The sequence below is a fragment of the Bradyrhizobium sp. 1(2017) genome (assembly GCF_011602485.2).
In the GTDB taxonomy this organism is placed as follows: Bacteria; Pseudomonadota; Alphaproteobacteria; order Rhizobiales; family Xanthobacteraceae; genus Bradyrhizobium.
On the sequence record NZ_CP050022.2, the window covers coordinates 2,103,903 to 2,216,887 of the forward strand.

Consider the following 112,985-nt stretch of genomic DNA (forward strand, 5'->3'; position numbering starts at 1 on the left):
ATCGGACAGCAGCAGCGCGACGCGGCCCTCGCCGAAGCGCGACAGGAACAGCAGCGGCTTGCCGTCGACGCCGGTCATCACCGGCGGGTTGACCGCATTGCGGGTATCGACGGTGCGGAAGAACCGGCTCCAGCGCGGCGGCTCGCTGGCCGAGCCCTCCAATCCGCGCGTGACGGGATGGCGTTTGCCGATGTCGGACAGATGCGCATAGAACGGCTTCTCCGTCACGCCGACGGGTTCGGCCGGCAGCACCGAGTCCAGCGGCGTGCGCCAGATGCTGGTGTTGGAGGCGTAATCGGGACCGGCCGAGACCAGCACCGCGCCGCCGCCGCGCACATAGCGCGCGATATTGTCGAAATAGGCGATCGGCAGCACGCCCTGGCGGGCATAGCGGTCGAAGATGATCAGCTGGAATTCGTTGATCTTCTGCTGGAACAGCTCGCGGGTCGGAAACGCGATCAGCGACAATTCGTTGATCGGCGTGCCGTCCTGCTTCTCCGGCGGCCGCAGGATGGTGAAATGCACGAGATCGACGCTGGCGTCGGACTTGAGCAGATTGCGCCAGGTGCGCTCGCCGGAATGCGGCTCGCCCGAGACCAGCAGCACGCGCAGCTTGTCGCGCACGCCGTCGATGGCGACGACGGCACGGTTGTTCACCGGCGTCAATTCGCGTTCGAGCGGCGAGGCCTCGATCTCGACGATGTTGGGGCCGGCATGCTTGATGTCGACGTCGACGCTGGCGGCCTGGCCGCTCGACAGCGTGCGTTCGTTGATGACCTCGCCATCGCGGCGGACCGTGACCTTGGCGCGCTCGCCGGAGACGCCCTGGTCGTCGAGGCGATAGCTGATGGTCTGGGTCTGCCCGACGATGCCGAAGCGCGGCGCCGCCGTGATCGCGATGCGGCGGTCGCGCTCGTCCTTCTGCCCGGTGACCAGCGCGTGCACCGGCGCCTGGAAGCCGAGCGCGGCGGCGTTCGCCGGAATGTCGTGGACGCGGCCGTCGGTAATCAGGAACGCGCCGGCGACGCGGTCGACCGGCACGTCCGCCAGGGCCGAGGCGAGGGCGCCGAACAGCTTCGTGCCGTCGGTCTCGCCGTCGGCCTGTCCGGCGTCGACGACGCGGACCTCGAGCCCCTTGATCTTCTTCAGGCTGTCGACCAGCGCTTCCTGCGCCTGCGCGGCCTCGCGGTTGCGGTTGCCGAAATTCTGGCTCGGGCTCTTGTCGACCACGACGGCGGCGACCGAGGTGAGGGGATCGCGATCCTCGCGCGTGAAGGAGGGATTGGCGAGCGCCAGCAGGAACAGCGCCAGCGCGGCCACGCGTACGGCCGCGCCGCGCGCCCGCGCGAGCAGCAGCACGAGCGCAACGACGACGATCGCGGCGAGCGCGAGCCACAGCACGATCGCGGGAACAAGCGGGGTGAACGCGATGCCGTAATTCATGACGATCCTATTGCCCCAACCGCTCGATCAGCGCCGGAGCGTGCACCTGGTCGGCCTTGTAGTTGCCGGTCAGCGTGTACATCACGATGTTGGCGCCGGCGCGGTAGGCGAACTCGCGCTGGCGGCTGTCGCCGCCGGTCACCGGCAGCATGGCCTGGCCGTCGGGCCGCACTGCCCAGGCGCCGGCAAGGTCGTTCGAGGTGATGATGATCGGCGAGACGCCGTCGCCGCCGCGCGCCGGGCGCTGCGTGCTGTCCTCGTCCTCGTCGCGCGGCAGGGTCTCGACCCAGGTCTGGCCGGTGACGAAGCGGCCGGGGAAGTCGCGCAGCAGGTAGAAGGTCTTGGTCAGCACGTGCTCGCGCGGCACCGGCTCGAGCTCCGGCACATCGAGCGAGGACAGGATCTCGCGCAGCGTCCGCATGGCCGGGGTCTGCGCCGCGCCGTTCGCGCCGGGCGGTGCCTCGATCGCGTCGCGGGTGTCGAACAGCACGGTGCCGCCCTGCTTCATGTAGGCGTCGATCTTGTTGATGGCGTCCTGGGGCGGCTTGGGCGCGCCGGGCACGATCGGCCAGTAGATCAGCGGGAAGAAGGCGAGCTCGTCGCGCGCGGGATCGACGCCGACGGGATCGCCGGCCTCGAGGGCCGTGCGTTGCGCCAGGAACAGTGTCAGCCCGTTCATGCCGGCCTTGACGATGGAATCGACGTCGGCATTGCCCGTCACGACATAGGCGAGGCGGGTCTGCGACACCGCTTTCATCGCGAACTCGTCGGACGCGCTGTCGGCGCGCACCGGCGTGGGGGCCAGCGCCGGAAGGCCGCCGAGCGCGAGCCCGAGCACGATCATCGCCGGCGCGGCACGGCGGCGCAGCAGCGCGGCGAGGCCGCCGCCGAGCAGCGCAACGATGATGGCGTCGACCAGGAAGAGCGCGAGCGCCGTCGACAGCAGCCAGCCGCGCAAGTCGCGCGGCTCGGCATTGGTGTAGGTGGCGTGCCGGGCGCGCAGGCTCGCGGTGTTCAGGGCTGCGATACGGTCGGCGCTAGCAAGCGTGTTCACGGCGAGCGGTCCTTCGGCCGGACCATAGAAGCCCGGCGGATGATCGGGTGTGGCGCGGTCGCGGTAGTCCGCGGGCAGCGGCTTTGCAGTCGCCGGCGGCGGGCCGAAGGCGCCAAAGCCGTCGAGAATGTGCAGCGGCGCCACCGTCTCGGCGGTCGCTTCGCTCGCGACCCCGGCGCCGGGCTTGGACGTGTAGCCGGACATGTCGACCACCCGACGCAGCATTTCGACGAAGGTGCCCGACATCGGCAGATCCGACCAGCGCATGTCGGCGCTGACGTGGAATAGGCTGACCAGGCCCTTGCCGCGATGCTCGCCGGTGACCAGCGGCGTGCCGTCTTCCAGCGAGGCCCAGCTCTTGGTGGCGAGCACCGCGTCGGGCTCGGCCAGCACCTGGCGGCTCACGGTGATGTCCTTGGGCACCGCGACGCCGGCAAACGGACCGTCGGCGGCGAAGGAGGCCAGATGCTGCGGCTTCTCCCAGGTGAGGCTGCCGCCGAGCGTGCGGCCGCCCTTGCGCAGCTTGACCGGCACGAGATCGTCCTCGGCCTGCGCCAGCCGGGGCCCTGCAAACCGCACCAGCACGCCGCCCTGGTCGATCCAGGCATTGAGGCGCTCGCGCAGCTCGGGGGCGATGGTGCCGACATCGGCGAGGATGATCATCGGCAGCTTCTGGTCGAGGAACTGGGTGATGCCCTGCTGCGGCGAGCCCTTGTCGGCGAGCCGTACGTCGGCGAACGGCGACAGCGCGCGGGTGAGATAGAAGGTCGGCGCCAGCAGCGGCTGCGCGGTCTCGCTGGTCGTGCCCGTCACGATGCCGATGGCGCGGCGGCGCCAGCGCTTGTCGAGCAGCTGCACCGCGCCGGCGGCGCGCTCGCCCGATATTTCGAGCCGCGTGATGTCGTTGCGCAGCTCGACCGGCAGATCGAACGACGCGTCGGTTTCCTTGTCCTGCGGGCCGAACGAATAGCGGGCTTCGCCGATCGGCGAGGATTTCTGGTCCAGCGCGCGCACGGTGCCCGCTGCAATGCCGCCGTCGGTGCGCAGCACCTTCACCGTCATCTTCGCGGCGGCGTTCTCGGCCGCGACAAGGGCCAGCGGCGCCGAGGTGCCGCCTTCGAATATCGTCAGGCTGCGATCGCCGATGGTCTTGCCGAGGCCAGAAACGAATTCCTCGCCGCGGCCGGTGTCGACGCCATCCGAGAGCCAGGCGATCTCGCAATCGCCGGTCGTCTTGAGGAAACGGTCGATCGCAGCCAGGGTCTCGACGCGGTCGATCGAATAGGGCCTTGGCGCGAGCTGGCGCAGCGCGACGCGGGCCGCGCCCGCAGGCATCAGCGTGATGTCGCGGTTCGGCTCGGACAGCGGCACCAGCGCGATCGCGCGGCGGTCATTGTCGGCGTTGGCGATCAGCTCGTCGGCGGCCCTGATCCTGACGTCCCAGTGCGAGGCCGCGCTCCAGCCGTCGTCGAACATGATCATCAGCGGCGCCTGGCTGCCGGCGGCGCCTGTTTGCGGATTCCAGATCGGGCCGGCGGCGGCGAAGATCACCAGTGCCGCCGCGAGCAGTCGCAGCGCGGTCAGCCACCACGGCGTCCGCGAGGGAGTCTCTTCCTTGGGCGCGATGTCGAACAGCAGCCGGGTCGGCGGGAACTCGATCCGGCGCGGCCGCGGCGGCATCACGCGCAGCAGCCACCACAGCACCGGCAGGCTGACGAGGCCGATCAGCAGCAAGGGTTCGGTAAAGGCGAGCGGCAATCCCATCATGCGGCCGGCCCCGCCTTGATCGTCGTGGTGCGGGCGCCGGACTTGCTCACCTGCATGCCGGCATGCAGGAACAGCAACAGCTCGGCGGCCGAGCGGTCGGTCGCGTGCGTGGTGAACAGCCAATCCAGTTTGCTGGTCTCGGCGCGGATCTGGTCGCGGTGCAGCGCGAGCCGCGCGGTGTAGTCCTGCGCCCAGCTCTCGGCGCGGCCGGCGGTGATCACGCCGAAACCTTCCGGCTCGACGAATTCGACGCGGCCGGAATAGGGGAACGATTCTTCGGCGGGATCGACGACCTGCACCATCGTGCCATGTGCACCGGAACCGGAGAGTCCCGCGAGCGTCGCCCTGATCTCGGCGATCGGCGACCAGAAATCCGACAGCACGATCGTCTCGGCGAGCGCCGACGGCACGAAGGACGGCGGCAGGCTCAGGCGGTCCGCATCGTCATGCAGCATGGCCTGCGCCATCTTGTCGATCACGCTGCGGCTCGCGGTGGGTGCCATCAGCCCGGGAATGCCGACGCGTTCGCCGCCGGAGACCAGCAGCTCGGCCAGCGCGAAGGCGACGATCAGCGTGCGTTCGAGCTTGGACTCGCGCGCTGCCTTCGAGGCAAAGGCCATCGAGGGCGAGCGGTCCGGCCAGATCCAGACCGTGTGCGAGGCTTCCCATTCGAGCTCGCGGACGTAGAGATGGTCGTCACGCGCCGAGCGCCGCCAGTCGACGTTCTGCGACGGCTCGCCCGAGATGAAGCGGCGGTACTGCCAGAAATTCTCGCCGGAGCCGGCGCGGCGGCGGCCATGCAAGCCGTGGATGACGTTGGCGGCGATACGGCGGGCCTCGAGCACCAGGCGTGGCAGCGACGCGGCGAGCGTACGGCTCTCGCCATCGGCACGTCGGATCGCGATGATCTCCTTCGCTGTGTGCCCGTTCTCCGCCGCCATCAACAGATCCGCGTCTTCAATTGCCGGATCACGTCCGGAATGGTGCGGCCCTCGGCGCGCGCCTGGAAGGTCAGCGCCATGCGGTGCTTCAGCACGGGCTCGGCGAGGTCGAGCACGTCGTCGATCGAGGGCGCTAGGCGCCCGTCGATCAGGGCGCGTGCGCGTACGGCCAGCATCAGGGATTGGCTGGCGCGCGGGCCGGGGCCCCAGGCGATGAACTTGCCGGCTTCGCCGGCGTCGGGACCCGGACGGGCCGAGCGCACCAGCGACAGGATCGCCTCCACCACGGAATCCCCGACCGGCAGGCGGCGGATCAGCCGCTGCGCCGTGATCAATGCGTCGGGCGTCATCGCGCCCCTCGCCAGCGTCTCCTCGGCGCCGGTGGTCTCGAACAGGATGCGGCGCTCGGCATCGCGATCGGGATAGTCGACGTCGATCTCCATCAGGAAGCGGTCGAGCTGCGCCTCGGGCAGCGGATAGGTGCCTTCCTGCTCCAGCGGGTTTTGCGTGGCGAGCACGTGGAAGGGTTTCGGCAAATCGTGGCGTGCACCGGCGACCGTGATGTGCTGCTCCTGCATGGCCTGCAGCAGCGCCGATTGCGTGCGCGGGCTGGCGCGGTTGATCTCGTCGGCCATCAGGAGCTGCGCGAACACGGGACCGGCGATGAAGCGGAAGGCGCGCTTGCCTGCGGTGCTCTCGTCCAGCACCTCGGCGCCGAGAATGTCCGACGGCATCAGGTCGGGCGTGAACTGGATGCGCTTGGCATCGAGCCCCAGCGTGACGCCGAGGGTCTCGACCAGCTTGGTCTTGGCGAGGCCGGGCACGCCGATCAGGAGCGCGTGACCGCCGGAGAGGATGGTGACGAGCGTGTTCTCGATCACGCGGTCCTGGCCGAAGATGACGGATGCGATGGCCTCCTTCGCCGCGCGAATCTGGCCCGACACCTGCTCGGCCGAACGGACGATCCCGTCCTCGAGTTTCTCGACACTCTCCGCCATTCGCTCGCTCCTTCAGCCGGCCACGCGGCTTGCTTGCGTCGTCACGTCACTGCGTCACTTCAGGTCATCACGTCAGGTCATGGGCCCCATGCTAGACTTGCAGGAAGGCCATGTATTCGTTGAATTAACCTATCCCCACCTTATCGGCTTCGGGTTATGTACGGCATCACGAAGTGGCGACCTCCCACACCGGACTAATCCGGGATGGAACCCAGCGCCAACTTACAACGTAGACCTGCACCAATCGTGCCAAATAACATCCGTGCCAAATGACAAAGTCAGGGCAAACCATGGCGAACCAAGGGCAGAGTGCCGATCGCGGTCTCGAGGGGCTGACTGCCGCCGCCAAAAGTGCCGCCAGTGCCGAAGGTGCCAAAAAGGGCCTGCCTCCGGTGCATCTGTGGAATCCGCCGTTCTGCGGCGATCTCGATATCCGAATCGCCTCCGATGGTACTTGGTTCTACTTGGGGACGCCAATCGGCCGTCACGCGCTGGTCCGCCTGTTCTCGACTATCCTCAAGCGCGAGGGCGACAAGCATTTCCTGGTAACGCCGGTGGAGAAGGTCGGCATTCGTGTCGACGACGCGCCGTTCATGGCGGTCGAGATGCTGCAGGCCGGTGAGGGCGGCGATCGCGTGCTGAGCTTCCGCACCAATGTCGACGACTGGCTCACCTGCGACGCCGCGCACCGGCTGCGCTTCGAGCAGGCCAAGGACGGCGGGTTGACGCCATACTTGCATGTCCGCGCCGACCTCTGGGCCAAGGTCACCCGCGCGCTCTATTACGATCTGGTTGACATGGGCGAGGAGCGGATGGTCGATGGCCAGCCGATGTTCGGCGTCGAGTCGGCCGGCGAATTCTTCGCCATGGCCGACGCGGAGCAGGTGAGGGCCGCGCTTTGAACAAGCCTATTCTAAAAGACGATCCGGCCGTGATCGGCGCGGCGGATTTCTTTGCCCGCTCGAAGGCGAGGCTGGATTTCGACGTCCCGCCCGGCCTCTACGATCCCAACATCATTCCGGCCTCGGGCGATCCCGGCACCGACAAGATGCTCGAGATCATCGCGCGCGAGCAGCCGGTGCGCCCCGCAGCCGTCCTGATCGCGGTGGTCGACCATCCCGAGCCGACCATTCTCTTGACGCAGCGCTCGGCGCATCTCAACGACCATGCCGGCCAGATCGCCTTTCCCGGCGGCAAGATCGACGCGACCGATTCCTCGCCGCTCGATGCGGCGCTGCGCGAGGCCGAGGAGGAGGTCGGGCTGTCCAGAGATTTCGTCGAGCCGATCGGCTATCTCGATCTCTACGGCACCGCCTTCGGCTTCCGCATCCTGCCGACGGTCGCAAGGGTCAGGCCGGGCTTTTCGCTCACCATCAACCATTCCGAGGTTGATGACGCGTTCGAAGTGCCGCTATCCTTCCTGATGAACCCGGTGAACCACCAGGTGCACAGCAAGGAATTCCGCGGTATGCCGCGGTCCTATTACGCGATGCCGTTCGCGGAGCGCTACATCTGGGGGGCGACGGCCGGTATGCTGCGCGTGCTTTATGAGCGGATCTATTCATCATGATCCGGCCGGTTCTCACCGAGATCGGAATTTTCCTCATCCCCTTTGTCGTCTATGCGCTGTTCCTGGCCGCAACCCGGTCTGGCCTGTTCGCGCGATCGTCCTGGCCGGTCACCGTCGTCGCGCGACTCGCTTTGGTCGCGATGGTGCTGGTGATCGCGGGGATGATCGGCATGGCGCATTACGGCGCCGGGCCGGATTCGACCTACGTTCCCGCGCATGTCGAGAACGGCAAATTCGTGCCGGGCTTGCAAAAATAGGGGCTGGACGATGAGCGCGGAGCCGTTACTCGCCGATGCGCCCTGGCTGACCGCAGGCGGGACCGCGCGCGTCCTGCAACTGCTCAATGCGGACGGCGAGGAGGCGCGGGTGGTCGGCGGTGCGGTGCGCAACGCGCTGCTCAGTCTCGCGCCCGGTGACATCGACATCGCGACCACGGCGTTGCCGGACGAAGTAATGCGGCGCGCCAAGGCCGCCGGCATCAAGAGCGTGCCGACCGGCATCGATCACGGCACCGTCACGCTCGTCATCGACAGCAAGCCTTACGAAGTGACGACGCTGCGCGAGGACACCGAAACCTTCGGCCGCAAGGCCAAGGTCGCGTTCGGCCGCGACTGGGTGAAGGATGCCGAGCGGCGCGACTTCACCATGAACGGCCTGTCGGTCGACGCTGATGGTGTCGTCCACGACCATGTCGGCGGCATCCCGGATGCCAAGGCGCGACGCGTGCGCTTCATTGGCGATCCCGACCAGCGCATCGCCGAGGATTATCTGCGCGTCCTGCGCTTCTTCCGCATCCACGCCGCCTTCGGTGCCGGCGATCCCGACCGCGACGGCTATCTCGCCTGCATCAGGGGACGGTCGGGCCTCTCCGCCCTGTCGGCCGAGCGGGTGCGCATGGAGATGCTCAAGCTGCTCGTGGCCGGCGGTGCCTCCGCGGCCGCGCTGGCCATGGCCGAGGGCGGCTTGCTGCAGGCGCTGACCGGAGGTGTCGTCTATACCGGGCCGCTGTCGGCGATGATGGCGATCGAGCGCGAGCTCGGCCTCACTGCCAGCAGCACGCGGCGCCTCGCCGCGCTGACGGTCGCCGTGACCGAAGATGCCAAGCGCCTCGCCGCGCGCCTGAGACTCTCCAATGCCGAGACCAAGGCGCTGGATTCGATGGGGCATCGCTGGTGGCGCCTGGCCACCAGGGACGAGGCTAGTGCACGGCGGCTGCTCTACCGGCTCGGCGCGGAGCGCTATCACGATCGCGTGTTGCTGGGCTGGGCGCGAGCTGGCGGCGACGTCACCTCGACGCGCTGGCGTGCGCTCGCCGAGCTGCCGCAGCGCTGGACTGCGCCGAAATTCCCGCTGAAGGCCGCAGATTTCATCGCGCGCGGAATGACGGAGGGGCCTTCGCTCGGACACGTGTTGACGCTCGCCGAGGACGCTTGGCTTGCGGCGGATTTTCCACTAGAGCAAGCCGCGCTCGCTGCCATCGCCGATCAAGCTGCGGCTCGCATCAGCCGCGATGAGAGAACGTGACCATCGTTTCAGGCTTCGCCGACATCTCGATTTTCCAGCTCCTGCTGGTCGCTTTGATGGCGTTGTTTGCTTCGATCATCGGCGGTCTCGCCGGCTACGGCACCGGCGCGCTGATGCCGCTGGTGCTGGTGCCGCTGGTCGGCGCCGAGCCCGTGGTGCCGATCATCGCAATCTCGGCGATGCTCACCAATTCGAGCCGTGCACTCGCCTATCTTCGTTATGCCGACCGCCGCCGCGCGCTGATCGTGCTCGCCTGCGCGGCGCTCACGACGGCGCTCGGTGCCTACGGTTATACGCGGCTGACCAATGCAGGCGCGGCGCTGGTGATCGGCACCATGCTGATCCTGAGCGTGCCGCTGCGCCGCGTGCTCCGCCGCCGCGAGGTCCGAATCGGCGATGGCGGCCTTGCGGCCGGCTCGGTCGGTTACGGCGTGCTGGTCGGCGGCACCTCGGGCTCCGGCGTGATCCTGCTCTCGCTGCTGATGGCCGCAGGCCTCGAAGGCGCCGCCGTGATCGCGACCGACGCGATGATCTCGCTCGGCACCGGCCTGATCAAGATCTCGGTGTTCGGACTTGCCGGCGCCGTCACCGCGCAGGTGCTCGCCTTCGCGCTGCTGATCGGCGCGATCGCGATCCCCGGCGCGTTCCTGGCAAAGGCCTTTGTCGAGCGGATGCCGGTGCACATCCACGCCGCGATCCTCGACGCCGCCGTGATCACGGGTGGCCTCGTGATGATCTCGGCGTCGGCGAGGCAGCTCGTGGCGTAGATGGATTGCAGTTCGTTCAGTTCACGAGCCGGACATGACCGATATCGGTGATGTCGTAGCCACCCAATTCTTGCGCCCTTTCATTGAACGAGCCTGAACGAAAGAAGCCGAAGAGCCTCTGTGGCTGTGGCAGGAAATAATCGTGCTGCCTGAGCGCCAGATCGAAGCGCTCCCAGGTCAGCGGCACAAAATCGAGCCCCGCCGTGCGCGCAACGGAGCGGGTTGCAATTCCGCAGTCGGCCCTTCCCGAGCGCACGGCATGGCCGATTTCATCTCCGGTTGCGCAAACGGGCTGTTGCTGTGCGAGCTCGCCGATTGCGATGCCCTCGCGGGCGAGCAATGTCATCAAGAGAAGCTGGGCGCCGGCACCGTGGGGTCGTTGCGCCATGCGCGCTCCGGACTTCGCGACGGAGGCAAGATCGCCAAGCTTCAGCGGATTGCCTGGCGCGACGATCATGCCTTGCTCTCGTCGGGCAAAAGCGATGACGACGGCGTCACTCAGGTCTTGGGCAGCGGCGATCCTGGCAACATTGGTTTGCTCCCTGTCCTCGTCGAGGGCGTGAAGGTGGATTGCGGCAATCATGACTTCGCCACAGCTCAGCCGCCGCAATCCTTCCCCGCTGCCTTCCGGAAGGCTCGCCAATCCGCAGCCACTTTCACGAAGCGCCCATTCCAGCAGCGGATCATGACTGCCACCGACGATCGGTGGCGCCGGTTCTCGCGATATCGGGGTCGGCGCCATGCCGGCCGTCACCCATCGGTTGAGTGCCGCGCGCGGGAACAGCCATTTGCCGGTCACCTTGGTGCAGGGGACGGCGTTTTTTGCCACCAGTTCGTAGAGCTTGCGCTCCGAAAGGCGAAGGTATTCAGCCGCCTCATCAGTCGTGAGTAGCTCACGCATCCGGAATATACCTGCAAATTCCTGAAGGGATTCCGAATTTGACCATAATGGGACGGTCAGCGCAATATTGCATATGGCTGAGAACATGTCCGCGTTCGAACTCGTGCTTGCAGGCGATCCGGCGCTGTTCGCCATCGTGCGGCTCTCGCTGGCCGTCAGCCTGTCCGCTGTGGCGCTTGCGGCCATCCTCGGCGTGCCTTTTGGGGCGCTGCTCGCGCTCACCCGGTTCCCGGGCCGGCAGGCCACCATTGTCTTGCTCAACGCGCTGATGGGGCTGCCGCCGGTGGTGGTCGGGTTGGGCGTTTTTCTCGCGCTCTCGCGCTCGGGGCCGCTCGGGTCATGGGGCCTGCTGTTCACCCCGGCGGCCATGGTCGTCGCGCAAACGATACTGGTCGCCCCGATCATCGCCGCGCTGACGCGGCAAACGATCGAGGACATGTGGACCGAGTATCGGGACGAATTGACGGCCATGAACGTCAGTGCGGTCGGCCGGGTGGCAACGCTCGTGTGGGACGCCCGCTTCAGCCTCATCACCGCGCTGCTTGCCGGCTTCGGCCGGGCTGCGGCCGAGGTCGGCGCCATCATGATCGTTGGCGGCAACATCGACGGTTTCACCCGCACGATGACGACGGCAATCGCGCTGGAAACCTCGAAAGGCGATCTGCCTCTGGCCGTCGGCCTCGGCATCGTGCTGATCACGATCGTGATCGCCGTCAACATTCTCGCGTGGACCGCACGGCGCGCGAGCGAGCGATTGGCAGGATGAGCATGCGTGCGCCGTCCAGCGAGCTTCCGATTCGATTTGAGAACGTGTCCTTCTCGGCGGGACCGGTGACCATCCTGGACGGTATTGAGCTGACATTGACCATGGGGACGCCGACCGTCATCGTCGGCCCGAACGGCTCCGGGAAGACGACGCTGCTGCGCGCTGCGATGGGGCTGGTGCCGCCCTCGCGCGGGCGCATCACGTGGGGTGGCCGGACCGACGTTGCCCCGCTGCGGCGTGCCATCGTGTTCCAGCGCCCGGTCATGCTCAGGCGTAGCGCGAGCGGCAATATCCGTTACGCCTTGCGCGTTGCGGGCGTGCCGCGCGCAGAATGGAAGCGTCGCGCTGATGAGGTTCTCGGCCTCGTCGGGCTCAAGCACGTCGCCGACCGTCCTGCCCGCCGGTTGTCAGGAGGCGAGCAGCAGCGCCTCGCGCTTGCGCGCGCGCTCGCTCGCGATCCCATGGTGCTCTTCCTCGATGAGCCCACCGCGAGCCTCGATCCGGCTGCGACCAAGGCCGTCGAGGATGTGATCCGCGCCGTGAGCGAACGCGGAATCAAAGTGGTCATGTCGACCCATGATATCGGCGAAGCCCGCCGGCTGGCGGGTGACATCGTCATGCTTCACCGCGGCCGCGTCATTGAAACGACCGCTGCGTCGTCATTCTTCAATGCGCCCGAAACTGTCGAGGCGAGGAAGTTCGTCGCCGGAGAACTGATCATATGATCGAGACGGAGAGATCAAAATGCTGAACCGCCGCCACCTGATTGCGATCGCCGCCTGTGTTGTGCTGGGCGGGCCTGTCTTTGCACAGGAAAAGTCGATTGTGGTCGCTTCGACGACATCGACCCAGGACTCCGGCCTGTTCGGCCACATCCTGCCGCTGTTCAAGGACAAGACCGGAATTGCCGTGAGGGTGGTCGCTCAGGGAACGGGACAAGCGCTCGATACGGGCCGCCGCGGTGATGCCGATGTCGTATTCGTCCATGCCAGGGCGGCGGAGGAGAAGTTCGTGGCCGAAGGGGCCGGCGTGAAGCGCTACCCCGTGATGTACAACGACTTCGTCCTGATCGGTCCCGAGAGTGACCCGGCCGGCGTCAAGGGAACGAAGGACATTGTCGCCGCCCTCAAGGCGATCAAGGAGAAGGGCGCCGCATTCATCTCGAGGGGCGACAAATCGGGTACGCATCAGGCCGAGCTCAATCTCTGGACCGTTGCCGGCGTCGACATCGCGAAGGACAAGGGCGCCTGGTACAAGGAGATCGGGCAGGGAATGGGCGCCGCGCTCAACACCGCCTCGGCGTCCAATGCCTATGTGCTCGCTGACCGCGGTACGTGGCTTTCGTTCAAGAACCGTGGCCCGCTCGCGATCGTCGTCGAAGGGGACAAGCGGCTGTTCAACCAGTACGGCGTCATCCTGGTGAACCCGCAGAAATACCCGAACGTGAAGCAGGAGCTCGGCCAGCAATTCATTGACTGGCTGGTTTCGCCGGAAGGGCAGAAAGCCATCGCCGACTACAAGATCAACGGCGAGCAGCTCTTCTATGCCAACGCAAAGGACCCGGGCGCGTGATGCGCGCGGCGATTTCAGTCGCGATCCTGGCCGTGATCGCCATGACGGCGGAAGCCCGCGCCGAGACCGTTCAACTGTACGCCGCGGGCAGTCTTCGCGCCGCGCTGACCGACATGGCGAAGGCGTTCGAGGCGGAGAGCGGCACCGGGGTAGAGGCCAAGTATGGCCCCTCGGGCATCTTGAAGGATGAGATCGCCGCAGGCGCCAAGGCCGACGTGTTCGCCTCGGCCAACATGGTGCATCCGCAGGCGCTGAGTGCCGCGAAGAGGAGCGGTGCGGTGCTGTTGTTCGCGCGCAATCGGCTGTGCGCATTGGTCCGGCCCGGGCTGAAGGTCGACAGCGCGAGCGTGCTCGATCGGATGCTCGACCCGGCAATCAAGCTCGGCACCTCGACGCCGAAGGCGGACCCGGCGGGCGACTATGCGTTTCAGGTGTTCGCCAAGGCCGAGCAAAGCAGGGCCGGGGCGCAAGCCGTACTGGAAAGCAAGGCGCTGCAGCTCACGGGCAATGCAAGCAGTGCGGCGCCGCCGGCCGGTCGAAACGCTTATGGCTGGCATGTCGCGGAGGGACGTGCGGACATCTTCCTTGCGTATTGCACCGCTGCCCGCGAGGCGCAAAAGCAAAGCGGGGATCAGCAGGTCGTGGAGCTGCCCGAAAACCTCGCCGTCGGTGCGGACTATGGTCTGACGGTGGTCGCGGGTGCGTCCTCTGCGGCCGAGCACTTCGCGCAATTCATTCTCTCGCCGACCGGACAGAACATTCTCACGCGCCACGGCTTTGCGCCTGGTCAAAGGTGAAGGTCGAGATCGATTGGACTGTCTGGTGCAGCGGACAGAAGGCGGATCACAAAATGGACAACCAAAGTCGAGCGCGGATCAAATCGAAGGGGCGCCTGGCACTCGCTTCTGCTCTTGCATTCTGTGTGTGCACGGGCGCCGCTCGGGCCGAAGACGGCTGTGGCAAATTCGCCTGGCCGGTCATGCAAGAGCGCGAAGCCATGAGCGCGCAGGGCCAGCCGGCACTTGCGTCCGGAGCGTCCATCGAACCCGGCTCGGGCCAGGCATTCAAGCTGCTCCTGCGCCCGTCCGCGGATGCCGAGTTCGTGATGCAGCCCGAACGCAAGTCTCGCATCGAGAATTGGCGCGGGGGTATCGTGCGCCTTCCGGCGCCGCCGCAAGCGGGTGTGTATCAAGTGACACTGTCGGATGAGGCTTGGGTCGATGTCGTGCAGAACGGCGGCTACGCGCGATCGATCGGGAGCACTGGCCGAAGCGACTGCCCTGGCTTGAGGAAGTCCATCCGCTTCGACGTTGCGTCAAATCCAATCGTGCTCCAGATCAGCGGCGCTTCGGTCGATGTCATGTCGATCGTGGCTGGCCCGGCTCGCTGAGCGCTCTTCCCCGTCTGTGTTTTCATGCCGCAACGAGCACATGGTTCACGCCAACAGCGATAGAGCTCCAGGGCCGAAATCGGGGCTTCCGCCTGCTGACGGCTGGATCAGGCTTGCCCAGGCCGATGAAGGCCGCCGCATCGATTTTGACCATCACCTGAAGAGTCTCGGGGCTGAGCTTGCCTGACAAGAAGCAATTCAGCGATGAGATCAGGCGGTTGTTTCGGGCGGCTGAGCTTCGCGGAACACCGTCCATCGAAGTGAATTCGGGCAAGGTCCACCGAAGGCTGGGCGACTACCCCGGGATGAATCATCAAATGCCGTCTTGTTGCCAGGCCATGTACGACGAATTGAATCCAGCCAAGGACCAGATCGTGTCACGGCCCAGAAAAGGATACGGCGCGTCCCTGACCATCAGATATTCCTTGCCGAGAGAACGTTAGCCGCGGACGACGCCCCCATGGTCCTCATTCCCAAGTCGAGTGACGGCGATCACAGAGCGGTTGTAACTTCAAGGGCATGTAGGTCGTCTTCGGGGCAGCCTGGGACTGGGCGATGGCTTTATTTCGAAGCATCTTTTTGGCTTTGTGGATTGTTGGACTGGGGGCGGGATCAGCGTTTGCCGAGAAGCGCGTGGCCCTGGTCATCGGCAATTCCGCTTATGAAAAGGTCGCGCGGCTCGGCAATCCCTCCAGCGATGCAGCACTCGTGGCCGATACATTGAAGGCTGCCGGCTTCGATCTCGTCGATCTGCGCCTCGACCTGAAAGTCGCCGATATGAGGCGCGCGCTGCGCGACTTCATCGAACAGTCCCGCGAAGGCGCCCTCACTTCGTTCTGAGCGACGCAAGTGAGGAAGCGATCCGGCCCAGGCGCCAGTTACTGCCGCGTCCGCCGCGGCAGCAATTCCCTGGGGTTGTCCGAGAGGCGCGCCCTGACGCGCGGTGCCGCGAAGTCGAGAAAGGCGCGCAATTTGGCGGGCATGAAGCGATTGGGCGAATAGACGAAGCTGACGGGTTGCGGTGGCGGCTGAAAGCCCTGCAGGAGCGGCACCAGCTCCCCGGATCTGACGGCGTCCGCGACCAGATACGAGAATGCGACGGTGATTCCTGTGCCCGCGCGCGCGGCATCGGCGGCCGACTCCAGACTGCTTGCGATGAAGCGCGAGCGTACCGGCACCGCATATTCGGTCCCCTCGCGCTTGAACCGCCACGTCGTCGGCGACTGCATCGGCGGATAGCTGACACAGTCGTGCATGGAGAGGTCGTCGGGGGACTTCGGTGTCCCGCGCGTTTTCAGATAGGCCGGGCTGGCACAGGCCACACGATGGATTTCCCCGACGCGGACGGAGATCAAGCTGCTGTCGGCGAGCTCGCCGACGCGAAGAGCGACGTCGATGTGTTCGTCCAGGAGATTGATCGTGCGATCCTGCAGGTGGAGCTGAACGTCCACCTCCGGGAATGCCACCAGGAATTCCGCCAGGATCGGCTGCAGGCATAGGCGACCGAGTGCGACCAGCGTCGTGACGCTCAGGTCGCCGCGGGGCGTCGTGTACTCGCCGGAGGCGACACGTTCGGCTTCGCCGACATCGGCAAGGATCCGCTTGGCCGCAGCGATGTAGGAGCGCCCCGCGTCGGTCGGGACCAGCACGCGGCTCGACCGGTTGAACAGCTTGGTGCGCAGGTGCGCCTCCAGCTCGGAGACTTTCCGGCTCACCGTGGCCAGCGGCATTTTGTGACGGCGGGCCGCCGCCGACAGGCTGCCAGCCTCCGCGACAGCCAACACGATCGACATGCCTTCGAGACGGTCCATTTGTTGCTTCCATTTTTTGGAAGGATGCATCTCGATTTTGCCAGATACCCATCAATTTCGGAAGGGCCTATTCCTCTCCCGACACAACGAAGTCAGCCAACCAACGGAGACGGACATGACCCAGTCAAAAGGCACGGCCCTCATCACCGGCGCATCGACCGGCATCGGCGCGATCTATGCCGATCGCCTCGCCAGGCGCGGTTACGACCTCATTCTTGTTGCACGCAACCGGCAGCGCCTCGCATCGCTGGCGCGCCGGCTCGTCAACGAGACCGGGCGCCACGTGGAGACGGTCGAGGCCGACCTCACGTCGACTGCCGACCTGCAGCGCGTCGAGCAGATCCTGAAGGCCAATGCCGGCATCTCGATGCTGGTGAACAACGCCGGCGTCGGCTCCGCCGCGCCGCTCATCGCCTCCGACGTCGAGAAGATGTCGGACATGATCCGCCTCAACGTCGGCGCATTGACGCGCCTGACCTATGCAGCGGCCCCGGGATTTGTCGCCCGCGGCCACGGCACGATCATCAACATCGCGTCCATCGTCGCGATCGCGCCGGAGGTGCTGAACGGCGTCTATGGCGGCACCAAAGCGTTCGTGCTCGCCTTCAGCCAGTCGCTCGTTCACGAGCTCGCCGGGAAGGGCGTTCGTGTGCAGGCGGTGCTGCCGGGCGCCACTGCGACCGAATTCTGGGACGTCGCCGGCACCCCGGTTCACCAATTGCCGGCAGCCATCGTGATGTCAGCCGACGACATGGTCGATGCGGCGCTCGCCGGTCTCGACCTCGGTGAGACCGTGACGATCCCCTCGCTGGCGGACAAGGCGGAATGGGATCGCCACGAGACGGCGCGCCTTGCCATGACGGACAAGCTGTCGAGCGCCATTGCTGCCCCCCGCTACAATTTGCACACGCCTGTCAACGCGTGAGCGGCCATCCACACCCATGACAAACGGAGATTACCATGTCACGCATCATCACTGAGCTGCCGATCTCGCCCATGACACTGGGCCTCACCATCCGCTGGCGCGACCAGGCCGAACGCGTGCTCGCTTACGCCGAACCGGTCAGCCGCATCGGTCTCTATGTGTCGCTCGCGATCATCTACGCCTGGTTTGGCGGGATGAAGTTCACCGACTACGAAGCCCAGGGGCTGGTGCCGCTGGTCGAGAACAGCCCGCTGCTGAGCTGGTTCTATGCCGTGTTCTCGGTGCGCGGCTTCTCCACTTTCCTCGGCTTCGTCGAACTGAGCATCGGGCTCCTGATCGCCTTGCGGCTGGCGAGCCCGTTGTTCTCCGCGGCCGGCGGCCTTCTCTCGGCCGGCCTGTTCGTCACCACGCTCAGCTTCATGGTCTCGACGCCGGGCGTCGTGGTTCCGGAGCTCGGAGTGCCCGCGATCACCGTGGCGCCGGGGCAATTCCTCCTCAAGGACGTCGGCCTGTTCGCCGCCTCGTTCTGGGTCTTCGCGGACTCGCTGAAGTCGGTCATTCGCACATGAGCATCCTGACCGGAAATCCGGTCATTCAACAACGCATCATGGAGCACGACAATGAGCAAGCGTCTCGACTACAACCAGATTGCACCTGCAGGCGTGAAAGCGCTGGGCGGCGTCTACGGCTACGTCATGCAGAGCAGGCTGCCTGCTGCGCTGGTCGAACTGGTCTACCTGCGGATCTCGCAGATCAACAACTGTGCCTACTGCCTCGACACCCACACCCGCGACCTGCTCAAGAAGGGCGTCGGCATCGAGAAGCTTGCGCTGGTTCAGGCGTGGCGGGAGGCCGGCGATCTCTTCGATGCACGCGAACGCGCAGCCCTTGCATGGGCCGAGACGGTCACGCGCGTCGCGGAGACCAACGTGCCGGAAGAAGCCTACCAGGCCGCACGCGCCGTGTTCGATGAGCGTGAGCTTGTGGACCTCACGATCGCGATCAGCCTGATGAACGCCTACAACCGCATGGCCATCAGCTTCCGCGCGACACCTCCGGCCATTGCCGCGTAACCGCCCCAGTCTCTGCCACGACGTTCAAGCAACGAAAGGCACCTGCCATGAAAGCGCATCTAAGCATCGCCGCCGCGGCGCTGATCGCCGCGGCCATCTGGGCTCCGTTCGGAGCTCGGGCCGGCGAACCGTCGCTTGGCGACATCAAGCGCACCCATCTCTTGAGGGAGAATCTGAGCGTCTCCGGACGTGAGGTCATCCAGGTGCGCGTGGACTTTCCTCCTGGCGTGGACGCCGCCAGGCACAGCCACCCGGGCGAAGAGCTCGTCTATCTCATCGAAGGCGAGCTCGAATATCGGCTCGATGGCAGGGCGCCGGTGGTGCTCAAGGCCGGCGACGTGCTGCTCATTCCCTATGGGACGAACCACGCGGTGAAGAACGTCGGCACCGGCAACGCGGCGGAGCTCGCGACCTACATCGTCGAGACAGGCAAGCCACTGTTGACGCTCGGCAAGTGAGGCGTCGCGCATATGAGCTCCCAAAGGTCAAGAATGCCAGTCCACGCCGTCTCGGGTCACATGGAAATCCGCTCGGGAACGAGCTGGGGTCTTCGTGTGTCAAAAAAAGGCCCCAGCTCTCAGGGGGGCGGTCGAGCTGGGGCCACTTCACTTGGGGTTACCCTTGGGGAAGGGCGTCGGGATAACGTGGCAATCGCGCGAACGTTCCCAAGCTAACGGTCCCGAATATCGGCCCGGGCTGGCCGCCCGACACCGCTCGACGCACCGACACAACCCTTAGTTCGCAGAGCCCATTTAGTCAGCAGGAGCTGGACGAGGCCTGCTGCCCCTGAGCGTGCCTCGGTTCGCAGACTCAATGAGGTTTTGCTATCGGGAAAAACATGCAAAGCTTGAGTCTTCGCCGACTCGCGAACAGGGGGACCGTCATGAAGGACATGCAAGCGCAAGCGGAAAAGCTGCGGACGGAAGCCGCGGAGTGCGCGCTCATCCGGGATCTTGCTACCGCACCTCACAAGCGCGAGCTATTCAACCGATTGGCCGAACACCTCAACACCCTCGCCGGGGAGGTCGAGAAGGCAATTGCGAGCGAGGCGGAAAAGCGTGCTTGAGATGATCCTGTTGATGGCACTCATCGGTTGCGCGCTGAGCGGCGCAGTCATTCCTTTTGAGATCAAGGCTGCGAGAGGCCGAAGGTGGACATCTCAATCGTAAGTGGCCGCCACCCGATATCGGGCGGCGGCGGAAGGCCATTGCGGTTCCGGGCAATGGAAAGGATCGCAATGACCGTCATTACAATGATTAGTGCATATGGCTGATCAGATAGATTCCGCCGCCAAGCACCACGACGGCCGGTACGGCCCAAAGAATTAATACAGGCATCGTTCTCTCCTCCATTGACTAAAGCCCTGCACACGGAGAACGGGAAAATCTGGCAAACATTCCGAGGGGCTCGGAACCGCCGCGCTCATCGCGGGGTTTCATGCTGCGCAAACTTGCCGGCCATGGATGGCCGCGGGCAACCAAATTTGTTCAATGCCAGCGTCCGATGTCGCCGACTGACGCACCCTGCCGTTCACGGCCAACGGTCGTTAGCCGCTCCGCCATGCTCTCTGCTCCGGTGCTCTCCATCGTCTGCTCGGCTATCAGCACTCGCATCCGCAACTCTTCCAGCTCTGCCATTTGAGAAGCTAGCAATTCGAATCGTTCCTGAAGGAGAGCAACGTCATGTGCGCAGCTGAAGGCTTGCATTGTCGGCCCCCTGATTTCTGGATAGCGCCCGGCGCTGGTCGCCGGGAAATTCTGGCAAATCCGGCAGCTGTTCGCACTTACATTCAGCAAGCTGCGCTGCACTCATTAAATGTTTTTTGAAATTATGACGGAACCCGATAATACTGATTGATTTAATCATACTCGGGGACTTAAATCGCGTCGCCTGACCCGGGAGTAAATGCGATGAACAGATCGACAGATGATGATCGCCGCGAGTTCCTGAAGACCTGCGGACGGTTCGCGGCCGTGACGCCTCCGGCCATGACGCTCCTGCTGTCGACGTCCCTCACGTCAGACGCAATTGCCAAATCAGGCGGCGGCCCGGCGGGGAACAACGGCAAAGGCAACGGCGGCGGGGACGGCAGCCCCAATGGCAAGACCGATATCGGCCGCTGACACCGAAGCGAGAAGCAAGCGCGCATCGCCATCTCCAAATTGTTTCGTTCAAATTTTTTCGTTGGCCTGTCTCCTGGGCCAAAAGCTGCCTTCCCCCAAGGCAGCTGGAATAAGGCCCCAGCCTCGCCGCCCTGAGGTTGGGGCCTTTTTGCTGCGGGCCGGAGCGAAAACGCGCCGATCTAACGAGGACGCGTTTCCTAGACGTGCTTACTCCTCATCGTCGTCTTCATCCTCGTCCTCGTCGTCCTCTTCTTCCACCTGCACCAGTGGCGAGCGGCAACTTTTCCCGGAACAGATCGCCTTCCATGCCCATCCAGAGGCAGAGCACCTCGTCCTCCTTCACGTCCGCGACCGTCAGCGGCTGGCCGCCGGATTTCAGCATCACGACATCGCCGGCTTTCAATTCCATGGATTGTCCTTCCGAGTTGATCGAGCCGGACGAGGCTAGCAGTCGGTCATGACAGCGTGATCACCAACGGCCGTGTCCGGCCGGTGGCGTGGACCATCCAGGATTCTGGCGCGATATCAGCGCCGGAGGACAATGATCGGTGTCGTCTTGATCGGGGTGCAGGCATCGTTGAAGAGGCCCACCATGGATGTGACGACCGGGACATGGCAGGCAAAGCTGTCGGGACGATAGGTCTCGCGGATCCCGTCCATGTGGAACGTCGCGAGGTTCATGAAGGCGTTGAGCCGCTTGGCCTGAAAGTCGATCGCGGTCTGAATGCGGTCGCGGTCGGTCTGCGCCGACATCTGGCTTGCGGGCTTCGCTTCGGGGTGCGCGGCCCAGGAGCGCATCGGCGCCAATTTTTCATGCAGGTTGCGAAGGCAATAATGCATCACCACGACCTGGTGCTTTGCGCTGAACCAGTGAATCGTGACGGACTCGTTTGACCCGGCCTTCTCCCGGTTCTTGGGGCATATATCGACGTATGAATGGGGCGGGTCCCAATTATACCGCGCGTCGACCGAGCAGGCATCTTCGGCTGATCCGCGCGGGGTGGTCGCCGCGCCAGCCGTCGAGGTCATGAATTCCGGCAAATGGTGTTCGCAATCGAAGTCATAGGTGCGAAGCAAGGTCTGGTCGAGTGGGTCGCTGGTCGGAGCAATCCGTTCTGCCGGATCGCGGCTGAAGTTCGTCGCCCAGTCGATGTACATTTGAGCATTGCGTGCCAGCAACTCACCCGTTTCGAACAAGGCCCGTTGGGCGGTTTCGTAGTCCTTCAAATTGTCCTGAGCGCTCTTGACCGCAACAGCTCGCTCGTCGGCGTCGGCGCGATCGTCCAGTGCGGTCGAATAGTCGGCAAACAGCTGCTGTTGCAATGCTTGCACTTGGGAAAACTTCGTCGAGATATCGTCGAACGTCTTGGTCGCGGCCTGCATGTTCTCCTTGGCCTGAGCGCTCACCTTCTCCCGGTAGGAGTTCAGATACTGAAAGTAGCCGACGAGGAGGCTGCTCAGCACCGTCACCAGCGAGAGGCCCTTGACGAGGGTAAATCCGCGATCGAATTGCGTCAGCCATCTCAATGGTCTGACGGTCGGAGATTGCGTGAGCGCTGCTTCCTTGTCCTGCGCCATCGTTGCCTCCAGCTCACCCGCGCCATAGGGAGCGAGCGTACCGGGAGCGAACGTACCGCAATCCCGGATTGCGGATTGTGAAGCACTTCACTTCAAGTGGGGCAGGGGGGCTGCCCGATGTCGCGCCGGCGCACGCGGCCGCAGCTCACCGGGGGCGGAGGCAGCTCACGACGAGATCGATCGCAAGCATCGCGATGATGCCATGATGCCGGTGTTTTGCCCGACGTGTCAAAGTGATTTCGTAAAATCCGCAAACCCTTGAATTTGCGCGCGCCGGCTACTGTGCATGGGGTTGTTTTTCGGGATTTTGTTTGCCCTGTGGTTACGGCCGCACCGGCACCAGTTCCGTCAGCGAGCGGATGATGCGGTCGGGCCTGACCGTCGAGCCTTCGGGCAGGCCGTCGCCATGCACGTCGATCCAGATCGAATAGATGCCGAGGCGCTGCGGCGTCACGACCTCCCATTCGAGGTTGTCGCCGATCATCCAGGTGTCCTTGGCGGTGACACCCAGCGCCTCCATTGCGTGCAGATAGGCGCGCTCCTCGGGCTTGCCGAAGCCGTGCTCGCCCTCGATCTGGATGTGGTGGAAGCGGTGCGCGAGCTCGAAGCGCTCGACCTTGGCGCGCTGGGTGTCGGCGGCGCCGTTGGTCACCAAAGCGAGCTTGATGCCGAGCGCCTTCAACCTGTCGATCGCCTCATGCGCGCCGGGGAAGACGAACATCTCCTCCTCGCGATAGGCGGTGAAACGATCGGCGAGACGGATGGCGAGATCATCTGATAAAGCGCGATGGCCGGCGGCCGCAAGCGCGGCGAAGCCGCCCTTGACGGTGAGGTGCCGGGCCTCGGCGAGCTTGAGCCGCCATGCGGCTTCCGCATTGGCCCAGAAGTTTCGCGCAAAGGCGAGCACCGTGGTTGCGACCAGCGGCGGCGGCAGCGGCGCCAGCTCCTCTGCGAACTCGGCGGTGATCGTGTTCCAGGCGATCTCGGGCCGGCCATAGGCCGACAGGATGGTGTCGTCCATGTCGATCAGCATGGCGCGCGGCAGCGGGGGCATTGTTGGGCTCATGGCCATTTCACCTCGGGCGGCAGCGACGACAGGATCGAATCCACGTTGCCGCCGGTCTTCAGCCCGAAGATGGTGCCGCGGTCATAGAGCAGGTTGAACTCGACATAGCGTCCGCGCCGGATCAACTGCTCCTCGCGGTCGTCGGCGGTCCAGGCGCTGGCGAAATTGCGCCTGACGATCTCGGGGTAGATCTTCAGGAAGGCGCGGCCGACGTCCTGGGTGAAGGAAAGGTCGGCGTCCCAGTCGCCGCTGTCGTGCCAATCGTAGAAGATGCCGCCGATGCCGCGCGCCTCTTTGCGGTGGGGCAGGTGGAAATACTCGTCGCACCACTTCTTGTACTTGTCGTAATCGGCAACGCCGTTCGGCTGCGCGCAGGCTTCCTTCATCGCGGCGTGGAAGGCGATGCTGTCGGCATCGTCCTGCGTCCGCCGTCGCGCGAGCACCGGCGTGAGGTCGGCGCCGCCGCCGAACCAGGCCTTGGTGGTGACGACGAAGCGCGTGTTCATGTGCACGGCGGGCACGTGCGGATTGCGCAGATGCGCGATCAGCGAGATGCCGGAGGCCCAGAATTTCGGGTCGTCCGCGGCGCCCGGAATCTGCGCGCGGAATTCGGGGGCGAATTCGCCGTGAACGGTCGAGCAGTGCACGCCGACCTTCTCGAACAGGCGGCCCGACATCATCGACATCACGCCGCCACCGCCGGCGGCGCCGGTGTGGTCGGTGCGCTGCCAGGGCGTGCGCTTGAAGCGGCCGGCCTCGCCCGGATAGAGGCCTTGCGGCGCATCGTCCTCGAGCCGTTCGAAGCTCGCGCAGATGTCGTCGCGCAAGCGCTCGAACCAGGCGCGGGCGCGGGTCTTGCGGTCGTCGATCAGCGTCGGGTCCATCGTGGATGTCATTGGTCAGCCCTGCGGACCGTAATAGGTGCAGCTCTCGTTGCAACTATCGCGGTGGATGCTGACGCGGGTCAGCGTGCCGATATGGGCGAGCCGTTCCCAGACGAAGCGCGACAGGTTCTCCAGCGTCGGGGTGCCCAGCGCCTCGATCTTGTTGAGGTATTTGTGGTCCAGCACCAAGCGCACGTCCTCGATGGCGCGCTGGAGCAGGCCGAGATCGACCACCATGCCGGTCTTGGGGTCGGGCGTGCCGCGGACCGTCACCTCGGCGCGGAAGGAGTGGCCGTGGATCTCTTCGCTCGCGGCCCCGAACGTCGTGCCCGACAGTGAGTGCGCCGCCTCGAAGCGGAATGATTTCGTCAATTCCCACATCTGTTCGAAAACCAATCCTATCTGATGCCGAGCGATTTGTGCGTCTGCACGCTCAGCCGCCATTGCGGATGGTGCAGGCAATAGTCGATCGCGCGTGCGGTGTTCTGGACCACCTCGGGTCCGTCCATCGGCTGCAGCGAGAAGCGCTCGAAGGCGAGGCCCTCGAACGCCTCGGGTGCCGCCAGCGCCTGCGGATAGACCAGCTTCAACTCGTGGCCGCGGCGCAGCACCAGCTCGCTGCCGCCCTTGGGGCTGACGCAGATCCAGTCGAGCCCCTCGGGCGGCTCGATCGTGCCGTTGGTCTCGACCCCGATCTCGAAGCCGCGCGCGTGCAGCGCGTCGATCAGGGCGGCGTCGACCTGGAGCAACGGCTCGCCGCCGGTCAGCACCACGTAGCGGTTGGCGGCGGATGCCGTCCATTGCGCGGCGATGGTGTCGGCGAGTTCCACGGCGGAGGCGTAGCGGCCGCCGAGCGTGCCGTCGGTGCCGACGAAATCCGTGTCGCAGAACTTGCAGGTCGCTTCGCTGCGGTCGGCCTCGCGGCCGCTCCAGAGGTTGCAGCCGGCAAAACGGCAGAACACGGACGCGCGCCCGGCATGGGCGCCTTCGCCTTGCAGGGTCAGGAAGATTTCCTTGACCGCGTAACTCAAATCTCTCTCCTCAATCCTTTGGTCAGTCCTTGGGGCCGTCGGGGCTCCGGATCTGCCGCAGCGCCTCGCCGGCGGCCATCGCCGCGGTCATGGCCACATTGAGCGACCGCAGTCCCGGCGCGATCGGGATCACCAGCCGGGCATCGGCGGCCTCGACCACCGCGTCGGTGACGCCGGCGCTCTCGCGCCCGAATAGCAGGATGTCCGACGTCTGGTAACGGAAATCGCGGTAGTCGGTGGCCCCTTTGGTGGTGAACAGCAGCAGGCGGTAGCCATGTGTCGCGCGCCAATCCTCGAATCTCGCCCAGGAGTCGTGCCTGACGAGGCTGACATGGTCGAGGTAATCCATTCCCGCCCGGCGGAACAAGCGGTCCGAAACGGGAAAGCCGGCGGGCTCGATGATGTGGGCCGCGATGCCCAGGCAGGCACAGAGCCTGAGAATCGTGCCGGTGTTCTGAGCGATGTCAGGTTGAAAAAGCGCTATCTGCATGGGCTCGGCAAGGGTCGAAGCGGGCCGGAAATGTCTCAATAAAACATCGCTCGCCCGGGAATTCGTGCATTGCACGCTCCCACGCCGTTAGCGGGCTTGCGCTCGCCCGGCAAGGGTGCCAATAGAACGATTCTGGACTGCTGTTTTCCCCATTTTGGGCGTGAGCAAGCAAAGTTCTGCCGCCGCGGGGGGCCGCGGGCGCCGGCAGCCTTTCCGGGGACCTCATGGGCGCCCCCCGGAGCGGTTCCACCGGTCGCATAAGAAGAAAGGGTTGGAATCGTGACGACAGCGTCTTCGGCGGACCATCCGACACGCCGTGATTTCTTATTCGTTGCAACCGGGGCAGCTGCAGCAGTAGGGGGCGCGGCTGCGCTCTGGCCCTTTATCTCTCAAATGAATCCGGACGCTTCGACCATCGCCGCCGGTGCGCCGATCGAGGTCGATCTCAGCCCGATCGCCGAGGGCCAGGACATCAAGGTGTTCTGGCGCGGCAAGCCGATCTACATCAGCCACCGCACCAAGAAGCAGATCGACGAGGCGCGCGCCGTCAACGTGGCGAGCCTGCCCGATCCGCAGACCGACGAGGCCCGGGTCAAGGCCGGTCACGAGCAGTGGCTGGTCGTCATCGGCATCTGCACCCATCTCGGCTGCATCCCGATTGCTCATGAAGGCAACTACGACGGCTTCTTCTGCCCCTGCCATGGGTCGCAGTACGATTCGTCCGGCCGCATCCGCCAGGGGCCTGCGCCCTCGAATCTGCCGGTGCCGCCGTACCAATTCGTTTCCGACACCAAAATCCAGATCGGCTGAGCTTCGGGCCCTAGTCCGAAGCTTCGCGCCGTCTCGTCGTACTATTTCCTCAGGATCGCATCATGAGCGGACCATCCGACTACCAGCCGAGTAATCCGGCCCTGCAATGGATCGAGCGGCGTCTGCCGATCTTTGGTCTCATCCATTCCTCCTTCGTCGCCTATCCCACCCCGCGTAACCTGAACTATTGGTGGACCTTCGGCGCCATCCTCTCCTTCATGCTGGGGATGCAGATCCTGACCGGCGTGATCCTGGCGATGCACTACACGCCGAATGCCGATCTTGCCTTCAAGTCGGTCGAGCTGATCGTCCGTGACGTGAACTTCGGCTGGCTGCTGCGCAACATGCACGCGGTCGGCGCCTCGATGTTCTTCGTCGCCGTCTACGTCCACATGTTCCGCGGCCTTTATTACGGGTCGTACAAGGAGCCGCGCGAGGTGCTGTGGATCCTCGGCGTCATCATCTACCTCCTGATGATGGCCACCGGCTTCATGGGCTACGTGCTGCCGTGGGGCCAGATGAGCTTCTGGGGCGCCACCGTCATCACCAACCTGTTCTCGGCCATTCCCTATGTCGGCGAGAGCATCGTGACGCTGCTGTGGGGCGGCTACGCGGTCGGCAACCCGACGCTGAACCGCTTCTTCTCGCTGCACTACCTGTTGCCGTTCGTGATCGCGGGCGTCGTCGTGCTCCACGTCTGGGCGCTGCACGTCGCCGGCCAGAACAATCCTGACGGCGTCGAGCCGAAGACGGAAAAGGACACGGTGCCGTTCACGCCGCATGCCACCATCAAGGACATGTTCGGCGTGTCGTGCTTCCTGCTGCTGTACGCCTGGTTCATCTTCTACATGCCGAACTATCTCGGCGACGCCGACAACTACATTCCGGCGAACCCGGGCGTGACGCCGCCGCACATCGTGCCGGAATGGTATTACCTGCCGTTCTACGCGATCCTGCGCTCGATCCCGGACAAGCTCGCCGGCGTCATCGCGATGTTCGGGGCGATCATCATCCTGTGCTTCCTGCCCTGGCTCGATAGCGCGAGGACCAGGTCGTCGAAGTATCGTCCGCTGGCCAAGCAGTTCTTCTGGATCTTCGTCGCGGTCTGCATCCTGCTCGGCTATCTCGGCGCACAGCCGCCGGAGGGCATCTACGTCGTCGCCGGCCGGGTCCTGACGGTCTGCTACTTCGCCTACTTCCTGATCGTGCTGCCGCTGCTCGCGCGCATCGAGAAGCCGCGGCCGGTTCCGAACTCGATCTCGGACGCGGTGCTGGCCAAGACCGGGAGCAGGTCGACGCCGATGGTTTCGACCGCGATCGTGCTGGCGCTCGCCGCTTCGTTGTTCGCGGGCTCGACCCAAAGCGCGAAAGCCTCGGAGGGCGGCGACAAGCCGCCGGGTAACAAATGGTCGTTCGCGGGTCCGTTCGGTACCTTCGACCGCGGCGCGCTCCAGCGCGGCCTGAAGGTCTACAAGGAGGTCTGCGCCAGCTGCCACGGCCTGTCCTTCGTCGCCTTCCGCAACCTCGCCGAGCCTGGCGGCCCCGGCTATTCGGTGGCGCAGGCCTCGGCGTTCGCGTCCGAGTATAAGGTCAAGGACGGCCCGAACGATGCCGGCGACATGTTCGAGCGGCCGGGCCGGCCGGCGGACTATTTCCCCTCGCCGTTCCCGAACGAGCAGGCGGCGCGTGCGGCGAATGGCGGTGCGGCGCCGCCGGACCTGTCGCTGATCACCAAGGCGCGCTCCTACAAGCGCGGCTTCCCCTGGTTCATCTTCGACGTCTTCACCCAGTACCAGGAGCAGGGGCCTGACTATGTCGCCGCGGTGCTCCAGGGTTATGAGGAGAAGGCGCCGGACGGCGTCACCATCCCGGACGGTTCCTATTACAACAAGTTCTTCCCGGGCCACGCGATCAAGATGCCGAAGCCGCTCAGCGACGGCCAGGTGACCTATGACGACGGCTCGCCGGCCACGGTCGCGCAGTACGCCAAGGACGTCACCACGTTCCTGATGTGGACCGCAGAGCCGCACATGGAAGCGCGCAAGCGCCTTGGCTTCCAGGTGTTCGTGTTCCTGATCATCTTCGTGGGCCTGATGTACTTCACCAAGAAGAAGGTCTGGGCCGACTCGCACTGAGCGGCGTGAGACGAGAATGAAGAAGCCCCCGCAAGGGGGCTTTTTTGTTGGGCACGAGAGTGTGTTGTTTGGCGCGATTGCGTATCGCTCGCTCAATCGCCAGAATACGGCCAAACGCCCAAATCTCGTTGGAGGACACCATGGGAACCGCCATCACCTTCAAGCGTCCCGACGGCAAGGACGCCTCGGGCTATCTCGCCAATGCCGCGCGCGGCAACGCGCCGGGCGTGGTCGTGATCCAGGAATGGTGGGGCCTGTCGGACCAGATCAAGGGCCTGTGCGACCGCTTTGCGCTCGCCGGCTTCGACGCGTTGGCGCCCGATCTCTACAAGGGCAAGGTGGTGCCCTATCACGACACGGACAGCGCCAACAAGGAGATGAACTCGCTCGACTTCATGGACGCCACCACGCAAACCGTGCGCGGCGCCACGCAATATCTGTCGCGCAACGGCGCCAAGGTCGGACTGACAGGCTTCTGCCTCGGCGGCGCCGTGACCATCATCGGCGCGACCAAGATCCCGGAGCTCGCGGCCGGCGTCGTGTTCTACGGCATCCCGCCGGAGCAGGCGGCCAAGCCGGCCGACGTCAAGATCCCGCTCCAGGCCCATTTCGCCAACAAGGACGATTGGTGCACGCCGGAGCTGGTCGATGGCTTCGAAAAGGCCATGAAGGCCGCGGGCAAGTCGCTGGAGTTGTTCCGCTATGACGCCGAGCACGCCTTCGTCAACGAGCAGCGCCAGGCCGTGCACGACCGCGAAGCCGCCGAGCTCGCATGGGGCCGTGCGACGGAGTTTTTCCGGAAGCATCTGGGGTAAGGTCCGTGAAGGACAAATCTGAAGCCGAGGCGGACCGAGGCGAGTTCGCGGCCGATGCGGAGATGGCCGCGCTTCGGAAGCGGTGCGGCCTCTAGCCCGTAGCCAAGATGAAACGCAGCGTAATCCCGGGACGTTCTCTTTGTGGCACGAACTCCGGATTGCAATGCGCTTCATCCGGGCTACGGCCTTGCCGCACCCTTGACGCCGCCCCCGCGCCATGGTGAGTATCCGCCCCATGAGCACCGCCGTCCGCCCAGCCCGTCTTTGGTGGCGCACCTCCTGACGAGGTGGCCGGTGCGATTTTCCTTTCCCAAATCGTCTGAGGTCGCCAGCACAGCGCGGCGGCCCGATCGTTTGTCCTGTGTGGCGTTCCCTCGGCAAGTTTCGTAAGAGGACCCCAAGAGGACCACATGAACAGGACCGTCTTTGCCCTTCCGGCTCGAAGCGACTATGTGACCCGCGCAGGTCTTGCGATCACGCGCGTGGCCGAGCAGTTCACTGGCGGTGCCAGCCGGCTCGACGACCTCATCAGCCTGCTCGACCGCCGCCGCGGCGTGGTGCTGTCCTCCGGCACGACCGTGCCCGGCCGCTACGAGAGCTTCGATCTCGGCTTCTCCGATCCGCCGCTCAAGCTCGAGACCACAGGGGTCAATTTCAAGCTGGAAGCGCTGAATGAGCGGGGGCAGGTGCTGATCGCCTTCCTTGGCGACGTCCTGCACGAGCCCTGCGTGGTGATCTCCGAGAAGACGACCTCGCGCCTCGCCGGCCACATCATTCGCGGGGAAGCCCCGGTCGAGGAGGACCAGCGTACGCGTCGGGCCAGCGTGATGTCGCTGGTGCGGGATCTCGTCGCCGCCTTTTCCGCCAATGACGACGGGCTGCTCGGACTGTTCGGCGCCTTCGCCTACGACCTCGTCTTCCAGATCGAGGATCTCGTGCAGAAGCGTGCACGAGAGAGCGACCAGCGCGACATCGTGCTCTATGTCCCCGATCGCCTGCTGGCCTATGACCGCGCCACCGGCCGCGGCGTCGTGCTCGCTTACGATTTCGCCTGGAAGGGCAAATCCACCGAGGGTCTGCCGCGCGAGACCGCGGACAGCCCGTATCTCAAGACCCCGCGCCAGGGCTTTGCCGATCACGCGCCCGGCGAATATCAGGCCACGGTCGAGACCGCGCGCGCCGCCTTTGCGCGCGGCGATCTCTTTGAAGCCGTGCCGGGCCAGCTCTTCGCCGAGCCCTGCGACCGCTCGCCTGCCGAAGTCTTCCAGCGCCTCTGCGTCATCAATCCGTCGCCCTACGGCGCGCTGATGAATCTCGGCGAGGGCGAGTTTCTGGTCTCCGCCTCGCCGGAGATGTTCGTGCGCTCCGACGGCCGCCGCGTCGAGACCTGCCCGATCTCGGGCACGATCGCGCGCGGCAGGGATGCGATCGGCGACGCCGAGCAGATCCGCCAGCTCCTGAACTCGGAGAAGGACGAGTTCGAGCTCAACATGTGCACCGACGTCGACCGCAACGACAAGGCGCGCGTCTGCGTGCCCGGCACCATCAAGGTGCTGGCGCGGCGGCAGATCGAGACTTATTCGAAGCTGTTCCACACCGTCGATCACGTCGAGGGCATGCTGCGCCCCGGCTTCGACGCGCTCGACGCGTTCCTGACCCATGCCTGGGCCGTGACCGTGACCGGTGCGCCCAAGCTCTGGGCGATGCAGTTCGTCGAGGACCACGAGCGCTCGCCGCGGCGCTGGTACGCCGGCGCGATCGGCGCGGTCAATTTCGACGGCAGCATCAACACCGGCCTCACGATCCGCACCATCCGCATGAAGGATGGCCTCGCCGAAGTGCGCGTCGGCGCCACCTGTCTGTTCGATTCCGATCCCGCCGCGGAAGACCGCGAGTGTCAGGTCAAGGCTGCGGCGCTGTTTCAGGCGCTGCGCGGCGATCCGCCGAAGCCGCTGTCGACCTTCGCTCCGGATGCGACCGGCAGCGGCAAGCAGGTGCTGCTGATCGATCACGACGATAGTTTCGTGCACATGCTCGCCGACTATTTCCGCCAGGTCGGCGCCAGCGTCACCGTGGTCCGCTATGTGCATGCGATCGACATGCTCGAGCAGAAGAAATGGGATCTGTTGGTGCTGTCGCCCGGTCCCGGCAGGCCGGAGGATTTCGCGATCAGGACGACCATCGATGCGGCGCTGGAGAAGAAGCTCCCTGTGTTCGGGGTCTGCCTCGGCGTGCAGGCGATCGGCGAATATTTCGGCGGCGAACTCGTCCAGCTCACCCATCCCGCCCACGGCCGGCCCTCGCGGGTGCAGGTGCGCGGCGGCCGCCTGATGCGCAATCTGCCGAACGAGATCGTCATCGGCCGCTATCACTCGCTCTATGTCGAGCGCGACAGCATGCCCGCAGTCCTTGATGTCACCGCCAGCACCGAGGACGGCGTCGCCATGGCGCTCGAGCACAAGACCCTGCCGGTCGCCGGCGTGCAATTCCATCCGGAATCGCTGATGTCGCTCGGTGGCGAGGTGGGACTACGTATCGTCGAGAATGCGTTCCGGCTCGATGCCGGGGCGAATTGAGTGTCGTCATTGCGAGGAGCCCGCGACAAATTGCGAAGCAATTTTGCGCGGGCGACGAAGCAAACCAGACCGCTGCCGCGGAGAAGATCTGGATTGCTTCGTTTCGCTCGCAATGACGGTGGGAAAGCCAGAGCGAGATAACCATGACCTTTGACCACGACCTGAAGGCGAGCGTCCGCACCATCCCGGACTATCCGAAGCCCGGGATCATGTTCCGCGACATCACGACCTTGCTCGCGGATGCGCGCGCCTTCCGCCGTGCGGTGGACGAGCTGGTCAATCCCTGGGCCGGCAACAAGATCGACAAAGTTGCCGGCATGGAGGCGCGCGGCTTCATCATCGGCGGGGCCGTGGCGCACCAGCTCTCGGCCGGCTTCGTGCCGATCCGCAAGAAGGGCAAGCTGCCGCACACCACCGTGCGCATCGCGTACTCTCTCGAATACGGCATCGACGAGATGGAGATGCATGTCGATGCGATCCAGCCCGGCGAGCGCGTGATCCTGGTCGACGATCTCATCGCCACCGGGGGCACAGCGGAGGGCGCGGTGAAGCTGTTGCGCCAGATCGGAGCCAACGTCGTCGCCGCCTGCTTCATCATCGACCTGCCCGAGCTCGGCGGCGCCGCCAAGCTGCGCGCCATGGACCTGCCGGTGCGCACGCTGATGACGTTCGAGGGGCATTGAGCGGGCGAAGACTCCCGTCCCGGTGTCTTGGTATCAGGATCGCTGCAGGATCAGGCTGAGCTCGAGCTCCCGGAAGGCGATGTAGTTCCGCCGGGTCCATTGGTGCAGCTCGGTCGAGGCATCCTTCTCCTGGCGCAGATAGCCGGTGAAGGAAAAATTCAGCCGATCGATATAGGTCTTGAGGAAGCCGGGCAGCGCCGGCAGGCGGAGTAGCCGGCCCCCCGCCATCGCGGGCGGCAGCTCGCCACGAACGACGTGCTCGTTGTCCACCGTGACCAGGTTCATCCGCGGGATCTGCCCGCGCAGCATCTCGTGGGCGCGGGCCGAGGCGCGGTCGGTGTCGGCGACGAACAGGATCATCGGGGCCACATGGCGGCGCGCGGCCTCCTTCAAGAGGCCGATCTCGTCGGTCATCTTGAAGAACTCGTCGAAGGCGTGGAATCCGAGGTCGATGACCTTGGCGAGGCCGTCATCGACGATGACACGGTCCATCAGCTGCATCTTGCCGTAGGTGTCGATCACGTCGGCGGTTTCCGTGACCTTCGGCAGGTAGTCGAGCAGCGACGGCTCCTTCAGATTGACGTCGAAGGCCGCGACGTTGCCGTTCTTGAGCAGCAGGAATTCGCTCAGGAGCCGCGCCAGCAGGGTCTTGCCGACCTGCGGGCGGGGCGAGCAGATGATGTAGACGGGGGTCGCGGACATCGACAGCTATATCAGGCCAACTCACCGCCCAATCCAGCCGTATCAGCCCTGCTTGTGCAACTATTTTTCGCTGTTGCGGGTGGCGGGTTTCGAGCCGACGATGTCGGTCAGCCGGATCCGGTCGAATTCGCTCCAGACGTTGGCCAGCCAATGCCGGACATAGCCGCGCAGCACGAACGAATAGTTCGCGGCCTCATCGCTGATGCCCTTGTTGGCGACGAATTTCAGGAACGGGACCGAGGAGACCTCGACCTGCTCATAGGCCATTTCGTTGAGCTTGGGGATGGTCAGCTCGGTCGCGTCCTTGATGCGGTGAAAATAGGAATTGTACGTCGCCTGGTCCCACTGGAAGAACTGGGTGTCGTTGATGAAGTTCTTCACAAGGAAATATTTCGCGCCGTTCATGAAACCCGCGGTCTCGGCGATCTCCTCCAGCGAGGCGATCGAGGGTCCCAGGATATGGAACACCGCGAAGGTGATCTGGCCGGCCTTGGCGGCGTCGAGGAAGCCGATGTCGCGCAGCGACGCCAGAGCCGGCGAGAGCAGGCCGGCGCGGACGTCGATGACAGTGACGGAAGGGCTGACAGCGTTGAGCGTGTCAAAAATCTTCATCTGGTCGGCCGTGGTCGTCATGTCGACGATCTCGGTGATGTCGGGGTGGAAGCGCTTCAGGGTTCCACGCGGCGATTCCGTGTCGAAGGCGCGCGTCGGCACGTTGTTGGCTGAGAAATAATCGAGCAAGGTTCGCGACACGGTGGTCTTGCCGACCCCGCCCTTGTCCGCGCCCACCACAACCACTGCCGGCTTTGCCATTGCTGTCCCCTAACGCGCCCCCGATCGCGAGGTCGCAATCGGCCGGGCCCCAAATCGATGTCCCAAGGAAGTACCAAGGATGTCCCAAGTCTGCTGTTGGGCGCGAACATGGCAGAAACAAGGGAGAATTCAAATCCTCGGCCCATCGTTGGGGCAATTCCCGAGGTTTTTCCCAATGGCAACCGAACTCCCGCCGCGCGAGCCGGAAATCGCGCGTTCAATGACGGCCCCAGGGTCCCATGGGATTGCCGGTCGGATTGCTTGCTGTGGTTCCGGAGGGGCCGGGTGCAGGCACGGGCGGCGCGTCGGCGTCATCCCACGGGCCATGGCGCAGCGGCGGCGGGGCGTCCCGCCGGTCGGTTTGCGCTCCCGGCTCATCGGTGTCAGCGGTGAGCGCCGGCAAGGGGCCGGGGTCGTGACCGCCGGCAAACTTGACCAGCGCGTCGATCCGGGCCGGAACCGAGGGGTGGGTCGCGAACAGATCAGCAAAGCCTTCGCGGGGATTGTCGACGCAGAGCTCCATCACGGCCGAAGTCGCGCCCGGCAGCTCGCCGCGGCCCTCGATCTTGCGAAGCGCCGAGATCATCGCGTCGGGATCCTTCGTCAGCTCGACCGAGCCCGCGTCGGCGAGATATTCGCGCGACCGCGACAGCGCGAGCTTGACCACCTGCGACAGCAGCCAAGCCAGCACGATCAGCACGACCGCGATGACGATGACGATCACCGCGCCGCCGCCGGAGCTCTTGCTGTCGTTGCTGGACGAGGACGACCGCGACGACGAGGAGGAGCCTGAGGACCAGGAGCCGCCGGAGCTGGAGCTCCAGTTGAGATTCGTGAACAGGCGGAAGAACAGTTCGCCGAAGAAGCCGACCACGCCGGCGATGATGACGGCGACCACCATGAGCTGCACGTCGCCGTTCTTGATGTGGGTCAGCTCGTGGCCCAGCACCGCCTCGATCTCCTTGTCGTTCAGCGCATCGAGCAGGCCGGTGGTGACGGTGATGGAATATTGCCGCGGGTTGAGGCCGGTCGCGAACGCGTTCAGCGCCGGGCTCTCCATGATCTTCAGCTTCGGCATGGTGATGCCGCGCGAGATGCAGAGATTTTCGAGCAGATTGTAGAGCCGCGGCTCTTCTTGCCGGGTGACGCCGTGGCCGCCGGTCACCGCATCGATCATCGACTGGTGGAAGAAATAGGCGATCGCGATCCAGGCGAGCGCCGCAATGGTCGCGAAGGGCGCGGCCTTGAGCAGGTCGGAAAAGGCGCGGCTCAGATAATAGGCGACCGTGCCATTGCCGTTGCTGACGACCTCGGCCACCAGCGCGCCGGCATAGACCAGCACATAGACCAGCATGAACAGGCCGGCGAGCAGCAGCATCGAACGAAACTTGTTCGAGGCGATGTGCGTGTAGAGACCATACGCGGCCATGACTGTTTCCGTTTCCCTGTCATTCCGGGGCGATGCGACAGCATCGAACCCGGAATCCCGAGCTTGGGAGCTCGATCGAGATTCCGGGTTCGCGTCTGCGACGCGCCCCGGAATGACAGAGGCGAGGCAAGGTCAGAACTTCACCTGCGGCGTCGCCTCGACCTCGGTGCGGCTGGCGCCGAGATCGAAGAAGTCCTTCTTGGTGAAGCCGAACATGCCGGCGAACAAGGCGGCGGGTAACTGCTGGATGCCGGTGTTGTATTCCTGGACCGCGTTGTTGAAGAAGCGGCGGCTGGCCGCGATCTTGTTCTCGATATCGGAGAGCTCGGATGCGAGCTGCTGGAAATTGGCGTTGGCCTTGAGGTCGGGATAGGCCTCCGACAGCGCGATCAGCCGGCCGAGCGCGCCTGAGAGTTGGTTCTCGGCGGCGGACACCTGCGCCGGCCCCTGCGCCGACATCGCCGAGTTGCGCGCCTTGATGACGTCGTCGAGCGTGCCGCGCTCGTGCGAGGCATAGCCCTTCACGGTCTCGACCAGGTTCGGGATCAGGTCGTGGCGCTGCTTGAGCTGCACGTCGATGTCGGCAAAGGCCTGGCCGACGCGCTGGCTCAGCGCCACCAGGCGGTTGTAGGCACTGAAGGCGAACAGCACGAGGACGACGATGACGCCGAGAACGATCCAGCCGGTCGACATGGAGAACTCCTGAAGGGGAAGAAGGCGGGCGCTAGGGTAGACCAAATTGGCGCGAAACGAGAGCCGGTCGCGGAGGGGAGGTAGGATTTGGTCGAGTGAGTGGCCGTTCAAGTTCAAGGAACGAACGGCTGGCGAGGTTAACTTTCGGACATGATCGCCTCGCCCCAACGCCAGCGCCTGGCATCGGCATAGGCAGGCTTGTCGCGTCGGGGGACGTTCGTCAGTGCGATCCCAGTCTCCGTGCAGAGCTTCGCCGTGATCCCGGCTTTGCCGACATCCGGCGGTGCCAGCACGCGCGCAGCACGCGCGGCGGGTGGTGTCCGGGTCAGGGCAACGTAGATGAAGCGCTCGTCCTCGAACGGTACGTCGGCGCCCTTGATCTGGCGGTGCGCCTGCGAGCGCGGCAGGCGCTGGCTGAAATGGCACCAGTCCGGTGCGGTGAGCGGGCAGGGCTTTTCGTGCGGGCAGGGCGCGGCGACGGACGCACCTGCGGCGATCAATTGCTGGCGCAGCGCGAGGATGCGGGCATAGCCGGCGGGTGTGCCGGGCTCGATCACGACCAGAGCGTGGCGCGCTTTTGCCCACATCGCTTCGGTGAGCTTCCGCTGATCGGCCTCGCCGAGCTCGCCGATGACGTAGCTGGCGATGACGAGATCGGCTTGCGAGACCTCGGCGAGGTTGCCGCCGGCATCACCGGGCAGATGGCGGCACTCCGCCAGACGCGAGCTGTCGCGTGCCAGATCGAGCGCGAGCCGGCTCAGCGTGGCGTTGACGTCCAGCAGCGTGAAATCCTGTAGCGACGGGAAGGCTTCGGCGGCCGCCCAGGTCGCGGTGCCCGGGCCTGCCCCGACGTCGAGCAGCGTCTCCGGCGCAAGGCCGGGCGCGATCTCGGTCAGCGCGTTGAGGCTCGCGGCCACCGCTGCATACGTGGCCGGCATCCGTGCCAACGCGTAAGCGAGCGCATCGGCTTCCGACTTGATCGTGCCGGAGCCGCCACCGGCGCGATAGGCCGTCGAGATTTTCTGAGATCGTTGTGCGGCGTCGGTGCGCGAAAAGCCCTGGAGCTTGGCGTCGAGGGCGGCTTTCAGTTCGGCGGGGAGGGTGGGAGCGATCATCGACAACCTCGCGTCACTCCGGGGCGCGCGAAGCGCGAACCCGGAATCCAGAGATTGTAGCGCGAGATTCCGGGTTCTCGCTGCGCGAGCCCCGGAATGACGGCAGAGATGTCACGCCACGTTCTGGTCGAGAATGTCCACGGCCTCGGCCAGGCTCACCGAGACGAGCTGCGAGACGCCGCGCTCGGCCATGGTGACGCCGAACAGGCGGTTCATCCGCGCCATCGTGATCGGATTGTGCGTGATGATGATGAAGCGCGTGTCGGTCGAGCCGGTCATCTCGTGCAGCAGGTTGCAATACCGTTCGACATTGTGGTCGTCGAGCGGTGCGTCGACTTCGTCCAGCACGCAGATCGGCGAAGGGTTGGTCAAGAACACCGCGAAGATCAGCGCCATCGCGGTCAGCGCCTGCTCGCCGCCCGAGAGCAGCGACAGCGTCTGCGGCTTCTTGCCCGGCGGCTTGGCAATGATTTCGAGACCGGCTTCCAGCGGGTCGTCGCTCTCGATCAGGTGCAGCGCGGCCTCGCCGCCGCCGAACAGCTCGACGAACAGGCGCTTGAAGTGGTCGTTGACGACCTCGAACGAGGTCAGCAACCGCTCGCGCGCCTCTTTGTTGAGGCTCTGGATGCCCTGGCGCAGCCGCTTGATGGCCTCAACCAGGTCGTCACGCTCGGTGACGAGGCCGGTGTGCTGGGTCTCGACCTCGCGCAGCTCTTCCTCGGCGCGCAAGTTCACTGCGCCGAGGCGCTCGCGGTCGCGGCGCATCTTCTCGAGGTCCTCCTCGATGTCGTGCAGCGGCGGCAGCTCGGCGCCGGGCTCGAGCTCGGCGAGGCCGGCGACGGCCTGCGGCTCGACCTCGAGCATGTCGCGGATCTCGCGCTCGATGTCCTCGAGCCGGCGCCGCGCGCCTTCCATGCGCTCCTCGGCGCGGGCGGTGGCCTCGCGGGAGCTCGAGAGCGCCTCCAGCGTCAGCTTGGCGACGCGATCGGTCTCGGCCATCGCGGTCTCCGCGGTGGCGAGCGCGTCGGCGGCCATGCGGCGGTCGTTCTCGGCGTATTCGATCTCGGTGATCAGCGCGCTGCGCTTCTCGGCGAACACGGCCGGCGCGTTCTCGAGCTCGCTGCGCTCGATCGTGAGTTCGGCAATGCGGGCCTGGATGGTGTCGATGTGGGAGGCCGCGCTCTCCTTGCGGTTCTGCCACTCGGTGCGCTCGGCGAGGATCGCCTGCACGCGGCGGTCGGCCAGCTCGGCCTCGCGCGCCAGCGCCTGCGCCTCGGCGCGGACCTGCGCGGCCATGCGACGGTGGCCCTCGATGTCGCTGCGGACGGCAGCGAGGCGGGTCTCGGTGTCCTCGCTCGACGGCAGCTCGGAGATCCCGGCTTCGGCGTATTCGTAGGCGGCCTCGGCCTCGGCGCGGTCGGCGGCAAGGCGGCTGTGCGCTTCCGACAGCGTCGCCTTGCGCGCGGCGTGGCGGCTGATCTCGCGCTCGGCGGTGGCATGGCGCTCGCGCGCGGAGTTGAACTCGCGCTGCGCGGCGCGCCAGGCTTCGCGGCTGGCGCCTTCGGTGCTGGCAGCCATCTGCAGCTCGGACTCGGCATTCTCCAGCGCCTGGCGCTTGATCTGCGCGTCGATGCGGGCCTGCTCGAGCTCGTTCTCGATGTCGACGAGGCGGGCGCGCTCGGCCAGCCGCCGCGCGGCGCCGGTCGGCGCGTGAGCCGCGGCGACGAAGCCGTCCCAGCGCCAGACGTCGCCTTCGGGCGAGACCAGCCGCTGGCCGGTCTTGAGCTGCGAGACCAGCTCGGCGCCGCGCTCGCGCGGCACGACGCCGATCTGCGCCAGACGGCGCGCCAGCTCGGCCGGCGCCTGCACGTGATTGGCGAGCGGCACGACGCCTTCGGGCAGCTCGGGATCGCCGTCGGTGACCCCGGCATTGGTCCAGCGCATCGGCGCCGACGGATCGACCGGCGCGTCGAGATCGTCGCCGAGGGCAGCGCCGATCGCCTTTTCAAAACCCTTGTCGACGGTGATGCCGTCGATGATCGGCGGCCACAGATTCTTGGTCTCGCCGTTGAGGATCTTGGAGATCGTGCGCGCCTCGGTTTCGAGCCGCTGTGCGCGCTTGTCGGCTTCGACCAGCGGTGAGCGCGAGGATTCCAGCGTCTGGCGGGCGGCAACGTGCGCGGCTTCGCTCGCTTGCGCGGCGGCTTCCGAAGCAGCCAGCGTCTGCTCCGCGGTCTCGACCAGTGCGGTCAGCTCGTCGAGGTCGCCGAAGCCGCCGGTCTCGGCTGCGAGCTTCTGCTCTTCCGCGACGACATTCGCGATCTCCTGGTCGAGCCGGGCGAGCTTGTCGCGATGGGTGCGGACATTGGCCTCGAGCTGGTTGCGCTTGGCGGTAAGGTCGGCGAGCGCGGTGGTGAGCTCGGCGAAGCGCTGCTCGGTTTCGGTCAGCACCGCTTCGGCTTCCGCGACGCGTTCGTCGACGCCGGAGCGCTTCTCGACACGCGACTTGATCTCTTCCTTCAGCTCGGCGTCTTCGGTGTCGAGCCGTTGCAGCGCGACGTCGGCGTCCATGGTTTGTTGCTGAGCACGGGAAATGTCGCCTTCGAACTGGGCGAGACGGCGCTCGAGCTCGGCGACGCGCTCCTTGGCGCGCTCCTCTTCGCGGTCGAGCAACTCGCGGGCGTTGGTCAGGCGCTGCAGCCCGGCCGCGGCGCGCGCCTCGGCATCGCGCAGGGCCGGCATTTCGGCGGCGCGGATCGCCTGGATGCGGGCGGCCTCGGCCTGATGCTGGGTGCGTTCCGCCATCTCGCGGACGGCGATGTCATGGGTCTGGCCGGATTCGTTGACGTCGGCATGGGCGCCGATCCAGCGCAGGTGGAACAGGGTGGCCTCGGCCTTGCGCACCTTGGCCGCGACTTCGCGGTAGCGCACGGCCTGGCGGGCCTGCTTCTTCAGGCCTTCCATCTGGCCGGAGAGCTGGCCGATCACGTCCTCGACGCGGGTGAGGTTGGTTTCGGCCGCCTTCAGCCGCAGCTCGGCCTCGTGGCGGCGGGCATGCAGGCCGGCGACGCCGGCGGCGTCTTCCAGCACGCGGCGGCGCTGCTCGGGCTTGGCCTGGATGATCTCGCCGATCTTGCCCTGGTGGACGAGGGCGGGCGAACGCGCGCCGGTGGCGGCATCGGCGAACAGGATCTGCACGTCGCGGGCGCGCACGTCGCGGCCGTTGATGCGATAGACCGAGCCTGCCTCGCGCTCGATGCGGCGGGAGATTTCGAGAAGCTGGCTGTCGTTCATCGCCGCCGGCGCGGTGCGATCGGCGTTGTCGATCGTCATCGTCACTTCGGCGTGGTTGCGCGCGGGACGGTTGCCGGAGCCGGCGAAGATCACCGCGTCCATGTCGGCGGCGCGCAGCGACTTGTACGAGGTCTCGCCCATCGCCCAACGCAGCGCCTCGACGAGATTCGACTTGCCGCAGCCGTTGGGGCCGACCACGCCGGTCAGGCCGGGCTCGATGACGAAGTCCGTGGGCTCAACGAAGGACTTGAAACCGTGAAGGCGCAGGCGGGTGATTTTCATAAGCACGCATCTCTGTTGGCAGGCGCGAATCTCCCTGCCGGGACAATACCATGGATGGCAATGTCGCTGTCTGGCCGAGTCGCGCAAGGCGGCTCGTGCGGCTGGACAATGGCCGCGGTGCGCCGCGAGGGCAACCGGCGAAAGCCGCTTTTCCCAAGGGATTTATGCCGGGAAGGATACGGCTTTGAGTGCGCGAATCAGGATTGTTGCGAGCGAATCAGCTCTTGAGCAGCGGATTGATCCGCTTGGCGAATTCCTCGAACGAGCCCTCGCCCTTGATCTTCTCGCCGTTGATGAAGAAGGTCGGCGTCGAATCCACCTTCAGCACGTCGCTGGCGTATTTCTGGTCGGCGGCGATCTTGTCGAGCAGTGCCTGGTCCTTCAGGCAGGCTTCGACCTGCTGCTGGGTGAGACCGGCCTGCTTGCCGATCCGCGTCAGGGTCTCGGTGGTGTTCTTCAACACCCAGTCGCTCTGCTGGCGGAACAGCATGTCGGTGACGGCGAAGTATTTCGGCGCGTCGCCATTGGCGATGCAGCGCGACAGCATCGAGCCCGCCGCGGCCTTGATGTCGAGCGGGAACTCCCGGAAGACGTAACGCACCTTGCCGGTGTCGATGTATTCCTTCTTGATCTTGGGGAACACCTGCTCGTTGAAGGCCGCGCAATGCGGGCAGGTCATCGAGGCATATTCGGTGATGGTGACGGCGGCATCGTTCGGACCGAGCGCCATGTCGGGCAGCGACACGGGCTTGGCCACATCGGCGGCGGACTGTGCCATGGCTTCAGAGACCAGCCGCAGCGGTGAGAATCCGGCGAGCGCGGCAAGCCCGGTCAGCGACAGCATCGTGGTGAAGGCGCGGCGGGTGATGATCACGGTCGGCTCCAGAATTGGCAAAAATGTCGCCCCAGGGGTCTATCAGGTTCCCGCCTGGACGGCCTGTCGCTAGCTTGAAACGTCGATAGAGGCAATGGCGAGCGGCAAGTCAGGGTCCAGATTGGCCGCGAAATGAGGCTCAATTTCGCTTGATGGCGGCCCCGAGCCGGGCCAGCGCTGTCTTCAATTGTTCATCTTCGATATCGGTCAGGCTTTCGGCCACTTTGGCGACCGCGTTGGGGTCGGGCGGCCCGGGGCGCACCGGCCGCCGGGTGCGCGACAGCGGGGCCTGGCGGAAGGCTAGCTTGCCGACCGCGCTCCAGCCGAAGAAGCGGTTGACCCGCTCCAGGATCACGTCGGCGGAGTGCTGGATCTCCAGCGCCATCGGCCCCTCGACCCGCAGCACCAGGGTCGCGGGCTCCTGCGGCTGGCCCTCCACCGGCCGCGGCCATTGCATCTTGAGCGGCTCGGCATGGGCCGCGATCTCGGGCCCGGCGATCTGTGCCCACCGCGTCACCAGCTCGCGCGCCGCAAAGCCCTGCTTGGCATAGGCCTCGGCAAAGACGTCGTTGAGCAGGAGCGACAGCGGCTTGGCGCTGATGGGACCGGGCTTGGGAGGAAATTTGGACATGGGGGACTTATAGCATCACCGCGTGCAACCGGCAGGTTCTCAGCCGTCATGGCCGGGCATAGCCGTCCGAAGGACGGCGTCGCTCCCGCTCGCCTATGTCCCGGCCATCCACGGTCTTCCTGCGAAGAAAGACGTGGATGCCCGCGACGAGCGCGGGCATGACGTGGAGAGATCGGCGCGAGGTCGCTACAGTCAGAGCATGAGCCCGAAATCTGCGCTTAAGGCCAAGTCGGAACCAGTTCAGTCGGGAGGTTCGGCTCGCCCCGCCTTGCTGCTCGCCTGGTACGACCGCCACCGTCGCCGGCTGCCCTGGCGCGCCGCGCCCGGCGAGATGTCGGATCCTTACCGGGTCTGGCTGTCGGAGATCATGCTCCAGCAGACCACGGTGAAGGCGGTCGGTCCCTATTTCGAAAAATTCGTCTCGCGCTGGCCAGACGTCACGGCGCTGGGACAGGCCTCGCAGGATGACGTGCTGCGGATGTGGGCCGGGCTGGGCTACTATTCGCGCGCACGTAATCTCTATGCCTGTGCGGTCGCGGTGACGCAGGAGCATGGCGGTGTGTTTCCTGATACCGAGGAAGGCCTGCGCGCGCTGCCGGGGATCGGGCCGTATACGGCGGCGGCGATTGCCGCCATCGCCTTCGATCGCCACACCATGCCGGTCGACGGCAATATCGAACGCGTGGTGTCGCGGCTCTTTGCCGTTGAAGAGGAGCTCCCGCAAGCCAAGCCGCTGATCCAGCAACTGGCGGCAACGCTGCTTGCCAACTCCCGCACAGGCGACGAGAAGTCTCGCGCTGGCGATAGCGCGCAGGCGCTGATGGATCTGGGCGCCTCGATCTGCACGCCGAAGAAACCGGCCTGCTCGCTGTGCCCGCTGAACGAGGATTGCGTCGCGCGTGCGCAGGGCACGCAGGAAACGTTTCCGCGCAAGGCGCCGAAGAAGAGCGGGACGCTGCGGCGCGGCGCCGCCTTCGTCGTGACGCGCGGCGATGAGTTGCTCGTCCGCAGTCGGCCTGAAAAGGGCCTGCTCGGCGGCATGACCGAAGTGCCGGGCTCGGATTGGCTCGCCGGCCAGGACGACGCGGCGGCGAAGCTGCAGGCGCCGGACTTGAAAGGACTGACGCGCTGGCAGCGCAAGGTGGGCGTGGTCACCCACGTCTTCACGCACTTTCCGCTGGAGTTGGTGGTCTACACCGCGAAGGTCGAGGCCCGCACCCGCGCGCCCGCGGGTATGCGCTGGGTGTCGATTGCGACCCTTGCCGATGAAGCGCTGCCCAATGTCATGCGCAAGGTGATCGCGCACGCCCTGGACTGAGCCGTCAGGCGGCGCGGGCGGCGCGTTCGTCGGTTGCCGGCATCAGGAACGTGCGGTTGCGTCCGGTTTTCTTGGCGACATAGAGGCCCTGATCGGCGCGCTCGATGACGTCCTGCACGTCGCGATCACGCTCGTCGAACAGCGCGAGCCCGACCGAGACCGTGATGGGAATGACGATATCGCCGTGGCGCACCGTCGCGCTCTCGATCGAGGTCCTGATGCGATCGGCAAGCAGCGCGGCGGTCTCCTGGTCGATCTCGCGCAGCAGCACCACGAATTCCTCGCCGCCGAAGCGGGCGGCCTTGTCGGTGGTCCGGATCGACTGGCTGACGATCTCGGCGACGCGCTTGATGGCGTCGTCGCCGGCCGGGTGGCCATGGGTGTCGTTGATCTTCTTGAAATGGTCGATGTCGATCATCAGCGTCGCCATGTTGCGCTTGTAGCGGCGGCAGAACGCGACCGCGTCGTCGGCGACGGCGAGGAAGGAGCGGCGGTTCATCAGGCCGGTCATGAAGTCGGTGTCGGCGAGCTGGCGCAGCTTCAGCATGTCCTCCTGGAGCTGCATCGCGTTCTCGGTGGCGCGCAGTTCGGCCTCGCGGGTACGCTCTTCGGCGAGGCCGATGCGGCGAAGCAGCGAGCGCAGCGCGCGCGACAGCTGCACGACCTCGGCCGAGCCGCTCTGCCGCGCCAGCATGGTCGGGCCGTGGGCGCGCCCGATGCGGTCGGCTTCTCCCGTGATGGCAATGATCGGGCCGGCGATCCGGCGCGAGACCAGCATGGCGAGCGACAGCCCGATCAGGGCGGTGACGGCCCCGATCGCCAGGATCGTCTGGGCCGACGAAATCGCGGCCGCGAGCGCCACGCTCGCCGGCTGACTCGCAGTGACGATCCAGTTCAGCCCCTGATAATCGCGGTGACCCTTGCCGACGTGGAATGCCGTCAGCATCTGCCGTTCGTCCACAGTCTCGTGCAGGGTGCCGACGCCGGCCTTCAGGATGCCGGCGAGGTCGTCGCCGCCATAGCGGACGGTCTCCTGCTTGGGTCCGACCAGGATCGTGCCGCCCTTGCTGAGGATCGACAGCTGCGTATTGGTGTTGCCGTCATTGGCTTCGGCGTCCTTGATCAGGTTACTGGCCCAATTCCAGTCCAGATGTCCGCCGAGCACGCCGAGCAGCTTGCCGGCGGCGTCGTGCACGGGAACGGCGATGTCGACGAAGCGATAGGGTTCGTTGTTGGCGCGCTGGGTCAGCAGCGAGGCGAGCAGGAGGGCCTCATGCACGTCGCCAATGGCAACGCTCCGCAAACCTTGCTTGAACCAGGGCCGCGCAGCCACGGACTTGCCCTGCAGCAGGCCGCCGGTTGCGGCGACGACGTTGCCCTCGGTATCGGCAAAGCCGATCCAGGCGAAGTCGGAAAAAGTGCGCTGGAGGGATTCGAGCGCGCGGCGCAGGGCGGCCGGATCGCCCTGCCACAGCGGCTGCATCGGTTGCAGCTCCGCGAACAGCTTGATCTCCTGCTGGCGCGTCGCCATGAAGCGGTCGAGCCGGCCCGAGGTGGTGGAGGCGATCTGCGTGAGACTGCTATCGATGAGGGCGGCCGTATTTCGATAGCTGATGAGGGCTGCGCCGGCGGCGAGCGTGCCGACAAGGACGATCGACAAGGCCGCCACGGCCGCGGCGATCTGGGTTCGTACCGTCAGATGGTCTTCGAATGCGTGCAGGCGGTTCTTGGCCTGCTGCCACAGCGCGCGCATGGGAGAGCTCCGGTGTTACGATCGCTTGTCCCATGCGGCAACTTCCAGCCGCTTACCGGCCTGGCATTCCTTGGCAATGTATTGAATCGGCCGTGAAGCCGGTTGGTTGAAATGGCCTTAATTTGTGTGGAAGGTGCTGGTTTCGCGCCGATGACGTCTCGGTTCATTGCCGCCGCAATGCAGCATGAGCTGCTGACACCAGGCTGTCAGCAGACCTGCGCTATCCACGCTGGGCAACGGAGGTTCGCATGGTCAAGACCGCGCTCGACAACTTTCGAAGGCCACCCTGCGCCGAGCTGTTGGGCTGGCGCCTGCTCGACGCCCGCCCGCAGGAGGGCTGGATCAAGCTCGGCTTCGACGGCAAGCCGGAGTTCTGCAACCCCGCAGGCTTCATCCAGGGCGGCATGCTTTCGGCCATGCTCGACGACACGATGGGTCCGGCCGTGCTGGTGATGAGCGAGGGCCGGCTCTACACCACCACCATCACCATGACCGTGAACTTCCTCAGCCCGGCGAAGCCCGGCCCGATCATCGGCGAGGCCAGGGTGACGCAGCTCGGCAAGACGATTGCGTTCGTCGAGGGTAAGCTGATGGCCGGGGACGGCACCGTGCTGGCGACGGCAAGCGCCAGCGAGCGGTTGCTGGAAGCGGCGAGGGTGGTGAACAAATAGTGTTGCCGCACTTTCTTCCTTCTCGCCTTGCGGGAGAAATGGCATAGGCGGCCTTCCGCCGTTCTTGAGAACGCCGAAGCGAAGCTTCGGCTATGGCGTCGGATGAGAGATATCTCTCGGCGAACTCAAATCGCGATAGACGAGCGCGCGGAGATAGGCCCCTCACCCAAGTGAGTGTGCGTCTTCCGTCGTCGCCGCCCACTCCCGCAAGGGGCGAGGGCACATTCATGCGCATCTCACGTCAGGCGAGAGCTCAAGCGCCGACCCGCTTCGCATCCTTGCTTACGATTGCCGGCTTGGCATTCAGCGCCTCGACCTGGAAACCCGCGACGCGTTTGTAGTTGGCGGCGATGTCTTCCAGCTCCTGCTGCGACAGCACGTCGGTGACGACGTTGTAGCCGTCAGGCGCGCGCTCCTCGACCAGCTGCATCACCTGCTCGGGACCGTTCTTGCGGTTGAGCAGGACGAGGTCGGTGGTCGCGGGCCGCCGCTCGGCCTCATAGGCCAGCAACGCGGCTTGCGTCGGTCCATGCGCGAGGATTTCGCGCGTGATGGTACGGGCGTCGAGGATCGCCTGCGAGGCGCCGTTCGAGCCGATCGGATACATGGGATGGGCGGCGTCACCCATCAACGTGACCTTGCCGAAGGTCCATTGCGACACCGGATCGCGGTCGACCAGCGGATATTCATAGGCGTGCGGGCAGTTCTTGATCAGGCCGGGCACGTCGAGCCAGTCGAACCGCCAGCTTTCGAACCAAGGCAAGAACTCCTCCAGCCGCGCGGTGCGGTTGTAGTCCTCGCGTCGCCACTGATAGGTCGGCGGCATGTGGCGCTCGGCGACCCAGTTGATCAGATGGTTGCCCGCGGCATCCGGCTCTTTCGAGATCGGGTAGCAGACGAATTTCAGGATCTCGTGGCCGGCCATGATCATGGTGCGGCCGGTGAGAAAGGCTTTCGCCGGCGTGACGCCGCGCCAGAGGATGCGGCCATTCCAGATCGGCGGGCCCTCGCCGGGATAGAGCTTTTCGCGCGCGGCGGAATGGATGCCGTCGGCCGCGATCAATATCGCGCCCTCATAGCTGCCCGCGGCCTTGCCGGTCGCCCTGTCGATGAAGTCCGCGCGCACGCCATCGGCGGTCTCGGTCCAGCCGGTCAGATGATGGCTGGTGAGGATGTTCTCGCGGCCGAGCCGCTCGACCGCAGTGTCGAGCAGGAGTTGCTGGAGCGTGCCGCGATGAATCGAGAATTGCGGCCATTTGTAGCCGGCCTCAAGCCCGCGCGGCTCGCTCCAGATCGGCTTGCCGTGCTTGGAGAAATAGGCGAGCTCGCGGGTGCGCACGCCGCTGGCGTCCAGCTTGTCGATCAGGCCGAGCTCGATCAGCTCGCGCACCGCATGCGGCAGCACGTTGATGCCGACGCCGAGCGGCTTCAACTCCGCAACGCTTTCGAACACTTTTGCGGGAACGCCGATCCCGTGCAGGCTGAGCGCAAGCGTCAGCCCGCCGATGCCCCCGCCGGCGATGAGTACCGTCATGACAAAGTCTCCAATTGGAGGCGTCTTGGCACAGCCGGGCGGCGGTGGGCAACTGCGAAGAGGAGATCGTGCTATGGACCTTGCGGTCGACAGCCGTTATTTTCCGGCTTTCCCATGAGGTCCGACATGCTCAAGCTCTACTACGCCACCGGCACCTGCGCGCTCGCCACCTACATCACCCTGGAAGAGGCCGGCGCCGACTACACGGCCGAACGGCTGAGCTTCAAGGACAACCAGCAGAACAGCCCGGACTATCTCGCGATCAACCCGAAGGGGCGCGTGCCGGCCCTGGTGACCGAGCGCGGCGTCCTGACCGAGACGCCGGCCATGCTGGCCTACATCGCGCAAACCTTGCCCAAGGCCAAGCTCGCGCCGCTCGACGATCCCTTCGACTTCGCCCAGGTGCAGTCGTTCAACTCCTATCTCTGCTCGACCGTGCACATCAACCATGCCCACAAGATGCGCGGCCCGCGCTGGGCGGCGCAGGAGAGCTCCTTCGCGGACATGAAGGCGATGGTCCCGAAGACCATGGGCGCCTGCTTCTCCCTGATCGAGCAGAAGATGTTCAGGGGACCCTGGGTGATGGGCGAGCAGTTCACGATCTGCGATCCCTATCTCTACACGCTCTCGACCTGGCTCGAGGGCGACAGCGTCGACATCAACGCGACGCCGAAGATCGCCGACCATTTCAAGCGCATGTCGGATCGGCCGGCCGTGCGCAAGGTGATGGACGCGCAGAAGGCGTAGGGGCGCGCGGCGCAGATTCCGCTGTCGTCCCGGCGAACGCCGGGACCCATACCGCGGAATCTATCGATCGCGCTCGGTAGGAGTACCGAACGACGAGTCTTCGCCAAACATCTCCCTGTGGTTATGGGTCCCGGATCTGCGCTTCGCTTGTCCGGGACGACACCGGAGCTGCAAACCTACCCGCCTTCCGCTTCTCCAGCTCCCGTCCCGTCTCCAGCATCAGCCGTCTCAGCCAGATCGAGCCGGGGTCCATCTGCGCGCGTGTCGGGTGGAACATGAACTGCTCGTCGATCCCCGGGTCGAGCGGCGGCGTCACCGTGACGAGGCCGAGCTGTGTCGACAGCGCCGCGATCAGCCGGCGCGGCACGAAGGCGACGAGGTCGGTGCGGGCGGCGACGTGCAGCGCTTCGAGATAGCCCGACACCACCAGCGAGATATGCCGCTCGATGCCCTTGGTGCGCAGCCAGGTGTCGATCAGATCCTCGGGCTGCCCGCGGATGATCACGCCGACATGGCGTGCGGCGAGGAACATCTCGCGCCGCTTCAGCCTTGCGCCCATCGGATGGCCGCGCCGCACCGCCAGCGCGTCGCTGTCGGTGTAGAGCAGCTGGCGGTGAAAGCCCTTGAAGGCGTTGCCGATCGAGATCACGAGGTCAATGGTGCGGGCGAACTCGGCGTGGAAGATCGCAGGTCCCCGCCACGGCACGACGTCGATACGGACGTTGGGAGCTACCTGCGTCACCTTCTCCATCAGCGGCGGCATCAGCAGCTCGACCGCGAGATCCGGCATCATCAGGCGGAAATGCCGCTCGCTGTGCGCGGCGTCGAAATCCTCCGGCACGAACAGGCCGCGGACCTGGTCCAGCGCCTGCGCCAGCGGTGCGCGCAGCGCTTGTGCCCGCGGGGTTAGCTCCATGCGTGAGCCGGTCCGCACCAGCAGCGGATCGCCGAAGATGTCACGCAGGCGCTGCAGGGCGTGGCTCGCCGCCGGCTGAGACAGCCCGATGCGCATGGCCGCGCGGCTGACATTGGCCTCGCGCAACAAGGCGTCGAGCGCGGTCAGCAGATTGAGGTCAAGCGAATTCAAATTCATAGGACGAATAAATATCATATTCGCTATCGATTTGAAGAATGCTGTTGGCGCGGCGATGATCTCCGCGATGTCACCACGAGGAGATGCCGCCATGAGCGCGAGCGCCAACAAGAAATTGCTGCAGGATATCTTTGCCGCGGCCGCCAACCCGGATCCCGCCGCGCGCGACCGCGCGCTGTTCACTGCGAGCCTCGCCGACGACGCCCAATGGATCGTGACCGGGCAGTATTCCTGGTCGCGCACTTTTTCGGGCAAGGAGGCGATCCTCAACGATCTGCACGGCTATGTCCGCACCCGCCTGCGCGACCGCACGCGCACCGTCGCCCACCGCTTCATCGCCGACGGCGATATCGTCGTGGTGGAAGCCAAAGGCGACAACGTCACGCCCGCGGGCGTGCGTTACGATAACGACTATTGTCTCGTGTTTCGCCTGGAGGACGGCAGGATCAAGGAAATCCGGGAATATTGCGACTCGATCCTGACCGAGAAGGCGCTCGGTCCGTTTCCGCAAGCACCGGCAAGGGTTGCGAGCTGAGCGAGGTGAGCCGGATCACGATGGCGGGCCAATCCCATCAGGCAGAGCCGGCGATGGTCGTGCGGGCCTGGCTGGCGCTGGTCGAGTTCGCCCGCATCAGGCGCGCGCGGTCCCGGGCCCGGTCTCAGCTCAGCGCCATGACCGATCGGGAGCTGCAGGACTGCGGAATGACCCGGGCGGAGATCGCATATGAGCTGCATAAGTCCGCTTGGCGGAAATAACGGGACGAGGACGCGGCCCGTCGCCTGACCCGGTTTTTCCAGCGCCGGCGGAACCTTTGAATTCCGCTGGCGTTGCTTCGCTTCCGGGGCAATTGCGCCCCGGCATCGCGCGCGTTTAGGAATTTCATGCTGGCCGGGGTATCGGACGTTTCGACACAGGTGAACCGTAGCCTCCCTGGACTCCGTGACCGATTGAGAGATGCGACTGCGGCTGCGCACCGGGAGCTCGATGCGCAGCTTTCATCGTTCGATCTCACCGTCATGGCGGGCTATCGCCGCTTCCTTCGCGCCAGCGCCGGCGCGCTTCTTCCGCTCGAAGCCGCGCTCGTGGAGGCAGGCGTCGCCAGGATGTTTCCGGACTGGCCGGAGCGGTCGCGCAGCGCCGCGATCGCGGCTGATCTCGGACGGCTCGGCAGCGCCGCGCAATCCACCGTATCCGTGCCGCCGCTGACGTCCGGCGGCATGCTCGGCACGATGTACGTGCTGGAGGGCTCCCGGCTTGGGGCCAAGTTCCTGCTGAAGGAGGTCGCGGACGTCGCCGATCCCCGCATTGCGAAGGCCACCAGCTATCTCAGCCATGGTGCAGGCAAGCGGCTCTGGCAGAGCTTCCTGTCGAGGCTCCAAATCGAGGAGGTCAGTGACGAGGATGAGGTGATCGAGGCGGCGCGCACTGCCTTCGTCGCGTTCGAGCGGGCGGCGGACCGGGCATGAACGAAGCCGTCAATCTCACCAATTGCGATCGCGAGCCGATCCATATTCCCGGCACGGTGCAGCCCTTCGGCTTCCTGCTCGCGGTGCTGTCGGATTTCACGATCTGCATGGCCTCGGACAATGTCGGCAGCTTCCTCGGGGCCGATGTCGCCGACCTGCTGCAGCGGCCGTTGTCGAGCGTGATCTCGGAAGCGGCCGTCGAGACGATCCGCGGCCGCGTCGATCATCTCGCAGGGCCGGATGCGACCGAACGCCTGTTCGGTGTCGAGCTCCAGGCCGGCAAGCCGCTTTACGATCTGTCGATCCATTTCTCCGGCGCCTATCTCGTGGTGGAAGCCGAGCCCAGCGTCAGCGAGCCCGGCGTCAATTCCGGCGAGCTCGTGCGCCTGATGCTGGAGCGCATCCGCAAGACGCGCGGCATGACCGATCTCGCGCGCGAGGCGGCGCGCCAGCTCAAGGCCCTGACCGGATTCGACCGTGTCATGGTTTATCAGTTTCACCCGGACGGATCTGGCGAAGTGATCGCGGAGGCTGCGGAAGCAGACCTCGAAAAGTTTCTGGGCCTGCATTATCCGGCCTCCGACATTCCCAAGCAGGCCCGCATCCTCTATCAGCGCAACTGGCTGCGCATCATCGCCGATATCAACGCAACGCCGGCCGCGCTGCTGTCGACCGCCACGCATAACGCGGGCCTGCTCGATCTCTCGATGAGCGTGCTGCGCTCGGTGTCGCCGATCCACATCGAATATCTGCGCAACATGGGGGTCGGCGCCTCGATGTCGGTCTCGATCCTGCGTGACGGCAAGCTGTGGGGGCTGTTCGCCTGTCATCACTATGCGCCGCGCTACATCTCTTTCGAGAAACGCACGGCGTCCGAGCTGTTCGGCCAGATGTTTTCCTGGCTCGTGGAGGGGCGCGAGCGCGAGGGTGACGTCAACTACGAAGCCGGCGCGCAGAAAATCCAGGAACGGCTGATCGAGACGGCGGCGATGCATGAGCATAGCAGGCGTGCGATCGTCGACTTTGTCGGCGACTATCGCAAGATGATTGCCTGCGACGGCGTGGCAGTGTGGTCCGACAACAAGATCACGCTCGACGGCGAGACGCCGACCGAGGACGAAGTCAAGGATCTGGTCGCCTTCATCAACCGGACTTCTCCGGGCCGGATCTGCGCCAGCGCCGAGATCGCCAAGCTCTATGCCGCCGGCGAGGTATTTCGCGATCGCGCAGCCGGCTTTCTCGCCATCCCGATCTCGCGCACGCCGCGCGACTGCCTGATCTTCTTCCGGCGCGAGGTGGTGCGTTCGGTGACTTGGGCGGGCGCGCCGGACAAGGTCTATGAGGAAGGCCCGAACGGGCCGCGCCTGACGCCGCGCAAGAGTTTCGAGTTGTGGCAGGAGACGGTGGCGGGGCAATCGAAACCGTGGTCGGCGGCCGACATCCGCATCGCCGAGAGCCTGCGCGTCACGCTGCTCGAGGTGATCCTGCAATTGTCCGACCTTGCCGCGCGCGAGCGCCGGGGTGCGCAGGAGCGGCAGGAGTTGATGATTGCCGAGCTCAACCACCGTGTCCGCAACATCCTGAGCCTCGTCCGCGCATTGGTGGCGCAGAGCAAAGACACCGCCAAGAGCGTGGAGGAGTTTGCCGGCGTGCTCGGCGGCCGTATCCAGGCCCTGGCACGCGCGCACGACCAGATCACCAACCTCAACTGGGCGCCGGTGGCGCTGCGCACGCTCGTCGAATCTGAGGCCGGCGCCTATCTTGGCGCACGCGCGGACCGCGTGAAGATGGGCGGGCCCGACGTCGCGCTCGATCCCAAGGCCTTCGCGACCCTGGCGCTGGTCGTGCACGAGATGATGACCAACTCCGCCAAATATGGCGCGCTTGCCGATTCCACCGGCAATGTCGAGGTGGTCTGGCGTCTCGATCCGTCTTCCAGCCTCGTCATCGAATGGAAGGAGAGCGGCGGTCCGCCGGTGCAGCCGCCCTCGCGGCGCGGCTTCGGCACCACGATCATCGAACGGTCGGTGCCGTTCGATCTCAAGGGCGACGCCGAGATCCGCTTCGACCTCTTGGGGGTGCAGGCGACCTTCGTCATTCCCCCCAATTTCGTCCAGCTGTTGCCGTCCATTGCAGGAGGTGCCATGCGCATCGAGGAGCAGGAATCCGCCCAGCCCAGGATCTCCGACACGGCCCTGATCGTCGAGGACAATCTGATCATCGCGATGGCCGCGGAGGTCATCCTGCTCGACCTCGGCGCCCGCCACGTCGACACCGCTGCGACAGTCGATCAGGCGCTGCGCTCGATCGAGCGCACCCGGCCGAGCTTTGCGCTGCTCGATCTCAACCTCGGCAGCGAGAGCAGCATCAAGGTGGCGCAGAAGCTGAAGGAGATCGGCGTGCCCTTCATGTTCGCGACAGGCTATGGCGAACGTGCGCCGCTTCCCGACGAGCTGGCTTCGGTGCCGGTGATCCAGAAGCCCTACACGCTGGAAGTGGTCGAGAACGCGCTCGGAAAATTGCAGCAGGTCGGCGCCGGGTAGACGTTCGCGTGCAATGCTCTGCGTGTCGCTGCAAACTCTTGCGGGACTTTGCATGGCTGCTCACAAAATCAGCAGCTCTTTGTGTGGGTCGACCCGGCGCGCGCGAACAATTTGAAGATTCAATTAACGAGTGTCTCCCATTGTGTCGCGGTGCAGCGTGAGTCGCATCGACGCGACGCGCGGCTGCCGGGGCGGCCGGCGACGATCGTCGAAATCGTCGACCGCTCGAAGTGAAATGCATCTGGGTGGACAGTGGGAATGCCGAAGTTTCGTTTGCGGATCAGGGGCGCCTGTACGCAGGCTTCATGGCCCTCGTGGCAGTCGGTTTGGTGATGGCGGTGGTCGCCGTCTGGAATCTGCGGGCGGTGCAGGATCAGGTCGCAAGACAATCCGCGCTCTCGGACAGCACGGCGCGGGTGCTGGAGATATCCACCCATCTTCAGGCGATCCAGCGCGCCAATCTGCGCTACGTCTACGACGCCAACGAGTCCGCGATGAAGGACGCGCAAGAGCGGGAAGCCGCGGCGACCGAGTTGTTGCAGGTCGGGGCGAAAGGCACGCTCTCGGAGGAGCGGAAGAAGCTCTACACCGGCCTCGTCGACGATATCGCCAAGATGCGGCGCCTGCGCGACAATCTCGCCGACGCCGTCAACGAGGCGAGGACGGGCAAGGCGAGTCTGCTGCCGAGCGGGGAGGATCTGGCCGCCAAGATGGGCAAGCTGGTCGATGTGGCGCGCGCCGCCGTCGATGAGGACACCGCGGCCCTGGTCGCCGACCTCGAATCCAGGGTTCTTCTGGTCCGGATCGCAAACTGGCGTTTCCTGGCCGTGCGCGACGCGCAGGGGCCGGCCAATTTCAGGGCGAGCGTGGACAGGGCGGCGCAACGGCTTGCGGCGATCGAGAAGAGCCCGCAGGCATCGGAGCTGCGCGCCACGCTTGCGCCGGTGAAGACCGCGCTCGGAATCTACAAATCCGCGTTCGAGACGACGTCGGCCGCCATGCTTCAGGCCGACGAGATCTATCACAAGAGCCTCGCGCCGCTGATCGTCGACAGCATCGGACGGCTCAAGGCCGCGGAAGCGACGCTGAAGAAGGACTATCAGGACTCGCGCAGCCATGCCGAAGCCGTGGTTGCCGGCACCACCACCGTTCAGGAGGTCGCAGGCGGTCTTGCCATCCTGTTCGGCGGCATCGTCGCCTTCCTGATCGCCCGCAGCATCGTCGGTCCCCTGGCCTCGATGACGCGCGCGATGGGGCAACTGGCCGGGGGCAATCTCGAAACCGAGATTCCCGGGCGCGGCAAGGCCGACGAGATCGGCGACATGGCCAAGGCGATCCAGGTGTTCAAGGACAACATGATCGGCACCGAGCGCATGCGCGCCGAGCAGACCGAGCTCGAGGCGCGGCAGGCCGAGAGCCGCAAGAACGACATGGTCCGGCTCGCCGACCAGTTCGAGCAGGCGGTCGGCGAGATCGTCAACACCGTGTCGTCGGCGTCGAACGAGCTGGAAGCCTCCGCCGGCACCCTGACCACGACCGCGTCGCGCGCCAAGGATCTGTCGACCGAGGTGGCATCCGCATCGCAGGAAGCCACCGCCAACGTGCAGGCGGTAGCCTCGGCCACCGAGGAGCTGTCCTCTTCGGTCGGCGAGATCGCCCGTCAGGTGCAGGAATCCGCCCGGATCGCCGGCGAGGCCGTCGGACAGGCCAGCAGGACCAATGACCGCGTCGGCGAGCTGTCCAAGGCGGCCGCCCGGATCGGCGATGTGGTCGAGCTGATCAGCACGATTGCCGGCCAGACCAATCTGCTCGCGCTCAATGCCACCATCGAGGCCGCGCGCGCGGGCGAAGCCGGCCGCGGCTTTGCCGTGGTCGCTTCCGAGGTCAAGGCGCTGGCCGAGCAGACCGCGAAGGCGACCGGCGAGATCGGGCAGCAGATTGCCAACATCCAGGCCGCCACCGAGCAGTCGGTCGGCGCCATCAGGGAGATCAGCGGCACCATCGAGCGGCTGTCGGAGATCTCCGCGACGGTCGCGGCCGCCGTGGAAGAGCAGGGCGCGGCCACGCGGGAAATCTCCCGCAACGTGCAACAGGCCGCCCACGGCACCGAGCGCGTCTCGACCAATATCGGCGACGTGCAGCGCGGCGCCTCGGAGACCGGCTCGGCGTCCTCGCAGGTGCTCTCGGCGGCGCGCTCGCTGTCGGCCGACAGCAGCCGCCTGAAGGTCGAGGTCAAGCGGTTCCTGGAAACGGTCCACGCCGCCTGAGCATCAAAAACAAGAGGCCACGCGCTTGCGCGTGGCCTCGAACAAGGGTGCGGCGCGATCAGGCCACTTTCGTCTTCATGTGCTTGAACATGTTGGCTCTCGCCTCGTCGTCCATCTCGGCCTTGAAGGTGAACTTGTCCTTCAGCGCGATGGCGCGCGCGGCCGCCGGCCGCGCCGAGATCTCGTCCACCAGCCGCTTCACGTTCGGGTATCGCGCGAAGGCGTCGTCGCCGAGCTTGAACGGCACCATCCGCGCCCAGCCCCACAGCGCCATGTCGACGATCGAATAGCTGTCGCCGACCATGGCGCGGCGGCCGTTGAGGTGATCGTCGAGAATCTTGTAGTGGCGATCAGTCTCGTACTGGTAGCGGTTATGCGCGTAGTCGTGGTTCTGCTCCTTCGGCGCGAAATGCTTGAAATGCACGGCCTGACCGGAATACGGCCCGACGCCGGTCGCGATGAACATCAGCCAGGACAGCGTCTCGCCGCGCACGCTGGCGGCGGGCAGAAACTTGCCGGTCTTCTCGGCGAGATAGAGCAGGATGGCGTTCGAATCGAACACGATGGTGCCGTTGTCGTCGATCGCCGGCACCTTGCCATTCGGATTGATCTTGAGGAATTCCGGCGTGAACTGCTCGCCCTTGCGGGTGTCGATCTTCACCGGCTCGAAAGGCAGGCCGGCCTCTTCGAGATAGAGCGCGACCTTGGTCGGGTTCGGCGATCCGTTGAAATAGAATTTGAGCATCGATCTCCCCAATGTCTGTTGCCGAGAGCGGGCGCGGTGTCATTGCCGCGGCCCCCTCTTGCCCGAACCCGGTCGGGAAGAGCAACCGGCGAGTTTGCCGGGCGGCGTCTGCGCGGTGCGCAGGTCAGCCGGCGTAACAAAGGCCGATTGCCGCCGTAACGATCATGGCCACGCCGACCGCTTCCAGCCGTAATCCGAGTCGCGCGGCGAGATGCATGTCGGAGGCCCGCGCCTTGCGCTCCGATCCGCGCGCGTAGCCGTGCACGATGACGTCGTGGTTGAAATTGTCGTGGGCCTCGTTGCTGCTGGCGAGCCCGACGCAGATCACGAGCACGCCGAACAGGGCGAGGCCGAAAAATCCCAGGAGCGCGATCAGGAACATCGGAAACATGCCGAGCAGGAAGATCGGCAGCAGCGGCACCAGCAGCAATGTCTCGGACTGTCGTCGCATGGGAGGACCGGTCGGGACTGGACTGATCCGGTGAATCTAGTCCTGGCTGTCGCCTCATTCAAGGAGCCGTAGGGTGGGCAAAGGCGCAAAGCGCCGTGCTCACCGGCCCCATATCCGCGGGGAAGGATTGGTGGGCACGGCGCAAGAGCGCCTTTGCCCACCCTACGAGAGCGAAACTACCCCGCGGCCATGCCGGCGCGGATCTCGGCGCGAAGCTCGTCGATCAGCTTGAGGCCCTTCTTGGTCTCGACGTGCCAGAAGGTCCAGCCGTTGCAGGCCTGCGCGCCTTGCGCCACGGCACCGATGCGGTGGATCGAGCCGACCTTGTCGCCCAGCATGATGGCGCCGTCGGCGCGCACGAGGGCGCCGAGCTTCTTCTTGGCATCGAACAGCTTCGTGCCGGGCATGATCATGCCGCGCTCGATCAGCTCGGAGAACGCCACCCGCGGTGCTTCGCGCGCGGTCATGAACGGGGCCAGGCTCGCTTCCGGCAGCGGCTCGACCTCGGCGATGCGCGCTTCGGCCGCCTTCGCGTAGGTCTTGTCGCGCTCGAAGCCGATATAGGAGCGGCCGAGACGCTTTGCGACCGCGCCGGTGGTGCCGGTGCCGTTGAAGGGATCGATCACGAGATCGCCGGGCTTGGACGAGGACAGCAGCACGCGCGCGAGCAGGCCTTCCGGCTTCTGCGTCGGATGCACTTTCTTGCCGTCGGCGCCCTTGAGGCGTTCCTCGCCGGTGCAGAGCGGGATCAGCCAGTCGGACCGCGCCTGCACGTCCTCGTTGGCGGCTTTCAGCGCCTCGTAGTTGAACGTGTAGCCCTTCGCCTTCTCGTCGCGCGCGGCCCAGATCATGGTCTCGTGCGCGTTGGTGAAGCGGCGGCCGCGGAAATTCGGCATCGGATTGGTCTTGCGCCAGACGATGTCGTTCAGGAGCCAGAAGCCGAGGTCCTGCATGATGGCGCCGACGCGGAAGATGTTGTGATAGGAGCCGATCACCCAGATCGTCGCCGAGGGCTTCATCGCGCGGCGGGCGGCAAGCAGCCAGGCGCGGGTGAAATCGTCATAGGCGGAGAACGAATCGAACTTGTCCCAGTCGTCGTCGACGGCATCGACATGGGATTCGTCGGGGCGCTTGAGATCGCCCTTGAGCTGGAGATTGTAGGGCGGATCGGCGAACACCAGGTCGACCGAACCAGCCTGAAGCTTCGACATCTCGGCGACGCAATCGCCGAGGATGATGCGATGCGAAGGAGACTCAAAATTTGTGCGGGGCGCCCTTGCAGACGCCCCGCGACGCGACTCTACCATGACTCAAGAACTCTGACTCAGGCGACGCTGTCGGCGACGCGGGACCAAACAACCGACTGACCGGTACATTGAAGCGGCAAAGTAAAAATCGACTTAACCCGCCGCTTTCGTGAGCAGCCCTTGCATCGCGTTCTGCGCGCGTCTCATCGTGCGCATTCGCCGTATTTTGCAGTGTATTTCGCGCTTGCTCGCGTCGCGGAAGCAATCGTGGCTTCAAAAAGGCTGCAAATTTCTCTCGGAAAAAATTGCTCGACCCTCGGAAAAATTTGCTGGCATCGACATGCTGTCGCACTAGGCAATTTTTGCCGGCCACGATATTGATAAAAGCAACGGAAATTTTACGTGTATGGCGCGTTGACCTTTCGCGTTGACGCGCACCGACGAAGCCGACGAAATTGAACCAGGGACCCCCCGGGGGAAGGCCGCCATGCGTTACGATGACTTCCGCCGCAGCGACGACGTTGAGGATCGTCGCGACGAAGGTGGTGGCTTTGGCGGCGGCGGAGGAGGCGGGTTCGGGCTGCCCATGGGCGGCCGCGGGCTCGGCATCGGTACCATCATCATCCTCGGCCTGGTCGGCTACGCCTTCGGCATCGATCCGCGGATCCTGATCGGCGGCGCCGAGATCCTCACTGGCGGCGGCCAGGCCCCGAGCTACCAGACCGATCGCCAGTCGTCTTCGACCTCGGCCAAGCGCGGCGCGCCGACCGACGAGGTGGGCAGCATGATCGCCGGCATCCTCGGCGAGATCGACGACCGCTGGAGCGAGATCTTCCAGGCCAGCGGTCAGAACTATACCGGTCCGAAGGTCGTGCTGTTCCGCAACGCCACCAATGGCGGCCGCTGCGGTATGGCGCAGTCGGCGATGGGCCCGTTCTATTGTCCGCCGGACCGTACCATCTTCCTCGACACCAGCTTCTTCCGCGAGGTCGAGACGCGCTTCCGCGGCTGCTCCGGCAAGTCGGCGTGCAATTTCACCACTGCCTACATCATCGCGCACGAGGCCGGCCATCACATCCAGAACCTGCTCGGCATCATTCCGCGCGTGACGCGGCTGCAGCAGCAGGCCGGCTCCAAGGCCGAGGCCAATGCGCTTCAGGTGAAGGTGGAATTGCAGGCCGACTGCCTGGCCGGCGTCTGGGTCAATCGCGAGGCCAAGAAGCGGCCGAACTTCCTGGAACCCGGCGACATCGACGCCGCGCTGACCACGGCAAGCGCAATCGGCGACGACACGCTGCAGCGCCAGGCCACGGGGCGGGTCGTGCCCGATTCCTTCACGCACGGCTCGGCCGCGCAACGCAAGCAGTGGTTCATGACCGGCTATCAGCAGGGCACGGTGCAGGCCTGTAATACGTTCGGCGGCGGTGCGATGTAGCCACGAGTTCGTGCCCCGGACGCAGCGCAGCACGAAGTGATGCGCTGCAGAGCCGGGGCCCACAATGCCGGTCTCCCAAGCCTCTAAGGTGGGTCCCGGCTCTGCGGCGCGGCGCCGATGCGCGGCACCTTGTCCGGGACACGAGAGAATCGCAGATGGCCTCGATCGACGAAACCAAACAATTCATCCCGCTCAACATCGCGGTGCTCACCGTGTCCGACACGCGCGCGCTCGCCGACGACAAGTCGGGCCAGACGCTGGCCGACCGCCTCACCGCCGCCGGCCATCACCTCGCCGCGCGCGAGATCGTCACCGACGACGTCGAGGCGATCCGCGCCGTGATCCGCCGCTGGATCGCGGATGCCGGTGTCGACGTCGTCATTACCACCGGCGGCACCGGCTTCACCGGCCGCGACGTCACACCGGAGGCGATCGAGCCGCTGTTCGAGAAGCGCATGGACGGCTTCTCGATCGCGTTCCACATGCTGAGCCACGCCAAGATCGGCGCATCGACGATCCAGAGCCGCGCCACCGCGGGCGTCGCGGGCGCGACCTACATCTTCTGCCTGCCGGGTTCACCCGGCGCCTGCCGCGACGGCTGGGACGGCATCCTCGCAGCCCAGCTCGACTACCGCACGCGCCCCTGCAATTTCGTCGAGATCATGCCGCGCCTGGACGAGCATCTGCGAAGGCCGAAGGCGCAGGGCGCGACGGTGTAGTTGCTCTTCTTCCTTCTCCCCTCATGTCCGCCGAAGCCTTGGCGAAGGCGGATGCGGGAGAAGGTGGCATAGGCGGCCTTCGGCCGCCGTTCCTAAGAACGCCGAAGCGAAGCTTCGGCTATGGCCCCGGATGAGGGGTATCCATCCGCGCGGAATGCTCGGAGAAGACATACCCCTCACCCAAGTGAGCTTCTGTCTACCAGCGGAGATGCCCTCTCCCACAAGGGGCGAGGGCACATTCATGCGCACCGCGCCCGCAGCAGGATCGTCAGAGATCCCGCTCCCACGTTTCCCCGACCAGATCGGCACCGAAGCTGTGGTGCCTCTCTTCCTTCACCAGCCTGAAGCCTGCACTTTGATAGATGCCGCGCGCGGCCACCAGAATGCTCTGCGTCCACAGTGTCATCTTGCTGTAGCCCCTTTCGCGCGCGCCCTGGATGCATTGCTCGACCAGGGCGCGGCCGACACCGAGCCCCCGCGCTTTCTTCTCGACCTGCAACAGGCGCAGCTTGGCGATCTCGTCTGTGGCCTTGACCAGGAAGATCGAGCCGACCGGCTCGCCGCCCACTTCCGCGATCCAGCAGTGCTCGCGCGCGGCGTCGTAGTTCCTGATGAACTGCGCGCAGATCTCGGCGACGAGCGCCTCGTAGCTGATGTCCCAGTTGTAGTCCGCGGCATAGGCGGCGCCCTGCCGCGAGATGACCCACCCCATGTCGCCGACGCGATGGCTGCGCAGCATGAAAGCCGCAGGCTGGCTTCGGCGTTGCTCCAGCACGGTCTCGATGGTCGCCATGGCCTGCGTGAGCCGCGTCGCATCGCTGACCGAAAGTCGGGCCAGCATCGCGGCGACCTCGTTTTGCGAGCTCAGGTTCAGCTTGGCGAAGGTCTGGCGGCCCTTGGCGGTGAGGCTGAGCTGGTATTGCCTGCGATCGGTGGGCAGTGGCCTTCGCGTGATCAGCCCTTTTTCGTCGAAGCTTTGCACGATACGGCTGAGATAGCCGGGGTCGAGACCAAGCTCGTTGCCGATCTCCTTGGCTGCGATGTCGTCGCGGTGCGCAAGCTCATAGAGCACCCGGGCCTCGCTGAGCGAAAACGGGGTTTTGCCAAGGTGCTGGTCGAGCACCCCAAGCTTGCGGGTATAGAAGCGGTTGAAGGCGCGGACTGATGCGATGTGGTCGTCGGCAGCTTCGAATGACATGGGGCACCTCGATATTTGCCATTGTCAAATAATTATTTGACTTTGGCAAGTATCTGCGGCGTCAGCCCGCCATCACGATCCGGCTGCGCAGCAGGGTGCGGGAGGAACGGCCGAGCCGCCGGAGCAGCCGTGCCTCGGAGCGGCGGGCCTGCGGGGGGTAGCCGCCGATCCGGTCGTAATGGGCACGCGCGATCAAAAGCCCCTGATCGCCGAGCGGGCCGACGAGCTTGCGTGCGACGGCGCGGAGGATGTCGCGCAGTCCGGTATCGGAGTACGGCGAGCGCGCATAGCGGAACACCGCGGCCCGGTCGCGCCCGCTGCTCGAGACGGCCTGGATGAACTGGGTGCTCTCCTCGATCCAGCCGGTTTCCAGCACCGCGCCGGCGGGAAGGAACATCAGCCACGGCGAACGGGCCTGGAGCGCGCCGGCGGCAAGGGCGGCCCCTTGCGACGATGTCTCGATGCCGATGAAACGGCAGCCCGCAACATCGGCGACGCGTTCGATGACGCCGTTGCCCGTGCTGTCGACCAGGAGCACTTCCCGGATGATGCCAGCGGCGGCCCCGGGAACGAGCGCGGCCAGTGTTGCAACTGCCGTCTGCTCCACGCCCTCGGTCGGAATGATGACGCTCAGCATGATTGAGACTTCAATGTCTGCACTTCGGGAGAAGCGTAGCTCTTCATGACGTTGTCATAAACACGTGGCGCCGCCGAGTGCAACTTTCCGGCGGCGCCTTGGCATGCGATGGTAAACCTCGCCGAGCCAAATATGTCCCGCGCACACTGGCAATACTGCCGAATGTTTCGGCACAAGCTCATCCGGACGGTATTGGTCCGGAGGTCTGCGGGGAAGCTGCGCGGCTCACGTGCGGTCCGCAATCGCGCAAGTAGAGGATGAGCCGCGACGAACCGGCGAACGGGAAAACGCAGATGATTTGGGCCGACGGAGGCTGCGCATGAGTGCCGACCAGATCGCCGCCAGCGCGACGGCAGCAACGCCGAAGCAGGACGTCGCACCGACGCTGCGGATCCGGGCGCTGATGCTGGGCGATCGCATCAATGCCTCCGGGCTCGAGCTCGGCGCGCTGGTGTCCTCGACCCCGGCCGCCTTCCGCGTCCATGCCGGTCTCGTCGTGGTCTTCCGCTATGGCGTCGTGGTGCTGATCGGTCTTCTGCCCTCGGAGGAGAAAGTGCTGATCGACAGCCTGAAGCCGCGGGTGATCGGCGAGCTCAGCCCCTATGAGGAGGAGACCGCGCAGGCGCAGCTCTGCAAGGACGAGAACGTCGAGGCGATCCAGCCGGGCGGGCCGATCTGCCTCGCCAAATTCTCCGACGACCGGCTGCTCCTGATCGCGGACGCGCTCGCCAAGAGCACGTCGCTGGCACGCGACGAGCGGCGCGTCGCCGCGGTCTTCGACGTGATCGAGCCCTTCGCGCGCAAGCTCGCCGAGCACGGCCGTACGCCGCCGCGGCGCAAGGGCATCCTGCAGCTGATCGGCAACGCGCTGCTGGTGCAGCAGCGCGTTGCCGGCCGCGTGGCCGTCGCCGAGAAACCCGACGTGCTCTGGGAGAAGCCCGAGCTCGACCGGCTCTACGCCCGTCTCGAGGACGAGTACGAGCTGAAGGAACGCCTCGACACGCTCGAGCGCAAGCTCACCGCGGTGTCGGAGACCGCCAACGCCCTGACCGACATCATCGACACTCAGCGCTCGCTCCGTCTCGAAATCGCGGTGGTGGTTCTGATCTTGATCGAGGTCGCGATGGGGTGCTTTCAGATCTTGTCGGGCACGCATTAATAGCGAGCTGCGCGTTGCTGTGCCCTCGCCCCTCATGTCGGCCGAAGCCTTGGCGAAGGCGGACGCGGGAGAGGGCCGCGCCGATGGTGAACACGAACTCACTAGGGTGAGGGATCTGTTTCCGCAAACTCGAATAGTGCGTTGTGACACGCGCTGTGGCCGCATTCTTCGTCATTGCGAGCGAAGCGAAGCAATCCAGAATCCTGCCGCAGAACCAGTCTGGATTGCTTCGCTTCGCTCGCAATGACGGGTTGGCTGACATCGCGCGCTAATCAAATCAGCTCTTCACCGTTCGCAGCGCTGTCACACAATGCCGCGCGATCATCAGTTCCTCGTTCGTCGGGATGGCGAACACATCAACGGTGTCTCCGTCTCCGCTGACACGCTCGCGCGCGGCATCGTTCGCAGTGGCATCGATGCGCACGCCGAGCCAGCCCAGGCGTTTACCAATCGCACTGCGGATCTCCTTTGCATGCTCGCCGATGCCCCCGGTGAAGACGAGGCAGTCCAGTCCGCCAAGCGTGGTCGCCATCATCGCGATCTGCTGCGAGGCGCGGAGCACAAAGAGCTCGATCGCCTCGTGCGCCGCGACTGAGCCGCTCGCGAGCAGCGTGCGCATGTCGGCGGAGAGGCCGGACACGCCGAGCAGGCCGGACTCGTGATAGAGCAGGTGCTGGACGTCCTCGACCGGCATGTTGTCGTGCTGTTGCAGATAGAGCAGCACGCCGGGATCGATCGTGCCGCAGCGCGTGCCCATGACGAGGCCGTCGAGCGGCGTCAGTCCCATCGTGGTGTCGAGGCTGCGGCCATCGCGCAGCGCGCACAGGCTCGCACCATTGCCGAGATGGGCGATCACGGTGCGTTTTGCGACGAGCTCAGGTGCGATCTCGGCGAGGCGGCTCGCGACATATTCGAAGGAGAGGCCGTGGAAACCGTAGCGCCGGAGGCCGCGTTGCTCGAATCGCCCGGGAATCGCGAAGCGGCGCGCGGGCGGCGACAGGCTGTGGTGAAACGCGGTGTCGAAGCAGGCGATCTGCACCAGATCCGGTTGGATCGCCTGGATGGTGCGCACCGGCTCCAGGCATCGCGGCTGGTGCAGCGGCGCCAGCGGCGTCAGCGCCTCCAGCCTGGCGTAGACCTCGTCCGTCAGCACGACCGGGCCGGAATAGTCCGGCCCGCCGTGGACGATGCGGTGACCGACGGCGCGCAATCGATGCTCACCGAAACGCTTCGCCATGAAGGCCAGCACATCGGCGAACAGATGATTGCTGTCCGCATCCGAGCCGTCCTTGCGCTTCTCGAACAGATCCTCTCCCGCCGGGCTCTTCACCACGAGCCGTGGCGTTGTCTCGTGCTCGTCGAGCAGGCCGTTGCAGAGCAGGGCGGGACCGGATGCCGCCAGCTCGAACAGGCCGAACTTGATGCTCGACGATCCCGAGTTGAGGACGAGGACGGACGTTGTCATGGCGTCAGCCAATCTTGCCCGGCCAGACCCAGTCGCGAACCTCCGGCATGTCCTCGCCATGCTCGCGGACATAGCGGGAATGCTCGATCAGCTTGTCGCGGAACTGCTGCTTCACCCGCGCCGCCCTGGTCGCGAGATCAGGCACGCGCTCGATCGCCTCGATCGCAAGATGGTAGCGGTCGAGCCCGTTGAGCACGACCATGTCGAACGGCGTCGTCGTGGTGCCTTCCTCGGCAAAGCCCCGCACATGCATGCCGGCATGGTTGGTGCGGTTATAGGTCAGCCGGTGAATGAGGTAAGGGTAGCCGTGATAGGCGAAGATCACCGGCTTGTCCGACGTGAACAGGCTGTCGAAGTCGCGGTCGGACAGCCCGTGCGGATGCTGCTCCCGAGGTTGCAGCGTCATGAGGTCGACGACGTTGATGACGCGGATCTTCAAATCAGGCAGCGCCTTGCGCAGGAGGTCGACGGCGGCGAGCGTCTCCAGCGTCGGCACGTCGCCGGCGCAGGCCATCACCACGTCCGGCTCGGCGTTTGCATCCTGCGTGCCGGCCCAGCTCCAGATGCCGATGCCGGCATCGCAATGCGTGGCTGCCTCCTGCATCGAGAGCCATTGCGGCGACGGCTGCTTGCCGGCGACGATCACGTTGATGCGGTTGTAGGTGCGCAGGCAGTGATCGGCGATCCACAACAGCGTGTTGGCGTCCGGCGGAAAGTAGATGCGGACGATGTCGGCCTTCTTGTTGGCGACGAGGTCGACGAAACCGGGATCCTGGTGGCTGAAGCCGTTATGGTCCTGCCGCCAGACATGCGAGGTCAGCAGATAGTTGAGCGAGGCGATCGGTCGCCGCCATGGCAGATGCCGCGTCACCTTCAGCCATTTGGCGTGCTGGTTGAACATGGAATCGACGATGTGGATGAAGGCCTCGTAGCACGAGAAGAATCCGTGCCGCCCGGTGAGCAGATAGCCTTCGAGCCAGCCCTGGCAAAGATGCTCGCTCAGCACCTCCATCACGCGGCCGTCCTGCGCGAGGTGCACGTCGTAGGGTTCGGTCGGCTCCATCCAGACGCGTTCAGTGGCCTCGAACACCGCGTCCAGCCGGTTTGACGCGGTCTCGTCCGGGCCCATGATGCGGAAATTGCGCTCCTTCGCGTTGAGGCGGATGACGTCGCGCAGGAATTTGCCGAGCTCGCGTGTCGCCTCCGCCACGACACCGCCGGGGTCCGGCACTTCGATCGCAAAACTGCGAAAGTCCGGCAGCTTCAGCTCCTTCTTCAGGAGGCCGCCATTGGCGTGCGGATTGGCACCCATGCGGCGATGGCCGTCGGGCGCCAGCGCCTGAAGCTCGGGAATGAGCGCGCCGCTAGCATCGAACAGTTTGTCCGGCTCGTAGCTGCGCATCCAGTCTTCGAGGACCTTCAGATGCGCCGGGTTCTCGCGGCAGCCCGCCACAGGCACCTGGTGTGCGCGCCAAAAACCCTCGACCTTCTTGCCGTCGACCTCCTTGGGGCCGGTCCAGCCCTTGGGGCTGCGCAGCACGATCATCGGCCAGCGCGGCCGCTCGACGCTCTTCCGTCCGTCGCGGGCGTGTTGCTGGATCGAGCGGATGCTGGCGAGCGCGACGTCGAGCGCGTCTGCCATGGCCTGGTGCATCACTTTCGGATCGTCGCCCTCGACGAACAGCGGTTCGTGGCCGAACCCGCGGAAGAGGTCGCGGATCTCCTCGTCCCGCATCCGTCCGAGCACGGTCGGGTTGGCGATCTTGTAGCCGTTGAGGTGCAGGATCGGCAGCACCGCGCCGTCATGGGCTGGGTTGAGGAACTTGTTGGAGTGCCAGGACGCAGCGAGAGGACCGGTCTCGGCCTCGCCGTCGCCGACCACGCAGGCCACGATCACGTCGGGATTGTCCAGCGCCGCACCATAGGCGTGCACCAGCGCGTAGCCGAGCTCGCCGCCCTCGTGGATCGAGCCCGGCGTCTCCGGCGCCGCATGGCTCGGAATGCCGCCGGGGAAGGAGAACTGCCTGAACAGCTTGCGCAATCCGTCCGCATCGCGGGCGATGTCCGGATAGATCTCGCTGTAGCTGCCTTCCAGATAGGTGTTGGCGACCATGCCCGGGCCGCCATGGCCGGGGCCGCAGACGTAGATCACGCTGAGGTCCAGCGCGCGGATGACGCGGTTGAGATGGGCATAGATGAAGTTCAACCCGGGCGTCGTGCCCCAATGGCCGAGCAGGCGCGGCTTGATGTGCTCGGGCCGCAGCGGCTCGCGCAGCAGCGGATTGTCGAGCAGGTAGATTTGCCCGACGGAGAGGTAGTTCGCTGCGCGCCAATAGCGATCGAGCAGATCGAGGTCGCTGCTCGCCGTTTCCGATTGTTGTTGATTTGTCATGTTGATGCCGACCTTCACCTGTCGATCATTTTGGCGATCGTCACCAACTTTGTTCCGGCGCGATCGATCCCTGTCCGGCATCAAACGAGATCGTCGTGGCGGAGTGTTGCGTAAGGTCAAAGGCGCGCGCCCGAAATTTGGGCGGCTACTGTGCATGGGGTTGTTTTCGCGTTTTTTGTTTGTGTTCTTGATTTGTTCCGTTTGCATGCTATCTTGGCTGCATGAGTCCAGCATCCTCTCATGCTCTCAAGCACCCGCCGGTCAAGGCGCCCTCCGAGCCGGCGGGTGCGGACTCTGATTTCCCCGAGCTCGGCGTCGCCATCGACCGCGCGCGCAGGCGCGGGCGGGGCGCGCAGTCCAATGCCAGCGGTCGCTACGAGGCCGAGGCCCGCGTCGCCTTCGACGATGGCTGGCACAGCCTGGAGGAGCTGCCGCCGTTCAAGACCAGCGTCGGCGTCGACACCTCGCGCAAGGTGATCACCCGCAACGATTCCCCCGATATCGGCTTCGATCGCTCCATCAATCCCTATCGGGGCTGCGAGCACGGCTGCGTCTATTGCTTCGCGCGGCCGACCCATGCCTATCTCGGCCTGTCGCCCGGGCTCGACTTCGAGTCAAAACTGTTCGCCAAGCCCGAGGCACCGGCTTTGCTCGAGAAGGAGCTCGCCGCGTCAGGCTACGAGCCGCGGATGATTGCGATCGGCACCAACACCGATCCCTATCAGCCGATCGAGCGCGAGCGGAAGATCATGCGCGGCATCCTTGAGGTGCTGGAGCGCGCCGGGCATCCCGTCGGCATCGTCACCAAGTCGGCGCTGGTGGTGCGCGACATCGACATTCTCGCGCGGATGGCCAAGCGCAATCTCGCCAAGGTCGCGATCTCGGTCACCTCGCTCGATCCGAAGCTCGCGCGCACCATGGAGCCGCGCGCCGCGACGCCGCCGAAGCGGCTGGAGGCGCTGAAGCAGCTCTCGGAGGCCGGCATTCCGACCACGGTGATGGTCGCGCCCGTGATCCCCGCGCTGAACGATTCCGAGATCGAGCGCATCCTCGATGCCGCCGCCCATGCCGGGGTCAAGGAAGCCTCCTACGTGCTGCTGCGGCTGCCGCTGGAGGTGCGCGATCTCTTCCGCGAATGGCTGATGGCGAACTATCCGGATCGCTATCGTCACGTCTTCACGCTGATCCGCGACATGCGCGGCGGCCGCGACTACGATGCGAAGTGGGGCGAGCGGATGAAGGGAACCGGCCCGATGGCCTGGACCATCGGCCGCCGCTTCGAGATCGCCTGCGAACGGCTCGGCCTCAACAAGCGCCGCTCCAAGCTGACCACGGATCACTTTGCGCGGCCGAAGCGGAACGGCGATCAGCTCAGCCTGTTCTGACCCGAGATTTGGAAGAGGCTCTTCATGGCCACGGAACTCACTGTGCCGGTGCCGCGGCTCACCGTCATCACGTTAGGTGTGAGCGACATCCGCGCCAGCATCGCCTTTTACGACGCGCTCGGCTTTTCGCGCCGGCTGAAGGCGACCGGCGAGGCCGTCGCGTTCTACGAGACCGGTGGTCCGGTGATCGCCTTATATCCCTGGGATCAGCTCGCTGCCGACGCGGCGTTGCCGGACAATCCGAGGCCGCAGGCCTTTCGCGGGATGACGCTCGCCTGGAACTGCCGGACGCGCGAGGAGGTCGATGCGGTGCTGGCCTTCGCCCTCGGGAAGGGGGCGGCCTTGCTGAAAGCTGCGCACGAGACCGATTACGGCGGCTATTCCGGCTATTTCACGGACCCTGACGGCCATCCCTGGGAGGTCGTGGTCGCACCCGGCATCGAGGTCGGCGAGGATCGGCGGGTGCATCTGGCCGAGTAGCGGTCGTCACCTGAATAACGGGAATTGCGACGGGTTCCCGGTTGCGCTGGTCGGGCCGCTTGCGCACGATCCCGCCCATGATTCGGGACAAGTCTGCCAGGAAGCCGGCCAAGGGCACGCCAGGGAAGGGCGCGCCAGAGAAGGGTGCTGCGAGAAAAGCTGCGCCTTCCAAGACAGCCAAAGCGCCGGCCGGGAAGAAAGGCATCATCGCCATCGCCCCGCCGAGCTTTCGCCGCGAGCGCGCGCTGATCAAGCGCGGTGTCTGGCCGGTCGCCGGTTGCGACGAGGCCGGCCGTGGCCCGCTCGCCGGCCCCGTGGTGGCGGCGGCGGTGATTCTCGACCCCGACCGCATCCCGCGCGGCATCGACGATTCCAAGCGCCTGACGGCCGAGGAGCGCGAAAAGCTGTTCGACAAGATCTGCGCCACGGCGCAGGTTTCGGTTGCCGTCGCCTCGCCCTCGCGGATCGACCGCGACAACATCCTGCGTGCCTCGCTGTGGGCGCTGAAGCGCGCGGTGGTGGCGCTGCCCGAACCGCCGAGACACGTCTTTGTCGATGGCCGCGACCGGCTCGACACGGAATGCGATTGCGAGGCGGTGATCGGCGGCGACGGTATCGTGCTGTCGATTGCAGCGGCGTCCATCGTCGCCAAGGTCACCCGCGACCGGCTGATGTGCGCGCTGGCGCAGGACTGTCCCGGCTACGGTTTCGAGCAGCACAAGGGCTACGCCGTGCCTGAGCATCTCGACGCGCTCGATCGTCTCGGCCCCTCCATTCACCACCGCAGCTTCTTCGCGCCCGTCGTCGCCGCCCGCGCCAAGCACATGCCGTGGACGGTCGAGCCGGTGCAGGACTTGTTCTCGGTGACCGAGGTCGAGGTGCAGTTGGACGCGGGCGTGGAGATCGATGTCTCCGCAAATCTCTAGGGCCATGCACCGCAGCCTCCGCATCGTCATGGCCGGGCTTGACCCGGCCGTCCACGTCTTTGCTGCTTGCTCCGAAATACGTGGATGCCCGGGACAAGCCCGGGCATGACGACCTGCGGCGGTTGCCACGACTCGTGACGCCCTTTATCAAAACGGATGTGAGCGAATAGGGCCGGCTGGACGGGTTGGCTGCATCTTTCGGACGTTGCATGCGCTTTACCTCCCTGGTCATCGAGCTCATTCGCGCCCGGCCGCGGCTGATCGTGTGGATCGCCGTGCTGCTGCAGGCTGCGATGTGGCTGTTCGTCGCGCTGGTGTTCTACCGCAGCCCGCCCGGCAGCCTCGCGACGCTGCTGGCCTTCGGCCGGGAGTACCAGGTCGGCACCGACCTCGGCCCGCCCCTGCCGGTTTGGCTCGCCGACATCGCCTATCGCGCCGCCGGCGGCCACATGCTGGGCGTCTATGTGCTCGCCCAGCTCTGCGAGATCGCGACCTTCATTGCGCTCTACCATCTCTCCCGCGCCGTGGTCGGCTCGCAGCAGGCGGTGCTCGCCGTCCTGTTGACCATGACGGTGCTGGCCTTTTCCTCCTCTGCGCTCGACTTCGGCCCCCTGGTGCTGGCGCGGCCGCTCTGGGCGCTCCTGCTGCTGCACTCCTGGCAGATCATCGGCCAGCGACGCGGCAATGCCTGGTTCGCCTGGTCGATCGAGGCAGGCCTCCTGTTATTGACCACGCCCGCCGCGATCTTCCTCCTCCTGCTGATCGTCGCCTTCGCGGTCTCGACCACCGGCGGCCGCAGGACGCTGCGCGGACTAGACCCACTGTTCGCGCTGATCGTCGTCGCCGTGCTGGCGCTGCCCTATGCGGTCTGGCTGATGCGTGCTGAAACGCTGACGCTGCCGGCCTTGCCGCAGGTTCCGGAGCTCAATGCTCGCGCGCTGCACGCGGCCTGGCTGCTTGGTGGGCTCGTGCTTGGCGCGGCGGCGATCCCCGCACTGACCTTCCTCAACGCCGGCCTGTTTGCCGACAAGGGCGAGGAGCCGCCGATCATCTACCGGCCGTCGGTCGCGCCGGTCGCGCGCAACTTCGTCTATTTCTTCGCGCTCGCACCTGCCCTCGGCGCGGTGCTGATCTCCGGCCTGCTCGGGTTCGAATCCGTCGTTGGCGGCGCCGGTGTCGTGCTGGTGATGTCCGGGCTTGCCGTGGTCGTTACGGCTGGCGATCTCATCGCGATGCGCCGCGCGCGGATGCTGCGCCTGGTCTGGGCCGCCGCGGTCGTGGCGCCCGCCATCGGCGTCGTGCTCGCCGTCCTGCTCCTCCCCTGGACCGGCACCAACGAGATCACCACCTCGATGCCGGCGCGCGCGATCTCGGATTTCTTCGACGAGAGTTTCGCCCGCCGCACCAACCATCGCCTGCGCGCCGTTGCCGGCGAGACCCAGCTTGCGAGCCTGATCACGCTGCATTCCGGCCGCCCGCATCTCTTCATCGACGCCGACCCGGCCCGGACGCCATGGATGAATCAGGCCAGGTTCAGCGAGACCGGCGGCGTGGTGGTCTGGCGCGCCTCCGATACCGCCGGCACCCCGCCGCCGGAGATCCTCAAGCGCTTCCCCGACATCGTACCCGAAGTCCCGCGCGCCTTCGAATGGCTGGTCACCGGCCGCCAGCAGCTCTTGCGCATCGGCTGGGCCATCGTGCGGCCGAAAGGGATGTGAGGCCGGTCTCGTGCCCCGGACGCTGCGCATCGCGAAGCGGTGCGCTGCAGAGCCGGGGCCCATCTCGCCGCATCGTACTGTGCTGCTTTCTGGGTCCCGGCTCTGCGGAGCGTCACTGCGTGCCGCACCGCGTCCGGGACACGAGCATCATCCCGCAAGCGCCTTCGCGATCGCGCGCAGGTCCTGCCAGGCCAGCCGCTTGTACGCCGGCGAGCGCAACAGATACGCCGGATGGAACGTCGGCAACGCGCGGATGGTGCGCTGGCCGGTCTCGTAGTCGAACCAGCGTCCGCGGGTGCGCATGATGCCTTCACGCGTCGACAGCAGCGTCTGCGTCGAGGGATTACCGAGCGTCACCAGCACATCCGGATTCACCAGCTCGATCTGGCGTTGGATGAAGGGCAGGCAAATCTGCGTCTCCTGCGGCGTCGGGGTGCGGTTGCCGGGCGGCCGCCAGGGAATGACGTTGGCGATGTAGGCCGTGGTGCGGTTGAGGCCTATGGCTCCTATCATCAGATCGAGCAGCTTGCCGCTGCGCCCGACGAAGGGCAGCCCTTCGATGTCCTCGTCGCGGCCCGGCGCCTCGCCGACGAACATGATGCGCGCATCGGGATTGCCGTCGGCAAACACCAGCCGCGTCGCAGTGTGCTTCAGCGCGCAGCCCTCGAAATTCTGCATCAGCTCGCGGAGGGCTTCCAGCGTCGGCGCGGTGCGCGCGGCCTCGCGTGCGGACGCGGTCGCGACGTCGGGTGCAGGGGCAGCCTCGCCGCGCATGACGGTGGGCGCAGCGACCGGCCGCGGCGCTTCGACCGCCGGCGCCGCGCGCGGGGCCGGCGGCGGGGCATCCAATTCCGCCAGGCGGTCGATCGGTTCCTCCGCGAGCGCGCAGTCGACACCGGCCTCCAGATAGAAGGCGAGAAGCTCTCGGACGGTGGGTGCGGGTTCGGGGATCATTTGGAAAGTCAGACTTCTATATCAGTTTGGGTCGCCTTGCATCCCAGCGAAATGCATTTCCGAGGTTGTCCTACCCGAAAAAATCGGAAACAAGAGGGCGCAATCGACCAAGGATCGTCTCAAGGGCTGAGATCAGATGAGCACCGAAGAACTTCCTCCGCGCGAATCCATGGAATTCGACGTCGTCATCGTCGGCGCCGGCCCCTCGGGCCTGGCCGCGGCGATCCGGCTGAAGCAGCTCAACGCCGATCTCAACGTCGTCGTGGTGGAGAAGGGCTCCGAGGTCGGCGCGCATATTCTCTCCGGCGCCGTGATCGACCCGTCCGGGCTCGACAAGCTCATTCCGGATTGGCGCGAGGATTCCGACTGCCCGCTGAAGACGCAGGTGAAGGACGACCGCTTCTTCTGGATGACCGGCGACGGCGCAATCAAGCTGCCGAACTTCATCATGCCGCCTCTGATGCACAACCATCATTGCTACATCGGTTCGCTCGGCAATGTCTGTCGCTGGCTGGCGCGCAAGGCCGAGGCGCTCGGGGTCGAGATCTATCCGGGCTTTGCCGCCGCGGAAGTGCTCTATGACGAGGACGGCAAGGTCAAGGGCATCGCCACCGGTGACATGGGCATCGGCCGCGACGGCAAGCCGAAGGACTCCTTCACTCGCGGCATGGAATTGCTCGGCAAGTACACGCTGTTCGCCGAAGGTGCCCGCGGCAGCCTGACCAAACTGCTGATCAACAAATTCGCGCTGGATGCCAAGAGCGAGCCGCCGAAGTTCGGCATCGGCCTCAAGGAAGTCTGGCAGATCGATCCCGCCAAGCACCAGAAGGGCCTGATCCAGCATTCCTTCGGCTGGCCGCTCGATATGAAGACCGGCGGTGGCTCGTTCCTCTATCACTATGACGACAACCTCGTTGCCGTCGGCTTCGTCGTGCATCTCAACTACGACGATCCCTATCTGTCGCCGTTCGACGAATTCCAGCGCTTCAAGACCCATCCGTCGATCCGCGGCACGTTCGAGGGCGCCAAGCGGCTCGCTTACGGCGCGCGCGCCATCACCGAGGGCGGCTATCAGTCGGTGCCGAAGCTCAGCTTCCCCGGCGGCGCGCTGATCGGCTGCGCGGCCGGCTTCGTCAACGTGCCGCGCATCAAGGGCGTGCACAATGCGATGGGCACCGGCATGCTCGCGGCCGAGCATGTCGCCGCCGCGCTGGCGGCCGATCGTGCCAATGACGAGCTCGTCGAATACGAGAACGCCTGGCGATCCTCATCGGTCGGCAAGGATCTGTTCCTGGTCCGCAACGTCAAGCCGTTGTGGTCGAAGTTCGGCACCGTGATCGGCGTCGCACTCGGCGGCTTCGACATGTGGTGCAACACGCTGTTCGGCGCGTCGCTGTTCGGCACGCAGTCACATGTCAAGCACGACCGCGCCACGCTCGATCCGGCCAAGCAGCATGCGCCCAAGAACTACCCGAAGCCCGACGGCAAGATCTCGTTCGACAAGCTCTCGTCGGTGTTCCTGTCCAACACCAATCATGAGGAGGACCAGCCGGTCCATCTCAAGGTCACGGACATGAACCTCCAGAAGACCTCCGAGCACGACGTCTACGCCGGTCCCTCGAACCGCTATTGTCCGGCTGGCGTGTATGAGTGGGTCGAGGAGGGGACGAGCCCGCGTTTCCAGATCAACGCCCAGAATTGCGTCCACTGCAAAACCTGCGACGTGAAGGACCCCAACGGTAACATCACCTGGGTTCCCCCGGAGGGTGGTGGTGGCCCGAACTACGAGGCCATGTAAGCCGGTATCGTGCAGCCAGGGCCGATGTGACCCAGGTTACTGGCCCCCGGCAATGTGACGCACGTTCGCGTGAGGACCGGGTCGCGGGAGCGGCCCGCGGCCACGATAAGGCCATAGTAGCGGCGTCTTGGGGCGCTGTTGGCGGATCACTTGGCCGATTTGGGGACGTGCGACAGGAATCGCCCGGTCCGAATCCTTGCGGCGACGCGCCAAAAGCGGCATTGTCGGCCTGACGGTTCCGGGTCCCGATGCCACCGGCCGCGTTCGCATGCGATACGGCCTTCTGCTGCAAACCCAGGCACTACCAACTCAAGGCGAGCCCTGATGTTCTCAAATCGTTTCAACCGCTGGACTGCTGCCGCCATCGCCCTGATGGGCACTGCGATCGTGGCGGTCCCCGGCGCGGTCCTGGCGCAGACGCCGGATCATCCGGAGAGCACGGCGGCGCAGTTTCCGACCCGAAACGATCTGAAGTCGCTGACCGGTGCCGGCAGCTATCTCGCCGCCCGCCACGCCAGCGTCGAGCGCGACGCGGCCTCGGCCGCCGCATTCTACCGCTCGGCCTTGCGTACCGATCCGAAAAACAACGAACTGCTCGACCGTGCCTTCATCTCGTCGGTCGCCGACGGCGACATCGACGAGGCGGTCAAGCTCGCCGAACGCATCCTCACCATCGACAAGACCAACCGCGTCGCCCGGCTCGTCGTTGGCGTGCATGATCTCAAGCTGAAGAAGTACGCGACGGCGCAAACCAACATCAACCAGTCGATCCGTGGTCCGATCACCGATCTCGTCGCCACGCTGCTGTCAGGCTGGGCCGCCTATGGTGCGGGCGATGCCAAGGGCGGCGTCGCCACCATCGACAAGCTCGCCGGTCCGGAATGGTATCCGCTGTTCAAGGACCTCCATGCCGGCATGATCCTCGAGCTCTCCGGCAAGGAGAAGGACGCCGGCACCCGCTTCGAGCGCGCCTACAAGCTCGACGATTCCATGCTGCGCGTGACCGAGGCCTATGCGCGCTGGCTGTCGCGCAACAAGGATGCCGCCGCCGCCACCACCGTCTACCAGGCCTTCGACAAGAAGCTCGCGCGTCATCCGCTGATCCAGGAAGGTCTGCGCGACACCAAGGCCGGCAAGAAGATGTCGCCGCTCGTCGATTCCGCGCAAGCCGGCGCCGCCGAAGCCCTCTACGGCATCGGCGCCACGCTGACCCGCCGCGGCGGCGAGGATCTCGCGCTGGTCTATCTCCAGCTCGCGCTCTACCTGCAGCCGACCCATCCGCTGGCGCTGCTCTCCCTCGCCGATCTCTATGAATCGGTGAAGCGGCCCCAGATGGCGATCAAGGTCTATGAGCGGGTGCCCGCGACCTCGCCGCTCAAGCGCAACGCGCAGATCCAGCTCGCCATTGACCTCGATTCCGCCGATCGCACCGACGAGGCGATCAAGATCCTCAAAGGCGTCACGACCGATGATTCCAAGGATCTCGAGGCCATCATGGCGCTCGGCAATATCGAGCGCGGCCGCAAGAAGTTCGGCGATTGCGGCACGACCTATTCGCGGGGCATCGAGGTGCTGCCGGCCGGCAACGACAAGGCCAACAGCGTCTGGTACTATTATCGCGGCATCTGCGAGGAGCGCTCCAAGCAGTGGAGCAAGGCCGAGGCCGACATGAAGAAGGCGCTGGAACTCCAGCCCGACCAGCCTCACGTCCTCAACTATCTCGGCTATTCCTGGATCGACCAGGGCGTGAATCTCGACGAAGGCATGAAGATGATCAAGCGTGCCGTCGAGCAGCGTCCCGACGACGGCTATATCGTCGATTCCCTCGGCTGGGCCTATTACCGCATCGGCAATTACGAGGAGGCGGTGAAGAACCTCGAGCGCGCGATCGATCTCAAGCCCGAGGATCCCACCATCAACGATCATCTCGGCGACGCCTATTGGCGCGTCGGCCGCACGCTGGAAGCGAAATTCCAGTGGTCGCACGCGCGCGATCTCAAGCCCGAGCCGGAAGAACTGCCGAAGATCGAGGCCAAGCTCGCCAACGGTCTTCCGGACGACAATTCGAACTCTTCCGCGGCGCAGGCCGAGAAGAAGAAGGACGACGGCAAGGGCGGTTGAGCTGAGTGAAGTTGGGGGCGTGTCGCCGATGTCGGCGTTGATTGAAGAGGGGCGCGCGAAGGTCAATCTGAGCCTTCGCGTCGTCGGCCGTCGTGCCGACGGCTATCATGATCTCGAAAGCGTGGTTGCGTTTGCCGATTGCGCCGACCGGCTCACGCTGGAGCCGGGTGGCGAGCTGAAGCTCACCACCACGGGGCCACTCGCTGCGGCCTGCGGCGATACCGCCGACAATCTCGTGATCAAGGCCTCCAGGCTTCTGGCCGAGGCCGTCCCTGGCCTGAAGCTCGGCGCCTTCGCGCTCGACAAGGTGCTTCCGGTCGCGGCCGGCATCGGTGGCGGCTCGGCCGATGCCGCGGCGGCGCTGCGGCTGCTTGCGCGTCTCAACGATCTGGCGCTCGATGATCCCCGCCTCCAGAAGGTCGCGCTCGCGACCGGCGCGGACGTGCCGGTGTGCCTCGTCTCGCGCGCCTGCGACATGACCGGTGTCGGCGAGCAGCTGTTGCCGCTTGCGCTTGCGAGCATGCCCTGTGTCATGGTCAACCCGCGCGTGCCGGTCGCGACCACGGACGTGTTCAAGGCGCTGGGCCTGCGCCACGGCGAGCTGCTGGTCGGCATCACCGACGTCATCCGCGCCCCGGCCTGGCCGGAAGAGGGCGGCTCCGTCGCCGATTGGGTCAAGGTTCTCGAAACGGTAGGCAACGATCTCGAAGCGCCTGCGATGCGCATCGAGCCTGTGATCGGCGAGGTGCTGGAAGCCCTGCGCGATTCAGCCGGCGTCAAGCTCGCTCGCATGTCCGGCTCTGGCGCGACGTGCTTTGCGATCTATGGCGCGCCGGCCGAGGCCCATGCCGCCGCCGAAAAGATCCGGCGCGATCACCCCGGCTGGTGGGTGCATGCGGGCACGTTGAGCTAGGCGCGACTGCGCCAGACTGCCGTAGTGTAGGCAGAAGCGTGCCCACCACTTCTATCGATCGACATGGATGCATGGTGCACGGCGCTGTCGCGCCTGTGCCGCCCCGGCGCTTGACGATCGTTTACCTGGCCAGCGCCAGATAGCCGCTGATGGTCAGGATCGATGTGATCGTCGATGCCAGAATGACATTCGACGTCATCGCGGCCTCGCGTTTGTAAAACTCCGCCAGCATGAATGGACCCGTGCCGGTCGGGAGCGCGGCCAGCAGCACCGCAACATGCGTGAGCAGCGGCGGCAGGCCGAACACCGCGGTTGCCATCACCCAGGTGACGGCCGGCTGAAGCACGAGCTTGAAGCTCACCAGGAGCGCCGCTGATCCGACGTTTGTCTCCGAACTCTCGCGCTTGGTGGCGAGGAACAGGCCGAGCGCGACGAGCGCACAGGGCGAGGCTGCGCCGCCCAGGAGCTTGAGAAAACTTTCGGCGGCATCGGGTACGCCGAGGCCGGTGACCGGGACGATCGCAGCCACGGCGGGAGCGACGAGCAGGGGATTGCGGATCAGCGAGCTGCCGACCTTGGCGACGAGATGCCGCCGCCGCTTCTCGGTCTGCAATCCGGTCTCGATCAGCACGATGGCGATCGCAAAGAGAATGCAGACTGTGATGATCGTAGCGATCAGCGTCGGCGCCAGCGCCTCGCGCCCGAGTGCGGCGAGCGCCAGCGGGAAACCGACGAAGCCGGTATTGGCATAGCCCGCATTGAGGGCGTCGATGGCGGCATCGGCGAGATGCCGCGGGCGGCGCAGGCGAACGGCGATGGTCAGGCAGAACACCAGCGCCGCGCCGATGCCGAAGGCGGCGATGAAGCGCGGCTGCCAAACCTCGGCCCATTGGGCATGGGCGACGATGTCGAACAGCAGGGCCGGAAGGGCGAGATAGACGACGAAGCGGTTCAGCTCGCTGGAGGCATGCGGGCCGAGGACGCCGATGCGCCGGGCGAGCCAGCCGGCGAAGATGAGCGCGAAGATGGGGAGGACGGCCGCGAGGGTGGAGAGCATCGGGGAACCTGGTCTTGGAAGGGCGACTTACCTCTATCCAACCAGATCGATATCATCCAATACTGATTGCTGCACTGCTTCATACCTTTTTGGTATAATCATGATTGACGTCAGACAGATGCGCTACTTTGTGGCTGTGGCCGAGACATTGCATTTCGGCCGCGCCGCCGAACGCCTTCACATCAGCCAGCCGCCGCTCAGCCGGCAGATCGCGACCCTGGAAAAGGAACTCGGAGTCCGGCTGTTCGACCGCCAGTCGCGGCGGGCGACGCTGACCCCTGCCGGCCGGCGCTTTCTGGAGGACTCGCGGGCAGTGCTGATCAGTTTCGACCAGGCCTGCCAGAACGCGCGCATGGCCGAGCGGGGCGAACTCGGCGAACTCTCGGTCGGCTTCATGATGCACGCGGCCTATACGGTCCTGCCGGGCCTGACGCGGCGCTACATGGCGAGCCACCCGGGTGTGCGCGTCCAGCTGCGTGAAGCGATCCCCGGAATCCTGGGCGACGCGGTGCTGACCGGGCGCTTCGATGCAGCGATCCTGTTCGATCCCGGTCCGGTGCGTGGGCTCGCGACGCAAGTCATCTATCGCGAGCCCTTGAGCCTGGCGGTGCACGCCAGTCATTCGCTCGCCTCGCATACGGCGATCTCGGCCGCGCAACTCAATGGCGAAGCCTTCATTGCAGCGCCGGCCGAGGTGGCGCCGCGGCTACGCCAGTCGATCGTGAGCTATTGTCGTTCGGGCGGGTTCGAGCCGACGTTCAGGCTCGAGGTCGAGCTTCAGCAGACCATCGTCAGCCTCGTGGCAGAGAATCTCGGCATCGCGCTGGTGCCGCAGTCGATGGCGAAGCTCGGAATTACGAACCTGGTGTTCTGCGATCTCGAAGATGCGCCGATCATCGAGCACGTGGTCGCGTGGCGGCCGAGCAATCTCAATCCGGCGTTGGCGCCATTTCTGGCGGAAGCGCGAAGTGGTGTCGCGGTGGGTGATGATCCGCAGCCCGGATGAGCGAAGCGATGTCCGGAATTCTTTCTTGCAGCGCTCCGCATGTCGCTACGCTCATGCGGGCTACGCAACTGCCGTAGGGTGGGCAAAGGCGCGATAGCGCTGTGCCCACCATGCATCCAACTCACGCGATCGAAGTGGTGGGCACGCTTCGCTTTACCCACCCTACGGCCGCGGAGCTAACCCGCGCCGTCCTCGGCCAGTCCGAGAAACCGCCGGATCTCACCCAGCACTTCTTCCGGCTTGTCGTGTTGCAGCCAGTGTCCAGCACCGGCAATGGTCTCGATGCGCGCCTGCGGGAAATAACGCTCCAGGCCGGCGGCCTTCGCGCCGGCCAGAAAACTTTCGCCGGCATTGAGCAGCAGCGTCGGGCAGCTGATGCGCGACCACAATGCGACGTGATCGTCCGGCCAAAGCCGGTGCGGCGCGCTGGCGCGCTGATAGGGATCAAACTTCCAGCTATAGGAGCCGTCCTCGTTCTGCCGTGCGCCGTGCGTGGCGAGATGCAGCGCGAGGTCGCGGGCGAGCCGCTTGTTGTGAAGCACCATCTGCGCCGCTGCGTCCTCGAGCGTCGCATAGCGGCGCGGGGTGCGGTCGTGCAGCTTGTCGAGCTGGGCCACCCATTTGCCGATGCGTTCATGCACCGGCGGTTTTGGCGCATCCGGCAACATGGTCACGCCGTCGAGCACGACCAGCTTCGAGACCAGCCCGGGGAATGATCCTGCAAAAATCAGGCTGACCATGCCGCCCATCGAATGGCCGATCAGCGTCACCTGGGGCGCGGCGATGCTGCGGACGAGCTGTGCGAGATCGTACACGTATTCCGTCAGCGCGTAGCTGCCGCCCTTGGTCCAGTCGGAATCGCCGTGACCGCGTAGGTCGGGCGCAACGAGGTGGAAATGCGGCTGCAGCGAGCGCGCGATGACGTCCCAGCTCCGGCAATGATCGCGGCCGCCGTGAACCAGGACGGCGACGGGCGCGCTCTCGTTGCCCCAGTCCGCGTAGTGCAGCCGCAGGCCGTGCGATTCATAAGAGCGGCTTTGCGGGGCGCTAGCCATTTGCCGGCCGCCGCGCCAGCGCGAGCGAAAGGCCGAGGCCGGCGATGAAGACGCCGGAGCCTTGCGAAAGGCGCCGCATCAGATGCGGCCGTCCGGTCAGCTGCGCGCGCGTCGCCGAGGCCATCAGCACCACGACGACATCGGCAAGCGTGTTCAGCGCCACCGAGATCGCGCCGAGCACGATGAACTGCAGCGTGGGGCTCGATCCCGCGGGATCGAGGAACTGCGGAATGAAGGCGAGGAAGAACGCCGCGGTCTTCGGGTTCAGCGCCTCGACCAGCACGCCGTCGCGGAACGCGCGCTTGTCGCCGACGGGCTCGTTCTCGAGCGATAGCGCGCGGCCGGCGCGTTGATACGTCTTGATGCCGAGCCAGACCAGGTAGAGTGCGCCGACGAATTTCACCACTGCGAACAGCTCGGCGCTGGCGAGGATGATCGCGGAGATGCCGAGGCTGCCCGCCACGACATGCACCAGTCCGCCCAGCGCCGTGCCCGCGGTCGACGCAAAGCCGCTGACGCGCCCCTCCGATAAGGTCCGCGCTGCGACGTAGAAGATGCCAGGGCCGGGAACGGCGGCAATGAGGCAGGCGGCGGCCAGGAACAGCCAAAAATTCGGTTCGATCATCCTGTTTTGGTAACGAAGCCTGTCGCGATTGCAAGGCCTCTTGTTCAAAGCCCTCTCGTTCAGCCCATTCGGCGCAAGATCACGCTGGCGTTGACGCCGCCGAAGCCGAACCCGTTGGAGATGGCGTTCTGCATCGGCATCGGTCGCGCGCTGCTTGCGACGATGTCGATGCCGTCCGCGCCCGGATCAGGATTTTCGAGATTGAGCGTCGGCGGCGCGATCTGGTCGCGCAGAGCGAGCACGGTGAAGATTGCCTCGAGGCCGCCGGCGGCGCCGAGCAGATGGCCGGTGGCCGATTTGGTCGCGCTCACGGCGATGTTTCGATTGCGGCCGAACAGCGTGGCGATGGCGCCAAGCTCGCTCTCGTCGCCGGCCGGCGTCGAGGTCGCATGCGCGTTCAGGTGCTGCAATTCCGTGGGCGCAAGATTCGCCTGCCGGAGCGCGATCTCCATGGCGCGGCGGGCGCCCTCGCCATCGGGCGGGCCCGATGTCATGTGATAGGCATCCGCGCTCGTGCCGTAGCCGACGATCTCCGCGATCGGCGCCGCACCGCGCGCCAGCGCATGCTCCAATTCCTCGATCACCAAGATGCCGGCGCCTTCGCCCATCACAAAGCCGTCGCGGTCGCGATCGAACGGCCGTGAGGCGCGCACGGGCTCGTCGTTGAAGCCGCTCGACAGCGCGCGGGCCGCGGCAAAGCCGCCGAGGCTGACGATGTCGATGCAGGCCTCCGCGCCGCCGCAGATCGCGACATCGATCTCGCCGGCACGGATCATGCGCGCGGCATCGCCGATCGCCTGCACGCCGGCGGCGCAGGCCGTGACCGGCGTGCCCAGCGGTCCCCGGTAGCCGTATTTGATCGAGACGTGGCCGGCGGCGAGATTGGCGAGAAACGAAGGGATCGTGAAAGGCGAGAGCCGGCGGGCGCCGCGCTCCCCGGTGATGCGCACCGCCTCCGCCATCGCCGGAAAGCCGCCAACGCCGGAGGCGATGATCGTCGCGGTCCGTTCCTGCGCGCTCGCGTCCTGCGGTGTCCATCCCGCCTGCGCGACCGCCTCGGCGGTCGCGAGCAGCGCGAACAGGATGAACCGGTCCATCTTGCGCTGGTCTTTTGGCGCGGCCGCCTGTGCGGGATCGAAGCCGCCCTCGGCGTCGTCGGCCTTGTCGGGCACGCGCCCGGCGATCCGCGCCGGCAGCGCCTGCGCCCATTCGGGCAGCGGACGCAGTCCGCTTTGGCCCGCGAGCAGCCGCCGCCAGGACAGTTCGACCCCGCAGCCGAGCGGCGACACCGCGCCCATTCCCGTCACGACGATACGACGCATGTCAGTCTCCGGCCGGCGCAATGGCCGGGTTCATGGCCTTGAGCGAAGCCAGCCGCGCGCGCATCCCGCGGCTGGCGCGGGGGCCGGGAACGGCGACCGTGTTGGCGAGCGTGATCGGGCGCATGTCCGCGGCATCGACCACGACCGGATCGAGCGGACGGGTGTCGTTCCGGCTCGCCAGCAGGATGGATTCGCCCCTGGGCGCAAGATGCTTGTTGCCCCAGGCAAGCAGCGCCACGACCACGGGGAAGAAGTCCCGCGCCTTGCCCGTCAACACATATTCGTAGCGCGGCGGCCGCTCCTGATAGCGGCGGCGGACGAACATGCCGCTCTCGGTGAGATGGGCAAGGCGTCGCGACAGGATGTTCGGTGCAATGCCGAGGTTCTGCGAAAACTCGTCGAACTTCGTCGCGCCCTGAAACGCGTCGCGCAGGATCAGGATGCTCCACCATTCACCGACCGTCTCCACGGCGCGGCCGACGGGGCATTCGAGGATGGAGGGCGATTTCGGCTGCATGGGGCGGATGGTAGGTCAGTAACTTTCAAAATGCAAGTTACTGGGAAGGTAGAGGCGGGTTTTGGAAAGGACTGGCTATGAGACCGCGAGGTTATTGCCGGGAATAAGCTGTCGCAGCGATATGAGACGCGAGCCAGTGAATGACGGTCGCGCGCCACATTCCGTCATTGCGAGCGCAGCGAAGCAATCCAGACTGTTTCCGGGGAGGGATTCTGGATTGCTTCGCTGCGCTCGCAATGACGATGTGGAGACAGTCGGGACTTAGTTCACCGGTGTCGTCCCGGCGAAAGCCGAGATCCATAACCACAGGGAGTGGTTTGCGGCAGGCTGGTCGTTATCGGTACCGGCACCAGCGCTGTATCGATAGATCACGCGGTACGGGTCCAGGATGTTGCCGCAATACGCGCTAAGCACGCGAAAGATTAATGCGACCGGGCCAGGCAGAACGCCACGACCTGCTCCAGCGCGCTCTTCATCGGCGAGGACGGGAACAGGGCCAGCGCGTCCACCGCCATGGCGCCGTAATGCTGGGCGCGGCTCAGCGTGTCCTCGAGCGCGCGGTGCTTGTTCATCAGGCCCAGAGCATGATCGAGATCGGAATCGCCGATCTCGCCGCGCTCCAGCGCGCGGATCCAGAAGGCGCGCTCGGTGTCGTTGCCGCGGCGGAAGGCGAGCACGACGGGCAGTGTGATCTTGCCTTCGCGGAAATCGTCACCGGTGTTCTTGCCGAGCTTGGCGCTCTTGCCGCCATAGTCGAGCACGTCGTCGACGAGCTGGAAGGCGATGCCGAGATTCATGCCGACCGAGCGGCAGGCGGTCTGCTCGGCCTTCGGGCGGTTGGCGATCACGGGGCCGACTTCGCAGGCCGCCGCGAACAGCTCGGCGGTCTTGCCGCGGATCACGGCGAGATATTCGTCCTCGGTGGTTGCGGTGTTCTTGGCGGCGGCAAGCTGCATCACCTCGCCCTCGGCGATGGTGGCGGCGGCCGCAGAGAGGATGTCGAGTGCGCGCAGCGAGCCGACTTCGACCATCATGCGGAAGGCTTGGCCGAGCAGGAAGTCGCCGACCAGGACGCTCGCCTCGTTGCCCCAGAGCATGCGTGCCGACAGCTTGCCGCGGCGCATCTCGCTCTCGTCGACGACGTCGTCATGCAGCAGGGTGGCGGTATGCATGAACTCGACGGAGGCGGCCAGCTTGATGTGGCCGTCGCCGGTGTAGCCGGCGAGATTGGCCATGGCGAGCGTCAGCATCGGCCGCAGGCGCTTGCCCCCGGAGGAGATCAGATGGTTGGCGACCTCCGGGATCATGGTCACGTCCGAGCCGGTCCGCGACAGGATCGTGGCGTTGACGCGCTCCATATCAGGAGCGACAAGGGCAACCAGCTCTTCGATCGACGCGCCGGGAGTTTCGAAAGGTACGATGACGGCCACGCCGGTCTCCAATATTTGCCCCGGAAGGGCTATTCTGTGGAAAGACAATAGAAACTGGCGGCCAATGCGGCAAGTGCTGCGGAACCATTGACATTTGCCGCTGACCCCCTTTCAGGCAGGAGACCTGCGTTTTGCGTGAACTGGTTCGGACCAACGACATGGTGCTGGTTTCGGCGATTGGCGCGCTGCTCGACGGCGCCAACATCCATCATCTGGTGCTGGACCAGAACATGAGCATCATCGAGGGCTCGCTCGGCATCCTGCCGCGGCGGATCCTGGTCCATGAGGACGACGCCGTCGAGGCCCGCCAGCTCCTCACCGAGGCGGGCCTGAGCCACGAACTCCGCGGCGATGATTGAGGCCCTGGTCGACATCACCGAGGACGCCTTTCTCGGCGGGCAGCTGCGCCTGAAGCAGAAGCGGTCCGGCCATCGCGCCGGGCACGACGCCATCCTGCTCGCGGCGGCGACCGAGGCGAGGGCAGGCGAGCGCGTGGTCGATCTCGGCGCCGGCATCGGCGCGGCGGGCCTCGCGCTGGCGCGGCGCGTGGCTGGGATCAACCTCAGCCTGGTCGAGATCGATCCGGAGCTGGCGGAGCTCGCGCGGGCCAATGCAGTGGCAAATGGGATTACGGCCGAGACGATCGTGCTCGATGTGACGGCCGATGCCCAGGCGTTTGCCACAAACGGGCTCGGGCCCGACAGCGTCGACGCGGTGCTGATGAACCCGCCCTTCAACGATCCGGCCCGGCATCGCGGTTCGCCGGACGAGGCACGCCACACCGCGCATGTGGCGCGTGACGAGACGCTGAACGCATGGGCGCACGCGGCGCGGCGCATCCTCCGTTCGAACGGCGTGCTGACCCTGATATGGCGTGCGGATGGGATCGCGGACGTCGTGGCCGCGCTGTCACGCGGCTTCGGAAGTCTCGCGATCCTCCCGGTTCACGGTGAGGCGGGACGGCCGGCGATCCGCATTCTGGTGCGTGCAGTGAAGGGCGGCCGGGCGCCGACGCGTCTGCTGCCGGGGCTCATGCTCAACGACGAGCCACGCATGCCTAAAAAAGAAGTGAAGGAGGTCTTGGAAGGGAGAGCGGTCTTGCCGCTGGCGGAGTCGTGAAAACTTACTGCGGAAGCGATTCCGACTGCTGCTCTTCGGGCGTCGTCAGACGGATCGCCATGAACAGTGCACCGATCAGCAGCATCAGCAGATAGATTTTCATGGTGTTCTCCGCTGCCTCATTGCAGCTTCCCAACGACAAATCTGCAAAACACGTTCCAGGCACTTCCAATGACAGTCGCGTGATAAGAAATGGTTAATCAGAGGTAACGGCATGGCCGAACAATTGAACGATCGTGAGAGTTCCGGCCTGGCCGACAAGCTCATGCAATATCTTCCGGCGCGGTTCCGTCCAGGCACGGCCGTGGTGCCGGTGGTGCGGCTGTCGGGCGTGATCGGCGCGGTGACGCCTTTGCGACCGGGTATGACGCTCGCGGGTGTCGCGCGCGTGCTGGAGCGGGCGTTTTCCTATCGCAACGCCAAGGCGGTGGCGCTGGTGATCAACTCGCCCGGTGGCTCGCCGGTGCAGTCGCGCCAGATCTATCTGCGCATCAAGCAGCTCGCGGCGGAGAAAAAGCTGCCGGTGTTGATCTTCGTCGAGGACGTCGCGGCCTCCGGCGGCTACATGATCGCCTGCGCCGGCGACGAGATCATCTGCGATCCCTCCTCGATCCTCGGCTCGATCGGCGTCGTCGGCGGCAGCTTTGGATTCCAGGAGGCCATCAGGCGGCTCGGCATCGAGCGGCGCCTCTACACCGCCGGTGCACACAAGGCGATGCTCGACCCGTTCCTCCCGGAACGCGCCGATGACGTCGCCAAGTTGAAGGCGATCCAGCGCGAGATCCACCAGATCTTCATCTCGCTGGTCAAGGACAGCCGCGGCGCGCGGCTGAAGAGCGACGATGACACGCTGTTCACGGGAGAGTACTGGGCCGGTGAGAGCGCGGTCGCGCTGGGGCTGGCCGACAGCATCGGCGATCTCCGCTCAACTCTTCGTGCCCGCTATGGCGAGAAGGTTCTCACCCCTGTGATCGCGCAGCCGACCGGCCTGTTGTCCGGCCTGTTGGGGCGGAAATCGCCCGGCGCGGGGCAGCTTTCGGCCCTGGAATCAGCGGCTGGCCTGCCGGACGAGCTGATCTCGGCCGTCGAGACGCGAGCGATCTGGGCGAAATTCGGGTTCTAGTGCTCGCGCCTCCGCGCCATTTCGCCCGGGCGGCGCCAATTGCGGCGCAGCTCAGTCTGCGCAACAATGCGCGTGGGGGCTGAGCACTAGACAAGGATCGACCGATGCCGCCGTTCGTCGCTTTCGCGGGCGTCCTGGGTGGGCTTGCCGTGGTCCGCTGGGCCTACAAGACCGCCATCCGGATCAACCAGGAGCTGGAGGAGATGCGCCTGTCGCGCGTCGCCGAGGCCGCCTCCATGGGGGACATCCAGACCCTGAAGCGTGACCCCGTGACGGGAGCTTATCGGCCGGGTTAGGGGCCCGCCCTCCGCTCAATCGTCATTCCGGGGCTCGCGAAGCGAGAACCCGGAATCCATCGAACCACGGAGCGAGCGGCGCAAATGGATTCCGGGCTCGCCCTGCGGGCGCCCCGGAATGACGGCCAATCCGCCCCCTTCGCCTTGATTCCCACCCCCGCCGTCGATACGGTCCCGCGCGATTCAACCCCCCGCGAGAGCCCGATCTGACGATGGACGCCTCATTGCCCGCCCATATGCGCCCGGAACGCTCGTTCCAGGGCTTCATCCTCGCGCTACAGCGGTTCTGGGCCGAGCAGGGCTGCGTGATTTTGCAGCCCTACGACATGGAGATGGGCGCGGGCACCTTCCATCCGGCCACCACCTTGCGCGCGCTCGGGCCGAAGCCCTGGAACGCCGCCTATGTGCAGCCCTCGCGTCGGCCCAAGGACGGCCGCTACGGCGAGAATCCGAACCGGATGCAGCACTATTACCAGTTCCAGGTGATCATGAAGCCGTCGCCGCCGAACCTTCAGGAGCTGTACCTGAAGTCGCTTGCCGCGATCGGCATCGATTCCGCCCTGCACGACATCCGCTTCGTCGAGGACGATTGGGAAAGTCCGACGCTGGGCGCCTGGGGCCTCGGCTGGGAGTGCTGGTGCGACGGCATGGAAGTCAGCCAGTTCACCTATTTTCAGCAGGTCGCGGGTTTCGAATGCGCGCCGGTCGCGGGCGAGCTCACCTACGGGCTCGAGCGCCTTGCGATGTATGTGCAGGGCGTCGACCGCGTCTACGACCTCAATTTCAATGGCCGCGATGGCGATGCCAAGGTCACCTATGGCGACGTCTTCCTTCAGGCCGAGCGGGAATATTCGAAGCACAATTTCGAAGTGGCCGACACCGCGATGCTGTTCGAGCAGTTCAAGATGGCTGAGACGGCCTGCCGGAAGTATCTCGAAGCAGGCTGGAAGGACGGCAAGCGCGAGGCGCATCTGATGGCGCTGCCGGCCTATGACCAGTGCATCAAGGCGAGCCACGTCTTCAACCTGCTCGATGCGCGCGGCGTGATCTCCGTGACCGAGCGGCAAAGCTACATCTTCCGCGTTCGCGAATTGGCAAAGGCCTGCGGCGAAGCCTGGATGCGTACCGAAGCGGGCGGAGCGGCCTGATGCCTGAATTGTTGCTTGAACTGTTCTCGGAAGAGATCCCCGCGCGCATGCAGGCCAAGGCGGCCGACGATCTGCGCCGCATGGTCACCGACAAGCTCGTTGCCGAAGGGCTCGTCTACGAAGGCGCAAAAGCCTTCGCGACGCCGCGCCGCCTTGCGCTGACCGTGCACGGCATCCCCGCACGCCAGCCCGATCTGAAGACCGAACGGCGCGGGCCCAAGGTCGGCGCGCCCGATGCGGCCGTGCAGGGTTTTCTGAAGGCAACGGGATTGAAGTCGCTGGATGAGGCCAAGATCCAGCGCGACCCCAAGGGCGACTTCTACATCGGATTAATCGAGAAGCCCGGCCGTGACGCTATCGACGTGCTCGCGGAAATCCTGCCCGTCATCATCCGCACCTTTCCCTGGCCCAAATCCATGCGCTGGGGCGCGCGCTCCGGCAAGCCGGGCTCGCTCAGCTGGGTGCGTCCGCTGCACGCGATCACCGCAACGTTCGGGCCCGAGACCGAAGAGCCCGATGTCGTGAAGTTCGAGGTCGACGGCATCGAGGCGGGCCAGACCACTTACGGTCATCGCTTCATGGCGCCGGCCGCAATCAGCGTGCGCCGGTTCGAGGACTACGAGGCGAAGCTGAAGGCCGCCAAGGTCATTCTCGATCCGCAGGCGCGCAAAGACATCATCTTCGCCGATGCCAAGGAACTGACCTTCGCACAAGGGTTCGACCTGGTTGAGGATCAGGTGCTGCTGGACGAAGTGTCCGGCCTCGTCGAATGGCCTGTCGTCTTGATGGGATCGTTCGAACAGGAATATCTCGCGATCCCCGAAGAGGTGATCCGCGCCACCATTCGCAACAACCAGAAGTGTTTCGTCGTCAGGGATTCCAAGACAGGGAAGCTGACCAACAAGTTCGTCCTCACCGCCAATATCGAGGCGGCCGACGGCGGCAAGGTCATTGTATCAGGCAACGAGCGCGTGATCCGTCCGCGCCTGTCGGATGCGAAGTTCTTCTACGAGACGGATCTGAAGACGAAGCTCGAGGATCGGCTGCCGAAGTTCGAGCAGATCGTGTTCCACGAGAAGCTCGGCACGCAGGCTGCGCGTATCAAGCGCATCGAGCGGCTCGCAGCCGAGATCGCGCCGCTCGTCGGCGCCGATGTCGCCAAGGCAACGCGCGCCGCGCATCTGGCGAAGGCGGATCTGCTGACGGAAGTCGTCGGCGAGTTTCCGGAAGTGCAGGGCCTGATGGGCAGGTACTACGCGCTGGCCCAGGGCGAGGACGCTTCCGTCGCTGCGGCTTGCGAGGAGCACTACAAGCCGCAGGGACCTGCCGATCGCGTCCCGACCGATCCGGTCAGCGTAGCGGTGGCGCTGGCGGACAAGATCGACACGCTGGTCGGTTTCTGGGCCATCGACGAAAAGCCGACCGGAAGCAAGGACCCGTATGCACTGCGCCGTGCGGCGCTGGGCGTGATCAGGCTGATTACCGAGAATGCGTTGCGCTTGTCGCTCATGAAGGTGGCGGAGTCCGCACTCGCCGGCTTACCGGTCAAGCCGGCCGATGCGCAAAAGCTTCCGAGCGATTTGCTCACCTTCTTCGCCGACCGATTGAAGGTCCAGCTGCGCGAGCAGGGTGCGCGCCACGACCTCGTCGATGCCGTGTTCGCACTAGGCGGCCAGGACGACCTTCTGATGATCGTCCGCCGCGTCGAGGCACTCGGAAAGTTCCTCGATAGCGACGACGGCAAGAACCTCCTCGCCGGCACCAAGCGCGCGAGCAACATCCTCTCGATCGAGGAGAAGAAGGACAAACGCACCTTCGACGGCGCGCCCGATGCCGCGCTTTACAGCCTCGGTGAGGAGAAGGCGCTTGCGAAGGCGATCGGCGAGGTGAAGGCGGAAGCCAGTGCCGCCGTCGCCAAGGAAGATTTTGCCGCGGCGATGAGCGCGATGGCAAAGCTGCGTCCGCCGGTCGATGCGTTCTTCGACAAGGTTCGCGTCAATGATGACGATGCGAAGGTGCGCGAGAACCGACTGAAGTTGCTGAACGAAATCCGCAGCGCCACGCGTGCGGTGGCGGATTTCTCGAAGATCCAGGATTGATCGCGTGCCCCGGACGCTGCGCAGTGCGCCGCGTCTTCGCGGCGTGATGCGCCGCAGAGCCGGGGCCCATGCCGGCCGCGTGCTCGGAGCTTCTGGGTCCCGGGTCTGCGCTTCGCTTGCCCGGGACACGAGAGCCGCACAAAAATGCCCCGCCCGGCGGGGGGAGAACCGGGCGGGGCCTGATGTCCGATTAACACTGCTCGCGCCAGCCTGATGTGACGCGCCGGACATCTAGTCGGTTTCAATCGGTTGATCTCAGTCCAGCACCTCGACGATGCGGCGCGAACGCGGCTCGACCAGCACCGTCTCTCCGTTCACGACGGTGTAGCGATAGGTGGTCGCGCCGAAACGTTGCGGCACGTCATAATAGGTGACGCCGCTTTCGGGTAAGGTGGCGCCGACCACCACGCGATCCGGGACACGGAAGGCCGGTACACGTTGTTCGACGACATATTCGCGGAAAGCCGGCCGCTGTTCGACCGCAATCGACGGGGCGCTGTCGACCACGGCGGGCGCGCGGCCGACGGTAACGCCGCTTTGCGCCTGCGCCGCAAGAGGCGAGCCGATCGCGGCCGCGAGCGCTGCAAGAGCAAGAATCCTGTTCCGCATGGACAACTCCTTCGACGTGATTTTTCGATGCGCCAATGGCGCGATCGGTTGCCAATGCATGCGACTTCGCAATGTTCCGGCAAAAGCCCTGCCGCATCAGCGGCAATTTCGGGCAGATTTCGTGGGTGGGGGAACTCGCACCGGCGTTGCGCGTCTCTACTCGCGGAACCGGGATCGCTATGATCCGCCTGCGATTCGTCTCACCTCCACAGAAAGAAAATTCATGCACATCACCGTCGCCCACATTTCGCCGATCCTGTCGTTGATTGCGGGCGTGCTCATCCTGATCATGCCGCGACTCCTCAATCTGATTGTCGCGATCTTCCTCATCGTGAACGGCGCGATCGGGCTCGGGCTCCTGAAGTGGCTCCGCTTCTAGGCGGTTTCACTTTTCGGAACTGTCCGTCTTGCGCGGGCCCGCCCAAAATGGTGTAAGGCCCGCGATTTCCCATTCCTCTCGCAGGTTGTGTGCAAGCTATGGCCAAAGCCGCCTCGAAGCCCAAGAAAATCCCGGCGAAAATCCCAGCGAAATCAAAGTCCTCTGCGGCAGCCAAGGCCGCGCCGCCAGCCCGCAAGGCGCTGGCCAAGAGCGCGCCGAAGCCCGCTGCAAAACCTGCTGCCAAGCCGGCGGCAAAGGCCGCGACCAAGGCGGCTCCGCCGAAGGTCGCCGCAAAGCCCGCACCGAAGAAGGCTGCACCCGCCAAGGCCGCGCCGGCCGCGGCCAAGGCCGGCAAATGGGTCTACACGTTCGGCGACGGCAAGGCCGAGGGCCGCTCGGAAATGCGCGACCTGCTTGGCGGCAAGGGCGCAAACCTTGCCGAGATGGCCAATCTCGGCCTGCCGGTGCCTCCGGGCTTCACCATTCCGACTTCGGTCTGCACCTACTTCTACGCGCACGACAAGTCCTATCCGAAGGAGCTGCAGTCGCAGGTTGAGAAGGCGCTGGACCATGTCGGCAAGTTGACCGGCAAGGTGTTCGGCGACACCAGCAACCCGCTGCTGGTCTCCGTGCGCTCCGGCGCGCGCGCCTCGATGCCGGGCATGATGGACACCGTGCTCAATCTCGGCCTCAACGACGAAACCGTTGACGCGCTGGCCGAGCTGTCGGGCGATCGCCGCTTCGCCTATGACAGCTACCGCCGCTTCATCACCATGTATTCCGACGTGGTGCTCGGCTTCGAGCATCATCACTTCGAGGAGATCCTCGATACCTTCAAGGACAGCCAGGGCTACACGCTCGACACCGATCTGTCGGCCGAGGACTGGGTCGAGCTGGTCGGCAAGTACAAGGACGCAGTCGCGCGCGAGACCGGCAAGGAGTTCCCGCAGGACCCGCACGATCAGCTCTGGGGTGCGATCGGCGCGGTGTTTTCTTCCTGGATGAACGCGCGCGCGGTGACCTACCGCAAGCTGCACGACATTCCGGAATCCTGGGGCACCGCGGTCAACGTGCAGGCCATGGTGTTCGGCAACATGGGCGAGACCTCGGCGACTGGCGTCGCCTTCACCCGCAATCCCTCGACCGGCGAGAGCAAGCTCTACGGCGAGTTCCTGATCAACGCTCAAGGTGAGGACGTGGTGGCGGGCATCCGCACGCCGCAGGACATCACCGAGGACGCGCGCAAGGAGTCGGGCTCCGACAAGGCGTCGATGGAATCGGCGATGCCGGAGGCCTTCAAGGAGCTGACGCGAATCTACACGCAGCTCGAAAAGCACTACCGCGACATGCAGGACATGGAGTTCACCGTCGAGCGCGGCAAGCTCTGGATGCTGCAGACCCGCGGCGGCAAGCGCACCGCCAAGGCGGCGCTGCGCATCGCGGTCGAGCTCGCCAATGAAGGCCTGATCTCGAAGAAGGAAGCGGTCACCCGCATCGATCCGGCTTCGCTGGATCAGCTCCTGCATCCGACCATCGATCCCAACGCCAAGCGCGATGTGATCGCGACCGGCCTGCCGGCTTCGCCCGGAGCCGCCTCCGGCGAGATCGTGTTCTCCTCGGACGAGGCGGCCAAGCTTCAGGGCGACGGGCGCAAGGTCATTCTGGTCCGCATCGAGACCAGCCCCGAAGACATCCACGGCATGCACGCCGCCGAAGGCATCCTGACCACCCGTGGCGGCATGACCTCGCACGCGGCGGTGGTCGCGCGCGGCATGGGCAAGCCCTGCGTCTCCGGCTGCGGCACCATCCGCGTCGATTACGGCCGCGGCACCATGAGCATCGGCTCGCGCACCTTCAAGACCGGCGACGTCATCACCATCGACGGCTCGCTCGGCCAGGTGCTGGCCGGCCGCATGCCGATGATCGAGCCGGAGCTGTCCGGCGAGTTCGGCACGCTCATGACCTGGGCCGACCAGGTCCGCAAGATCGGCGTGCGCGTCAACGGCGACACGCCCGACGACGCGCGCACTGCGATCAAGTTCGGCGCGGAGGGCATCGGCCTCTGCCGCACCGAGCACATGTTCTTCGAGGAGACGCGCATCCGCACGGTGCGCGAGATGATCCTCTCCGAGGACGAGCAGTCGCGCCGCGCCGCGCTCGCCAAGCTGCTGCCGATGCAGCGCGCCGATTTCGTCGAGCTGTTCGAGATCATGAAGGGCCTGCCGGTCACGATCCGGCTTCTGGATCCTCCCCTCCATGAGTTCCTGCCGCACACCCATGCCGAAGTCGAGGAAGTGGCGCGCGCCATGAACACCGATCCGCGGCGCCTCGCCGACCGTGCGCGCGAGCTCTCGGAGTTCAATCCGATGCTCGGCTTCCGCGGTTGCCGCATCGCGATCGCCTATCCCGAGATCGCCGAGATGCAGGCCCGCGCGATCTTCGAGGCGGCGGTCGAGGCGCAGAAGCGCACCGGCAAGGCCGTCGGCCTCGAGGTCATGGTGCCGCTGATCGCGACCAAGGCCGAGCTCGATCTCGTCAAGGCGCGGATCGATGCGACCGCGCAGGCGGTGATGCGCGACACCAACACCAAGCTGGCCTATCAGGTCGGCACCATGATCGAGCTGCCGCGCGCCTGCCTGCTCGCGGCCGAGATCGCCCAGTCGGCCGAGTTCTTCTCCTTCGGCACCAACGACCTGACGCAGACCACCTACGGCATCAGCCGCGACGACGCGGCGAGCTTCCTCGGTCCCTACGTCGCGAAGGGCATCCTCTCGGTCGATCCCTTCATCGCGCTCGACCAGGAGGGTGTCGGCGAGCTCGTCAAGATCGGCGTCGCGCGCGGCCGCAAGACCCGTCCGCAGCTCAAGGTCGGCATCTGCGGCGAGCACGGCGGCGATCCCGCTTCGGTCGCCTTCTGCCACCAGATCGGCCTCGACTACGTGTCATGCTCGCCCTATCGCGTGCCGATCGCCCGTCTCGCCGCGGCGCAAGCCGCGCTCGGCAAGGCGATCGCGAGCCAGGCGTAAGCGACGAGTAGATGTGAATGCGAAAGAGGCGGGGGCAAAACCCCGCCTCTTTTTTGCGTGCCGCTGCATCCCCGTCGTCATTGCGAGCGCAGCGAAGCAATCCAGAATTTCTCCGCAGAGAAAGTCTGGATTGCTTCGTCGCTTCGCTCCTCGCAATGATTAGTGTGTTGCGTGCGCAACCGCCACACACTCACTGTCATCGCCCGGCTCGACCGGGCGATCCAGGACTCCGCGGCGTCTGTGCTTGATCCGAGAAGCTGCGGCGTAATGGATGCCCCGTTCAAGTCGGAACATGACAGCGATGGACCCGGCGATGCTTTCCGCAACATCGGGAACGCACCGCGCGTCCCACAATGATACGCACCGTCAAGAGTTCCTTCACCATTCGCGTTGACCGGTTGTTTACCGCTTCACATAAGTGCGCATTCAGCAAGCCGCGCGATTTCCCCGTGAAAACACCTGTGTTCGCTTGAGTGTGCCGTGTGCGCAACGCGGATTAACGCCCCGGCAACCTAAATTAGATACTTACGATAAAGATCGAATTGCACGGATGTACTGCGGCTCGATTGTTCTGGCGTAAGCGTAGCGTGAGCGTAACGATGTCAGTGTTGCGTAACCATCCGAAGGGCGCGCGGTTCGCGTCCTTCGGCATCGGTCTCTGCATCTTCGCATTGATGCCGAGAGAGACCGGCTATCAGGACATTGCCTCGCTGCTGGCGCGCCAACCCGGCGTCGCCGAGCGCTGGCAGAAGCAGGTTTATTCCGCTGCGTCCTCCATCCAGCTGGCGACCTACAGCTTTTCCCGTCCCATCGGCACCTCGGTTCCGCAGAGCGCGATGGTTCGCCTCGCGAGCATTGACGGCCGCGACGTCACCGGCGCGATCAGCCGCAATCCGGCGCTGCAGGCGCCGCCGCGCTACCAGGCCGCGGATTTTCCCAAGGTCGATCGCTCGATGAAGGGTGATCGCCTCGCGATCGCGACGCCAACGACATCTCCCGATGCGGCCGCGCCGGCCGCAGCGCCCGCGCCGGAAGACCCCGCGACGTCGAACAGCTCCGTGTTCGGTGCCAAGTCCGCCGCGTTGCCGCAGGCGATGTCGCCCGAATCCGCCGCCGTGCTCGATCCCGAGCTCCAGGAGGCGCTCCGTGCGCCGCCGCTGCCGCAATACAGCAATGCGCCGCAGGCCAGCGAGGCCGCGCGCGCCTTCGCGGTGCAGCCGCTGGAAGCGCTCAAGCGTGCGCCGGCCGCGCCCGCGCGTGATCCCTTCAGCGTCAAGACCTCGAATCTGTTCTTCGGGAGCTCCTCGCTCGGCGGCAATCTCGAGAGCATCGAGAGTTGGCAGCCCGGCGCCGAGCCGCTGATCGTGATGCCCGATCCCGACATGAAGGTGACGGCCTCGCTGCCGCCGCCGACGGCGGATATCGGCAAGGACATCGAGAGCGGCGAGAGCGTTGCGCCGAAGGGCGAGGTCAACGCCGACAACCAGCGCGCCAAGTCGCCGGCGGAGCGGCTCGCGCTCGACGACAAGTCGCGTGCCAAGTCCGAGAAGTGCCTTGCCGAGGCCGTCTATTTCGAATCCCGCGGCGAGGCCGTCCGCGGCCAGATCGCGGTGGCACAAGTGGTGATGAACCGCGTCTTCTCCGGCAAATATCCCGACACCGTGTGCGGCGCGGTCTATCAGAACAAGCACCGTCATCTCGCCTGCCAGTTCACCTTCGCCTGCGACAACAATACCGATGTCATCCGCGAGCCCGAGATGTGGGAGCGCGCGAAGAAGATCTCGAAGGCCATGCTCGACGGCCAGATCTGGCTGCCCGAGGTCGGCAAGTCGACGCACTATCATGCCTATTGGGTGCGCCCGTCCTGGGTCGCCGAGATGAAGAAGATGTACAAGACCGGCGTGCACACCTTCTATCGCCCGCGTGCCTGGGGCGACGGCAGCGAGGTGCCGAGCTGGGGCACGCCCGCGCAGACCGCGGCGCTCTCCGCCGAGCTCGCGCAGGAAGCCAAGAGTTCCGCCGAGATGGGCGAGCGCCGTTAGTGCTCTACAAGAGACCGTCACGGCCAGGACAAGCCCGGCCATGACGTTTTGAGCGCGCCCGTGCTCCAATCACGCCTCGATATCCAGCGCACAGTCGAAATTCGGCGCCGAATGCGTCAGCGCGCCGGCCGAGGCGTAGTCGACCCCGGTCGCCGCAATCGCCGCGATCGAGTCGAGGGTTACGCCGCCAGAGGCCTCGAGTTTGAGCCGGCCCTCGTTGAGCCTCACCGCCTCACGCAGTGTGGCGAGGTCCATGTTGTCGAGCAGCACGGCGTCGGCCATTCCGGTGGCCAGCACTTCGCGCAGTTGCGCAAGCGTATCGACCTCGATCTCGATCTTGACGAGATGGCCGGCATGGGCGCGGGCGCGCTCCAGCACGGGGCCGATGCCGCCGGCCGCCGCGATGTGGTTGTCCTTGATCAGGATCGCATCGTCGAGGCCAAAGCGGTGATTGAAGCCGCCGCCGCAGCGCACGGCATACTTCTCCAGCGCCCTTAGTCCCGGCGTGGTCTTCCGGGTGCAGCAGATGCGCATGTTCGTGCCTTCGGTGCGCGCGACGTAGTCGGCGGTGAGCGTCGCGATGCCCGACAGGCGGCCGACGAAATTCAGTGCGGTCCGCTCGGCCGTGAGAATGGCGCGTGCCGGCCCCGAGATCGTCAGCACGTGCTGGCCGCGGGCAACACGTGCGGCGTCGCGGACATGCGCACGCAGCTCAATATCGGGCGAGAGCTTGTGCAGCGTCGCCAGCGCCAGCGGCAATCCGGCGATCACGCCGGACTGGCGCGCGACCAGGATCGCCTGCGCCGCCGTCGATTCCGGAATCGTAGCCAGCGAGGTGACGTCGCCGGCACGGCCGAGATCCTCGTCGAGCGCGCGCTGCACGGCCGCATCGATTGCGAGCGGCGAGAGAAAGGCGTCGGGATAGAGCAGTGAGGTTGCCGTGATCATGAGAACTCCGTCAGGCCATCAGGGGTTGCGCGGTGCGCGGCATGGGGCGATCGGTGATGCGGTCGGCGACCTCGCGAACTGCGGCGAGCGTGGTCATCGTTCGCCGCGCCAAAGCAGGAACATCCGCCGGATGGTCGATGCGGAAATGCGCACCGCGGCTCTCGCGCCGCGCCCAGGCCGTGGCGGCTACGAGCAGCGCAGACGTCGCCATGTTGCGCAGCGCGATGCTCATGCTCTCGCGCTCGAGCGCGGCGAAGCTGTGCACGGCTTCCGCAAGCCCATCGCCCTCGCGGATCACGCCGACGCGCGCGCTCATCATCGCCCGCAACCGCTTCATGACCGCAGCATCTGGTGCGGCGCTGGGCGGCGTCACCAATGCGTCGGGGAGCCGTGCCGGCGAGGGGACGGCGCAGCCGGCGATGTCGTCGGCGATGCGCGCGGCGTAGACCACAGCCTCCAGCAGCGAATTGGAGGCGAGCCGGTTGGCGCCATGTGCGCCGGTGGAGGACACTTCGCCGCCAGCCCAGAGCCCGTCGATCGAGCTGCGACCGTGCGCATCCACCGCGATGCCGCCCATGTGGTAGTGCGCGGCCGGTGCGATCGGGATGGCCTCGGTCGCGGGATCGATGCCGGCGGCGATGCAGCTTGCGTGCACGGTCGGAAATTTTTCGGCGAAGCGCGAGCCCAGCGCCTGCCGCGCATCGAGGAAGGCGCCGCGCCCGGCGGCGATCTCGGCGAACACGCCGCGAGCGACGATGTCGCGCGGCGCGAGCTCGGCGAGCCGATGCCGCGCCGTCATGAAGCGCTCGCCACGGCCGTTGATCAGCGTCGCGCCTTCGCCGCGCAGCGCCTCCGTCGCGAGCGGCGCGGGATCACGCCCGACCATGATGGCGGTGGGGTGGAACTGAACGAATTCGGGATCGGCGATCACGGCGCCGGCGCGTGCGGCGATCGCAAGGCCCGAGCCGCCGGCCTCGATCGGATTGGTGGTGACGGCATAGAGATGCCCGAGGCCGCCGGTTGCAAGCACCACCGCGCGGGCGGCGAGCAGGATGGGCCGTGCGGCCGCGTTGCCCGCCTCACGCAATTGAAGTCCGCTCACGGCGCCATCTTCGGTCAACAGTGTCTCAGCAACGAGACCTTCGATGATGCGGATCGACGGTGTCCGGCGCGCCGCCTCGCTCAGCGCCGCGATGATCGCCGCACCCGCCGCATCGCCGCGGACATGCACGATCCGACGCGCGGAATGGGCAGCTTCGCGTCCGACCGCGAGCCTGCCTTCGAGATCGCGGTCGAACGGCACGCCATAAGCCAGCAGATCGTGAATCCGCGGCCCGGCCTCGCGCGCGATGCCGAGCGCGACTGCTTCGTCGACGAGGCCGCCGCCCACCGCGACGGTGTCGGCGGCATGCGCTTCCGGCGTGTCGCCTTCGGCCACCGCCGCCGCGATGCCGCCTTGTGCCCGTGCCGATGATGCGCCCTGTCCGAGCGGCGCGGCCGAGATCAGCGTCACCGGCCGCGGCGAAAGCTTCAGCGCACAGAACAGTCCGGCAAGGCCGCCGCCGACGATGACGACGTGGTCGGTGTTGCGGGTGAAGTTGTGGATGTTGCTAGTTGTCATGGCTCTTTCCTTTGATTCCCCTGTCGTCCCCGCGAAGGCGGGGACCCATACGCCGCGGCGGAAGTTGTTGCGCGAAGCTGCGTGTTGCCTTTCTTCGTCAAACATCTTCCTGTGGTTATGGGTCCCGGATCTGCGCTTCGCTTCGCTGCGCTTGTCCGGGACGACACCGAGTGCATTGCTAGTTCTTCAAATTGATCATTCGCTCGACCGATCGCCGCGCACGCGCCGCGAGCGCGGGGTCGATCGTCACTTCCTCGCGGAGCGTCAGCAGACTCTCGAGGATGTTGGCGAGCGTGATGCGCTTCATGTGCGGGCAGAGATTGCAGGGGCGCAGCATCTCCACATCGGGCAGCTCGGCCCGGACGTTGTCGGCCATCGAGCATTCCGTGATCATCACCAGCCGCCGCGGCCGCTTGTTGCGCACCCAGCTGATCATGTGCGCGGTCGAGCCGGTGAAGTCGGCCTCCGCCAGCACGTCCGGCGGGCATTCGGGATGCGCGATGATCTGCACCGTGGGATCGGCGTCGCGAAGGCCGCGCAGCTCGTCGCCCGTGAAGCGCTCGTGCACCTCGCAGGCGCCCTTCCAGGCGATGATCTTCACGTCGGTCTTGGACGCCACGTAGGTCGCGAGATAGCGGTCGGGGAGGAAGATCACGCTCGGCGCATTCAGGCTCTCGACCACCTGCACCGCGTTCGACGACGTGCAGCAGATGTCGACCTCGGCCTTCACCTCCGCCGAGGTGTTGACGTAGGCGACCACAGGCACGCCGGGAAACTTTTCGCGGAGCAGGCGCACGTCGGCCCCGGTGATGCTGGCGGCGAGCGAGCAGCCGGCCCGCGAATCCGGGATCAGCACCGTCTTGTCCGGGTTGAGCAGCTTCGAGGTCTCCGCCATGAAGTGCACGCCGCACTGCACGATGATGTCGGCCTTCACCTTGGTGGCTTCGACCGCAAGCTGAAGCGAGTCACCGGCGATGTCGGCGACGCAGTGGAAGATCTCCGGCGCCTGGTAATTGTGCGCGAGGATCACGGCGTTCCGGGCGCGCTTCAGTTCGTTGATCGCCTTGATCGTCGGTGCCATCAGCGGCCATTCGATCGGTGGGATCACGTGCTTCACGCGCTCGTAGAGGGATGCGGTGGCGCGCTCGACCGCTGGCGTCCAGTCCAGCGAGGGCGTCGGCAGGGCCAGTTCGGGCCGGCCGAGCGTGGCGCGAGGGGCGCTGCTGATGGTCCGGCCCTGCGGCCGGCTGGCGAAATCGTCGGGGCCGTAAATTCCAGTGATCGGCATCGAAGCCTCCCTCGCGTGTGAATTATACTCAATCTGAGTATATGTAGAGCCTGAGTAATCCGGCCAAGAGGCCGGAGCGGGACGCCTTCGAAGCCCTGATATGCTCAATATGAGTAGATCGAAGATAACACGCGCTGACGAGAACGGCTAGGGGGTGTCGCACACGTTCCCGTCAAGTCACGCGACGCGCGTCAGGGAGGCCGAATTGAAACGCAATGCTTCCGCGGAAGCCCTTCGTGGAACGCAAACGTTTTTGGCTTGGGATTTTCATGCAGATGCATTAAACGGCTCGATAGCGGCCGCCGATTTGCGGATCCGCCGACGACAGATGAGGAACTCCATGTCGACACAAGCGGGCGAGCTCGGTCAGACCTCACGTGCCTCCAACTGGCGCACCCCGGCTGTCATCATCCTCTGCGGCTGCGCGATCGGCATGCTCGGCTTCGGTCCGCGCTCGGCGCTGGGTTTCTTTGTGCAGCCGATGAGCCATGAGTTCGCCTGGGGCCGCGACGTGTTCGGCCTTGCCATCGCCGTCCAGAACCTGCTGTGGGGCCTCGGCCAACCCGTCGCGGGAGCGGTCGCCGATCGGTTCGGCCTGTTCCGCGTGATGTGCGTCGGTGCTCTGCTCTATGCCGGCGGCCTGCTCCTGATGCGCTACTCCTCGACGCCGCTGTCGCTCGACATCGGCGCCGGCGTCATGATCGGCTTCGGTCTCGCCGGCTGCTCGTTCAACCTGGTGCTGTCGGCGTTCAGCAAGCTCCTGCCGGCCGAGAAGCGCGGCCTTGCGCTCGGCGCCGGCACCGCGGCGGGATCCTTCGGACAGTTCTTGTTCGCGCCGATCGGCGTCGCGCTGATCGACAATTTTGGCTGGCAGCAGGCGCTCTCCGTATTCGGCTTCCTGATGTTGCTGATCATCCCGCTATCGCTGGCACTCTCGACGCCGCCGGTCGCGAGCACCGCCAACACGACGCCGGCGGACGAGCAGACGTTTACGAGGGCGCTCGCAGAGGCCTTCGGCCACCGCTCTTACGTGCTCTTGGTGCTTGGCTTCTTCACCTGTGGCTTCCAGCTCGCCTTCATCACCGTGCATCTGCCCGCCTTCCTGGTCGATAACGGCATCACGGCGCAAACCGGCGGCTGGGTGATCGCGGCGATCGGCCTGTTCAACATCGTGGGCTCGCTCAGCGTCGGCTATCTCCAGAATTCGCTGCCCAAGCGCTACATCCTCTCGACGATCTACTTCACCCGCGCGCTGGCGACACTCGCCTTCATCTCGTTCCCGATCACCCCGTTCTCGGCGATCGCGTTCGGCGCGGTCTCGGGCCTGACCTGGCTGTCGACGGTGCCGCCGACCTCCGCGCTGGTGGCGCTGATGTTCGGTACGCGCTGGCTTGCGACGCTCTACGGCTTCGCCTTCGTCAGCCATCAGGTCGGCGGCTTTCTCGGCGTCTGGTTGGGGGGCATCGTGTTCGAGCGTTTCGGTTCCTACACGCCGATCTGGTGGCTCTCGATCCTGTTTGGTGTGCTCTCCGCGCTGATCAATCTTCCCATCGTGGAGAAACCGGTTCAGCGAGCGGTTGCGCAGCCTGCCTGATCGGCTAAACATCCCCGACAAACAAGTCAGGGAGTTCAGTCGTGGGCACATTCAAGGCGATCCGGATCGACAAGGCGGATAAAGGCACCACCGCGCAGCTGACGCAGTTCGACGAAGCCGAGCTGATGGACGGCGACGTCACCGTGCGCGTCGAATGGTCGACGCTGAACTACAAGGACGGCCTCGCGCTGTCAGGCAAGGCGCCGGTGGTGCGCCGTTTCCCGATGATCGCCGGCATCGATTTCGCCGGCACGGTCGAAGCGTCCTCGCACCCGCAATGGAAGGCGGGCGACAAGGTGGTCTGCACCGGCTGGGGCATGGGCGAGACCCATCTCGGCGCCTATGCCGAGAAGGCGCGCGTGAAGGGCGACTGGCTGGTCGCGCTGCCACAGGGCTTGTCGACGCGCGACGCCATGGCGATCGGCACCGCCGGCTTCACCGCGATGCTCTCCGTGCTGGCGCTGGAGAAGCACGGCATCTCGCCAAAGAGCGGCCCGGTCGTGGTGACGGGTGCCGCCGGAGGCGTCGGCTCGGTTGCCACCGCGGTGCTGTCGAAGCTCGGCTACCACGTCATCGCCTCGACCGGTCGCGCCTCGGAGGCCGACTACCTGAAGCACCTGGGTGCAGCCGAAGTGATCGACCGCAACGAATTGTCTGCGCCGGCAAAGCCTTTGGCCAAGGAGCGCTGGGCGGGTGGCGTCGACAGCGTCGGTTCGACCACGCTCGCCAACCTGCTCTCGATGACGAAGTACGGTGGGGCGATCGCGGCCTGCGGCCTGGCGGCCGGCATGGACCTGCCTTCGTCCGTCGCACCGTTCATTTTACGCGGGGTGTGCCTTCTCGGCATCGATTCCGTGATGTGCCCGATCGAGCCGCGGAAAGCTGCCTGGCTGCGCCTGGCCTCCGATCTGGACCGGACAAAACTAGCTGAAATTACTAAGGAAATTCCGCTTGCGGAGGCGCCGGATTGGGGCGCGAAAATCCTGGCCGGCGAAGTCCGCGGCCGCATCGTGGTAAAAATTGTCTAACGGCGTTCAGACTTTACCAACCAACGTGCTCCAATGTTGCCATGGTTAGTATGGTAAGCAGCGGGTAAAGAGAGATAAGGCATCGCCCGCTGCGGGGGTTGGGTTCGGAGTAGAGCATGCTTGCGCGTATTGTGTTGGGGGCTGTCACGGCGGCAGTGACGTTTGCGCCGGCCATTGCCGGAAGCATGAATGCTGACGAGGCGCGCCGCTTCGTCGCCGGCAAGGTGTTCGCCTTCACCTGTTTCGACGGCACCCGCGGTGCGGGCCGCATCCTCGACGATCTCGGTGCCGCCGGCGCCGTGCAGTTCTCGGGCGCGGGCCCGGTCAAACATCTCCGCCTCCCCGGCAACACGCTCCAGATCCGCGGCCAGAACGTCTGCGCTTCGATCAAGGGGATTCCGTTCGAGCCCTGTTTCAACCTGGAAAAGACCGATGATCGCAGCTTCCGCGGCTCGGTTTCCGGCATGGGCTTCGCCTATTGCGACTTCCACCATCAGGGCGGCAATCAGATGCTGATGGCGCGCGCCGCCGCGCGTCCGCGTTCGCTGCGCTCTTCGGAGCGTACCGGTTCGGTTCCTGCACCCCACACCGAAGTCGCCGCGCGTGTCGAGACGCCGCGTGTCGAGAGCGGTCGCCTCGAGCCGGTGAAGGCGGAAGCCAAATCGGAAGCCCCGAAGATCGAGGCTCCGCTGGAGCTGCGCCGCTCTACGCAGTGAGCCGGCTGCGGACCGTCCCCGCACACTTCTTCCGTTGAAGACATCGATCGAGCACGAAGCCGCCGCGCCGTAGTCGTACGGAGGGCGGTTTTCATGTGTTGGTAGCTGTTCGCGTCCCAGTTTGTGTACGGCCGGGGGACGCGGCCCTACGCAAGGGTTCAACGATGTCGCTGTATTTCTTCCGCATCAGCACCGGGCGCTATTCCGGCGCCGCCGATCAACCGTACGAGTTCGAGGATCGCGCCGCCGCATGGACCGAGATGACCGAAGTCTGCGCCAATCTGCTCGGCAGCATCGCGCGCGGCCTGAAGCCGAACGGCGAGTGGCGCATGGAGCTGCTCGACGAAAACAAGAAGCCGGTCTTTTGTATCAGCCTCGTGGGAGAAGCCGTGATGCGGTAGGGCGAGGCCTCCATCGCTGCTTGTGATTGACTTGTGCAGCGCACGACGAGGGGTTGGCCGGTTTCTCGGCATCGTGCCCGCGGCCTGACGGTGGCGTCTCTCAGATGGTCTGCAACCGCCGCGCGTGATGGCGCTGCGGTTGCGCGCATCCGTGCTTCGGCGCCGCGACAGATGCGCGCAGGGTTAACCTTCCGGAAAAACGATGCAGGCATGATCGGCGCAATTTTCGGGCGCTGAGTCGCCCCTCGCGTATTGCGTCTGGATCGTTGGAGCACATTCATGAGCGGCATTTCCATTCGCCTCACCCACAAGGTCATGGCGATCGGACTCTTCGGACTTATCGGTCTTGCCGCTTTCGGCGCGATCTACGAGATCGGCAGCCTCTCCCAGGATGCGTCCCGCGACACTGCGAACCGCGCCCGTGCGATCGCGGATCTGAACAAGCAACTCTCCATCGAGATGCTGGAGGCGCGCCGCAACGAGAAGAACTTCCAGCAGCGGCGGAACGAGCGTTATGCCAAGGAACATGCCGAACTGATCGAGCCGATCAACCGCGATTTCGAGGCAATGGAGCGGTTGATGGTGGCCGGCGGCATGACTGCGCTAGCCGACAAGACGAAGCAGGCTCAAGCCGGCTTCAAGCGCTACGCTGCGGATTTCGGTACGCTGGTGACGGCCGAGACAAGGCTCGGGCTGAACGAGACGCTCGGCCTGTCCGGCTCGCTTCGGGCCGCGGTGCACGCCATCGAGACCAAGCTGAAGGAGATCGACGATCCGAGGTCGACGTCCTGGATGCTGATGATGCGCCGGCACGAGAAGGACTTCATGCTGCGGCGCGATCCCAAATACATTGCCGAGGTGAAGAAGGCCGCGGTTGAATTCTCCAAGGCGATCGAGGTCGTGGCCGTTCCGACGGCGGTGATGAACGACATCACGGCGAAGCTCCAGAAGTACCAGGCCGAGTTCGCGGCCTGGGCCGAGACCGCGCAGCAAAGTACCGCTCTCGATGCCAGCATGATGAAGACGTTTCGCGAACTCGAGCCGTTGATGGTCGAGGTGCGGACCGCCGTTGACGCGATGTACAGGCAGGCCGATGCCGCTGAAGCAGCGACCCGCGACGCCGTGCGCTTGTGGATGATGGTCGCGTTCGGCGTCACGGTCGTGGTGCTCGCCGTGGTCGGCTTCCTGCTCGGGCGTTCGATCTCGAAGGCACTCGGCGCCATGGTGGATGCGATGACGCGGCTGGCGCGCGGCGAGCTCTCGATCTCCGTTCCCGGCGTCGGGCGCAGGGACGAGATCGGCGAGATGGCCGGCGCGGTCGAAGTGTTCAGGACCAACATGGCCGAAGCCGAGCGACTGCGCGCCGAGCAGGCGGAGGCTGCTGCACGCGGGCGCGAGCAGCGCAAGGCGGACATGCAACGGCTCGCGGATGCGTTCGAGGGCGCGGTCGGCGAGATCGTCGAGACCGTGTCGTCGGCGGCAATCGAGCTCGAGGCGTCCTCCAACACGCTGACGCAGGCCGCCGAGCGCGGCAACGGGCTCGCCACGGCCGTGGCGGCGGCCTCGGAGGAGGCCTCCGCGAACGTGCAGTCGGTGTCGTCAGCGAGCGAGGAGATGACTTCCTCGATCTCCGAGATCAGCCGTCAGGTGCAGGAATCGGCGCGGGTCGCCGACGTTGCCGTGGACCAGGCGAAGCGCACCAATGCGCGCGTCGCCGAGCTGACGAAAGCGGCCGGCCGCATCGGCGACGTGGTCGATCTAATCAACACCATCGCCGCCCAGACCAATCTGCTGGCGCTGAATGCCACGATCGAGGCGGCGCGGGCAGGCGAGGCCGGCAAAGGCTTTGCCGTCGTGGCGACGGAAGTGAAGGCGCTTGCCGAGCAGACTGCGAAGGCGACCGGCGAGATCGGCCAGCACATCGGCGCAATCCAGGCTGCGACCGAGGACTCCGTCGGTGCGATCAGGGAGATCGGTAACACCATCGCGCGCATGTCCGAAATCTCCTCGACCATTGCCGCTGCGGTGGAGGAGCAGGGCGCGGCGACCCAGGAGATCTCCCGCAACATCCAAAATGCCGCGCATGGCACCGCGGAGGTCTCCGCGAACATTGGCCAAGTCCAGCGCGGCGCCGGCGAGACCGGGGCTGCATCGGCACAGGTGCATTCGGCTGCGCAATCGCTGTCGCAGGAGAGCAACCGGCTGAAGAGCGAGGTGACGCGTTTCCTGGAGTCCGTGCGGGCGGCGTGACGCTGGCCTTGTCGATGCTGCAAGCCATCACACGGGGCGGAGATCTGTGCAGCCGGTTGCAGAAATGGTGACTGCCCGGCGGCGTCCCGTATTTTTACGTAGGATCATGTTAACGACTGCTTGCGACAATGCGGCGCAATCTTACGCGATAAGAACCAGCCAGCATTGTTGAACTGACCTCCGCCCCGACGTCCTTCGTGACGCCTGAGGCGCAGATGACGTGCGCGTTGCCGGGTACCAACGGGATTTGTGTGATGTCGAAATTGTCGATCGTATTCAAGCTGCTGACCGTGTTGTCGGTCCTCGTATTGTCGCTCGCCGGCGTTGGCGTCATGGCGATCGGCACGATGCAGAACATCAACGCCCACACCGTCGAGATCGCGGAAAGCTGGCTGCCGAGCGTGCGTGCGCTCGGCTCGATGCGTGCCGACATCAACGAGCTGCGCGTCGCGCTGCGCCTTCACTTGATGCAGGATACCGCTGAAGGCAAGGATGCCGCCGAGAAACGTCTCGCTTCGCTGCGTGAGCGCATCGAGAAGACCCGCAAGGTCTACGAACCGCTGATCAGCGCGGCCGAGGAGCGCTCGCTCTACCAGCAATGGGCCAAGGCGTGGGCCGAGTACCTGAATGGGGTGCAAGAGGTCATGGCGCTTTCGCGCAAGGGCGTCGGGCGTTTCCCTGCCGACGCCAATGAAATGTTGCAGACCAAGGTGGCGAAGATGGCCCAGGCGGCCGATCCGCTGCTGCAGAAGGGCATCGAACTCAACAACAGCGGCGCCGAGCTGGAGACCAAGCAGGCCGCCGACAGCTACGCAACGATCTTCCGCGTTCTGGTCGGCGTCATCGTGTTCTCGGTCGTGATCGCGATCGGCGCCGCCTATTATCTCGTGCGCGACGTTTCTCGCGGCATTGCCTCGATCATCCGTCCGATGCAGTCGCTCGGCGAAGGCGACCTCTCGGCCGAGGTGCCGCATCGCGGCGAGAAGACCGAGATCGGCTCGATGGCCGATGCGCTCCAGATCTTCAAGGAGGCGTTGATCGCCAAGAAGGCCGCAGACGAGGCGGCCGCCGCCGACGCCGAGGCCAAGATCGAGCGCGGCCGCCGCGTCGATGCCATCACCCGCAAGTTCGAAGCCATGATCGGGGAGGTGGTCGGCACCGTATCGTCGGCCTCGACCGAGCTGGAGGCATCGGCGACGACGCTGACCAACACGGCGCAGCGCGGCCAGGAGCTCGCGACCGTCGTCGCAGCTGCCTCCGAGGAGGCGTCCACCAACGTCCAGGCCGTGGCTTCCGCCTCGGAGGAGCTGTCCTCCTCCATCACCGAGATCAGCCGCCGCGTTCAGGATTCGGCGCGGATGGCCGCCGAAGCCGTCGAACAGGCGGCGCGGACCAACGAGCGCGTCAACGCGCTGTCGCAGGCGGCGTCCCGTATCGGCGACGTCGTCGAGCTCATCAACACCATCGCGGGCCAGACCAATCTGCTGGCGCTGAACGCGACCATCGAGGCGGCACGCGCCGGCGAGGCCGGCCGCGGCTTCGCGGTCGTCGCGTCCGAGGTCAAGGCGCTCGCCGAGCAGACCGCGAAAGCGACCGGCGAGATCGGCGCGCAGGTGTCGGGCATCCAGTCCGCCACGCAGGAATCGGTCAGCGCCATCCAGGAGATCGGCGGCACCATCGAGCGGCTGTCCGAGGTCTCCGCGGCCATCGCCGCCGCCGTCGAGGAACAGGGCGCGGCGACGCAGGAGATCTCGCGCAACGTGCAGCAGGCTTCGGTCGGCACGCAGGAGGTCTCGATGAACATCACCGACGTGCAGCGCGGCGCGATCGAGACCGGCTCGGCCTCGACCGAAGTGCTGTCGGCGGCGAAATCGCTGGCGACCGACAGCACCCGTCTGAAGGTCGAGGTCGCGCAATTCCTGGAGTCGGTGCGCGCGGCCTGATCCTCAGGAGCATGATCCGGAAAAGCGGCTTTCCGAAAAGATCATGCTCACATCATTCAGCTACTCGGCTGTGGAGCCGGCGGCGGTGCGACCTGCCGCCGGAACAGGATGCGCTGGTAGAGCCAGCCGATCGCCACCAGCACGACGCCGAGGCACATGAACGACAGCGCGCGATAGACGCCCGTCAGCATCGACATGTCGATGACGAAGGCCTTCAGGATCGTCAGCGCGATGACGACGGCAGATGCCAGCCGCGCACGCTCCGAATTGACGAGGATGCCGACGCCGAGCAGCACCACGCCGAAGGCGAGCCAGCCGATCGAATAGGTGTACTGCTCCGCGCCGGTCGTCTCGCCGGTGGAGAGGATCGGACCGTGATAAAAGCGGCGGATCTCCAGCGTGACATAGGCGAGCGCGAACAACAGCGCGCCGCCGGCGATGGTGTTGGCGTAGACCTTGCCGCGCATCCCAACCGCCGCATAGGACAGCAGCAGCATCAGCACCGCCGGCAGCGCATAGCCGAGCAGCAGCAGGTTGAACACCGGGCCGCCGACGTCGATGTGCCAGAGCAACGGGTTCTCCAGGATGAAGAGGCCGAACACGCTGATCAACCCGGCGATGGCGGTGAGCACGATTGCACCGACATTGTGCACGATGCTGCGGCTGCGCAGCCGCAGACGTTCCAGCCCGATCGCCATGGCAAGTGACACGCAGACCTGGAGCGCGCATTCGAGCAGAGACGGCGGGGCCGTCATATAGCCACCCGTTGCAAGGTGCCGGATCTCCATGAAGGCGAGCAGCGCGGTGAACAGGATGGCGGCGGCCTCGACCACGCGCAGCGGCGCGTCGTCGGCGCGGCGGCGCAGGAAGATGCTCGCGCCCCAGAACGCGGCGGCCGGCAGGCCGTAGCCCCACAGCAGCCAGTTGAAGATCGGCGTGGTGCCGACGGCGTCACCGACGATGAGCGGATCATAAGCGATGCGCGCAGTGACGATCGCGGCGAAGATCGCCGCGAGCCGGCGCAGCACCGGGATCGGCCGCTGCAACGAAATCCAGGCCGTGCCGAGCGACATCAGCGCGAGCGCGATCGTGAGCCAGCCTTTTTCCAGCGCGAAGGTCAGCGCCAGCGCCAGTGCGCCGAGCGTGCCCGTGGCGAACAATGCGACGGAGGTGGCGAGCCCTGGTCGATTTTCGCGGCGCGCCAGGGATTCGGTCGCGGCACCAAAGGCGGCGGCGAGCAGCACGGCGAGGATCGCAAACGGGATCGAGCGATCGAGATGGGCAACGCGCGCATAGAGCGCAACCAGGATCGCGATCGGGGTCGCGACCGCTGCCGCCGACCACACCACCGGGATGACCACAGAGTTCGACCGGCCTTGCGCAAGGAAGCCGGCAATGCCGAAGCCGGCAGCGAAGATCGCGGCGGTCACCAGATGCAGCGTCACGGAGCCGTCGATCGCCGTTGGACCGACACCGGATATCGGGCCGCCCGGCAGCACCAGCATGTCGGGATTGGCGCGCACCGCCCATTCGGCGAACACGATGAATACGGCGGCACCGGCAGCGCCCAGCGCGCCGGTCGCGGCCGGCGCGCGCCAGGCCACGAACAGTGTTCCGGCGACCAGCAGTGTGAAAGCGATCAGTGCCAGATCGGCATGCGCGCTCGACAGCACGATCAACATCGCGCCGAACAGATAGGCACCAAGCGAGCTCGACGACACCGGCTCGATCTCGCCGTCGTCGATCGTCGGGCCGAACATGAGGCCGCAGACCACGAGCAGCGCGGCGAGGACGAAGCCTGCGATCACATGGAAGGCGTGCGGGGCAACCTGCAGCTGTTCGGTATCGAGGCCGGGGAAGGTCCAGAGCACGGCGAATACGATCGTGGTCACCGCGAGCCAGCGCCATAGCCGGATGCGGGCGAGGCCGAAGCTCGCGGCGGTGACGATGGCGAGATAAATATAGAGCGCCCAATAGTCCGGCTTGCCGCTGGAGACGAGGATCGGCGTCACGAACGCGCCGACGACGCCGAGGCCCGCGAGCGCCGGCCCGTGCAGCAGCGCTGCGGCAAGGGTCCCCATGGCGACGATGCCGAGCAGCACGAAGGCCGTTGCGGGCACGAGGAAGCCGTAGAGCGCATAGGCCGCATAGATGGTGGCGAACGCCACCGCCGTGCCGGCCGCGGTGAGGATCGCGGGGATGTTGGCGATCGGCAACGCCTGGATCGCCGAGATGCTCTCCTTGCGCCGCGTCCATTCGCCGGCGCAAAGCAGCGCCAGGGCGAACAGGCCGCCGAGGAATACGCGCACGCCGGGGCCGAGCAGGCCGGCCTCGATCGAATAGCGCACCATGAAGAAGCCGCCGAGCGCGAGCGCAAGCCCGCCGATCCACACCACCCAGCGCGTGCCGAGCCGCTCCTCGAAGCCGGGCGCAGGCGGCGGCAGCGGAGGCGGCGCATCGGCCTGCGGGCTCGTTTCGAGCGGCGGCGGCGAGACTTCTTCGGTAACGGGCGGCGGCGTCGGTTCGGATTCCGGCGCAAGCGGCGGGGGCTCCGTGGCAGCCGTTGCAGTGGCGGTCGCCTGCTCCCAAGCTGGCGCGAGCGGCGGCGGCTGCACCTGCCGCTGCGCGTAAAACATCTCTTCCAGCGAGCTCAGCCGGCGGCGCAGCTCGGCCGCCTGGCTCGAGGCCTTGATCGCGATGAAGAAGGCGGCGATCGCAATGATCAGTGCGAAGACGTCAAACGGGCCGTCGAACATGAAGCCTCCAGCCGACCGGCCGGGAGGGCGGTCGCGAAATCCTTGTCTAGCGCCGGGAGCGCACGCGCAAGCCCGGCGCGGGCCGCTCCTGGAGCACCTCGCGACGGAAGCGATAGAGCGCTGCCGGGCGTCCGCCGGTCTGTGTCGACATCACCCCGGTCGGTTCGACCAGGGCCTCGGCTTCGACGAGGCGGCGGAAATTCTGTTTGTGCAGGTGCCGGCCGGAGATGGCCTCCACCGTATGCTGCAGTTCCGTAAGTGTGAACTCGGCGGGCAAAAGTTCAAACACCACAGGACGATACTTCAGTTTTGCCCGCAGCCGCGCGATCGCCGTGGCGAGAATCCGGCGGTGGTCGAACCGCATCGAGGTCCCGAGCGCGGGAAGCACCTTGCGCGCTAATGCCGCAGGACGGCCGTCGCGCCGCGCTTCCTCGATCAGCCCGGCCTCGTACAGGAGCTCGTAGCGGTCGAGAACGCGCTCCTCGTCCCAGGGCACACCGTCGAGACCGAAATAGAACCGCACGCGATCCTTTCGCGGCAGCGCTCGCGTCGTCTCCGGCGTCTCCTCTTCGGCCCATGTCGTCAGCGCCGGGATGATCTCGCGGGCGATGATTCCCGGCGGCTGCTCGCGCCAATCCTCCCAGGGGAGGAAGCGATACCATTGCTCGAAGCTCGCGCCATCAGCTGCGAGCTCGCCGCTGGCGGCGCGCGTCAGTGCGAGGTAGCCGATCGACACCATATGCGCACCAGTGTCGCCGGCCTCGGCATGACGGCCGCGGTCGCCGAACGTGTAGAGCTGCTCGACATAGCCGAGCCGCAGGCCGGTCTGCGCCTCGACCCAGGCGCGCAGGCCGATCTCGAAGGTGCGGTGGGCGAGCGCATCGAACGGCCCGAACGGCAGGCCCGCGAGCCCGTCACTGCCGCGCGCGGTGAGGATCAGCGGCTCGTGGTCCTCGATCGCGACGATGGCCGCGGTCAGACCGATCTCGATCGGCGTCAGGAGCGTTTCGCTCATGCGGCAGTCGTATCGTGCAATTGAATGGATTGTAGCCTGGTTGAGACGACCTGTCCGCGGACTCGCTGCCCCTCTCCCGCTTGCGGGAGAGGGGGCGCACCTGCGATGTGGCGCGCAGCCGTCATTCGAGCTCGATCACGAAGGGGCGGCCCTCGACCATCATCGCGCCCGGGCCCATCTCGTCGAGTGCCCGCAGCATGCGGCCGTTGCGTCCCAGAGCGCGATCGGCGAGGCCGACGATGCGCCGGTTGGGCGATGCGATCGGCGAAGCCGCGCGGATCCTCCTGGCGATCTCGATCTCGTCGCGGTTCGGATTGAGCGCGCATACTGCCGCAAACGCGCTCGCGGTGGAGCGGCTGATGCCGGCGTAGCAATGCACCACCAGCGGCGCAGAGCGGTCCCAGCCGCGCACGAAGTTCAGGACCTGCTCGATATGTGTCTCCGACGGCGCGACGAAGCCGTCCATCTCCTCGGTGATGTCGTCCATCGACACCTTGAGATGATTGGCGGGCAGCACCGACACCGGCCGCGCCACCTGCTCGACATTGGCCATCACCGTCAGCACGTGGCTGGCGCCGGTGAGGCGGACGGTTTCGGGGAGCGCGGCGAGAGAACAGACATGGATCATGGCGGACCTTTTTGCCGCTGATTATAGCGGGCGTCGGTAGGGTGGGCAAAGCGAAGCGTGCCCACCACTTTCGTCGCAATTGGGAAAAGTTGGTGGGCACGGCGCAAGAGCGCCTTTGCCCACCCTACAGGGCGACGAAGAAATGAATGCTACGCGAACACTGCGCCGAACCGCTCCAGAAATTGCTTCTCGGCCCGCGCCGCGGTCCAGGGCGTGAGGTAGTCGCGCCGGACGCTGTCGGAGAGGCCGGGATCCTTGCCGAACAGGTGCCGCGCCTCGCTT

Annotated in this window: 101 protein-coding genes and 2 pseudogenes (2 of these 103 cut by a window edge); 56 read left to right on the forward strand and 47 right to left on the reverse strand. The window is 65.7% G+C overall.

What is annotated here, in order from left to right; translation table 11 throughout:
- The 4 genes in view from HAP40_RS10035 to HAP40_RS10050 are tightly spaced (at most 7 nt apart) and all read right to left on the reverse strand, a layout consistent with a single transcriptional unit that may run on beyond the window.
- Positions 1-1,443: the 5' portion of a hypothetical protein gene (locus HAP40_RS10035; protein WP_166817956.1), read on the reverse strand. The gene continues 621 nt to the left of window position 1, outside the view; 1,443 of the gene's 2,064 nt are visible here — the first part of the coding sequence; the start codon lies at positions 1,441-1,443; its stop codon lies beyond the left edge, outside the window.
- A 7-nt stretch (positions 1,444-1,450) separates the two neighbouring features.
- Entirely contained in the window at positions 1,451-4,264 is a 2,814-nt protein-coding gene (locus HAP40_RS10040) for a DUF4159 domain-containing protein (protein ID WP_166817955.1), read from the reverse strand.
- Positions 4,261-5,205, reverse strand: a complete 945-nt coding sequence (locus HAP40_RS10045; protein ID WP_166817954.1) for a DUF58 domain-containing protein — start codon at positions 5,203-5,205, stop codon at positions 4,261-4,263. Before HAP40_RS10045 ends, HAP40_RS10040 begins: the two co-directional genes overlap by 4 nt.
- Entirely contained in the window at positions 5,205-6,203 is a 999-nt protein-coding gene (locus tag HAP40_RS10050; RefSeq protein WP_166817953.1) for an AAA family ATPase, read from the reverse strand. Before HAP40_RS10050 ends, HAP40_RS10045 begins: the two co-directional genes overlap by 1 nt.
- A 290-nt stretch (positions 6,204-6,493) precedes the next feature.
- Between HAP40_RS10050 and HAP40_RS10055 the strand changes: the two genes are divergently transcribed.
- The 5 genes from HAP40_RS10055 to HAP40_RS10075 are packed head-to-tail and all read left to right on the forward strand — an operon-like array spanning position 6,494 to position 10,064.
- On the forward strand, positions 6,494-7,105 hold the full coding sequence (locus tag HAP40_RS10055; RefSeq protein WP_166817952.1) for a DUF1285 domain-containing protein: 612 nt from the start codon (positions 6,494-6,496) through the stop codon (positions 7,103-7,105).
- Positions 7,102-7,773 carry a CoA pyrophosphatase gene (locus HAP40_RS10060; protein WP_166817951.1) on the forward strand — a complete coding sequence of 224 codons (672 nt, stop codon included), beginning with the start codon at positions 7,102-7,104 and terminating at the stop codon, positions 7,771-7,773. The genes HAP40_RS10055 and HAP40_RS10060 overlap by 4 nt, the downstream gene beginning before the upstream one ends.
- On the forward strand, positions 7,770-8,030 hold the full coding sequence (locus HAP40_RS10065; RefSeq protein ID WP_166817950.1) for a DUF6111 family protein: 261 nt from the start codon (positions 7,770-7,772) through the stop codon (positions 8,028-8,030). Before HAP40_RS10060 ends, HAP40_RS10065 begins: the two co-directional genes overlap by 4 nt.
- A 10-nt stretch (positions 8,031-8,040) precedes the next feature.
- Positions 8,041-9,297 (forward strand): CCA tRNA nucleotidyltransferase, encoded by a 1,257-nt coding sequence (locus HAP40_RS10070; protein WP_166817949.1) that lies wholly within the window; start codon positions 8,041-8,043, stop codon positions 9,295-9,297.
- Positions 9,294-10,064: a sulfite exporter TauE/SafE family protein gene (locus HAP40_RS10075; protein WP_166817948.1), complete on the forward strand. Its 771-nt coding sequence runs from the start codon at positions 9,294-9,296 to the stop codon at positions 10,062-10,064. Before HAP40_RS10070 ends, HAP40_RS10075 begins: the two co-directional genes overlap by 4 nt.
- 16 nt (positions 10,065-10,080) lie before the next feature.
- Here the strand turns inward: HAP40_RS10075 and HAP40_RS10080 are convergent, their stop codons facing one another.
- Positions 10,081-10,965 (reverse strand): helix-turn-helix transcriptional regulator, encoded by an 885-nt coding sequence (locus HAP40_RS10080; RefSeq protein ID WP_166817947.1) that lies wholly within the window; start codon positions 10,963-10,965, stop codon positions 10,081-10,083.
- A 73-nt stretch (positions 10,966-11,038) separates the two neighbouring features.
- Here HAP40_RS10080 and HAP40_RS10085 point away from each other — a divergent pair, with 73 nt between their 5' ends.
- From HAP40_RS10085 to HAP40_RS10110, 6 genes are all read left to right on the forward strand, one after another.
- Positions 11,039-11,731 carry an ABC transporter permease gene (locus tag HAP40_RS10085; protein WP_166817946.1) on the forward strand — a complete coding sequence of 231 codons (693 nt, stop codon included), beginning with the start codon at positions 11,039-11,041 and terminating at the stop codon, positions 11,729-11,731.
- A 2-nt stretch (positions 11,732-11,733) separates the two neighbouring features.
- Positions 11,734-12,456 (forward strand): ABC transporter ATP-binding protein, encoded by a 723-nt coding sequence (locus HAP40_RS10090; protein WP_208024949.1) that lies wholly within the window; start codon positions 11,734-11,736, stop codon positions 12,454-12,456.
- A gap of 19 nt (positions 12,457-12,475) precedes the next feature.
- Complete coding sequence (locus HAP40_RS10095) at positions 12,476-13,303, forward strand: extracellular solute-binding protein (protein WP_166817945.1); 828 nt, start codon at positions 12,476-12,478, stop codon at positions 13,301-13,303.
- Positions 13,303-14,100, forward strand: a complete 798-nt coding sequence (locus HAP40_RS10100; RefSeq protein ID WP_166819558.1) for a molybdate ABC transporter substrate-binding protein — start codon at positions 13,303-13,305, stop codon at positions 14,098-14,100. The genes HAP40_RS10095 and HAP40_RS10100 overlap by 1 nt, the downstream gene beginning before the upstream one ends.
- A complete protein-coding gene (locus tag HAP40_RS10105; protein ID WP_166817944.1) occupies positions 14,097-14,693 on the forward strand; it encodes a hypothetical protein in 597 nt (198 codons plus the stop codon). The genes HAP40_RS10100 and HAP40_RS10105 overlap by 4 nt, the downstream gene beginning before the upstream one ends.
- A 633-nt stretch (positions 14,694-15,326) precedes the next feature.
- Positions 15,327-15,533 (forward strand): caspase family protein, encoded by a 207-nt coding sequence (locus HAP40_RS10110; protein ID WP_246741133.1) that lies wholly within the window; start codon positions 15,327-15,329, stop codon positions 15,531-15,533.
- A 38-nt stretch (positions 15,534-15,571) separates the two neighbouring features.
- Here HAP40_RS10110 and HAP40_RS10115 read toward each other — a convergent pair whose 3' ends face one another.
- Positions 15,572-16,504, reverse strand: coding sequence for a LysR family transcriptional regulator (locus tag HAP40_RS10115; RefSeq protein WP_166817942.1), 933 nt, complete (start codon positions 16,502-16,504; stop codon positions 15,572-15,574).
- Between the two features lie 115 nt (positions 16,505-16,619).
- On the opposite strand from HAP40_RS10115, the gene HAP40_RS10120 reads away from it, so the two are divergent.
- From HAP40_RS10120 to HAP40_RS10140, 5 genes are all read left to right on the forward strand, one after another.
- Positions 16,620-17,429 carry an SDR family NAD(P)-dependent oxidoreductase gene (locus HAP40_RS10120; RefSeq protein ID WP_166817941.1) on the forward strand — a complete coding sequence of 270 codons (810 nt, stop codon included), beginning with the start codon at positions 16,620-16,622 and terminating at the stop codon, positions 17,427-17,429.
- 35 nt (positions 17,430-17,464) lie between these two features.
- Positions 17,465-17,998: a YkgB family protein gene (locus tag HAP40_RS10125; protein ID WP_246741132.1), complete on the forward strand. Its 534-nt coding sequence runs from the start codon at positions 17,465-17,467 to the stop codon at positions 17,996-17,998.
- 51 nt (positions 17,999-18,049) lie between these two features.
- Complete coding sequence (locus HAP40_RS10130) at positions 18,050-18,502, forward strand: carboxymuconolactone decarboxylase family protein (protein WP_166817940.1); 453 nt, start codon at positions 18,050-18,052, stop codon at positions 18,500-18,502.
- A 47-nt stretch (positions 18,503-18,549) separates the two neighbouring features.
- On the forward strand, positions 18,550-18,960 hold the full coding sequence (locus tag HAP40_RS10135; protein WP_166817939.1) for a cupin domain-containing protein: 411 nt from the start codon (positions 18,550-18,552) through the stop codon (positions 18,958-18,960).
- A gap of 425 nt (positions 18,961-19,385) precedes the next feature.
- Positions 19,386-19,568: a hypothetical protein gene (locus HAP40_RS10140; RefSeq protein WP_166817938.1), complete on the forward strand. Its 183-nt coding sequence runs from the start codon at positions 19,386-19,388 to the stop codon at positions 19,566-19,568.
- Between the two features lie 421 nt (positions 19,569-19,989).
- On the opposite strand, the gene HAP40_RS10145 is transcribed toward HAP40_RS10140, so the two are convergent.
- Positions 19,990-20,208 carry a hypothetical protein gene (locus HAP40_RS10145; RefSeq protein ID WP_166817937.1) on the reverse strand — a complete coding sequence of 73 codons (219 nt, stop codon included), beginning with the start codon at positions 20,206-20,208 and terminating at the stop codon, positions 19,990-19,992.
- Between the two features lie 204 nt (positions 20,209-20,412).
- Between HAP40_RS10145 and HAP40_RS10150 the strand changes: the two are divergent.
- Positions 20,413-20,604 (forward strand): annotated as a pseudogene (locus HAP40_RS10150) (hypothetical protein); the annotation flags it as partial.
- 228 nt (positions 20,605-20,832) lie between these two features.
- On the opposite strand, the pseudogene HAP40_RS10155 reads toward HAP40_RS10150, so the two are convergent.
- From HAP40_RS10155 to HAP40_RS10185, 7 genes and pseudogenes are all read right to left on the reverse strand, one after another.
- Positions 20,833-21,034: pseudogene (locus tag HAP40_RS10155) on the reverse strand (DUF2158 domain-containing protein).
- Positions 21,035-21,150: 116 nt separating this feature from the next.
- Positions 21,151-22,203 carry a hypothetical protein gene (locus tag HAP40_RS10160; protein ID WP_166817935.1) on the reverse strand — a complete coding sequence of 351 codons (1,053 nt, stop codon included), beginning with the start codon at positions 22,201-22,203 and terminating at the stop codon, positions 21,151-21,153.
- A gap of 322 nt (positions 22,204-22,525) precedes the next feature.
- Positions 22,526-23,275: an HAD family hydrolase gene (locus HAP40_RS10165; RefSeq protein ID WP_166817934.1), complete on the reverse strand. Its 750-nt coding sequence runs from the start codon at positions 23,273-23,275 to the stop codon at positions 22,526-22,528.
- On the reverse strand, positions 23,266-24,153 hold the full coding sequence (gene hemF / locus HAP40_RS10170; protein ID WP_414645395.1) for an oxygen-dependent coproporphyrinogen oxidase: 888 nt from the start codon (positions 24,151-24,153) through the stop codon (positions 23,266-23,268). The genes HAP40_RS10165 and hemF overlap by 10 nt, the downstream gene beginning before the upstream one ends.
- Positions 24,154-24,168: 15 nt before the next feature.
- Entirely contained in the window at positions 24,169-24,534 is a 366-nt protein-coding gene (locus HAP40_RS10175; protein ID WP_166819555.1) for a 6-pyruvoyl trahydropterin synthase family protein, read from the reverse strand.
- Positions 24,535-24,551: 17 nt separating this feature from the next.
- The gene (gene queE, locus HAP40_RS10180; RefSeq protein WP_166817933.1) at positions 24,552-25,184 is read right to left on the reverse strand and encodes a 7-carboxy-7-deazaguanine synthase; all 633 of its coding nucleotides are present in this window, start codon (positions 25,182-25,184) and stop codon (positions 24,552-24,554) included.
- 22 nt (positions 25,185-25,206) lie between these two features.
- Positions 25,207-25,674 carry a tRNA (cytidine(34)-2'-O)-methyltransferase gene (locus tag HAP40_RS10185; protein WP_166817932.1) on the reverse strand — a complete coding sequence of 156 codons (468 nt, stop codon included), beginning with the start codon at positions 25,672-25,674 and terminating at the stop codon, positions 25,207-25,209.
- Between the two features lie 279 nt (positions 25,675-25,953).
- Between HAP40_RS10185 and petA the strand changes: the two genes are divergently transcribed.
- The 5 genes from petA (at position 25,954) to HAP40_RS10210 (ending at position 32,693) form a co-directional block, all read left to right on the forward strand.
- Positions 25,954-26,484 (forward strand): ubiquinol-cytochrome c reductase iron-sulfur subunit, encoded by a 531-nt coding sequence (gene petA, locus HAP40_RS10190; RefSeq protein WP_166817931.1) that lies wholly within the window; start codon positions 25,954-25,956, stop codon positions 26,482-26,484.
- 62 nt (positions 26,485-26,546) lie between these two features.
- The gene (fbcH, locus tag HAP40_RS10195) at positions 26,547-28,619 is read left to right on the forward strand and encodes a cytochrome b/c1 (protein WP_166817930.1); all 2,073 of its coding nucleotides are present in this window, start codon (positions 26,547-26,549) and stop codon (positions 28,617-28,619) included.
- A gap of 140 nt (positions 28,620-28,759) precedes the next feature.
- Positions 28,760-29,434: a dienelactone hydrolase family protein gene (locus HAP40_RS10200; RefSeq protein WP_166817929.1), complete on the forward strand. Its 675-nt coding sequence runs from the start codon at positions 28,760-28,762 to the stop codon at positions 29,432-29,434.
- A gap of 410 nt (positions 29,435-29,844) precedes the next feature.
- Positions 29,845-32,010 carry an anthranilate synthase component I gene (locus tag HAP40_RS10205; RefSeq protein ID WP_166817928.1) on the forward strand — a complete coding sequence of 722 codons (2,166 nt, stop codon included), beginning with the start codon at positions 29,845-29,847 and terminating at the stop codon, positions 32,008-32,010.
- Between the two features lie 143 nt (positions 32,011-32,153).
- On the forward strand, positions 32,154-32,693 hold the full coding sequence (locus HAP40_RS10210) for an adenine phosphoribosyltransferase (protein ID WP_166817927.1): 540 nt from the start codon (positions 32,154-32,156) through the stop codon (positions 32,691-32,693).
- A 33-nt stretch (positions 32,694-32,726) separates the two neighbouring features.
- Here HAP40_RS10210 and HAP40_RS10215 read toward each other — a convergent pair whose 3' ends face one another.
- The 8 genes from HAP40_RS10215 to HAP40_RS10250 form a co-directional block, all read right to left on the reverse strand.
- Positions 32,727-33,395 carry a hypothetical protein gene (locus tag HAP40_RS10215; protein ID WP_166817926.1) on the reverse strand — a complete coding sequence of 223 codons (669 nt, stop codon included), beginning with the start codon at positions 33,393-33,395 and terminating at the stop codon, positions 32,727-32,729.
- A gap of 60 nt (positions 33,396-33,455) precedes the next feature.
- Positions 33,456-34,208 (reverse strand): hypothetical protein, encoded by a 753-nt coding sequence (locus HAP40_RS10220; RefSeq protein ID WP_166817925.1) that lies wholly within the window; start codon positions 34,206-34,208, stop codon positions 33,456-33,458.
- A gap of 217 nt (positions 34,209-34,425) precedes the next feature.
- Positions 34,426-35,637, reverse strand: a complete 1,212-nt coding sequence (locus tag HAP40_RS10225) for a M48 family metallopeptidase (protein ID WP_166817924.1) — start codon at positions 35,635-35,637, stop codon at positions 34,426-34,428.
- 132 nt (positions 35,638-35,769) lie between these two features.
- Positions 35,770-36,330, reverse strand: coding sequence for a LemA family protein (locus HAP40_RS10230; protein WP_166817923.1), 561 nt, complete (start codon positions 36,328-36,330; stop codon positions 35,770-35,772).
- 137 nt (positions 36,331-36,467) lie between these two features.
- Complete coding sequence (locus HAP40_RS10235; RefSeq protein WP_166817922.1) at positions 36,468-37,445, reverse strand: small ribosomal subunit Rsm22 family protein; 978 nt, start codon at positions 37,443-37,445, stop codon at positions 36,468-36,470.
- Positions 37,446-37,556: 111 nt separating this feature from the next.
- Positions 37,557-41,021, reverse strand: coding sequence for a chromosome segregation protein SMC (gene smc, locus HAP40_RS10240; protein WP_166817921.1), 3,465 nt, complete (start codon positions 41,019-41,021; stop codon positions 37,557-37,559).
- A gap of 217 nt (positions 41,022-41,238) precedes the next feature.
- A complete protein-coding gene (locus HAP40_RS10245; protein WP_166817920.1) occupies positions 41,239-41,895 on the reverse strand; it encodes a DsbA family protein in 657 nt (218 codons plus the stop codon).
- 139 nt (positions 41,896-42,034) lie between these two features.
- Positions 42,035-42,526 (reverse strand): DUF721 domain-containing protein, encoded by a 492-nt coding sequence (locus tag HAP40_RS10250; RefSeq protein WP_166817919.1) that lies wholly within the window; start codon positions 42,524-42,526, stop codon positions 42,035-42,037.
- Positions 42,527-42,725: 199 nt separating this feature from the next.
- On the opposite strand from HAP40_RS10250, the gene mutY reads away from it, so the two are divergent.
- Entirely contained in the window at positions 42,726-43,844 is a 1,119-nt protein-coding gene (mutY, locus tag HAP40_RS10255; protein ID WP_166817918.1) for an A/G-specific adenine glycosylase, read from the forward strand.
- A 4-nt stretch (positions 43,845-43,848) separates the two neighbouring features.
- Here mutY and HAP40_RS10260 read toward each other — a convergent pair whose 3' ends face one another.
- Positions 43,849-45,597, reverse strand: coding sequence for a sensor domain-containing diguanylate cyclase (locus tag HAP40_RS10260; RefSeq protein ID WP_166817917.1), 1,749 nt, complete (start codon positions 45,595-45,597; stop codon positions 43,849-43,851).
- A gap of 248 nt (positions 45,598-45,845) precedes the next feature.
- Between HAP40_RS10260 and HAP40_RS10265 the strand changes: the two genes are divergently transcribed.
- Complete coding sequence (locus HAP40_RS10265; RefSeq protein ID WP_166817916.1) at positions 45,846-46,268, forward strand: PaaI family thioesterase; 423 nt, start codon at positions 45,846-45,848, stop codon at positions 46,266-46,268.
- Between the two features lie 253 nt (positions 46,269-46,521).
- On the opposite strand, the gene HAP40_RS10270 is transcribed toward HAP40_RS10265, so the two are convergent.
- Entirely contained in the window at positions 46,522-47,802 is a 1,281-nt protein-coding gene (locus HAP40_RS10270) for a flavin-dependent oxidoreductase (protein WP_166817915.1), read from the reverse strand.
- A gap of 126 nt (positions 47,803-47,928) precedes the next feature.
- Here HAP40_RS10270 and HAP40_RS10275 point away from each other — a divergent pair, with 126 nt between their 5' ends.
- The gene (locus HAP40_RS10275; protein ID WP_166817914.1) at positions 47,929-48,549 is read left to right on the forward strand and encodes a glutathione S-transferase family protein; all 621 of its coding nucleotides are present in this window, start codon (positions 47,929-47,931) and stop codon (positions 48,547-48,549) included.
- Positions 48,550-48,670: 121 nt separating this feature from the next.
- On the opposite strand, the gene HAP40_RS10280 is transcribed toward HAP40_RS10275, so the two are convergent.
- On the reverse strand, positions 48,671-49,642 hold the full coding sequence (locus tag HAP40_RS10280) for a LysR family transcriptional regulator (protein WP_166817913.1): 972 nt from the start codon (positions 49,640-49,642) through the stop codon (positions 48,671-48,673).
- Between the two features lie 91 nt (positions 49,643-49,733).
- Between HAP40_RS10280 and HAP40_RS10285 the strand changes: the two genes are divergently transcribed.
- From HAP40_RS10285 to HAP40_RS10305, 5 genes are all read left to right on the forward strand, one after another.
- Positions 49,734-50,177: a nuclear transport factor 2 family protein gene (locus tag HAP40_RS10285; protein WP_166817912.1), complete on the forward strand. Its 444-nt coding sequence runs from the start codon at positions 49,734-49,736 to the stop codon at positions 50,175-50,177.
- Positions 50,178-50,314: 137 nt separating this feature from the next.
- Complete coding sequence (locus HAP40_RS10290) at positions 50,315-50,398, forward strand: hypothetical protein (RefSeq protein WP_246556951.1); 84 nt, start codon at positions 50,315-50,317, stop codon at positions 50,396-50,398.
- Between the two features lie 126 nt (positions 50,399-50,524).
- A complete protein-coding gene (locus HAP40_RS10295; protein ID WP_166817911.1) occupies positions 50,525-51,109 on the forward strand; it encodes a biliverdin-producing heme oxygenase in 585 nt (194 codons plus the stop codon).
- Entirely contained in the window at positions 51,106-53,652 is a 2,547-nt protein-coding gene (locus HAP40_RS10300; protein ID WP_166817910.1) for an HWE histidine kinase domain-containing protein, read from the forward strand. Before HAP40_RS10295 ends, HAP40_RS10300 begins: the two co-directional genes overlap by 4 nt.
- Before the next feature lie 305 nt (positions 53,653-53,957).
- Positions 53,958-55,919, forward strand: coding sequence for a methyl-accepting chemotaxis protein (locus HAP40_RS10305; RefSeq protein ID WP_166817909.1), 1,962 nt, complete (start codon positions 53,958-53,960; stop codon positions 55,917-55,919).
- Positions 55,920-55,977: 58 nt separating this feature from the next.
- Here the strand turns inward: HAP40_RS10305 and HAP40_RS10310 are convergent, their stop codons facing one another.
- From HAP40_RS10310 to HAP40_RS10320, 3 genes are all read right to left on the reverse strand, one after another.
- Entirely contained in the window at positions 55,978-56,664 is a 687-nt protein-coding gene (locus HAP40_RS10310; protein WP_166817908.1) for a glutathione S-transferase family protein, read from the reverse strand.
- A 124-nt stretch (positions 56,665-56,788) separates the two neighbouring features.
- Positions 56,789-57,115, reverse strand: coding sequence for a hypothetical protein (locus HAP40_RS10315; RefSeq protein ID WP_166817907.1), 327 nt, complete (start codon positions 57,113-57,115; stop codon positions 56,789-56,791).
- Positions 57,116-57,291: 176 nt separating this feature from the next.
- Positions 57,292-58,422 (reverse strand): site-specific DNA-methyltransferase, encoded by a 1,131-nt coding sequence (locus HAP40_RS10320; RefSeq protein WP_166817906.1) that lies wholly within the window; start codon positions 58,420-58,422, stop codon positions 57,292-57,294.
- Between the two features lie 427 nt (positions 58,423-58,849).
- Between HAP40_RS10320 and ypfJ the strand changes: the two genes are divergently transcribed.
- Together ypfJ and moaB are read left to right on the forward strand one after the other, a co-directional pair.
- Positions 58,850-59,797, forward strand: a complete 948-nt coding sequence (gene ypfJ / locus HAP40_RS10325; protein ID WP_166817905.1) for a KPN_02809 family neutral zinc metallopeptidase — start codon at positions 58,850-58,852, stop codon at positions 59,795-59,797.
- A gap of 155 nt (positions 59,798-59,952) precedes the next feature.
- Entirely contained in the window at positions 59,953-60,516 is a 564-nt protein-coding gene (moaB, locus tag HAP40_RS10330) for a molybdenum cofactor biosynthesis protein B (RefSeq protein WP_166817904.1), read from the forward strand.
- A 268-nt stretch (positions 60,517-60,784) separates the two neighbouring features.
- Here the strand turns inward: moaB and HAP40_RS10335 are convergent, their stop codons facing one another.
- Both HAP40_RS10335 and HAP40_RS10340 read right to left on the reverse strand, forming a co-directional pair.
- Positions 60,785-61,714 (reverse strand): bifunctional helix-turn-helix transcriptional regulator/GNAT family N-acetyltransferase, encoded by a 930-nt coding sequence (locus HAP40_RS10335; RefSeq protein ID WP_166817903.1) that lies wholly within the window; start codon positions 61,712-61,714, stop codon positions 60,785-60,787.
- 61 nt (positions 61,715-61,775) lie between these two features.
- On the reverse strand, positions 61,776-62,351 hold the full coding sequence (locus HAP40_RS10340) for a glycosyl transferase (RefSeq protein ID WP_166817902.1): 576 nt from the start codon (positions 62,349-62,351) through the stop codon (positions 61,776-61,778).
- 319 nt (positions 62,352-62,670) lie between these two features.
- On the opposite strand from HAP40_RS10340, the gene HAP40_RS10345 reads away from it, so the two are divergent.
- Positions 62,671-63,510: an RMD1 family protein gene (locus HAP40_RS10345; protein WP_166817901.1), complete on the forward strand. Its 840-nt coding sequence runs from the start codon at positions 62,671-62,673 to the stop codon at positions 63,508-63,510.
- A gap of 277 nt (positions 63,511-63,787) precedes the next feature.
- Here the strand turns inward: HAP40_RS10345 and HAP40_RS10350 are convergent, their stop codons facing one another.
- The gene (locus tag HAP40_RS10350) at positions 63,788-64,975 is read right to left on the reverse strand and encodes an acetate/propionate family kinase (RefSeq protein WP_166817900.1); all 1,188 of its coding nucleotides are present in this window, start codon (positions 64,973-64,975) and stop codon (positions 63,788-63,790) included.
- 4 nt (positions 64,976-64,979) lie between these two features.
- Complete coding sequence (locus HAP40_RS10355; RefSeq protein WP_166817899.1) at positions 64,980-67,367, reverse strand: phosphoketolase family protein; 2,388 nt, start codon at positions 67,365-67,367, stop codon at positions 64,980-64,982.
- Between the two features lie 221 nt (positions 67,368-67,588).
- On the opposite strand from HAP40_RS10355, the gene HAP40_RS10360 reads away from it, so the two are divergent.
- The 4 genes from HAP40_RS10360 (at position 67,589) to HAP40_RS10375 (ending at position 71,876) form a co-directional block, all read left to right on the forward strand.
- On the forward strand, positions 67,589-68,752 hold the full coding sequence (locus HAP40_RS10360) for a PA0069 family radical SAM protein (RefSeq protein WP_166817898.1): 1,164 nt from the start codon (positions 67,589-67,591) through the stop codon (positions 68,750-68,752).
- Positions 68,753-68,776: 24 nt separating this feature from the next.
- Entirely contained in the window at positions 68,777-69,232 is a 456-nt protein-coding gene (locus HAP40_RS10365; RefSeq protein WP_166817897.1) for a VOC family protein, read from the forward strand.
- Between the two features lie 77 nt (positions 69,233-69,309).
- Positions 69,310-70,158 (forward strand): ribonuclease HII, encoded by an 849-nt coding sequence (locus tag HAP40_RS10370; RefSeq protein ID WP_166817896.1) that lies wholly within the window; start codon positions 69,310-69,312, stop codon positions 70,156-70,158.
- Between the two features lie 209 nt (positions 70,159-70,367).
- Positions 70,368-71,876 (forward strand): glycosyltransferase family 39 protein, encoded by a 1,509-nt coding sequence (locus HAP40_RS10375; RefSeq protein WP_166817895.1) that lies wholly within the window; start codon positions 70,368-70,370, stop codon positions 71,874-71,876.
- A gap of 147 nt (positions 71,877-72,023) precedes the next feature.
- Here the strand turns inward: HAP40_RS10375 and HAP40_RS10380 are convergent, their stop codons facing one another.
- Positions 72,024-72,830 carry a uracil-DNA glycosylase gene (locus HAP40_RS10380; RefSeq protein ID WP_166817894.1) on the reverse strand — a complete coding sequence of 269 codons (807 nt, stop codon included), beginning with the start codon at positions 72,828-72,830 and terminating at the stop codon, positions 72,024-72,026.
- 136 nt (positions 72,831-72,966) lie between these two features.
- Here HAP40_RS10380 and HAP40_RS10385 point away from each other — a divergent pair, with 136 nt between their 5' ends.
- From HAP40_RS10385 to HAP40_RS10395, 3 genes are all read left to right on the forward strand, one after another.
- On the forward strand, positions 72,967-74,628 hold the full coding sequence (locus tag HAP40_RS10385; protein ID WP_166817893.1) for an electron transfer flavoprotein-ubiquinone oxidoreductase: 1,662 nt from the start codon (positions 72,967-72,969) through the stop codon (positions 74,626-74,628).
- A gap of 324 nt (positions 74,629-74,952) precedes the next feature.
- Positions 74,953-76,749 carry a tetratricopeptide repeat protein gene (locus tag HAP40_RS10390; RefSeq protein ID WP_166817892.1) on the forward strand — a complete coding sequence of 599 codons (1,797 nt, stop codon included), beginning with the start codon at positions 74,953-74,955 and terminating at the stop codon, positions 76,747-76,749.
- A 28-nt stretch (positions 76,750-76,777) separates the two neighbouring features.
- Positions 76,778-77,662, forward strand: coding sequence for a 4-(cytidine 5'-diphospho)-2-C-methyl-D-erythritol kinase (locus HAP40_RS10395; protein ID WP_166817891.1), 885 nt, complete (start codon positions 76,778-76,780; stop codon positions 77,660-77,662).
- Between the two features lie 121 nt (positions 77,663-77,783).
- Here the strand turns inward: HAP40_RS10395 and HAP40_RS10400 are convergent, their stop codons facing one another.
- Positions 77,784-78,719 carry an AEC family transporter gene (locus HAP40_RS10400; RefSeq protein ID WP_166817890.1) on the reverse strand — a complete coding sequence of 312 codons (936 nt, stop codon included), beginning with the start codon at positions 78,717-78,719 and terminating at the stop codon, positions 77,784-77,786.
- 100 nt (positions 78,720-78,819) lie between these two features.
- Between HAP40_RS10400 and HAP40_RS10405 the strand changes: the two genes are divergently transcribed.
- Complete coding sequence (locus HAP40_RS10405; RefSeq protein WP_166817889.1) at positions 78,820-79,725, forward strand: LysR family transcriptional regulator; 906 nt, start codon at positions 78,820-78,822, stop codon at positions 79,723-79,725.
- Between the two features lie 176 nt (positions 79,726-79,901).
- Here the strand turns inward: HAP40_RS10405 and HAP40_RS10410 are convergent, their stop codons facing one another.
- From HAP40_RS10410 to HAP40_RS10430, 5 genes are all read right to left on the reverse strand, one after another.
- Entirely contained in the window at positions 79,902-80,780 is an 879-nt protein-coding gene (locus HAP40_RS10410) for an alpha/beta fold hydrolase (protein ID WP_166817888.1), read from the reverse strand.
- Positions 80,773-81,405, reverse strand: a complete 633-nt coding sequence (locus HAP40_RS10415) for a LysE family translocator (protein WP_166817887.1) — start codon at positions 81,403-81,405, stop codon at positions 80,773-80,775. Before HAP40_RS10415 ends, HAP40_RS10410 begins: the two co-directional genes overlap by 8 nt.
- 59 nt (positions 81,406-81,464) lie before the next feature.
- A complete protein-coding gene (fabF, locus tag HAP40_RS10420; RefSeq protein ID WP_166817886.1) occupies positions 81,465-82,727 on the reverse strand; it encodes a beta-ketoacyl-ACP synthase II in 1,263 nt (420 codons plus the stop codon).
- A gap of 1 nt (position 82,728) precedes the next feature.
- Positions 82,729-83,244: a winged helix-turn-helix transcriptional regulator gene (locus HAP40_RS10425; RefSeq protein ID WP_166817885.1), complete on the reverse strand. Its 516-nt coding sequence runs from the start codon at positions 83,242-83,244 to the stop codon at positions 82,729-82,731.
- Positions 83,245-83,666: 422 nt separating this feature from the next.
- Positions 83,667-84,674, reverse strand: a complete 1,008-nt coding sequence (locus tag HAP40_RS10430) for a polyprenyl synthetase family protein (RefSeq protein ID WP_128916671.1) — start codon at positions 84,672-84,674, stop codon at positions 83,667-83,669.
- Positions 84,675-84,805: 131 nt separating this feature from the next.
- Here HAP40_RS10430 and HAP40_RS10435 point away from each other — a divergent pair, with 131 nt between their 5' ends.
- From HAP40_RS10435 to glyS, 6 genes are all read left to right on the forward strand, one after another.
- Complete coding sequence (locus HAP40_RS10435) at positions 84,806-85,033, forward strand: DUF2007 domain-containing protein (RefSeq protein WP_166817884.1); 228 nt, start codon at positions 84,806-84,808, stop codon at positions 85,031-85,033.
- A complete protein-coding gene (locus HAP40_RS10440) occupies positions 85,026-85,793 on the forward strand; it encodes a tRNA1(Val) (adenine(37)-N6)-methyltransferase (protein WP_166817883.1) in 768 nt (255 codons plus the stop codon). The genes HAP40_RS10435 and HAP40_RS10440 overlap by 8 nt, the downstream gene beginning before the upstream one ends.
- Before the next feature lie 214 nt (positions 85,794-86,007).
- Complete coding sequence (locus HAP40_RS10445) at positions 86,008-86,916, forward strand: S49 family peptidase (RefSeq protein WP_166817882.1); 909 nt, start codon at positions 86,008-86,010, stop codon at positions 86,914-86,916.
- A 104-nt stretch (positions 86,917-87,020) separates the two neighbouring features.
- Positions 87,021-87,212, forward strand: coding sequence for a hypothetical protein (locus HAP40_RS10450; protein ID WP_166817881.1), 192 nt, complete (start codon positions 87,021-87,023; stop codon positions 87,210-87,212).
- Positions 87,213-87,424: 212 nt separating this feature from the next.
- Positions 87,425-88,360 (forward strand): glycine--tRNA ligase subunit alpha, encoded by a 936-nt coding sequence (locus HAP40_RS10455; RefSeq protein WP_166817880.1) that lies wholly within the window; start codon positions 87,425-87,427, stop codon positions 88,358-88,360.
- Positions 88,360-90,459, forward strand: a complete 2,100-nt coding sequence (gene glyS, locus HAP40_RS10460; RefSeq protein WP_166817879.1) for a glycine--tRNA ligase subunit beta — start codon at positions 88,360-88,362, stop codon at positions 90,457-90,459. Before HAP40_RS10455 ends, glyS begins: the two co-directional genes overlap by 1 nt.
- Positions 90,460-90,714: 255 nt before the next feature.
- On the opposite strand, the gene HAP40_RS10465 is transcribed toward glyS, so the two are convergent.
- Positions 90,715-91,068 (reverse strand): DUF1236 domain-containing protein, encoded by a 354-nt coding sequence (locus tag HAP40_RS10465; protein WP_166817878.1) that lies wholly within the window; start codon positions 91,066-91,068, stop codon positions 90,715-90,717.
- A 223-nt stretch (positions 91,069-91,291) separates the two neighbouring features.
- Here HAP40_RS10465 and HAP40_RS10470 point away from each other — a divergent pair, with 223 nt between their 5' ends.
- The 3 genes from HAP40_RS10470 (at position 91,292) to HAP40_RS10480 (ending at position 96,515) form a co-directional block, all read left to right on the forward strand.
- Positions 91,292-91,447 (forward strand): DUF3096 domain-containing protein, encoded by a 156-nt coding sequence (locus tag HAP40_RS10470; protein WP_008562090.1) that lies wholly within the window; start codon positions 91,292-91,294, stop codon positions 91,445-91,447.
- A 98-nt stretch (positions 91,448-91,545) separates the two neighbouring features.
- Positions 91,546-94,473 (forward strand): pyruvate, phosphate dikinase, encoded by a 2,928-nt coding sequence (ppdK, locus tag HAP40_RS10475; RefSeq protein ID WP_166817877.1) that lies wholly within the window; start codon positions 91,546-91,548, stop codon positions 94,471-94,473.
- Positions 94,474-95,072: 599 nt separating this feature from the next.
- Entirely contained in the window at positions 95,073-96,515 is a 1,443-nt protein-coding gene (locus tag HAP40_RS10480) for a cell wall hydrolase (RefSeq protein ID WP_166817876.1), read from the forward strand.
- Between the two features lie 69 nt (positions 96,516-96,584).
- Here HAP40_RS10480 and nadC read toward each other — a convergent pair whose 3' ends face one another.
- The 3 genes from nadC to nadA form a co-directional block, all read right to left on the reverse strand.
- Positions 96,585-97,463: a carboxylating nicotinate-nucleotide diphosphorylase gene (nadC, locus tag HAP40_RS10485; RefSeq protein WP_166817875.1), complete on the reverse strand. Its 879-nt coding sequence runs from the start codon at positions 97,461-97,463 to the stop codon at positions 96,585-96,587.
- A 10-nt stretch (positions 97,464-97,473) separates the two neighbouring features.
- Positions 97,474-99,084 carry an L-aspartate oxidase gene (locus HAP40_RS10490; RefSeq protein WP_166817874.1) on the reverse strand — a complete coding sequence of 537 codons (1,611 nt, stop codon included), beginning with the start codon at positions 99,082-99,084 and terminating at the stop codon, positions 97,474-97,476.
- 178 nt (positions 99,085-99,262) lie between these two features.
- Entirely contained in the window at positions 99,263-100,372 is a 1,110-nt protein-coding gene (nadA, locus tag HAP40_RS10495; RefSeq protein WP_166817873.1) for a quinolinate synthase NadA, read from the reverse strand.
- A 340-nt stretch (positions 100,373-100,712) separates the two neighbouring features.
- On the opposite strand from nadA, the gene HAP40_RS10500 reads away from it, so the two are divergent.
- From HAP40_RS10500 to HAP40_RS10525, 6 genes are all read left to right on the forward strand, one after another.
- Positions 100,713-101,966, forward strand: coding sequence for an MFS transporter (locus HAP40_RS10500; RefSeq protein ID WP_166817872.1), 1,254 nt, complete (start codon positions 100,713-100,715; stop codon positions 101,964-101,966).
- A 41-nt stretch (positions 101,967-102,007) separates the two neighbouring features.
- Complete coding sequence (locus HAP40_RS10505; protein WP_166817871.1) at positions 102,008-102,994, forward strand: MDR family oxidoreductase; 987 nt, start codon at positions 102,008-102,010, stop codon at positions 102,992-102,994.
- Positions 102,995-103,110: 116 nt separating this feature from the next.
- Positions 103,111-103,710 (forward strand): hypothetical protein, encoded by a 600-nt coding sequence (locus HAP40_RS10510; RefSeq protein ID WP_060736723.1) that lies wholly within the window; start codon positions 103,111-103,113, stop codon positions 103,708-103,710.
- 164 nt (positions 103,711-103,874) lie between these two features.
- Positions 103,875-104,111: a DUF6894 family protein gene (locus tag HAP40_RS10515; protein ID WP_166817870.1), complete on the forward strand. Its 237-nt coding sequence runs from the start codon at positions 103,875-103,877 to the stop codon at positions 104,109-104,111.
- Positions 104,112-104,390: 279 nt separating this feature from the next.
- Entirely contained in the window at positions 104,391-106,361 is a 1,971-nt protein-coding gene (locus HAP40_RS10520) for a methyl-accepting chemotaxis protein (protein ID WP_166817869.1), read from the forward strand.
- 254 nt (positions 106,362-106,615) lie between these two features.
- A complete protein-coding gene (locus HAP40_RS10525) occupies positions 106,616-108,304 on the forward strand; it encodes a methyl-accepting chemotaxis protein (protein WP_166817868.1) in 1,689 nt (562 codons plus the stop codon).
- A gap of 56 nt (positions 108,305-108,360) precedes the next feature.
- On the opposite strand, the gene HAP40_RS10530 is transcribed toward HAP40_RS10525, so the two are convergent.
- The 4 genes from HAP40_RS10530 to HAP40_RS10545 form a co-directional block, all read right to left on the reverse strand.
- Positions 108,361-111,060: a DUF2339 domain-containing protein gene (locus tag HAP40_RS10530; RefSeq protein ID WP_166817867.1), complete on the reverse strand. Its 2,700-nt coding sequence runs from the start codon at positions 111,058-111,060 to the stop codon at positions 108,361-108,363.
- Positions 111,061-111,106: 46 nt separating this feature from the next.
- Complete coding sequence (locus HAP40_RS10535) at positions 111,107-112,075, reverse strand: NUDIX hydrolase (RefSeq protein ID WP_166817866.1); 969 nt, start codon at positions 112,073-112,075, stop codon at positions 111,107-111,109.
- A 121-nt stretch (positions 112,076-112,196) separates the two neighbouring features.
- The gene (locus HAP40_RS10540) at positions 112,197-112,703 is read right to left on the reverse strand and encodes a tyrosine phosphatase family protein (RefSeq protein ID WP_166817865.1); all 507 of its coding nucleotides are present in this window, start codon (positions 112,701-112,703) and stop codon (positions 112,197-112,199) included.
- A 149-nt stretch (positions 112,704-112,852) separates the two neighbouring features.
- Positions 112,853-112,985: the end of a YfbR-like 5'-deoxynucleotidase gene (locus tag HAP40_RS10545; RefSeq protein WP_166817864.1), read on the reverse strand. 485 nt of this gene lie beyond the right edge of the window; the window shows 133 of its 618 coding nt (coding positions 486-618); its start codon lies off the right edge, out of view — the gene reads right to left on this strand; the stop codon is at positions 112,853-112,855.

What these genes read in the sequence shown, in the direction of transcription:
- HAP40_RS10040 (WP_166817955.1), bottom strand. Translation starts at nt 4,264, where the DNA reads ATGATGGGATTGCCGCTCGCCTTTACCGAACCCTTGCTGCTGATCGGC.
- HAP40_RS10045 (WP_166817954.1), bottom strand. Translation starts at nt 5,205, where the DNA reads ATGGCGGCGGAGAACGGGCACACAGCGAAGGAGATCATCGCGATCCGA.
- HAP40_RS10050 (WP_166817953.1), bottom strand. Translation starts at nt 6,203, where the DNA reads ATGGCGGAGAGTGTCGAGAAACTCGAGGACGGGATCGTCCGTTCGGCC.
- HAP40_RS10055 (WP_166817952.1), top strand. Translation starts at nt 6,494, where the DNA reads ATGGCGAACCAAGGGCAGAGTGCCGATCGCGGTCTCGAGGGGCTGACT.
- HAP40_RS10065 (WP_166817950.1), top strand. Translation starts at nt 7,770, where the DNA reads ATGATCCGGCCGGTTCTCACCGAGATCGGAATTTTCCTCATCCCCTTT.
- HAP40_RS10070 (WP_166817949.1), top strand. Translation starts at nt 8,041, where the DNA reads ATGAGCGCGGAGCCGTTACTCGCCGATGCGCCCTGGCTGACCGCAGGC.
- HAP40_RS10080 (WP_166817947.1), bottom strand. Translation starts at nt 10,965, where the DNA reads ATGCGTGAGCTACTCACGACTGATGAGGCGGCTGAATACCTTCGCCTT.
- HAP40_RS10085 (WP_166817946.1), top strand. Translation starts at nt 11,039, where the DNA reads ATGGCTGAGAACATGTCCGCGTTCGAACTCGTGCTTGCAGGCGATCCG.
- HAP40_RS10090 (WP_208024949.1), top strand. Translation starts at nt 11,734, where the DNA reads ATGCGTGCGCCGTCCAGCGAGCTTCCGATTCGATTTGAGAACGTGTCC.
- HAP40_RS10095 (WP_166817945.1), top strand. Translation starts at nt 12,476, where the DNA reads ATGCTGAACCGCCGCCACCTGATTGCGATCGCCGCCTGTGTTGTGCTG.
- HAP40_RS10100 (WP_166819558.1), top strand. Translation starts at nt 13,303, where the DNA reads ATGCGCGCGGCGATTTCAGTCGCGATCCTGGCCGTGATCGCCATGACG.
- HAP40_RS10115 (WP_166817942.1), bottom strand. Translation starts at nt 16,504, where the DNA reads ATGGACCGTCTCGAAGGCATGTCGATCGTGTTGGCTGTCGCGGAGGCT.
- HAP40_RS10120 (WP_166817941.1), top strand. Translation starts at nt 16,620, where the DNA reads ATGACCCAGTCAAAAGGCACGGCCCTCATCACCGGCGCATCGACCGGC.
- HAP40_RS10125 (WP_246741132.1), top strand. Translation starts at nt 17,465, where the DNA reads ATGTCACGCATCATCACTGAGCTGCCGATCTCGCCCATGACACTGGGC.
- HAP40_RS10130 (WP_166817940.1), top strand. Translation starts at nt 18,050, where the DNA reads ATGAGCAAGCGTCTCGACTACAACCAGATTGCACCTGCAGGCGTGAAA.
- HAP40_RS10135 (WP_166817939.1), top strand. Translation starts at nt 18,550, where the DNA reads ATGAAAGCGCATCTAAGCATCGCCGCCGCGGCGCTGATCGCCGCGGCC.
- HAP40_RS10140 (WP_166817938.1), top strand. Translation starts at nt 19,386, where the DNA reads ATGAAGGACATGCAAGCGCAAGCGGAAAAGCTGCGGACGGAAGCCGCG.
- HAP40_RS10145 (WP_166817937.1), bottom strand. Translation starts at nt 20,208, where the DNA reads ATGCAAGCCTTCAGCTGCGCACATGACGTTGCTCTCCTTCAGGAACGA.
- HAP40_RS10160 (WP_166817935.1), bottom strand. Translation starts at nt 22,203, where the DNA reads ATGGCGCAGGACAAGGAAGCAGCGCTCACGCAATCTCCGACCGTCAGA.
- HAP40_RS10165 (WP_166817934.1), bottom strand. Translation starts at nt 23,275, where the DNA reads ATGGCCATGAGCCCAACAATGCCCCCGCTGCCGCGCGCCATGCTGATC.
- hemF (WP_414645395.1), bottom strand. Translation starts at nt 24,153, where the DNA reads ATGGACCCGACGCTGATCGACGACCGCAAGACCCGCGCCCGCGCCTGG.
- HAP40_RS10175 (WP_166819555.1), bottom strand. Translation starts at nt 24,534, where the DNA reads ATGTGGGAATTGACGAAATCATTCCGCTTCGAGGCGGCGCACTCACTG.
- HAP40_RS10185 (WP_166817932.1), bottom strand. Translation starts at nt 25,674, where the DNA reads ATGCAGATAGCGCTTTTTCAACCTGACATCGCTCAGAACACCGGCACG.
- fbcH (WP_166817930.1), top strand. Translation starts at nt 26,547, where the DNA reads ATGAGCGGACCATCCGACTACCAGCCGAGTAATCCGGCCCTGCAATGG.
- HAP40_RS10200 (WP_166817929.1), top strand. Translation starts at nt 28,760, where the DNA reads ATGGGAACCGCCATCACCTTCAAGCGTCCCGACGGCAAGGACGCCTCG.
- HAP40_RS10205 (WP_166817928.1), top strand. Translation starts at nt 29,845, where the DNA reads ATGAACAGGACCGTCTTTGCCCTTCCGGCTCGAAGCGACTATGTGACC.
- HAP40_RS10210 (WP_166817927.1), top strand. Translation starts at nt 32,154, where the DNA reads ATGACCTTTGACCACGACCTGAAGGCGAGCGTCCGCACCATCCCGGAC.
- HAP40_RS10215 (WP_166817926.1), bottom strand. Translation starts at nt 33,395, where the DNA reads ATGTCCGCGACCCCCGTCTACATCATCTGCTCGCCCCGCCCGCAGGTC.
- HAP40_RS10220 (WP_166817925.1), bottom strand. Translation starts at nt 34,208, where the DNA reads ATGGCAAAGCCGGCAGTGGTTGTGGTGGGCGCGGACAAGGGCGGGGTC.
- HAP40_RS10225 (WP_166817924.1), bottom strand. Translation starts at nt 35,637, where the DNA reads ATGGCCGCGTATGGTCTCTACACGCACATCGCCTCGAACAAGTTTCGT.
- HAP40_RS10230 (WP_166817923.1), bottom strand. Translation starts at nt 36,330, where the DNA reads ATGTCGACCGGCTGGATCGTTCTCGGCGTCATCGTCGTCCTCGTGCTG.
- HAP40_RS10235 (WP_166817922.1), bottom strand. Translation starts at nt 37,445, where the DNA reads ATGATCGCTCCCACCCTCCCCGCCGAACTGAAAGCCGCCCTCGACGCC.
- smc (WP_166817921.1), bottom strand. Translation starts at nt 41,021, where the DNA reads ATGAAAATCACCCGCCTGCGCCTTCACGGTTTCAAGTCCTTCGTTGAG.
- HAP40_RS10250 (WP_166817919.1), bottom strand. Translation starts at nt 42,526, where the DNA reads ATGTCCAAATTTCCTCCCAAGCCCGGTCCCATCAGCGCCAAGCCGCTG.
- mutY (WP_166817918.1), top strand. Translation starts at nt 42,726, where the DNA reads ATGAGCCCGAAATCTGCGCTTAAGGCCAAGTCGGAACCAGTTCAGTCG.
- HAP40_RS10260 (WP_166817917.1), bottom strand. Translation starts at nt 45,597, where the DNA reads ATGCGCGCGCTGTGGCAGCAGGCCAAGAACCGCCTGCACGCATTCGAA.
- HAP40_RS10265 (WP_166817916.1), top strand. Translation starts at nt 45,846, where the DNA reads ATGGTCAAGACCGCGCTCGACAACTTTCGAAGGCCACCCTGCGCCGAG.
- HAP40_RS10270 (WP_166817915.1), bottom strand. Translation starts at nt 47,802, where the DNA reads ATGACGGTACTCATCGCCGGCGGGGGCATCGGCGGGCTGACGCTTGCG.
- HAP40_RS10275 (WP_166817914.1), top strand. Translation starts at nt 47,929, where the DNA reads ATGCTCAAGCTCTACTACGCCACCGGCACCTGCGCGCTCGCCACCTAC.
- HAP40_RS10280 (WP_166817913.1), bottom strand. Translation starts at nt 49,642, where the DNA reads ATGAATTTGAATTCGCTTGACCTCAATCTGCTGACCGCGCTCGACGCC.
- HAP40_RS10285 (WP_166817912.1), top strand. Translation starts at nt 49,734, where the DNA reads ATGAGCGCGAGCGCCAACAAGAAATTGCTGCAGGATATCTTTGCCGCG.
- HAP40_RS10290 (WP_246556951.1), top strand. Translation starts at nt 50,315, where the DNA reads ATGACCGATCGGGAGCTGCAGGACTGCGGAATGACCCGGGCGGAGATC.
- HAP40_RS10295 (WP_166817911.1), top strand. Translation starts at nt 50,525, where the DNA reads ATGCTGGCCGGGGTATCGGACGTTTCGACACAGGTGAACCGTAGCCTC.
- HAP40_RS10300 (WP_166817910.1), top strand. Translation starts at nt 51,106, where the DNA reads ATGAACGAAGCCGTCAATCTCACCAATTGCGATCGCGAGCCGATCCAT.
- HAP40_RS10305 (WP_166817909.1), top strand. Translation starts at nt 53,958, where the DNA reads ATGGCCCTCGTGGCAGTCGGTTTGGTGATGGCGGTGGTCGCCGTCTGG.
- HAP40_RS10310 (WP_166817908.1), bottom strand. Translation starts at nt 56,664, where the DNA reads ATGCTCAAATTCTATTTCAACGGATCGCCGAACCCGACCAAGGTCGCG.
- HAP40_RS10315 (WP_166817907.1), bottom strand. Translation starts at nt 57,115, where the DNA reads ATGCGACGACAGTCCGAGACATTGCTGCTGGTGCCGCTGCTGCCGATC.
- HAP40_RS10320 (WP_166817906.1), bottom strand. Translation starts at nt 58,422, where the DNA reads ATGGTAGAGTCGCGTCGCGGGGCGTCTGCAAGGGCGCCCCGCACAAAT.
- ypfJ (WP_166817905.1), top strand. Translation starts at nt 58,850, where the DNA reads ATGCGTTACGATGACTTCCGCCGCAGCGACGACGTTGAGGATCGTCGC.
- moaB (WP_166817904.1), top strand. Translation starts at nt 59,953, where the DNA reads ATGGCCTCGATCGACGAAACCAAACAATTCATCCCGCTCAACATCGCG.
- HAP40_RS10335 (WP_166817903.1), bottom strand. Translation starts at nt 61,714, where the DNA reads ATGTCATTCGAAGCTGCCGACGACCACATCGCATCAGTCCGCGCCTTC.
- HAP40_RS10340 (WP_166817902.1), bottom strand. Translation starts at nt 62,351, where the DNA reads ATGCTGAGCGTCATCATTCCGACCGAGGGCGTGGAGCAGACGGCAGTT.
- HAP40_RS10345 (WP_166817901.1), top strand. Translation starts at nt 62,671, where the DNA reads ATGAGTGCCGACCAGATCGCCGCCAGCGCGACGGCAGCAACGCCGAAG.
- HAP40_RS10350 (WP_166817900.1), bottom strand. Translation starts at nt 64,975, where the DNA reads ATGACAACGTCCGTCCTCGTCCTCAACTCGGGATCGTCGAGCATCAAG.
- HAP40_RS10355 (WP_166817899.1), bottom strand. Translation starts at nt 67,367, where the DNA reads ATGACAAATCAACAACAATCGGAAACGGCGAGCAGCGACCTCGATCTG.
- HAP40_RS10360 (WP_166817898.1), top strand. Translation starts at nt 67,589, where the DNA reads ATGAGTCCAGCATCCTCTCATGCTCTCAAGCACCCGCCGGTCAAGGCG.
- HAP40_RS10365 (WP_166817897.1), top strand. Translation starts at nt 68,777, where the DNA reads ATGGCCACGGAACTCACTGTGCCGGTGCCGCGGCTCACCGTCATCACG.
- HAP40_RS10370 (WP_166817896.1), top strand. Translation starts at nt 69,310, where the DNA reads ATGATTCGGGACAAGTCTGCCAGGAAGCCGGCCAAGGGCACGCCAGGG.
- HAP40_RS10375 (WP_166817895.1), top strand. Translation starts at nt 70,368, where the DNA reads ATGCGCTTTACCTCCCTGGTCATCGAGCTCATTCGCGCCCGGCCGCGG.
- HAP40_RS10380 (WP_166817894.1), bottom strand. Translation starts at nt 72,830, where the DNA reads ATGATCCCCGAACCCGCACCCACCGTCCGAGAGCTTCTCGCCTTCTAT.
- HAP40_RS10385 (WP_166817893.1), top strand. Translation starts at nt 72,967, where the DNA reads ATGAGCACCGAAGAACTTCCTCCGCGCGAATCCATGGAATTCGACGTC.
- HAP40_RS10390 (WP_166817892.1), top strand. Translation starts at nt 74,953, where the DNA reads ATGTTCTCAAATCGTTTCAACCGCTGGACTGCTGCCGCCATCGCCCTG.
- HAP40_RS10395 (WP_166817891.1), top strand. Translation starts at nt 76,778, where the DNA reads ATGTCGGCGTTGATTGAAGAGGGGCGCGCGAAGGTCAATCTGAGCCTT.
- HAP40_RS10400 (WP_166817890.1), bottom strand. Translation starts at nt 78,719, where the DNA reads ATGCTCTCCACCCTCGCGGCCGTCCTCCCCATCTTCGCGCTCATCTTC.
- HAP40_RS10405 (WP_166817889.1), top strand. Translation starts at nt 78,820, where the DNA reads ATGATTGACGTCAGACAGATGCGCTACTTTGTGGCTGTGGCCGAGACA.
- HAP40_RS10410 (WP_166817888.1), bottom strand. Translation starts at nt 80,780, where the DNA reads ATGGCTAGCGCCCCGCAAAGCCGCTCTTATGAATCGCACGGCCTGCGG.
- HAP40_RS10415 (WP_166817887.1), bottom strand. Translation starts at nt 81,405, where the DNA reads ATGATCGAACCGAATTTTTGGCTGTTCCTGGCCGCCGCCTGCCTCATT.
- fabF (WP_166817886.1), bottom strand. Translation starts at nt 82,727, where the DNA reads ATGCGTCGTATCGTCGTGACGGGAATGGGCGCGGTGTCGCCGCTCGGC.
- HAP40_RS10425 (WP_166817885.1), bottom strand. Translation starts at nt 83,244, where the DNA reads ATGCAGCCGAAATCGCCCTCCATCCTCGAATGCCCCGTCGGCCGCGCC.
- HAP40_RS10440 (WP_166817883.1), top strand. Translation starts at nt 85,026, where the DNA reads ATGATTGAGGCCCTGGTCGACATCACCGAGGACGCCTTTCTCGGCGGG.
- HAP40_RS10445 (WP_166817882.1), top strand. Translation starts at nt 86,008, where the DNA reads ATGGCCGAACAATTGAACGATCGTGAGAGTTCCGGCCTGGCCGACAAG.
- HAP40_RS10450 (WP_166817881.1), top strand. Translation starts at nt 87,021, where the DNA reads ATGCCGCCGTTCGTCGCTTTCGCGGGCGTCCTGGGTGGGCTTGCCGTG.
- HAP40_RS10455 (WP_166817880.1), top strand. Translation starts at nt 87,425, where the DNA reads ATGGACGCCTCATTGCCCGCCCATATGCGCCCGGAACGCTCGTTCCAG.
- glyS (WP_166817879.1), top strand. Translation starts at nt 88,360, where the DNA reads ATGCCTGAATTGTTGCTTGAACTGTTCTCGGAAGAGATCCCCGCGCGC.
- HAP40_RS10465 (WP_166817878.1), bottom strand. Translation starts at nt 91,068, where the DNA reads ATGCGGAACAGGATTCTTGCTCTTGCAGCGCTCGCGGCCGCGATCGGC.
- HAP40_RS10470 (WP_008562090.1), top strand. Translation starts at nt 91,292, where the DNA reads ATGCACATCACCGTCGCCCACATTTCGCCGATCCTGTCGTTGATTGCG.
- ppdK (WP_166817877.1), top strand. Translation starts at nt 91,546, where the DNA reads ATGGCCAAAGCCGCCTCGAAGCCCAAGAAAATCCCGGCGAAAATCCCA.
- HAP40_RS10480 (WP_166817876.1), top strand. Translation starts at nt 95,073, where the DNA reads ATGTCAGTGTTGCGTAACCATCCGAAGGGCGCGCGGTTCGCGTCCTTC.
- nadC (WP_166817875.1), bottom strand. Translation starts at nt 97,463, where the DNA reads ATGATCACGGCAACCTCACTGCTCTATCCCGACGCCTTTCTCTCGCCG.
- HAP40_RS10490 (WP_166817874.1), bottom strand. Translation starts at nt 99,084, where the DNA reads ATGACAACTAGCAACATCCACAACTTCACCCGCAACACCGACCACGTC.
- nadA (WP_166817873.1), bottom strand. Translation starts at nt 100,372, where the DNA reads ATGCCGATCACTGGAATTTACGGCCCCGACGATTTCGCCAGCCGGCCG.
- HAP40_RS10500 (WP_166817872.1), top strand. Translation starts at nt 100,713, where the DNA reads ATGTCGACACAAGCGGGCGAGCTCGGTCAGACCTCACGTGCCTCCAAC.
- HAP40_RS10510 (WP_060736723.1), top strand. Translation starts at nt 103,111, where the DNA reads ATGCTTGCGCGTATTGTGTTGGGGGCTGTCACGGCGGCAGTGACGTTT.
- HAP40_RS10515 (WP_166817870.1), top strand. Translation starts at nt 103,875, where the DNA reads ATGTCGCTGTATTTCTTCCGCATCAGCACCGGGCGCTATTCCGGCGCC.
- HAP40_RS10520 (WP_166817869.1), top strand. Translation starts at nt 104,391, where the DNA reads ATGAGCGGCATTTCCATTCGCCTCACCCACAAGGTCATGGCGATCGGA.
- HAP40_RS10525 (WP_166817868.1), top strand. Translation starts at nt 106,616, where the DNA reads ATGTCGAAATTGTCGATCGTATTCAAGCTGCTGACCGTGTTGTCGGTC.
- HAP40_RS10530 (WP_166817867.1), bottom strand. Translation starts at nt 111,060, where the DNA reads ATGTTCGACGGCCCGTTTGACGTCTTCGCACTGATCATTGCGATCGCC.
- HAP40_RS10535 (WP_166817866.1), bottom strand. Translation starts at nt 112,075, where the DNA reads ATGAGCGAAACGCTCCTGACGCCGATCGAGATCGGTCTGACCGCGGCC.
- HAP40_RS10540 (WP_166817865.1), bottom strand. Translation starts at nt 112,703, where the DNA reads ATGATCCATGTCTGTTCTCTCGCCGCGCTCCCCGAAACCGTCCGCCTC.